Annotated in this window: 102 protein-coding genes and 1 pseudogene (1 of these 103 only partly in view); 58 read left to right on the top strand and 45 right to left on the bottom strand. The window is 66.2% G+C overall.

Translation table 11 applies throughout. The features are described 5' to 3' along the window. Nucleotides 1-48: 48 nt before the first annotated feature. The 4 genes from A9973_RS08470 (at nt 49) to A9973_RS08455 (ending at nt 5,099) form a co-directional block, all read left to right on the top strand. Complete coding sequence (locus A9973_RS08470; protein WP_183013334.1) at nt 49-1,257, top strand: CaiB/BaiF CoA-transferase family protein; 1,209 nt, start codon at nt 49-51, stop codon at nt 1,255-1,257. A gap of 66 nt (nt 1,258-1,323) precedes the next feature. Further along, the gene (locus tag A9973_RS08465; protein WP_183013333.1) at nt 1,324-2,295 is read left to right on the top strand and encodes a tripartite tricarboxylate transporter substrate binding protein; all 972 of its coding nucleotides are present in this window, start codon (nt 1,324-1,326) and stop codon (nt 2,293-2,295) included. A gap of 28 nt (nt 2,296-2,323) precedes the next feature. Beyond that, entirely contained in the window at nt 2,324-3,328 is a 1,005-nt protein-coding gene (locus A9973_RS08460; RefSeq protein ID WP_183013332.1) for an MDR family oxidoreductase, read from the top strand. A gap of 166 nt (nt 3,329-3,494) precedes the next feature. After that, nucleotides 3,495-5,099, top strand: coding sequence for an ABC-F family ATPase (locus A9973_RS08455; RefSeq protein WP_183013331.1), 1,605 nt, complete (start codon nt 3,495-3,497; stop codon nt 5,097-5,099). Nucleotides 5,100-5,147: 48 nt separating this feature from the next. Here the strand turns inward: A9973_RS08455 and A9973_RS08450 are convergent, their stop codons facing one another. From A9973_RS08450 to A9973_RS08435, 4 genes are read right to left on the bottom strand one after another with little or no spacing between them, the layout of a single operon-like run. Beyond that, complete coding sequence (locus A9973_RS08450; RefSeq protein ID WP_183013330.1) at nt 5,148-5,300, bottom strand: hypothetical protein; 153 nt, start codon at nt 5,298-5,300, stop codon at nt 5,148-5,150. Continuing rightward, nucleotides 5,291-6,070 (bottom strand): enoyl-CoA hydratase/isomerase family protein, encoded by a 780-nt coding sequence (locus tag A9973_RS08445; protein ID WP_183013329.1) that lies wholly within the window; start codon nt 6,068-6,070, stop codon nt 5,291-5,293. The genes A9973_RS08450 and A9973_RS08445 overlap by 10 nt, the downstream gene beginning before the upstream one ends. 47 nt (nt 6,071-6,117) lie before the next feature. Continuing rightward, entirely contained in the window at nt 6,118-7,119 is a 1,002-nt protein-coding gene (locus tag A9973_RS08440) for a tripartite tricarboxylate transporter substrate binding protein (protein WP_255469088.1), read from the bottom strand. 29 nt (nt 7,120-7,148) lie between these two features. Further along, on the bottom strand, nt 7,149-8,390 hold the full coding sequence (locus A9973_RS08435; protein ID WP_183013328.1) for a CaiB/BaiF CoA-transferase family protein: 1,242 nt from the start codon (nt 8,388-8,390) through the stop codon (nt 7,149-7,151). 216 nt (nt 8,391-8,606) lie between these two features. On the opposite strand from A9973_RS08435, the gene A9973_RS08430 reads away from it, so the two are divergent. From A9973_RS08430 to A9973_RS08405, 6 genes are all read left to right on the top strand, one after another. Then, on the top strand, nt 8,607-9,824 hold the full coding sequence (locus tag A9973_RS08430; protein ID WP_183013327.1) for an MFS transporter: 1,218 nt from the start codon (nt 8,607-8,609) through the stop codon (nt 9,822-9,824). 119 nt (nt 9,825-9,943) lie between these two features. Further along, a complete protein-coding gene (locus A9973_RS08425; RefSeq protein WP_183013326.1) occupies nt 9,944-10,714 on the top strand; it encodes an ABC transporter ATP-binding protein in 771 nt (256 codons plus the stop codon). Between the two features lie 64 nt (nt 10,715-10,778). Further along, nucleotides 10,779-11,777 carry an ABC transporter substrate-binding protein gene (locus tag A9973_RS08420; protein WP_183013325.1) on the top strand — a complete coding sequence of 333 codons (999 nt, stop codon included), beginning with the start codon at nt 10,779-10,781 and terminating at the stop codon, nt 11,775-11,777. After that, nucleotides 11,774-12,547 (top strand): ABC transporter permease, encoded by a 774-nt coding sequence (locus tag A9973_RS08415; RefSeq protein WP_175172654.1) that lies wholly within the window; start codon nt 11,774-11,776, stop codon nt 12,545-12,547. Before A9973_RS08420 ends, A9973_RS08415 begins: the two co-directional genes overlap by 4 nt. Before the next feature lie 15 nt (nt 12,548-12,562). Beyond that, a complete protein-coding gene (locus tag A9973_RS08410) occupies nt 12,563-13,369 on the top strand; it encodes a transporter substrate-binding domain-containing protein (protein WP_183013324.1) in 807 nt (268 codons plus the stop codon). A gap of 33 nt (nt 13,370-13,402) precedes the next feature. After that, nucleotides 13,403-13,990, top strand: a complete 588-nt coding sequence (locus A9973_RS08405) for a YigZ family protein (protein ID WP_183013323.1) — start codon at nt 13,403-13,405, stop codon at nt 13,988-13,990. Between the two features lie 60 nt (nt 13,991-14,050). On the opposite strand, the gene A9973_RS08400 is transcribed toward A9973_RS08405, so the two are convergent. The 3 genes from A9973_RS08400 to A9973_RS08390 all read right to left on the bottom strand — a co-directional run bounded on the left by A9973_RS08400 (nt 14,051) and on the right by A9973_RS08390 (nt 17,256). Then, nucleotides 14,051-14,425, bottom strand: coding sequence for a co-chaperone YbbN (locus tag A9973_RS08400; RefSeq protein ID WP_006222300.1), 375 nt, complete (start codon nt 14,423-14,425; stop codon nt 14,051-14,053). A gap of 261 nt (nt 14,426-14,686) precedes the next feature. Then, on the bottom strand, nt 14,687-15,709 hold the full coding sequence (locus A9973_RS08395; protein ID WP_183013322.1) for an LLM class flavin-dependent oxidoreductase: 1,023 nt from the start codon (nt 15,707-15,709) through the stop codon (nt 14,687-14,689). A 254-nt stretch (nt 15,710-15,963) separates the two neighbouring features. Beyond that, nucleotides 15,964-17,256, bottom strand: coding sequence for an NCS2 family permease (locus A9973_RS08390; RefSeq protein WP_183013321.1), 1,293 nt, complete (start codon nt 17,254-17,256; stop codon nt 15,964-15,966). A gap of 109 nt (nt 17,257-17,365) precedes the next feature. On the opposite strand from A9973_RS08390, the gene tsaD reads away from it, so the two are divergent. Further along, nucleotides 17,366-18,400 carry a tRNA (adenosine(37)-N6)-threonylcarbamoyltransferase complex transferase subunit TsaD gene (gene tsaD / locus A9973_RS08385; protein ID WP_183013320.1) on the top strand — a complete coding sequence of 345 codons (1,035 nt, stop codon included), beginning with the start codon at nt 17,366-17,368 and terminating at the stop codon, nt 18,398-18,400. A 44-nt stretch (nt 18,401-18,444) separates the two neighbouring features. Here the strand turns inward: tsaD and plsY are convergent, their stop codons facing one another. Next, nucleotides 18,445-19,086: a glycerol-3-phosphate 1-O-acyltransferase PlsY gene (plsY, locus tag A9973_RS08380; RefSeq protein WP_183013319.1), complete on the bottom strand. Its 642-nt coding sequence runs from the start codon at nt 19,084-19,086 to the stop codon at nt 18,445-18,447. Nucleotides 19,087-19,276: 190 nt separating this feature from the next. On the opposite strand from plsY, the gene surE reads away from it, so the two are divergent. From surE to A9973_RS08350, 6 genes are all read left to right on the top strand, one after another. Further along, nucleotides 19,277-20,035, top strand: a complete 759-nt coding sequence (gene surE, locus A9973_RS08375) for a 5'/3'-nucleotidase SurE (protein ID WP_183013318.1) — start codon at nt 19,277-19,279, stop codon at nt 20,033-20,035. Further along, nucleotides 20,020-20,844 carry a protein-L-isoaspartate(D-aspartate) O-methyltransferase gene (locus tag A9973_RS08370; protein WP_183013317.1) on the top strand — a complete coding sequence of 275 codons (825 nt, stop codon included), beginning with the start codon at nt 20,020-20,022 and terminating at the stop codon, nt 20,842-20,844. The genes surE and A9973_RS08370 overlap by 16 nt, the downstream gene beginning before the upstream one ends. A gap of 17 nt (nt 20,845-20,861) precedes the next feature. After that, nucleotides 20,862-21,722 carry a peptidoglycan DD-metalloendopeptidase family protein gene (locus A9973_RS08365; RefSeq protein WP_183013316.1) on the top strand — a complete coding sequence of 287 codons (861 nt, stop codon included), beginning with the start codon at nt 20,862-20,864 and terminating at the stop codon, nt 21,720-21,722. Then, complete coding sequence (locus tag A9973_RS08360) at nt 21,719-22,498, top strand: 3'-5' exonuclease (protein WP_183013315.1); 780 nt, start codon at nt 21,719-21,721, stop codon at nt 22,496-22,498. The genes A9973_RS08365 and A9973_RS08360 overlap by 4 nt, the downstream gene beginning before the upstream one ends. Nucleotides 22,499-22,664: 166 nt before the next feature. Continuing rightward, complete coding sequence (locus A9973_RS08355; protein ID WP_183013314.1) at nt 22,665-23,288, top strand: hypothetical protein; 624 nt, start codon at nt 22,665-22,667, stop codon at nt 23,286-23,288. Between the two features lie 382 nt (nt 23,289-23,670). Further along, nucleotides 23,671-24,423, top strand: a complete 753-nt coding sequence (locus tag A9973_RS08350) for a TorF family putative porin (RefSeq protein WP_183013313.1) — start codon at nt 23,671-23,673, stop codon at nt 24,421-24,423. Between the two features lie 94 nt (nt 24,424-24,517). Here A9973_RS08350 and A9973_RS08345 read toward each other — a convergent pair whose 3' ends face one another. After that, nucleotides 24,518-25,393: a LysR family transcriptional regulator gene (locus A9973_RS08345; RefSeq protein ID WP_183013312.1), complete on the bottom strand. Its 876-nt coding sequence runs from the start codon at nt 25,391-25,393 to the stop codon at nt 24,518-24,520. A gap of 100 nt (nt 25,394-25,493) precedes the next feature. Here A9973_RS08345 and A9973_RS08340 point away from each other — a divergent pair, with 100 nt between their 5' ends. From A9973_RS08340 to rlmD, 5 genes are all read left to right on the top strand, one after another. Further along, entirely contained in the window at nt 25,494-27,047 is a 1,554-nt protein-coding gene (locus A9973_RS08340) for an MFS transporter (RefSeq protein ID WP_183013311.1), read from the top strand. A gap of 105 nt (nt 27,048-27,152) precedes the next feature. Further along, complete coding sequence (locus A9973_RS08335; RefSeq protein WP_370539463.1) at nt 27,153-27,500, top strand: immunity 51 family protein; 348 nt, start codon at nt 27,153-27,155, stop codon at nt 27,498-27,500. A gap of 26 nt (nt 27,501-27,526) precedes the next feature. Then, a complete protein-coding gene (locus A9973_RS08330; RefSeq protein ID WP_183013310.1) occupies nt 27,527-28,450 on the top strand; it encodes a LysR substrate-binding domain-containing protein in 924 nt (307 codons plus the stop codon). Between the two features lie 97 nt (nt 28,451-28,547). Next, complete coding sequence (locus A9973_RS08325; protein WP_183013309.1) at nt 28,548-29,729, top strand: MFS transporter; 1,182 nt, start codon at nt 28,548-28,550, stop codon at nt 29,727-29,729. A 106-nt stretch (nt 29,730-29,835) separates the two neighbouring features. Further along, nucleotides 29,836-31,389 (top strand): 23S rRNA (uracil(1939)-C(5))-methyltransferase RlmD, encoded by a 1,554-nt coding sequence (gene rlmD / locus A9973_RS08320; protein ID WP_183013308.1) that lies wholly within the window; start codon nt 29,836-29,838, stop codon nt 31,387-31,389. A gap of 72 nt (nt 31,390-31,461) precedes the next feature. Here the strand turns inward: rlmD and cueR are convergent, their stop codons facing one another. Together cueR and A9973_RS08310 are read right to left on the bottom strand one after the other, a co-directional pair. Next, nucleotides 31,462-31,854, bottom strand: coding sequence for a Cu(I)-responsive transcriptional regulator (cueR, locus tag A9973_RS08315; RefSeq protein ID WP_183013307.1), 393 nt, complete (start codon nt 31,852-31,854; stop codon nt 31,462-31,464). Between the two features lie 13 nt (nt 31,855-31,867). Beyond that, the gene (locus tag A9973_RS08310; protein WP_183013306.1) at nt 31,868-34,147 is read right to left on the bottom strand and encodes a heavy metal translocating P-type ATPase; all 2,280 of its coding nucleotides are present in this window, start codon (nt 34,145-34,147) and stop codon (nt 31,868-31,870) included. A gap of 161 nt (nt 34,148-34,308) precedes the next feature. Here A9973_RS08310 and A9973_RS08305 point away from each other — a divergent pair, with 161 nt between their 5' ends. From A9973_RS08305 to A9973_RS08295, 3 genes are all read left to right on the top strand, one after another. Then, a complete protein-coding gene (locus A9973_RS08305; RefSeq protein ID WP_183013305.1) occupies nt 34,309-34,509 on the top strand; it encodes a heavy-metal-associated domain-containing protein in 201 nt (66 codons plus the stop codon). Between the two features lie 172 nt (nt 34,510-34,681). Then, nucleotides 34,682-35,410 (top strand): glutathione peroxidase, encoded by a 729-nt coding sequence (locus tag A9973_RS08300; protein ID WP_183013304.1) that lies wholly within the window; start codon nt 34,682-34,684, stop codon nt 35,408-35,410. A 231-nt stretch (nt 35,411-35,641) separates the two neighbouring features. Further along, nucleotides 35,642-37,078 carry a dihydrolipoyl dehydrogenase gene (locus tag A9973_RS08295; RefSeq protein WP_183013303.1) on the top strand — a complete coding sequence of 479 codons (1,437 nt, stop codon included), beginning with the start codon at nt 35,642-35,644 and terminating at the stop codon, nt 37,076-37,078. A gap of 75 nt (nt 37,079-37,153) precedes the next feature. Here A9973_RS08295 and A9973_RS08290 read toward each other — a convergent pair whose 3' ends face one another. From A9973_RS08290 to A9973_RS08280, 3 genes are all read right to left on the bottom strand, one after another. Next, nucleotides 37,154-38,044, bottom strand: a complete 891-nt coding sequence (locus tag A9973_RS08290; protein WP_183013302.1) for a 23S rRNA (adenine(2030)-N(6))-methyltransferase RlmJ — start codon at nt 38,042-38,044, stop codon at nt 37,154-37,156. A 13-nt stretch (nt 38,045-38,057) separates the two neighbouring features. Continuing rightward, complete coding sequence (gene ugpQ / locus A9973_RS08285; RefSeq protein WP_183013301.1) at nt 38,058-38,807, bottom strand: glycerophosphodiester phosphodiesterase; 750 nt, start codon at nt 38,805-38,807, stop codon at nt 38,058-38,060. A 215-nt stretch (nt 38,808-39,022) separates the two neighbouring features. Then, nucleotides 39,023-40,315, bottom strand: coding sequence for a M20/M25/M40 family metallo-hydrolase (locus tag A9973_RS08280; RefSeq protein ID WP_183013300.1), 1,293 nt, complete (start codon nt 40,313-40,315; stop codon nt 39,023-39,025). A gap of 355 nt (nt 40,316-40,670) precedes the next feature. Between A9973_RS08280 and A9973_RS08275 the strand changes: the two genes are divergently transcribed. Further along, nucleotides 40,671-42,635, top strand: a complete 1,965-nt coding sequence (locus tag A9973_RS08275) for a SurA N-terminal domain-containing protein (RefSeq protein WP_183013299.1) — start codon at nt 40,671-40,673, stop codon at nt 42,633-42,635. A gap of 28 nt (nt 42,636-42,663) precedes the next feature. On the opposite strand, the gene A9973_RS08270 is transcribed toward A9973_RS08275, so the two are convergent. Further along, nucleotides 42,664-43,329 carry an arylesterase gene (locus A9973_RS08270; protein WP_183013298.1) on the bottom strand — a complete coding sequence of 222 codons (666 nt, stop codon included), beginning with the start codon at nt 43,327-43,329 and terminating at the stop codon, nt 42,664-42,666. On the opposite strand from A9973_RS08270, the gene A9973_RS08265 reads away from it, so the two are divergent. Then, on the top strand, nt 43,328-44,005 hold the full coding sequence (locus tag A9973_RS08265) for an ABC transporter ATP-binding protein (RefSeq protein ID WP_183013297.1): 678 nt from the start codon (nt 43,328-43,330) through the stop codon (nt 44,003-44,005). The two genes, A9973_RS08270 and A9973_RS08265, sit on opposite strands and share 2 nt — an antisense overlap. Nucleotides 44,006-44,057: 52 nt before the next feature. Here the strand turns inward: A9973_RS08265 and A9973_RS08260 are convergent, their stop codons facing one another. The 3 genes from A9973_RS08260 to A9973_RS08250 are packed head-to-tail and all read right to left on the bottom strand — an operon-like array spanning nt 44,058 to nt 47,801. Beyond that, on the bottom strand, nt 44,058-45,041 hold the full coding sequence (locus A9973_RS08260; protein WP_183013296.1) for an ABC transporter substrate-binding protein: 984 nt from the start codon (nt 45,039-45,041) through the stop codon (nt 44,058-44,060). Nucleotides 45,042-45,064: 23 nt separating this feature from the next. Next, entirely contained in the window at nt 45,065-46,711 is a 1,647-nt protein-coding gene (locus A9973_RS08255) for an iron ABC transporter permease (protein WP_183013295.1), read from the bottom strand. Nucleotides 46,712-46,724: 13 nt separating this feature from the next. Continuing rightward, nucleotides 46,725-47,801, bottom strand: a complete 1,077-nt coding sequence (locus A9973_RS08250) for an ABC transporter ATP-binding protein (RefSeq protein ID WP_183013294.1) — start codon at nt 47,799-47,801, stop codon at nt 46,725-46,727. 244 nt (nt 47,802-48,045) lie between these two features. Here A9973_RS08250 and A9973_RS08245 point away from each other — a divergent pair, with 244 nt between their 5' ends. The 3 genes from A9973_RS08245 to A9973_RS08235 all read left to right on the top strand — a co-directional run bounded on the left by A9973_RS08245 (nt 48,046) and on the right by A9973_RS08235 (nt 50,221). Next, nucleotides 48,046-48,954, top strand: a complete 909-nt coding sequence (locus A9973_RS08245) for a LysR substrate-binding domain-containing protein (protein ID WP_183013293.1) — start codon at nt 48,046-48,048, stop codon at nt 48,952-48,954. A gap of 12 nt (nt 48,955-48,966) precedes the next feature. Next, nucleotides 48,967-49,683 carry a phosphoserine phosphatase SerB gene (gene serB, locus A9973_RS08240; RefSeq protein WP_183013292.1) on the top strand — a complete coding sequence of 239 codons (717 nt, stop codon included), beginning with the start codon at nt 48,967-48,969 and terminating at the stop codon, nt 49,681-49,683. Nucleotides 49,684-49,912: 229 nt separating this feature from the next. After that, nucleotides 49,913-50,221, top strand: coding sequence for a hypothetical protein (locus A9973_RS08235; protein ID WP_183013291.1), 309 nt, complete (start codon nt 49,913-49,915; stop codon nt 50,219-50,221). A 10-nt stretch (nt 50,222-50,231) separates the two neighbouring features. On the opposite strand, the gene fabV is transcribed toward A9973_RS08235, so the two are convergent. Together fabV and A9973_RS08225 are read right to left on the bottom strand one after the other, a co-directional pair. Beyond that, a complete protein-coding gene (gene fabV, locus A9973_RS08230) occupies nt 50,232-51,422 on the bottom strand; it encodes an enoyl-ACP reductase FabV (RefSeq protein ID WP_183013290.1) in 1,191 nt (396 codons plus the stop codon). A 139-nt stretch (nt 51,423-51,561) separates the two neighbouring features. Then, on the bottom strand, nt 51,562-52,524 hold the full coding sequence (locus A9973_RS08225; RefSeq protein WP_183013289.1) for a DMT family transporter: 963 nt from the start codon (nt 52,522-52,524) through the stop codon (nt 51,562-51,564). 68 nt (nt 52,525-52,592) lie between these two features. Between A9973_RS08225 and A9973_RS08220 the strand changes: the two genes are divergently transcribed. The 7 genes from A9973_RS08220 (at nt 52,593) to A9973_RS08190 (ending at nt 59,886) form a co-directional block, all read left to right on the top strand. Continuing rightward, a complete protein-coding gene (locus tag A9973_RS08220; RefSeq protein WP_183013288.1) occupies nt 52,593-53,498 on the top strand; it encodes a LysR family transcriptional regulator in 906 nt (301 codons plus the stop codon). A 319-nt stretch (nt 53,499-53,817) separates the two neighbouring features. Next, entirely contained in the window at nt 53,818-54,864 is a 1,047-nt protein-coding gene (locus tag A9973_RS08215; protein WP_183013287.1) for a TRAP transporter substrate-binding protein, read from the top strand. An 81-nt stretch (nt 54,865-54,945) separates the two neighbouring features. Then, complete coding sequence (locus tag A9973_RS08210; protein ID WP_183013286.1) at nt 54,946-55,566, top strand: TRAP transporter small permease subunit; 621 nt, start codon at nt 54,946-54,948, stop codon at nt 55,564-55,566. Continuing rightward, on the top strand, nt 55,563-56,846 hold the full coding sequence (locus A9973_RS08205) for a TRAP transporter large permease (RefSeq protein ID WP_183013285.1): 1,284 nt from the start codon (nt 55,563-55,565) through the stop codon (nt 56,844-56,846). Before A9973_RS08210 ends, A9973_RS08205 begins: the two co-directional genes overlap by 4 nt. A 71-nt stretch (nt 56,847-56,917) precedes the next feature. After that, on the top strand, nt 56,918-57,601 hold the full coding sequence (locus A9973_RS08200; RefSeq protein ID WP_183013284.1) for a DUF2848 domain-containing protein: 684 nt from the start codon (nt 56,918-56,920) through the stop codon (nt 57,599-57,601). A 91-nt stretch (nt 57,602-57,692) separates the two neighbouring features. Then, nucleotides 57,693-59,042: an amidase gene (locus A9973_RS08195; protein WP_183013765.1), complete on the top strand. Its 1,350-nt coding sequence runs from the start codon at nt 57,693-57,695 to the stop codon at nt 59,040-59,042. Nucleotides 59,043-59,079: 37 nt separating this feature from the next. Continuing rightward, nucleotides 59,080-59,886 carry a putative hydro-lyase gene (locus A9973_RS08190; protein WP_183013283.1) on the top strand — a complete coding sequence of 269 codons (807 nt, stop codon included), beginning with the start codon at nt 59,080-59,082 and terminating at the stop codon, nt 59,884-59,886. Nucleotides 59,887-59,956: 70 nt separating this feature from the next. On the opposite strand, the gene A9973_RS08185 is transcribed toward A9973_RS08190, so the two are convergent. The 4 genes from A9973_RS08185 to A9973_RS08170 all read right to left on the bottom strand — a co-directional run bounded on the left by A9973_RS08185 (nt 59,957) and on the right by A9973_RS08170 (nt 64,141). Further along, the gene (locus A9973_RS08185) at nt 59,957-61,030 is read right to left on the bottom strand and encodes a porin (protein ID WP_183013282.1); all 1,074 of its coding nucleotides are present in this window, start codon (nt 61,028-61,030) and stop codon (nt 59,957-59,959) included. A 334-nt stretch (nt 61,031-61,364) separates the two neighbouring features. After that, entirely contained in the window at nt 61,365-62,666 is a 1,302-nt protein-coding gene (locus tag A9973_RS08180; RefSeq protein ID WP_183013281.1) for a TRAP transporter large permease, read from the bottom strand. Beyond that, the gene (locus tag A9973_RS08175; RefSeq protein WP_183013280.1) at nt 62,659-63,159 is read right to left on the bottom strand and encodes a TRAP transporter small permease; all 501 of its coding nucleotides are present in this window, start codon (nt 63,157-63,159) and stop codon (nt 62,659-62,661) included. The genes A9973_RS08180 and A9973_RS08175 overlap by 8 nt, the downstream gene beginning before the upstream one ends. A gap of 7 nt (nt 63,160-63,166) precedes the next feature. Then, nucleotides 63,167-64,141 carry a TRAP transporter substrate-binding protein gene (locus A9973_RS08170; protein ID WP_183013279.1) on the bottom strand — a complete coding sequence of 325 codons (975 nt, stop codon included), beginning with the start codon at nt 64,139-64,141 and terminating at the stop codon, nt 63,167-63,169. Nucleotides 64,142-64,419: 278 nt separating this feature from the next. Between A9973_RS08170 and nudC the strand changes: the two genes are divergently transcribed. The 3 genes from nudC to A9973_RS08155 all read left to right on the top strand — a co-directional run bounded on the left by nudC (nt 64,420) and on the right by A9973_RS08155 (nt 69,543). Then, nucleotides 64,420-65,190, top strand: coding sequence for an NAD(+) diphosphatase (nudC, locus tag A9973_RS08165; RefSeq protein WP_183013278.1), 771 nt, complete (start codon nt 64,420-64,422; stop codon nt 65,188-65,190). A 137-nt stretch (nt 65,191-65,327) separates the two neighbouring features. Continuing rightward, nucleotides 65,328-65,837, top strand: coding sequence for a winged helix DNA-binding protein (locus tag A9973_RS08160; protein WP_183013277.1), 510 nt, complete (start codon nt 65,328-65,330; stop codon nt 65,835-65,837). A gap of 79 nt (nt 65,838-65,916) precedes the next feature. Then, nucleotides 65,917-69,543, top strand: a complete 3,627-nt coding sequence (locus tag A9973_RS08155; protein WP_183013276.1) for a hydantoinase B/oxoprolinase family protein — start codon at nt 65,917-65,919, stop codon at nt 69,541-69,543. 25 nt (nt 69,544-69,568) lie between these two features. Here the strand turns inward: A9973_RS08155 and A9973_RS08150 are convergent, their stop codons facing one another. Beyond that, nucleotides 69,569-70,603, bottom strand: coding sequence for a C45 family peptidase (locus A9973_RS08150; RefSeq protein ID WP_183013275.1), 1,035 nt, complete (start codon nt 70,601-70,603; stop codon nt 69,569-69,571). A 166-nt stretch (nt 70,604-70,769) separates the two neighbouring features. Between A9973_RS08150 and glnH the strand changes: the two genes are divergently transcribed. The 3 genes from glnH (at nt 70,770) to glnQ (ending at nt 73,061) form a co-directional block, all read left to right on the top strand. Beyond that, the gene (glnH, locus tag A9973_RS08145) at nt 70,770-71,522 is read left to right on the top strand and encodes a glutamine ABC transporter substrate-binding protein GlnH (RefSeq protein ID WP_183013274.1); all 753 of its coding nucleotides are present in this window, start codon (nt 70,770-70,772) and stop codon (nt 71,520-71,522) included. A gap of 157 nt (nt 71,523-71,679) precedes the next feature. Further along, nucleotides 71,680-72,336, top strand: a complete 657-nt coding sequence (glnP, locus tag A9973_RS08140; RefSeq protein WP_183013273.1) for a glutamine ABC transporter permease GlnP — start codon at nt 71,680-71,682, stop codon at nt 72,334-72,336. Next, nucleotides 72,333-73,061 carry a glutamine ABC transporter ATP-binding protein GlnQ gene (gene glnQ / locus A9973_RS08135; protein WP_183013272.1) on the top strand — a complete coding sequence of 243 codons (729 nt, stop codon included), beginning with the start codon at nt 72,333-72,335 and terminating at the stop codon, nt 73,059-73,061. The genes glnP and glnQ overlap by 4 nt, the downstream gene beginning before the upstream one ends. A 73-nt stretch (nt 73,062-73,134) precedes the next feature. Here glnQ and A9973_RS08130 read toward each other — a convergent pair whose 3' ends face one another. The 5 genes from A9973_RS08130 to A9973_RS08110 all read right to left on the bottom strand — a co-directional run bounded on the left by A9973_RS08130 (nt 73,135) and on the right by A9973_RS08110 (nt 78,092). After that, complete coding sequence (locus tag A9973_RS08130) at nt 73,135-75,429, bottom strand: bifunctional (p)ppGpp synthetase/guanosine-3',5'-bis(diphosphate) 3'-pyrophosphohydrolase (protein WP_183013271.1); 2,295 nt, start codon at nt 75,427-75,429, stop codon at nt 73,135-73,137. 22 nt (nt 75,430-75,451) lie between these two features. Beyond that, nucleotides 75,452-75,655: a DNA-directed RNA polymerase subunit omega gene (gene rpoZ, locus A9973_RS08125; protein WP_006219679.1), complete on the bottom strand. Its 204-nt coding sequence runs from the start codon at nt 75,653-75,655 to the stop codon at nt 75,452-75,454. A gap of 44 nt (nt 75,656-75,699) precedes the next feature. Continuing rightward, nucleotides 75,700-76,332 carry a guanylate kinase gene (gene gmk, locus A9973_RS08120; RefSeq protein WP_183013270.1) on the bottom strand — a complete coding sequence of 211 codons (633 nt, stop codon included), beginning with the start codon at nt 76,330-76,332 and terminating at the stop codon, nt 75,700-75,702. 135 nt (nt 76,333-76,467) lie between these two features. Then, complete coding sequence (locus tag A9973_RS08115; RefSeq protein WP_183013269.1) at nt 76,468-77,391, bottom strand: c-type cytochrome; 924 nt, start codon at nt 77,389-77,391, stop codon at nt 76,468-76,470. Then, nucleotides 77,388-78,092: a c-type cytochrome gene (locus A9973_RS08110; protein ID WP_183013268.1), complete on the bottom strand. Its 705-nt coding sequence runs from the start codon at nt 78,090-78,092 to the stop codon at nt 77,388-77,390. Before A9973_RS08110 ends, A9973_RS08115 begins: the two co-directional genes overlap by 4 nt. A 231-nt stretch (nt 78,093-78,323) precedes the next feature. Here A9973_RS08110 and A9973_RS08105 point away from each other — a divergent pair, with 231 nt between their 5' ends. Further along, nucleotides 78,324-79,094, top strand: coding sequence for an SDR family oxidoreductase (locus tag A9973_RS08105; protein ID WP_183013267.1), 771 nt, complete (start codon nt 78,324-78,326; stop codon nt 79,092-79,094). A gap of 110 nt (nt 79,095-79,204) precedes the next feature. On the opposite strand, the gene A9973_RS08100 is transcribed toward A9973_RS08105, so the two are convergent. From A9973_RS08100 to A9973_RS08090, 3 genes are all read right to left on the bottom strand, one after another. Further along, the gene (locus A9973_RS08100) at nt 79,205-79,801 is read right to left on the bottom strand and encodes a C40 family peptidase (protein WP_183013266.1); all 597 of its coding nucleotides are present in this window, start codon (nt 79,799-79,801) and stop codon (nt 79,205-79,207) included. Nucleotides 79,802-80,014: 213 nt separating this feature from the next. After that, entirely contained in the window at nt 80,015-82,150 is a 2,136-nt protein-coding gene (locus A9973_RS08095) for a TonB-dependent receptor (protein ID WP_255469087.1), read from the bottom strand. 81 nt (nt 82,151-82,231) lie between these two features. Then, nucleotides 82,232-82,585: a hypothetical protein gene (locus A9973_RS08090; protein WP_183013265.1), complete on the bottom strand. Its 354-nt coding sequence runs from the start codon at nt 82,583-82,585 to the stop codon at nt 82,232-82,234. Between the two features lie 149 nt (nt 82,586-82,734). On the opposite strand from A9973_RS08090, the gene A9973_RS08085 reads away from it, so the two are divergent. Next, on the top strand, nt 82,735-84,234 hold the full coding sequence (locus A9973_RS08085) for an AMP nucleosidase (RefSeq protein WP_370539462.1): 1,500 nt from the start codon (nt 82,735-82,737) through the stop codon (nt 84,232-84,234). A gap of 132 nt (nt 84,235-84,366) precedes the next feature. Continuing rightward, nucleotides 84,367-85,926 (top strand): amino acid permease, encoded by a 1,560-nt coding sequence (locus A9973_RS08080; RefSeq protein WP_183013264.1) that lies wholly within the window; start codon nt 84,367-84,369, stop codon nt 85,924-85,926. Nucleotides 85,927-85,954: 28 nt separating this feature from the next. Here A9973_RS08080 and A9973_RS08075 read toward each other — a convergent pair whose 3' ends face one another. After that, the gene (locus A9973_RS08075; protein WP_183013263.1) at nt 85,955-87,121 is read right to left on the bottom strand and encodes an FAD-binding oxidoreductase; all 1,167 of its coding nucleotides are present in this window, start codon (nt 87,119-87,121) and stop codon (nt 85,955-85,957) included. A gap of 25 nt (nt 87,122-87,146) precedes the next feature. Continuing rightward, nucleotides 87,147-88,079 (bottom strand): YicC/YloC family endoribonuclease, encoded by a 933-nt coding sequence (locus tag A9973_RS08070; protein ID WP_183013262.1) that lies wholly within the window; start codon nt 88,077-88,079, stop codon nt 87,147-87,149. 109 nt (nt 88,080-88,188) lie between these two features. On the opposite strand from A9973_RS08070, the gene rph reads away from it, so the two are divergent. Next, on the top strand, nt 88,189-88,923 hold the full coding sequence (gene rph / locus A9973_RS08065; protein ID WP_370539461.1) for a ribonuclease PH: 735 nt from the start codon (nt 88,189-88,191) through the stop codon (nt 88,921-88,923). Between the two features lie 79 nt (nt 88,924-89,002). Here the strand turns inward: rph and A9973_RS08060 are convergent, their stop codons facing one another. Continuing rightward, nucleotides 89,003-90,385 (bottom strand): MmgE/PrpD family protein, encoded by a 1,383-nt coding sequence (locus tag A9973_RS08060; protein ID WP_183013261.1) that lies wholly within the window; start codon nt 90,383-90,385, stop codon nt 89,003-89,005. Between the two features lie 13 nt (nt 90,386-90,398). Continuing rightward, on the bottom strand, nt 90,399-91,559 hold the full coding sequence (locus A9973_RS08055; RefSeq protein ID WP_183013260.1) for an acyl-CoA dehydrogenase family protein: 1,161 nt from the start codon (nt 91,557-91,559) through the stop codon (nt 90,399-90,401). A 175-nt stretch (nt 91,560-91,734) separates the two neighbouring features. Here A9973_RS08055 and A9973_RS08050 point away from each other — a divergent pair. Then, nucleotides 91,735-93,222, top strand: a pseudogene (locus A9973_RS08050) (methyl-accepting chemotaxis protein); the annotation flags it as partial. Nucleotides 93,223-93,387: 165 nt separating this feature from the next. Here A9973_RS08050 and A9973_RS08045 read toward each other — a convergent pair. Next, on the bottom strand, nt 93,388-95,223 hold the full coding sequence (locus tag A9973_RS08045; protein ID WP_183013259.1) for an EAL domain-containing protein: 1,836 nt from the start codon (nt 95,221-95,223) through the stop codon (nt 93,388-93,390). 166 nt (nt 95,224-95,389) lie between these two features. On the opposite strand from A9973_RS08045, the gene rdgB reads away from it, so the two are divergent. From rdgB to ntrC, 5 genes are all read left to right on the top strand, one after another. After that, nucleotides 95,390-96,013: an RdgB/HAM1 family non-canonical purine NTP pyrophosphatase gene (gene rdgB / locus A9973_RS08040; RefSeq protein ID WP_183013258.1), complete on the top strand. Its 624-nt coding sequence runs from the start codon at nt 95,390-95,392 to the stop codon at nt 96,011-96,013. A 34-nt stretch (nt 96,014-96,047) separates the two neighbouring features. Continuing rightward, nucleotides 96,048-97,268 (top strand): radical SAM family heme chaperone HemW, encoded by a 1,221-nt coding sequence (gene hemW, locus A9973_RS08035; RefSeq protein WP_183013257.1) that lies wholly within the window; start codon nt 96,048-96,050, stop codon nt 97,266-97,268. A gap of 184 nt (nt 97,269-97,452) precedes the next feature. Further along, nucleotides 97,453-98,865, top strand: a complete 1,413-nt coding sequence (gene glnA, locus A9973_RS08030; RefSeq protein ID WP_169269442.1) for a type I glutamate--ammonia ligase — start codon at nt 97,453-97,455, stop codon at nt 98,863-98,865. 192 nt (nt 98,866-99,057) lie between these two features. Beyond that, nucleotides 99,058-100,122 carry a nitrogen regulation protein NR(II) gene (glnL, locus tag A9973_RS08025; protein WP_105558240.1) on the top strand — a complete coding sequence of 355 codons (1,065 nt, stop codon included), beginning with the start codon at nt 99,058-99,060 and terminating at the stop codon, nt 100,120-100,122. Then, nucleotides 100,122-101,615, top strand: coding sequence for a nitrogen regulation protein NR(I) (ntrC, locus tag A9973_RS08020; protein WP_183013256.1), 1,494 nt, complete (start codon nt 100,122-100,124; stop codon nt 101,613-101,615). Before glnL ends, ntrC begins: the two co-directional genes overlap by 1 nt. Before the next feature lie 42 nt (nt 101,616-101,657). On the opposite strand, the gene A9973_RS08015 is transcribed toward ntrC, so the two are convergent. Then, nucleotides 101,658-102,572 (bottom strand): LysR family transcriptional regulator, encoded by a 915-nt coding sequence (locus A9973_RS08015; RefSeq protein ID WP_183013761.1) that lies wholly within the window; start codon nt 102,570-102,572, stop codon nt 101,658-101,660. 180 nt (nt 102,573-102,752) lie between these two features. Here A9973_RS08015 and A9973_RS08010 point away from each other — a divergent pair, with 180 nt between their 5' ends. The 3 genes from A9973_RS08010 (at nt 102,753) to A9973_RS08000 (ending at nt 105,523) form a co-directional block, all read left to right on the top strand. After that, on the top strand, nt 102,753-103,451 hold the full coding sequence (locus A9973_RS08010; RefSeq protein WP_183013255.1) for a pirin family protein: 699 nt from the start codon (nt 102,753-102,755) through the stop codon (nt 103,449-103,451). Nucleotides 103,452-103,550: 99 nt separating this feature from the next. Further along, a complete protein-coding gene (locus A9973_RS08005; protein WP_183013254.1) occupies nt 103,551-104,456 on the top strand; it encodes a pirin family protein in 906 nt (301 codons plus the stop codon). A gap of 89 nt (nt 104,457-104,545) precedes the next feature. After that, a complete protein-coding gene (locus A9973_RS08000; RefSeq protein ID WP_183013253.1) occupies nt 104,546-105,523 on the top strand; it encodes a tripartite tricarboxylate transporter substrate binding protein in 978 nt (325 codons plus the stop codon). A 15-nt stretch (nt 105,524-105,538) separates the two neighbouring features. Here the strand turns inward: A9973_RS08000 and A9973_RS07995 are convergent, their stop codons facing one another. From A9973_RS07995 to A9973_RS07985, 3 genes are all read right to left on the bottom strand, one after another. Next, entirely contained in the window at nt 105,539-106,315 is a 777-nt protein-coding gene (locus tag A9973_RS07995) for an ABC transporter ATP-binding protein (protein WP_183013252.1), read from the bottom strand. Nucleotides 106,316-106,320: 5 nt separating this feature from the next. Continuing rightward, entirely contained in the window at nt 106,321-107,991 is a 1,671-nt protein-coding gene (locus A9973_RS07990; protein WP_183013251.1) for an iron ABC transporter permease, read from the bottom strand. Nucleotides 107,992-108,104: 113 nt separating this feature from the next. Beyond that, nucleotides 108,105-109,148 carry a Fe(3+) ABC transporter substrate-binding protein gene (locus A9973_RS07985; RefSeq protein ID WP_183013250.1) on the bottom strand — a complete coding sequence of 348 codons (1,044 nt, stop codon included), beginning with the start codon at nt 109,146-109,148 and terminating at the stop codon, nt 108,105-108,107. A gap of 259 nt (nt 109,149-109,407) precedes the next feature. Between A9973_RS07985 and A9973_RS07980 the strand changes: the two genes are divergently transcribed. Beyond that, complete coding sequence (locus A9973_RS07980; RefSeq protein WP_183013249.1) at nt 109,408-110,184, top strand: ferredoxin--NADP reductase; 777 nt, start codon at nt 109,408-109,410, stop codon at nt 110,182-110,184. A 70-nt stretch (nt 110,185-110,254) separates the two neighbouring features. On the opposite strand, the gene A9973_RS07975 is transcribed toward A9973_RS07980, so the two are convergent. Genes A9973_RS07975 through A9973_RS07965 form a run of 3 tightly spaced genes read right to left on the bottom strand, consistent with a single transcriptional unit; the run spans nt 110,255 to nt 113,005 of the window. Continuing rightward, nucleotides 110,255-111,220, bottom strand: a complete 966-nt coding sequence (locus tag A9973_RS07975) for a tripartite tricarboxylate transporter substrate binding protein (protein ID WP_183013248.1) — start codon at nt 111,218-111,220, stop codon at nt 110,255-110,257. A 40-nt stretch (nt 111,221-111,260) separates the two neighbouring features. Then, on the bottom strand, nt 111,261-111,650 hold the full coding sequence (locus tag A9973_RS07970) for a hypothetical protein (protein WP_183013247.1): 390 nt from the start codon (nt 111,648-111,650) through the stop codon (nt 111,261-111,263). Continuing rightward, nucleotides 111,647-113,005, bottom strand: a complete 1,359-nt coding sequence (locus tag A9973_RS07965; protein WP_183013246.1) for an acyclic terpene utilization AtuA family protein — start codon at nt 113,003-113,005, stop codon at nt 111,647-111,649. Before A9973_RS07965 ends, A9973_RS07970 begins: the two co-directional genes overlap by 4 nt. 100 nt (nt 113,006-113,105) lie before the next feature. Here A9973_RS07965 and A9973_RS07960 point away from each other — a divergent pair, with 100 nt between their 5' ends. Next, nucleotides 113,106-113,417, top strand: the 5' end (the start) of a protein-coding gene (locus A9973_RS07960; protein ID WP_183013245.1) for a LysR family transcriptional regulator. 603 nt of this gene lie beyond the right edge of the window; the window shows 312 of its 915 coding nt (coding positions 1-312); its start codon is at nt 113,106-113,108; its stop codon lies off the right edge, out of view.

Below are 113,417 nucleotides of genomic sequence, written 5' to 3'. Positions count from 1 at the left end.
TGGCGGTGCCCGCCGGACAGGTCCGGCTGGAAACAGGGGAATCAGCAGATGAGTTTCGAGGAAAATGCGGGGCCGCTGAAAGGCGTGCGTATCCTTGACCTGTCCACCGTGGTGGCCGGCCCCTGGGCCGCGACGCTGCTGGCGGACCTGGGTGCCGACGTGCTGAAGGTGGAGATTCCGGGGCCGGGCGACCCCTTGCGCGCACTGGCGCCGCACAAGGATGGCGTGCCGCTGTGGTGGAAAGTCGCGAACCGCAACAAGAAGGGTATTTCGGTGGATCTGCGCACCGCCGAAGGCCGCGACATCGTGGCGCGCCTGCTGCCGGATTTCGATGTGCTGGTAGAGAATTTCCGTCCCGGAACGCTGGACGGCTGGGGCATGCCGGGAGAGTGGCTGCGCCAGCAGAACCCGGCGTTGACCATCCTGCGCGTGACCGGATTCGGCCAGACCGGCCCGTACCGCAACAAGCCGGGGTTCGCCCGCGTGTTCGAAGCCATGAGCGGACTGACCAATATCTGCGGCGAACCGGATGGCCGGCCCCTGCACATGGGCTTTCCCATTGCGGATGCGGTGGCTGGCCTGTTTGGGGCGCTGGGCATCGTCGCCGCCTTGTACCGCGAAAAAGCCGCGCCGCTGGGGCAGGGCCAGGAGATCGATTGTTCGCTGATGGAGTCGATGTTCCGGGTCATGGACTTCCTGCCCATCGAATACGACCAGTTGGGCATCGTCCGCGGCCGGCTGGGCAACAGCAGCCAGTACGCCGCGCCAGGCAACGTCTATCGGACCCGCGACGGTCATTGGGCCTCGATCGCGGCATCGACGCAGCGCATCTTCGAACGCTTGTGCGTGGCGCTGGAATTGGACGGCGTGGCGCAGGATCCGCGCTACCTGACAAATCCAGACCGGGTGCGCAACCGCGAGGCGCTGGACGCCCTGGTGGCTGCGGCGATCGCGCGCCATACGCTGGCCGAACTGGGGGCCTTGCTTGACGCGCACTCGGTCGGCTTCAGCCCGATCTATGACATTGCCGACATTTTCCGCGATCCGCATATCGCAGCCCGCCAGGGCATTGTCTCGGTGCAGGATGAAGAGTTGGGGCCGGTACGGATGCAAAGCGTGGTGCCCAGGTTCTCGGCGACGCCGGGCGCGGTGCATCACGCCGGCCCCAGCCTGGGGCAGCACAACGCGGAGGTGTTGGGCGCGCTGGGCATCAGCGGCGAGCAGCAGGCAGCCCTGCGGGAGCAGGGCGTGATCTAGGCAGGATTCGAATAGCCACGGAGCCGCCTCGAGACAGGCTCCGGGCGCCACCAGGAGGAGACGACGATGCGCGCAAGAACAGCAGGGTGGATGTTGGCGGCGGGCCTGATCGCGGCGGCGCCGGCGCAGGCCGGGCCCGAGTGGCCCGCCAAGCCGGTCAAGCTGCTGGTGGGCTTCCCGCCCGGCCAGGCGACGGACGCCGTGGCGCGGCTGCTGGCCGAGAGGCTATCGGCCAGATTGAACCAGCCCGTGATCGTGGAGAATCGGCCCGGGCAGGGCGGCAGCATCGCGCTGGCGGCGTTGGCCAAGGCGGCGCCCGACGGCTACACCATGATGTTGTCGGCGACCGCGTCGCTGGTCAGCAATCCGCACCTTTACAGATCGACCGGCTACGACACTTTGCGGGACTTCGAACCCGTCGGCCTGGTGGCGGACCTGCCCATGGTGCTGGTGGCCAATGCCGCCCAGCCCTTCAGCGACGTGGCGAGCTTGCGGGAGTACGCGCAGCGCCATCCCGGCGCGTTGAATTTCTCCTCGTCGGGCAACGGTACCCTGTCGCACCTGGGCATGGTGATGCTGGAGCGCGAGGCCAAGCTGCAGCTGACGCATATCCCGTATCAGGGCAGCGCCAAAGCCATGACCGACATGATCGCCGGCAACGTCGCGATCGGACTGGACACGGTGGCGGTGACCTTGCCGCATATCCAGTCCGGTCGCCTGAAGGCCCTGGCGGTGGGCGCGAGCCAGCGCCTGCCCATGCTGCCGGATACGCCGACTTTCGCCGAAGCGGGCTACCCCGGCTTCCAGGCCAATCCCTGGCTGGGGATGCTGTTTCCGAAAGGGACGCCCCAGCCGGTCGTGCGGCGCATGAACCAGGAAATCCGCGATGCGGTCGCCACGCCGGCGCTGGCCCAGTCGCTGAAGGCCATCGGCGCGTTCGCGCGCGTCGATACGCCGGAGGAATTCTCGCAGCTCTTGCGCCAGGAATACCGCAGCTGGGGCGAACTCGTGCAGCTCTCGGGCAGCCGAGTGGACTGACTCCCAACCAACTACAAAGGAACGCAGCATGAAGCATGACCACCCATTCAAGGCCTTGGTGCTGACGCAGGAGGACGGCAAGACGCAGTGCCATCCGCAGGAGTTGAGCATCGCCCAGTTGCCTGACGGCGACGTGACGGTCAAGGTCGATTATTCCAGCCTGAACTACAAGGATGCGATGGCCGTAACCGGCACGGGCAGGATCGTGCGCGACTTTCCCATGGTGCCCGGGATCGATCTGGCCGGTACCGTGCTTGAGTCCGCTGCGGCGGATTATCCGGTCGGAACGCCGGTGGTGCTGACCGGCTGGAGTGTCGGCGAGCGCTATTGGGGCGGCTATGCCCAGGTGCAGCGCGTCAAATCGGAATGGCTGGTGCCCCTGGCGCCGGGCCTGGACAGCTTCAAGGCCATGGCTATCGGCACGGCAGGTTTGACCGCCATGCTATGCGTCATGGAACTGGAAGCCGCGGGTATCGGTCCAGGAAGCGGCACGGTGCTGGTGACCGGCGCGTCCGGCGGGGTCGGCAGCGTGGCGGTGGCGCTCCTGGCACGCCTGGGATACCGGGTCGCGGCGCTGGTGCAGCCCGGGCGCGAGGCCGTGCATCCCTATCTGATTTCGTTGGGCGCGTCCGAAGTGCTTGCGGGCGCGGAGTGGGCGCAGGCTTCCAAACCCCTGGAGAACCAGCGCTGGGCCGGCGCGGTGGACACGGTGGGATCGGCCGTGCTGGCACGGGTGCTGGCCTCGACGGAGTACGGTGGCGCGGTCGCGGCTTGCGGCCTGGCCGGCGGCGTCGACTTGCCTGCCACGGTCATGCCCTTCATCCTGCGCGGCGTCCGCCTGCTGGGCGTGGATTCGGTGATGTGTCCGGTTGCGCGGCGCCGCGAGGCCTGGGAGCGGCTGGGGCGGGTGTACGGCGATACGCCGTTCGCCGACATCGTGATGACGGCTGGCTTGGGACAGGTGCCGGAGCTTGCCGCAAGAATGATGGCGGGCGGCAATCGCGGCAGGTACGTCATCGACGTCAACCGGTAGCAGCGTGTAGGCAGGCGCCTGGGCGGCGTGAAGATCGCTCCCGGTCCGGCCTCCGAGGCGGATTGCGGGGGCGCCAAGCGTGGGGCAGGGCGGCCGTCAAGCGGGCTTGGTACAATGTCAGGTTTCCCGCACGCGTCCCAGACGCTTTTAGCCTCTAAAACACACCGTGATATCCACAGCCAATCTCACCATCCAGTTCGGTCCCAAGCCCCTTTTCGAGAACGTCAGCGTCAAGTTCGGGGAAGGCAACCGGTACGGGCTGATCGGGGCCAATGGGTCCGGTAAGTCTACGTTCATGAAGATCATCGGCGGCGATCTCGAATCGTCCGGCGGCAACGTCTCGCTTGAGCCGGGTGTGCGCCTGGGCAAGCTGCGCCAGGACCAGTTCGCGTTCGAAGACCTGCGCGTGCTGGACGTCGTCATGATGGGCCACACCGAAATGTGGGCCGCCATGTCCGAGCGCGACGCGATCTACGCGAACCCGGAAGCGACCGAAGACGACTACATGCGCGCCGCCGACCTGGAGGCCAAGTTCGCCGAGTACGACGGCTACACGGCCGAAGCGCGCGCCGGCGAACTGCTGTTGGGCCTGGAAATCGCCGTGGACCTGCACAACCTGCCCATGCGCGAAGTCGCCCCGGGCTGGAAGCTGCGCGTGCTGCTGGCGCAGGCGCTGTTCTCGAACCCCGACGTCCTGCTGCTGGACGAACCGACCAACAACCTGGATATCAACACCATCCGCTGGTTGGAGAACGTGCTCAACGGCTACCAGAGCACGATGATCATCATCAGCCACGACCGCCACTTCCTGAACCAGGTGTGCACGCACATGGCCGACGTGGACTACGGCGAGATCCGCATCTACGCCGGCAACTACGACGACTACATGCTGGCCTCGACGCAGGCCCGCGAGCGCCTGGTGTCCAATAACGCCAAGGCCAAGGAACGCGTCGCCGAACTGCAGGACTTCGTCCGCCGCTTCGCCGCCAACAAGTCCAAGTCGCGCCAGGCCACCTCGCGCTTGAAGCAGATCGACCGCATCAAGGCCGACCAGGTCGTGGTCAAGCCGTCGTCGCGCCAGAACCCGTACATCCGGTTCGAGCAGAACAAGGTCATGCACCGCCTGGCCGTCACGATCGAGAACCTGACCAAGGCGTACGACGCGCCGGTGATCACCAAGTTCTCGGCGATGGTCGATGCCGGCGAAAAAATCGCCATCATCGGCGCGAACGGCGTGGGCAAGACCACCTTGCTGCGCCTGCTGGCCACTGAACTGCAGCCGGACTCCGGTTCGGTGAAGTGGTCCGACAACGCCGACCTGGGCTACATGGCGCAGGACGTGTCGGACCAGTTCCTGCAAACCGACATCAACCTGCTGGACTGGATGGGCGACCATCGCCAGCCCGGCGACGACGACCAGTCGATCCGTTCGGTGCTGGGCCGCCTGCTGTTCTCGGCGGACGATTTGCCCAAGGCGCCCAAGGTGCTGTCCGGCGGCGAAAAGAACCGCATGACCTTCGGCCGCCTGATGCTGGGCCGGCACAACGTCATGCTGCTGGACGAGCCGACCAACCACTTGGACATGGAGTCGATCGAATCGCTGCAGTTCGCGTTGGAAAAGTATGAAGGCACGCTGGTCTTCGTATCGCACGACCGCGAATTCGTGTCGGGCCTGGCCACCCGCGTGATCGAAATCCTGCCCTCGGGCGAGATCATCGACTACCGCGGCGGCTATGAAGACTACCTGGAATCGCGCGGCATCGAGGCCTGATTCCGGCCCCCTGAGCCGTTGCCCGCCGCCTTCGCGGCAGGCGACGGCCTAGCTTCCGATCGTCATTCCGCCATTGGCGTACAGGTGTTGCCCCGTCACGTACGACGAGGCGTGCACGTCGATATCCTCCTGCCACGCGTCCACGGGCATCTTTTCGATCATGGCCGTGCGCGTGATGCCGGCATTGTTCGTCAGTCCCACTGGTAGAGGGCAGGTTGCTTGTCGACGAAGCGGCGGGCGGCTTCGCGGTGGAAGGCGCTGTCGCGGCAGATGGCCTGCGCCATCGCCTCCTGGGCGTAGACCGACTCGCGCGTGGATTCGAAGCTGCGGTTCATGACGGTTTTGGCCAGGCCGAGGGCCTGTGTGGGCGCGGCGTGCAGGCGCGCGGCCATCTCGATGGCGCGTTCCAGCGCGTTGTCGCAGACCTCTTGGACCAGCCCCAGCCGCAGCGCTTCGTCGGCATCGCAGACGCGGGCGGTGAAGACCAGTTCCTTGGCGCGCGCCAGGCCCACGGCGCGCGGCAGCAGGTACATGCCCAACAGGTCGGGCACATAGCCGATGCGCGCGAACACCGCGCAGAACGTCGCGCTGCGTTGCGCGATGACGTAGTCGGCGCAGAGCGCCAGCGACAGGCCCGCGCCGAAGGCTGCGCCGTCCACCGCGCAGATGACGGGTTTTTCCAGGTCCGCCAGCATGTCGAACCAGCGCTGGATGTGCCGGATGCGGTCGCGGCCTTCGAACCCGTCGCGGCCTTCGGCCAGTGCCCGCGAGATCGATTTGATGTCTCCGCCCGCGCAGAAATGGCCGCCCGAGCCGGTCAGCACGACCGCCTTCACGGAATCGTCGTCGCGCACGTTGCGCAGCGCAAGGTCGAACGCCTCGCGCATTTCCATGCTGAGCGCGTTGCGCTGGCCGGGCCGGTCCATGCTGAGGACCGCCGTCGCGCCGTGGCGCGTGATGTTCAATGCCATGGGATGAGGCTCCGTGATGTCGGGGTTTGGGGACGTCGGCCTGTGGCCTATTGCGCTTTCAGGCCGAGGTCGCGGGCGACGGGCAGCCAGCGGTCGCGCTCGGCTTGCACGAACGCGGCGAAGACGCCCGCGTCGCCGGGCATGGACACTGCGCCGATCGCGGTCAGCTTGCGCTGCAGGTCCGCTTGCCCCAGCGCACGGTTGACCTCCTGGTTCACGCGTTCGACGATCGCGGCCGGGGTGCCGGCGGGCGCCACCAGGCCGAACCAGGCGCTGGCGTCGATGCCGGCGTAGCCCAGCTCCGCGGCGGTTGGCACGTCGGGCAGGCCGGCGAAGCGCTTGTCGTCCAGCACGGCGAACGGGCGGATCTTGCCGGCTTGCGCCTGCGCCATGCACGAGGGCAGGGCGTCGAACATCATGTCGGTGCTGCTGCCCATCAAGCCCACGATGGCCGGCGCGCTGCCCTGGTAGGGCACGTGGGTGACCTGGAACCCCAGCTTGCTGACGGCGTATTCGCCGGCCAGGTAGGTGATATTGCCGGTGCCGGCCGACCCCATCGTCAGCTTGCCCGGCGCTTGCCGGCCCAGCGCGATCAGGGCCTTGACGTCCGCCGCCGGCAGATCGTGGCGTACCACCAGCAGCAGCGGCGATTTGGCCATGCCGGATACGGGCACGAAGTCCCGGGCCGGGTCGTAGGTCATCTTGGCGTACAGGGCCTGATTGACCACCAGCGGGGCGTTGGACCCCACGAAGAAGGTCTTGCCGTCCGGCTTGGCGCGGGCCACATGGTCGGCGGCGATCATGCCCGCCGCGCCCGGCTTGTTCTCGATGATGATGGGCGCGCCGCCGGCCTTGCCCATTTCCTGGGCGACCAGCCGCGCGATCTGATCGGCGGCGCCGCCCGGCGGGTAGGGCACGACGAACCGGACGGGGGCTTCCTGGGCGAGGGACGGCGCGGCCGGCAGGACGGACAGCAGCGCGGCCAGCAAAGCGGGCACGCAAGCGGGCAGCAATGAGGCGCCGCGCGCGGTGGCCATGAAAGTTCGCATGGTCTTGTCTCCTTTTTCGGCGCGGGCGTTCATACGACGCCTTGGGCTTTCAGCTCGGCGATGCGGGATGCGCTCAGGCCCAGTCGGTCGCGCAGCACGTCTTCGGTGTGCTGGCCCAGCTCGGGCGCGGCGCGCTCGTAACGCAGGGGCGTGGCGCTCATGCGGATCGGGTTGGCCACCGCCGGCGTCGGCACGCCGGAGGCATGCGGCAGCGACAGCTGCATGCCGCGGTGGCGCACGTGCGGGTCCTGGAACACCTGTTCGATGTCGTATATCGGGCCGCAGGGCACGCCGGCCGCCTGCAGCACGTCCACCCATTCCCGCATCGGCCGCGCCAGCATGGCCTGCGCGATGGGCGGAATCAGCGTGTCGCGGTTCCGGTTGCGCTGAGCGGCCGTGGCATAGCGCTCGTCCGCGGCTAGGGCGGGGCATCCGATCGCGGCGCAGAAGGCGCGGTACTGGCCGTCATTGCCCACCGCGACGATCACGGACCCTTCGCGGCAGGCGAACACCTGGTAGGGCACCATGTTGGAATGGGCATTGCCCATGCGCTGCGGCACCTTGCCCGACAGGAAGTAGTTGATGGCCTGATACGACGAAATCGTCACCACGCAATCCAGCAACGCCATGTCGATATGCTGGCCTTCGCCGCTGACATGGCGGTGTTCCAGCGCGGCCAGGATCGCCGTGCTGGTATAGACGCCGGTCAACAGGTCGGAGATCGCGATGCCGGATTTCATCGGTTCCCGCTCGGGTTCGCCGGTGATGCTCATCAGCCCGCCCATGCCCTGGAACACGAAGTCGTAGCCGGGCAGGGGCGCGTAAGGGCCATCCTGGCCGAAGCCGGTCACCGAGCAATAGACCAGGCGCGGGTTGATCTCGCGCAGGCTGGCGTAGTCCAGCCCGTAACGCGCCAGCGTGCCCACCTTGTAGTTCTCGACCAGCACGTCCGAATCGCGGGCCAGGTCGCGGATCAGCGCTTGCCCTTCGGGCGTGGCAAGGTCCACCGTCACTGAGCGCTTGCCCCGGTTGGCGCTAAGAAAATAGGACGAATCCCGGGTCTCTTGGCCATCGGCCCCCACCAGGAACGGCGGCCCCCAGGCGCGCGTGTCATCGCCCGCTTGCGGCCGCTCGATCTTGATGACGTCCGCACCCATGTCGGCCAGCGTCTGGGTGGCCCACGGCCCCGCCAGCACGCGCGTCAAATCCAGGACCTTCAGATGGGACAGGGCGCCGCGCGGCGGCGCGACGGCGTTGTTGTCTCGTTCCATATCGCTCCGATCGGGGTGGGCCCCGTTATGCGTGGCTTCAAGGTAATAAGCCGCCGGAGCGAAGTCCAATATCGTTTTTCGTGCTTGCGATTCGACATCCGTATCACGGGCATGACCGGGGCAGCGGCTGGCCGGCATTCAGCCAGCCGCAATCCTCCCTGGGATATCATCGGGTAAACCCTGGCATTCCTGGCGCCGGGCTACCTACCGGTTGTCATGTCCCCCACACCCCACACCTTGCCCGATGGCGCGCCCATCGGGTCCTTCGCGCTGACGGCGCGCATCGTTTCCATCGCGGTCTTCACCTTCATCTGCTATCTGGCCATCGGCCTGCCGCTGGCCGTACTGCCGGGCTACGTCCATGGCAATCTGGGCTACGGCTCGGTGCTGGCCGGCCTGGCCATCAGCGTGCAGTACGTGGCGACGCTGCTCAGTCGTTCGCACGCGGGCCGCATGGCCGACACGGTCGGCCCCAAGCAGACGGTCGTGATCGGCATGATCGCGTGCGCGGCCAGCGGCGTTTTCCTGCTGCTGGCCTACGCCTTCGAGCGCAGCGGCTGGCTGAGCCTGACCGCCATCCTCGTCAGCCGGCTGGCGCTGGGATTCGGCGAAAGCTGGGTCGGCACGGGGTCGGCCACCTGGGCGATCGCGCGGGTCGGCCCGTTGCATACCGCCCGCGTCATCTCGTGGAACGGCATCTGCACGTACGGCGGCCTGGCGCTGGGCGCGCCGCTGGGCGTCCAGCTGGAAACCAAATGGAGCATGGGCGCGCTGGGCGGCATGGTGCTGCTGCTGGGGCTGATCGGGCTGGGGATGGCGGCATCGCGCGCCGCCGTGGCGATCGTGGGCGGCCACCGGATGGCGTTCAAGAGCGTGGTGCTGCGCGTCTTCCCGCACGGCATGGCGCTGGGACTGGGATCGGTGGGCTTCGGCACGTTGGCGGCGTTCGTGGCGCTGTACTACGCCAGCTTCTCCTGGGACGGCGCGGCGCATGCGCTCAGCGCCTTCGGCGGCGCGTTTATCGGCGTGCGCCTGCTGTTCGCAGGCACCATCACGCGTTTTGGCGGCTTCCGCGTGGCGCAAGTCTCCTTCCTGGTGGAGGCAGCGGGGCTGTTGCTGCTGTGGCTGGCGCCCAACCCCGCTGCCGCGTTGCTGGGTGCGGCATTGACGGGCTGCGGCTTCGCGCTCGTGTTCCCGGCGATCGGGGTGGAAGCGGTGGCGCGCGTGCCGGCCGGCAGCCGGGGCGCGGCGTTGGGAGCCTACTCGGCGTTTCTGGATCTGGCCTTGGGCGTGACGGGGCCGATCGCCGGCTACATCTCCAGCGGCTACGGCTATCCGTCCATCTTCCTGGCGGCCGCCGCCGCCGTGCTCGCCGGCTGCATGATCGCGTTCGGCCTGCAGCGCCACGCCGACCGGAAACGGATGACGGCATAAGTCTGATTGGGCCTCACATATAACCGGAAGCAGTTAAGACATTCGATATTGATCGTTTGAATTCATATAACGAATTGTTAGATTAGGCCTCGTTCCCACGCGCGCCCACGATTCGTTCCATGAACCTGACCTTCGATCACGTCCACAAGCACTTCGGCGAGCTGCCTGTCGTGGATGGCTTTACCAGCGAAATCAAGACCGGTGAACTGGTCGCCCTGGTCGGCCCGTCGGGCTGCGGCAAATCCACGCTGCTGCATTTGGCGGCCGGCCTGGAAAAGCCCACGCAAGGCAGCGTGCTGGCCGATGGGCAGGCCGTCGGCGGCCCGCACCCCAGCCGCACGCTCGTGTTCCAGGAACACGCGCTGTATCCCTGGCTGACGCTGGAAGACAACGTGGCGCTGGCGCTGGAATTCCAGAACACGCCCAAGAAGCGCGCCCGCGAGGCGGCCCGCCACTGGCTTGAGCGCGTCAGCCTGGGCGGCTTTGAACACTACTATCCCCATCAGGTGTCGGGCGGCATGCGCCAACGCGCCGCGCTGGCGCGCGCCTTCATCGCGCAGCCCAAGACGATGCTGATGGACGAGCCCTTCGGCGCGCTGGATGCGCTGACCCGGCTGAGCCTGCAAGACGTGCTGCGCCAGTTGATCGCCCAAGAGAAGCCCACCGTGCTGCTCGTCACGCACGATGTGGACGAAGCCCTGTTCCTGGCCGACCGCATCGTCGTCTTCAGCCCGCGCCCCGCGCGCGTGCTGCGCGAGTTCAATCTGGCGCACCGTGCGAAAACCCACGACCTGTCGGATCTGGCCGCTGAAAAGCGCGAGATCCTGCGTCTGCTGGGCATCGCGGTGGATGGTTCGCAGGCGCACCCCGACCTGGCCCTGGCCGCCTGACCGGCATTTCCATACCGGGCAGCGCCGCAGCGCTGCCCATCTTGAATTCCCTGGAGCTCCTCTCATGAAATTGAAGCAATGGTTGACCTTGCCGCTGGCCGCGGCACTGCTGGCGGCGGCCCCCGCAATGGCCGCCGAAAAATTCCGCGTGGGCTACTTGCGCGTGATGGACGACGCGCAGGCGATCGTGGCGCAAGAGGGCGGCTTCTACAAGAACGCGGGCCTGGATTCGGAACTGATCGAGTTCAAGTCGGGTACCGACCTGATCAAGGCGATCGTCGGCGGCCAGCTGGATATCGGCGTGCTGGGCTTCACCAACGCGGTGGCCTGGGCGTCGAAGGGCGCCGACCTGAAAGTCGTGGGCGGCGCGCAGCAGGGCTATCACTCGCTGATCGTGCGCGATGATTCCGGCATCAAGGACATCGCCGGCCTGAAGGGCAAGACGCTGGCCTCGCAAGCCGAAGGCAGCACTGCCGACGTCGTGCTGAAGGGCGTCGTGCTCAAGCAAGGCAACCTGGGCCCGGACGATGTCAACGTCATGGGCGTGAGCCCGGCGGTGGCGGTGCAATCGCTGGTGGGCAAGCGCGTGGACGCGGCCTTCCTGTTCGAACCCTACGACCGCATCGCGCAACTGGTGGCGCCCGTCAAGCAGATCTACGAAGTGGGCCAGGCCTGGCCGTTCCCGTGCATGGTCGTGATCACCTCGGGCGAAACGCTGGCCAAACGCAAGGATGACGTCTGGAAGGCGCTGGACGCGCAAAACCAGGCCATCACGCTGCTGCAGAAAGAACCCGCGCAAGCCTCCAAGCTGATCGCCTCCTACTTCATCGCCGAACCCACGCTCAAGACCTTGCATCGCGGCGAACTGCCGCGCGAGACGGTCATCGCCGAAGCCATCAGCACGCAGGTGTTCACGCCCAAGCTGACCGGCAAGGACACGGCGCGCATGCAGGAGATCGCCGATATCCTGCAAGCTCAGGGATCGCTGAAAACGCGCGACGGCAAGCCGTATGACGTGTCCAGCATCGTCGACCTGTCCTGGCAAGAGGCGCGCAAACTTTGAGCTCGTCTACCCGAGTGACCGGCGCCCGCAAGCATCTTGCGGGCGTTTTGGGCGTCCTGTTCATTCTTGCCTTGTGGCAGCTGGCCGCATTCGCGCTGCCTGATTTCCTGATGCCGGGCGTGCCCGCGGTGGTCGAACGCCTGTTCGAAGACCTGGGCAAGCAATCGTTCCATCAAAGCCTGCTGGGCACGCTCGGCCGCTTGGGCGCGGGCTACGGCCTGGCGCTGACGGCGGGCATCGGCTTCGGCCTGGTGGCCGCGGTGCTGTTCTTCTTTCGCGAAGTGCTGCGCAGCGCCATCGTCATCCTGCAGTCGATCCCGTCAATCGCCTGGGTGCCGTTGTTCCTGATCGTGATGGGGTTCGGCAATACGCCGATCATCGTCGTGGTCGCGCTGTCGGCGTTCTTCCCGGCCGCACTCAGCGTGATGAACGCCACCGAATCCGTGCAACGCGTGCACGTTTCCGCGGCGCGCGTCATGGGCGCCACGCGCTGGGGGCTGGTCAAGCGCGTGTATCTGCCGGCCGTGATGCCTGAACTGATCACGGGGGCGCAATTGGCGTTCGGCAACGCGTGGCGCGCGCTGATCTCGGCGGAAATGCTGATCGGTTTTGGCAAGGGCCTGGGCCGTTCGCTGGCTTATTCGGGCGAAATCGCCGACATGACGGGCGTCATGACCAACATCCTGGTCATCGCCGTGCTGGCCGCGCTGATCGACCAGTTCGTGCTTGAGAACCTCAAGCATCGCCTGCTGCGCTATCAGTACGTGTAGACGCCGGAGGCTTGCATGAATCACCGGATCCGCCTTGCCGCCGTAACTGCCTGCCTGTTGCTTGCCGGCGTCGCGCAGGCGCAAGGCACCGGGTTCGATGCCGCCCATGCGCGCGGCGTACTGGTGGTGGGCGTGCCGTATCTGGCGCCGCCACCCGCGGCCGGCGCAAAGATCCGCACGCCGGACGGCCTGGATGCGCAGATGGCCGACAAGCTCGGCCAGCGCCTGGGCCTGCCGGTGCGGTTGCAGCAGGTCCCGGCCGGCGAGGCCGCGGCCGCGCTGGCCGCCGGTCAGGTGGACCTTGTGCTGGCCGATGCGGCCGGCGTGCAGCCGCCAGCCGTCGCCGTGCAGGGGACCGGATACGGCGCGCGTCCCAAGGCCTTGATCCGCAGCGACACGGCCTGGCGCAAGCCCGCCGACGTGCGCGGCCGCAGCGTCTGCATGGCCGAAGCCGCGACCCAATCACGGGCCCTTGCCGAAAGCTGGGGCGCGGTGGTGCGCACGTACCGCGTGCCGTCCGACGCGCTGGTGGCGGTACGCGAAGGCAATTGCGATATCGGCCTGGTGGACGACGCGGTCTGGGAACCCCTGGTGCGGTTCCCGGAGTGGAAGAAGTTCTCGTCCACGCTGGCCGTCGACGGCACCCGGCGCGAACGCGTCTGGCTGCTGGCGGCCAGCGACACCGCCGGCCGCGCCTTGCTGGCGGACGAGATGCGGGCCTGGGACCGCGCCGGCGCCTGGAAGGCGATGACGGCGAAATGGGCGCGCGACGTCGCGTTCGACGTCTATCTGGATCAGGAAGTGGCCGACTGCCACGGTTAGATCGGCGTAGCCCCAGCACTTACAATGCCGGGCATGACGCATACGTTGACCGTTCCTTGCTCGTATCAGGAAGACATCAAGAAAAGCCGCTTTGCCGCCTACGCCGCGCCCGTGTCGACGGTGGAAGAGGCGATGCGGTTCTTCGCCGAGCGCAGCGACCCGGAAGCCACCCACAACTGCTGGGCCTACCGCATCGGGCAGGAATACCGGTTCAATGACGACGGCGAACCCGGCGGCACCGCCGGCCGGCCCATCCTTCAAGCGATCGAAGGCCAGGACATGGACCGCGTGGCCGTGCTGGTGGTGCGCTGGTATGGCGGCATCAAGCTGGGGGCGGGCGGACTGGTGCGGGCCTACGGGGGATGCGCGGCGAATTGCCTGCGTCTGGGCGAAAGGACCGAAATCGTGGATCTGGCCACCATCACCTGCAGCTGCGGTTTTGCCGAATTGGCGCTGCTGAAGTCGCGCCTGGCGCAAGCGGGCGCGGTCATTCAACAAGAAGATTTCAACGAAGACGGCGTCGTGCTGGGCTTCGTGGTGCCTAGCGCCGTGGCGGGTGACCTTGAGGTCACCGTCGCCAACATCACAAGGGGGCGCGCAGCCTGGGAACGGGTGCCGTGATCCGGGCCTGTTGGCGCGCCAGCAAGAGAAAGGGGCCCTGGATCGGGCCCCTTTGCACGTTTACGCGTTTTGGCTGTCTTGCGCCGCGGCGATTTCCTGGTGGACCTTTTCCATGTCCACTTCCTTGATCTTGGCGAGCAGCTCGTTCAGCTGGCCGCCCGACAAGGCGCCGGGTTGCGAGAACAGCAGGACTTTCTCACGGAAGACCATCAGCGTGGGGATCGAACGAATGCCCAGGGCGCCGGCCAATTCCTGCTCTACGTCGGTGTTCACCTTGGCGAACGTGACGTCGGTGTGCTCGGTCGCGGCTTGCTCGAAGACGGGAGCAAAACCACGGCAGGGGCCGCACCAGGGAGCCCAGAAGTCGACGATCAGGGTGCCGTCGGGGGTGATGGCGTCCTGGAAGCTGTCTTTGGTGAGTTCAACAATACTCATTTTGGATCCTTGCCGCGGAGCGCGGCGTAATAAAAGGCCCCCACGCCACGCACGTTTCACGTGCTTACTGCCCCCCAAAGGGGCGTTTTTTTGCCTTGGGGCGGCCAGGCGGCAAAAAAGGCGGTGTCAGCGACCCGGGATGTTCCTGCCCCGGACCTGATTCGGCGACGCTTCAGGTGCCACGCGCTCTACGGACAATAGTAGATCCGCCGATGGCGGCGTCGCAATGGTTGGCGCTATGGAGAGCGCAGTCGGCGGCGGTCAGGCCGCGGTTTTTGTCGAGACTCCCGCATCGTTCTTCAACGACGCGACAATTTCGAAAGAGCGCAGGCGGTCGGCGATGTCGAAGAAGTCGGACACGATCATGACCTCGTCGGCTTCCGTTTCGGCCACCAGCGCTTCCAGCCGGCGCTTGACGGTGTCGGGTCCGCCGACGATGGACGCGCCCAGTCTTTGATTGACCGCTTCACGCTCCCATTCGTTCCACAAGCCGTCCATGCTGTCGACGGGCGGCTGCAGTTGCAGGCGGTTGCCGCGCACCAGCGACAGGAATTTCAGCTGCTGCGTGGTCGCCTGACGCTGGGCGGCCTCGTCGGATTCGGCTGCCACGACCGGCACGCCGATCATGGCGTACGGGCGCGACAATGTGGCCGACGGCTTGAACAGGTGCCGGTACAGGCGCATCGCCGCCATGCCTTCGGGCGAAAAATGGCCCGCGAACGAGAACGGCAGGCCCAATTCCGCGGCCAGGCGGGCGCTGAAATCGCTGGATCCCAGCAGCCAGATGGGAATATCCAGGCCTTCGCCGGGGATGGCGCGCACCGGCTGGCTGGGGCGGGAGGCGGCCAGGAAGCCCCGCAACTCTTCGACCAGCGCGGGAAACTCCAGGCCGCTGCGCGGTCCGCGGCGCAGGGCATGCTGCGTTGCGCCATCACTGCCTGGCGCGCGGCCCAGGCCCAGGTCGATGCGGCCGGGGTACAGCGTTTCCAGCGTGCCGAACTGTTCGGCGATGATCAGCGGCGCGTGGTTGGGCAGCATGATGCCGCCGGAACCCACGCGCAGCGTGCGGGTATGGCTGGCCACATGGCCGATCAGCACGGCGGTGGCGCTGGAGGCCACGCCGTTGATATTGTGGTGTTCGGCCAGCCAGAAGCGCTTGTAGCCCAGGCGCTCCACATGCTGGGCGACGGCCACGGTGTTGCGGAAGGCATCGGCCGCGTCACGGCCCTGCACAATTGGGGCCAGGTCCAGGACCGAAAACGGGATGCGCGCGAGGGTGCTCATGCGGACATCTCCGTACGAAAGGCGGGACAGGGCGGCAACGCGGCGGCAAAGCGGGTAAGGCGCAAGGTGAACTCCATATACCGTGATACATGGGGAGTGTATCGGCGAATTCAACCTGCCAAGGCAGCAACCTTATGGGCGGGCGGGTTGTATTGGCGCAGACTATAGGAGCTATTGAGAGGGCCCGGCGCAAATAAAAAGCCGCCACGGCCAGGCGCCGGGCGGCTTTGGGTTACAGCTTGGGCCGGTGCGGCCTATTCGGGGAAGAACGCGTAGCGGATCACGAACAGCACCGCCACCAGCCACGTGGCCGGGTGCACGTCGCGGACCTTGCCGGTCGCCGTCTTCAGCACCACATAGCTGATGAAGCCGAAGGCGATGCCGTTGGCGATCGAATACGTGAACGGCATGACCAGCGCGGTCAGGGCGGCCGGCGTGGCTTCCGTGACTTCGTTCCAGTCGATGTCGATCAGCTCGCGCATCATCAGGCCAGCCACGTAGAGCAGGGCGGGCGCGGTGGCGTAGGCGGGCACGGCGCCGGCCAGCGGCGAAATGAACAGCGCGGCCAGGAACAGCAGGGCGACGACCAGCGCGGTCATGCCCGTGCGGCCGCCGGCCTGCACGCCCGACGCGCTTTCGACGAAGGCGGTGGTGCTGCTGGTGCCCAGCGCGGAACCGGCGACGATGGCGGTGCTGTCGGCGAACAGCGCGCGGCCCAGGCGGTTGGGTCGGCCTTCCGGCACCAGGCCGGCGCGTTTGGCCACGCCCACCAGCGTGCCGGTGGCGTCGAACACCTCGACCAGCACGAACACCAGGATCACATGCACGAAGCCGCTATGCAGCGCGCCCAGGATGTCCAGCTTCATGAACGTGGGGGCCAGGCTGGGCGGGGCCGAAAAAATGCCCTTGAACTCGTTGTAGCCCAGCGCCATCGACAGCACGGTGACGACGATGATGCCGATCAGGATCGCGCCGCGCACGCGCAGCGCGTCCAGCGAGGCGATGATGAAGAAGCCCAGGATCGCGAACAGCGGGCCGTGGGTCGTCAGGTTGCCCAAAGAGACCTTGGTGGCCGGGTGGGCGACGACGATGCCGGCGCTGGATAGCGCGATAATGGCGAGGAACAGCCCGATGCCCGCCGCGATGGCGCTGCGCAGCGAATGCGGGATGCCTTTCACCAGCCATACCCGGATGCCCGAAATCGTCAGGATCAGGAAGATCACGCCCGAGATGAACACGGCGCCCAGCGCCTGCTCCCAGGTGTAGCCCATCGTCTTGACGACGGTGAAGGCGAAGAAGGCGTTCAGGCCCATGCCCGGCGCCATCCCGATCGGCCAGTTGGCGATCAGGGCCATCACCAGCGAACCCAACGCGGCCGCCAGGCAGGTCGCCACGAAGACGGCGTCGCGGTCCATGCCGGTGGACGACAGGATGTCCGGGTTGACGAAGATGATGTATGACATCGTCAGGAAGGTCGTCAGACCGGCCACGATCTCGGTACGCGCGGTGGTCCCGTGTTCACGCAGCTTGAATAGCTTCTCCAGCATTCGAGTCCCCAGTGTTTTGCAGGCTTGTAGGTTGTTGTGGGCGGGTGCCGGATGGCCCCGCGATTTCATAAACAGGCGTATTTTCGCATCAGTTGTAAACTCTGCCGCCATGATTATTCTCGGCTTTGAAAGCTCCTGCGACGAAACCGGTGTCGCAGCCGTCTGTACGGAACGGGGACTGCTCGCGCACGCGCTGCATACCCAGATCGCCATGCACCAGGAATATGGTGGCGTGGTGCCGGAACTCGCCTCGCGCGACCATATCCGCCGCGTCGTGCCTTTGACCCGCCAGGTGCTGGAAGAGGCCGGCCTGCAGATGTCCGACATCGGCGCCGTCGCCTACACGGCCGGCCCCGGGCTGGCGGGCGCCTTGCTGGTCGGCGCCAGCGTGGCGCAGTCGTTCGCGTGGTCGCGGCACCTGCCGGCCATCGGCATCCACCACCTGGAAGGCCACCTGCTGTCGCCGATGCTGGCCGATCCGCGGCCCGAATTCCCGTTCGTGGCGCTGCTGGTGTCCGGCGGCCATACGCAGCTGATGCGCGTGGACGGGGTGGGACGCTACGAATTGCTGGGCGAAACGCTGGACGACGCTGCGGGCGAAGCCTTCGATAAATCGGCCAAGCTGATGGGGCTGGGCTATCCCGGCGGCCCGGCCTTGGCCAAGCTGGCGGGGCAGGGCGACGCGTCGCGGTTTGAATTGCCCCGCCCGATGCTGCACAGCGGCGACCTGGATTTCAGTTTCAGCGGCCTGAAGACGGCGGTGCTGACGCGGGTCAAGGCGGCCGAAAAGGAAGGCGGGCTGGACGATCAGACGCGCGCCGACCTGGCGGCGGCCACGCAGGGCGCGATTGTCGACGTGCTGGCGGCCAAGTCCATCAAGGCCTTGAAGCAGACCGGCCTGCGCCGGCTGGTGGTGGCCGGCGGCGTGGGCGCCAACCAGTTGCTGCGCGCCAAGCTGGCGGCCGCGCTGAAACCGCTGCGGGCGCAGGCGTATTTCCCGCCCCTGGAATTGTGTACCGACAACGGCGCGATGATCGCCTTCGCGGCGGCCGAGCGTGTCAAGGCGGGTCTGGCGACGCTGGATCCCGACGCGCACGGCTTTACGGTCAAGCCGCGCTGGGACCTGGCGGATATCGTCCAATGAAAACGGGCGGCCCGCAGGCCGCCCGTTTTCAGCGTGGGCAAGCCTTACTTTTTCTTGCCGCCGCCGATCTTGCTTTCGGTGCCCTGGATCAGGCGGGTGATGTTGGCGCGATGGCGGTAGAACAGCAGCACGCCGATCACCGCCAGCGCGACGCCCATGGCCGGTTGCGCATACCAGGCCAGCCCCGAGCCGAACACGTAATACACCGGGGCGAAGAACGCCGCCACCAGCGAGGCCAGCGAGGAATAGCGGAAGAAGACGGCGATGATCAGCCAGGTGGCCGCGGTGGCCACGGCCAGCCAGGGCTGGATCGCCACCAGCACGCCCAGCGCCGTCGCCACGCCCTTGCCGCCCTTGAACCCCAGGAAAACGGGGTACAAGTGGCCCACGAAGGCGGCCAGCGCCACCAGGGCCAGGCCCGCCGGGGCCATGCCGGGGGCCAGCCTTTCGGCCAGCCAGATCGCGAACCATCCCTTTGCGGCGTCGCCCAGCAAGGTCAGCGCGGCGGCCGTCTTGTTGCCGGTACGCAGCACATTGGTGGCGCCGGGGTTCTTGGACCCGTAGCTACGGGGGTCTTGCAGCCCCATCAGCTTGCTGACGACCACCGCGAACGGCACGGAGCCGATCAGGTAAGCCAGCACGATGAGTGCAGCGGTGAACGCCAGGGAGGGTTCGGTAATCGCCATGGAGAGGGAATCCGTTGTTGTCGTAATGGCGCGGATTCTACCGCGCCGGCCGCCGCCCCTGGCTACGGGTTATCGAGCGTGGCGCCGGCGCCTCGGTGGGCAGGGGCTGGCAAGACCGGCATACAGGGTGAGGCTGCGGACGGTACAATCCGACACGTCCACCCGCATTTTATTTTCTTTCGGATGCACAATGCGAATTCTGGTTTCGAACGATGATGGTTACTCGGCCCCTGGGCTCGAAGCGCTGGTAGCAGCGCTGCAAGGCTTGGGCGATTTAACCGTCGTCGCGCCCGAGACCAACCATAGCGGCGCCTCAAACTCCCTGACGCTGAACCGCCCCTTGTCGGTGCGCACGGCGTCCAACGGCTTCATCGCCGTCAGCGGCACGCCTTCCGATTGCGTCCACGTGGCGTTGACGGGGCTGATGGACGCGCGGCCCGACCTGGTCGTGTCCGGCATCAACAACGGCGCCAACATGGGCGACGACACGCTGTACTCCGGCACGGTCGCCGCGGCCAGCGAAGGCTATCTGTTCGGCATCCCGTCCATCGCGTTCTCGCTGGCCGAAAAAGGCTGGGAACACATCGATTCCGCCGCGCGCGCCGCCCGGCTGGTCGTGGAACGGCATCTGGCCCAGCCCCTGGCGGCGCCGGTGCTGCTGAACGTCAACATCCCCAACCGGCGCTTCGACGACCTGCACGGTTTCGCGGTCACGCGCCTGGGCAAGCGGCATCCGTCGCAGCCCGTGGTGCGCACCACGACGCCGTATGGCGACACGGTCTATTGGATCGGGCCGGTCGGCCTGGCCGCCGATGCCGCCCCAGGTACGGATTTCCATGCGGTGGAGCAGGGCATGGTGTCGGTCACGCCGCTGCGCCTGGACCTGACCCAGCACAGCCAACTGGATGAAATCCGCACTTGGGCAGAGCCGCTATGCGCAAACGCGTAAGCCAACCCGACGTATCCCAGGCGGTGCCGGGCCGGCCCAGTCCGGTCCGCTACGACTCCGGCCGGCTCAGCCCCGGCGTCACGCCCGCCAACAGCAACACCCGCATTTCGGCCGCCACCTTGCCGCGCCAGGCGCAAGCGCCGGCGCCGGCCGCCGGCAGCAATCTGGGCCTGAACTCCGACCGCCTGCGCCAGGCGATGGTGCAGCGCCTGCGCAGCCAGGGCGTCAGCGACGAGCGCGTCCTGAACGCCATGTCCGCCGTGCCGCGCCATCTGTTCGTCGATGAAGCGCTGGCCAGCCGCGCGTATGAAGACGCGGCGTTGCCCATCGGGCACTCGCAGACCATCTCGCAGCCTTGGGTGGTGGCGCGCATGATCGCGGCCGTGTGCGAAGACCGCACGCCGACCCGCGTGCTCGAAGTGGGCGCCGGTTGCGGCTATCAGGCGGCGGTGCTTGCGCAGTTCGTGCGCGAGGTCCATTCGATCGAACGCATCCGCGGCCTCTACGAGCTCGCGCGTGAGCATCTGCGCGCCTTGCGGCTGACCACGCGTATTCGTCTGATCTACGGCGACGGCACCTTGGGCCTGCCCGGCGTGGCCCCGTTCGATGCTATCGTTGTGGCTGCCGCTGGCTTGGCCATTCCGCAAGCGCTGCTTACGCAGCTTGCGCCGGGTGGCCGCCTGATCGCTCCCGAAGGGGGCTCGAACCAGCGCCTGGTGCTGATCGAACGCACCGGCGCAGCCAGCTGGAAACGCACTGAATTAGAGGCCGTGCGCTTTGTGCCGCTACGTGCCGGAATACAATCTTGAGCAAACAGGAGAAACGTATGCTCAACGGGCAGTCGCAACTGACCGATATGACTAAGGGCGCGTCCATGACGCGCCTGCGCCGCCCGCTCTTCATCGCGGGGGCGCTCAGCCTGGCCATTCTGGCCGGCTGCGCATCGAAAGGTACTCGTGCACCGGTGGTCGACATGACCGGCGGGCAACCCTCGCCGTCGGCTCAGCCCGGCGGCAGCTATGTGGTCAAGCCGGGCGACACGCTCTATAAGATCGCCCGTTCCAACAACGTGGATATCGAAAGCGTCAAGCGCTGGAACAACCTCAGCGACCCCAACCAGATCTCGGTCGGCCAGGTGCTGAAGATGTCCGGCGGGTCGGGCGGCGGCGCGCAAACGGCGCCTGTCGCCAGCGCCAAGCCGCAGCCCAGGCCGCTGGATCAACCCGACGCGCCGGTCGCATCGCTGCCGCCGCCGGATTCGTCGGCCACGCCGGCGCCCGCGCCGGTCGAGGTCAAGCCTTCCCCGCGCGCAGCGGATGCCAGCGTCATCAACTGGGCCTGGCCCGCCAATGGCGCGATCGTGCAGACCTTCAACGCCAGCAGCAAGGGCATCGACATTTCCGGCGCGCTGGGCGACCCGATCACCGCTGCGGCGGATGGCCTGGTCAAGTACAGCGGCAACGGCGTGCGCGGCCTGGGCAACTTGATCATCGTCGAACACCAGAACGGTTTCATCACCGCGTATGCGCACAACCGCGCGTTGCTGGTGAAGACGGGGCAGAACGTCAAGCGCGGCGCCAAGATCGCCGAGCTCGGCCAGACCGACACGACGTCGCCGCGCCTGCATTTCGAGATCCGTCGCCAAGGCACGCCGGTCGACCCCATGCAGTACCTGCCCGCCAAATGACGCCCACCCTGGTATTCGACCTTGAAACCATCCCCGACGCCGATGGGCTGCGCAAGCTCAACGGCTGGGGCCCCGAGGTCCCGGACCAGGAAGTGGTCGAACGCGCGCTGACCGCGCGCCGCGAAGCCGTCGGGCACGACTTCCTGCCATTGCACCTGCACAAGGTGGCGGTGGTGGGTTGCGTGTTCCGCGACGACCAAGGCTTCCGCGTCAAGACGCTGGGCCAGCCCGATGATCCCGAGGCCGCCTTGCTGGCGGGCTTCTTCAAGACCATCGAACGCTACACGCCCAAACTGGTGAGCTGGAACGGATCGGGTTTCGACCTGCCCGTCCTGCACTACCGCAGCCTGATCCTGGGCGTGCCCGCGCCGCGCTATTGGGACATGGGCGAGGAAGACCGCGACTTCAAGTTCAACAACTACATCGCGCGCTACCACACGCGCCATCTGGACTTGATGGACGTGCTGGCCAAGTACAACGGCCGCGCCAACGCGCCGCTGGACGACTTGGCCAAGCTGTGCGGCTTTCCCGGCAAGCTCGGGATGGACGGCAGCAAGGTCTGGGAGGCCTGGAGCACGGGCCGCGCCGACGAAGTCCGCGCCTATTGCGAGACCGACGTCGTCAATACCTGGCTGGTGTACTGCCGCTTCCGCTTTTTGCGCGGCGAGCTGGACCGCACCGCCTATGACGCCGAAATCGCCCTGGTGCGCGATACGCTGGCCGCCAGCGACGCGCCGCATTGGAAGGAATACATGGCGGCCTGGGACGCGACCTGACGCGTCGAGCGGGCTGGCGATGGACGAAGCACGGGGCCTGTCAGGCCCCGTCTTCACGTCCGACGGTTGCGCAATCGACTGAAACATGGACGGCGGGGACGAAACCCGGTTGAAACCGGGCGGATCGCACAATGGCCTCGCTTTCTTCACTTTCAGGAGACACCACATGTCCCGATTCGCTATTCGCTCCAATTTGGCCGCTCTTGCATTTGTCGCCGCAACGGGCGGTCTGGTGGCCGGTTCCGTCATGGCTGCGCCGCCGCCTCCTGCTGATGGCGGTCCGGCCGCCATGCAACACGGTCAACGCGGCGAGTTCCACAAGGGCATGCGCGACGGCTTGTTCGTCCCCGGCATCGGCCCCGTCTCCAAGGCGCAGGTTGACCAGTTGAAGCTGGACGACAAGCAACAAGCGCTGTTCAAGACCGCGCAGGACAGCCAGCGCAGCCTGCACGAAGCCATGCGGGCGTCGGGCGGCAAGCGCCACGACCTGCTGAAGTCGCAGTTGGACAGCGGCAAGCTCGACCCGCGGGCCCTGATGGCGCAGTCGGACCAGACGCGCGACCAGTTCCGGGCGCAAGGCCAGCAAGTGCGCGACCAGTGGCTGGCCGTCTGGGATAGCCTGAACGACACCCAGCGCGGCCAGGTGACCAAGCTGGTCAAGGACCGCGAAGCCAAGATGCAGGAGCGCCACGCCAAGATGGAAGGCCGCCATGGCGGCAAGGGCAGGGGCGCGACGCCGCCGCCTCCGGCCGCGGGCGACGTCGCCCCGCCGCCGGCACCGGCGAGCTAACTCCGCCGGCCAAAGCGGCCGGCATGCGGCGCCCGACGGCGTCGCAGCCCGAGCAACAAACCCCGGATCGCGCGATTGCGCGACCCGGGGTTTTTCTTTCTGGAGCGGCTGCCGGTAGCGGCTTTCCCCTCATCGCGCCCCAGCTTGGCGCGGATTCCCCATATTGAGGCACAGGCAGCAAGCAGCCAGGCGGCGTCTGCACGCTTGTGGTGCGCGGGCGTTGGGATTCAACGGCCAGACAGCCGTTTGTCACCCGTTTGAAACCTGGCATGGACATTGCTTAAGGGAAAGGGAGCCGGTATCCAACCGCCGCAAAACCGGTCAGAGGGATGCGCCGCAAGGCCGTCCTCCTCCTCGTTAAATCCGATCAGGACTCCGCACCATGAAGAAGACGTTGCTAGCCTTGCCTTTCGCGCTTGCCGTTTGTTTCGGCTCGACGGCCCAAGCCGAACCCACCGATCTGGGGGGCGGTTTTTCTCTTAGCGGCAACGCCACCATTGCCAGCGACTACCGGTTCCGCGGCTACTCGCAGACCGACTTCCGCCCCGCAGCGCAACTGGGCATCGATCTGACGCACAGCTCCGGCTTCTACCTGGGCAACTGGAACTCCAACGTCTCCAACTTCGTGTTCACCGACGGCAACCTGGAAATGGATTTCTACGGCGGCTGGAAGGGCGACGTCGGCGGCGGCTTCACGCTGGACGCCGGCGTGCTGCACTACTACTACCCGGGCTCCAGCTCCCCGAAGGGCGGCAACTACAACAACACTGACCTCTACCTGGGCGCTTCTTACGGCAACTACTCGCTGAAGTACTCCTACACGCCCAGCGACTTCTTCAGCACGCCGGACAGCAAAGGCACCTGGTATCTGGACGGCACGGCCACGTTCGATCTGGGCGACGGCTGGGGCCTGCTGGGGCACCTGGGCTATCAGAAGCTGAAGAACCAATCGAACATGGACGGCGATTCGATCGGCCATTACGTCGACTACAAGGTCGGCGTGACCAAAGACCTGAAGGGCTGGGTGCTGGGCCTGGCCGCGGTCGGGGCCACCAAGGACAACTGGCTGCCCACCAAATACGGCCACCCGTCGGGCCGCCTGGGTGCGGTCTTCTCGGTATCGCGCTCGTTCTGATGTGAAATCCGTGGCGGCGCCTTGAAAAGGCGCCGGCCTTTTGGGGGATTGATGGAGACTGCCTGATGGGCAGTCCCCATCAATTCCCCTTTTTTTAGGCTTGCGGCGCCACTTGCCTGACGCTGCGGTGTTCGCGGTAGGCGGCCGCGATGGTCCGCAACGCATCGCGCGAGCGCGAATCCGTCAACGTCGAGTGCAGCATGACGCGAGACGAAGGCAGGGCGGGCAGCGCAAAGCGCTCGCCGACGTCGATGGTGTCCGCCGGGGCCAGGCGGCAGGCCAGGGCGCCGACCGCCAAGCCGGCAGAGACGGCGGCCATCACGGCGTAGCCGCCGCCGACAAAGACCTCGTTCCAGGCGATATCGCTTCGATCCAGCGCCTGGATCGCCGTGTTGCGGACCTGGCAGCACGGCATCAAGGCCGCCATCCTGAGCGGATCGCCGGCGCGCCATTCGAAGCCTGGCGCGGCGAACCAGCTGAAATGTTCGGGCCCGAGGTCTTCGCCGTCGCGGCGGTCATCTTCCTGGCCGACGATCACGGCCTCCAGGTCGCCGTTGTCGAAGGCGTCCAGCAGCGTGTGCGAATTGTCCAGCCGGACCTCGATGCTCAACGCCGGGTCGCGCTGGTGTAGCCGGGCCAGCAAGGTCGGGGTTTCGGGCCCCGCCATATGCGAAGCGATGCCCAGCCTGAAGTGCCGCCGTTCGGTGTGCAGCGACGCCAGCGCGCGATCATGCGCGGCCACGAATTCGCGTGCGGCGTTCTCGAATATCGCTCCTTGCGCGGATAGGCGCACCAGGCGCGGCGTCCGTTCGATCAGCTTGTGGCCCAACCGCGTTTCCAGGCGCTTGAGCTTGACGCTTATCGCGCCTTGGGTGCTGCCCAGGGCGTCGGCGGCTTTGGTGAAGCTGCGGAATTCGGCGATGGCGAGGAAGGCCTGGACGGCATCCACATCCAGCAGGGGTCGGTTCATTATCTATCCGTAATTGATATTACTGATATATCCAAGCATAGCATTGCTGAATGGTTGATTGCCGCCTACCATGCGTGCAACTCAGCTTGGAGATCTACCGATGACCGCCGTATCCTCCCGCCAGGGCAAGCTCGCCTTGGCCGCCATCTGCCTTTCCGCATTGATGCTGGGCCTGGAGATATCCAGCGTGCCGCCGGTGCTATCGACGATCGAGCAGGCCATGGGCGCCAGTTTCAGGCAGCTCCAGTGGGTGATGGCCGCCTACACGATCGCGATGACGACCATCTTGATGGCGACGGGGACGTTGGCGGACCGCTACGGGCGCAAGCGCCTGTTCATGATCGGCATCGTCGCCTTCGGCGTGACGTCGCTGGTATGCGGGCTGACCGAGGACATCCGGGTGCTGATCGTGGCACGCTTTCTGCAAGGTCTCAGCGCCGCGATGATGCTGATCTGCCAAGTGGCGATCCTGTCCAGCCAGTTCCGCGACGGGCGCGAGCGGGGCGCGGCGTTTTCGTGGTGGGGAATCATCTTCGGCGTCGGATTGGGCTTCGGACCGATCGTAGGTGGCGCCATCCTTGCCTTGACGAGCTGGGAGTGGGTATTCCTGATCCACGGCGCCCTGGCGGTGGCTACGCTGGCCCTGGCGTATGCGGCGGTCGAGGAATCACGCGATCCGCAAGTGCGGCCGCTGGACATCGCGGGCATCCTGACGCTGTCCGTGGCCGTGTTCTGCCTGGTGCTGTTCGTGACGCAGGGCCCGGTGCTGGGCTTCGGCAGCCCGGTGGCGCTGGGCATCATCGGTTTGTCGGCCGTCTGCTTCATCGGGTTCGTCGTCGCCGAGAAGAACAGCCGCCACCCGATGATCGATTTCGCGGTGTTCCGGAACCGCGATTTCTCGGGGGCGCTTGCGGGCTCGGTCGGCATGAATCTGAGCTTTTGGCCGTTCATCATCTATCTGCCGATCTACTTCCATGGCGGTCTGGGGTACGACAGCGTGCAGACCGGCGCCGCGCTGCTGGCCTACACCTTGCCCACGCTCTTCATGCCGCCGGTCGGCGAGAAACTGTCCCTGCGGTATCACCCGGGGTTCGTCATCCCCGCCGGCTTGAGCCTTATCGGCGCAGGCTTCCTCTTGATGGTGTCCGGCAGCCATTCCTCGCAACCGGGCTGGTGGATCCTGCCGGGCTGCATCGTCGCTGGCGTCGGCCTTGGGCTGACGAACACGCCGGTCGCCAACACGATCACGGCCGCGGTCCCGGGGGAGCGGGCGGGCATGGCTTCGGGGGCCGACATGAGCGCCAGAATGACGTCGCTGGCGTTCAGCATCGCCTTGATGGGCCTGGTGCTGGTCGAGGGTGTGTCGGCGTACCTGGCTGACGCCCTGGCGGTGGCCGACGGGCCGGCGTTGCGCCTGGTGGCGGAAAAGATCGCCGCCGGCGACATGGCCGTGCTGGAACGCGAGGCGCTGATTTCCTCAGCCAGCCAGGGCGCTGGCACGCTGCAATCCGCGCTCGTGTCCGGTTTCGGATGGGTCATGGCTTACGGTGCCGCCAGTGCATTGATTCTGGCCGCGATCAGCCTGTTGGTGTTTTCCCCGTGGACGCCCCGCGCAGCGGCCGATTCGGCCCTGACGTTGCGGGAAATCCGATAATTGCCTTTAATGGTCGCGCTATCGGCGCCGCGCAAAGGTATATTTGCGCGGTACCGACCCTTGCCGCCGTCGTGGCGGCAAGCTATTCAAGGAGCTTTGAGCGCAGTGACCATCGATTTCGAAGAATCAATAAAGCCTTTTTCCTGGATGGAATACGAAGGCAGCTTTTCAGTCACCCTCACGGTTGGGGAGTACAAGGAAGAGGTCTTCCGCCGCCGCAGGCAAGAGGGTTTTGTGGGTTCAGGCTACGACTGGGCGTCATTGGCGCTGGTTTTTCTGAATGAAAAAATGCCCGAGCTCTCTGAACAGATTGATTTTGATCCCGAAGCGGACACGTTCTGCGCCTACTCTTCGGACAGCGAAGCCTTGAAGGCCTTCGTCATCGGATTCAAGGCCGCATGTGAAGATTGGCGTCAGATCCAGGACCTGTTCTCGCGGGCCGAGCTGGACTGACCCAAGGCTTGAGGGTGGGCGCTCCCATGATCGAAACCCGCTTGTTGCGGCAGTTTGTCGCCGTGGCGGAAACGCTGCATTTCAATCGGGCCGCGGAGCGCCTGCACATGGCGCAACCGCCGCTTAGCCAGGCCATCCGCCGGCTGGAAGGCGAGATCGGCGCGACGCTGTTTGAACGCACCAACCGCAGCGTGGCCTTGACGCCGGCGGGCACCGCCTTCCTGGAATCCGCCCGGCGCATGCTGGCCTCGCTTGAAGAAGGCGTGGCGCATGCCCGCCGCGTGGCGCAGGGGATGGACGGGCATCTGACGCTGACGTTCATCAACATCGCGCCGTATGCCTCGCTGCTGCGCGCGCTGCGCGATTTCCGTGGCGCCTACCCGGCCGTCGCGTTCACGCTGCAAGAGGCCACGACGCACGAACAGGTCCAGGCCCTGGAGGCCGGCCGCGCGGACATCGGCTTCATGCGCGCTCCCGGCGCCACCACGCCCAGCCTGCGGTTCAAGACCTTGCTGCGCGAACCCATCCAGGTGGCGCTGCCTGCCGACCATCCCCTGGCGGCCGAAACCGTGGTGGCATTGGCCGCACTGAAGGACGAACCCTTCGTGGCGTCGCCGCGGCGGTTGGGGCAGGGCTTTCACGACCAGTTGATCCAGCTCTGCCAGACGGCGGGCTTCACGCCCCGGGTGGCGCAAGAAGCCCGGCAGTTGCAGACCGTCGCAGCGTTGGTGGCGGCCGGTTTCGGGGTAGCCTTGCTGCCCGCGTCACTGGCGCCAGCCGCGCGCGGCGATATCGTCTTCCGGCCCATCGTGGCCGACGCGCCCGCGCCATTGCGGTATCTGGATCTGCTGATGGGCTGGAATCCGGATCGGGCTTCCCCGGTGCGCGACCGGTTGATCAGCGCAGTCCTGCAAACGCCTGGGATCGCGGCCGAGGATCCGGTCGAATGAGACTTAAATCGTCTTATTGGCGCATAAATAATATATTTTACGGAGCGGTACAGGCCTCCTAAGCTCGGCATCTTCTCTTGTCGAAGCCGAACGTGCCATGCCTGTCGCCATCTATGTCTTCTCCGTATGCACCTTCGCATTCGGCCTGTCTGAATTCGTGGTTGCCGGGCTGGTGTCGGCAATGGCCGATGGCCTGCACGCCAAGATCGAGGCCGCCGGGACCGCGATCGCCGCCTACGCCTTTGGCGCTGCCATCGGCGCCCCGTTGATCCCCGCACTGGTCGTCCATTGGCCCGACCGCCGTACCCTGGCGTGGTCCATGGCCGTGTTGGTCGTGGGCAGCGTCCTGATGAGCCTGTCGGGCACCTTGTCCGTGTTGCTGGGCGTGCGTTTCGTGGTGGGGCTGGCCCATGGCGCCTTCATGGCCGTCGCGTCGGATGCCGCCACCCGGCTGGTGGACGACGCGCGGGCGGGGCGGGCGGTGGCCGTGGTGTGGATCGGGCTCACGCTGGCGTTGGCGTTGGGCGTGCCGTTGGGCACCTTCCTGGGCAGCATCTGGTCCTGGCGGGCGGTATTCGCGGCCATCGGCGTGCTGGCGTTGGCCGGTCTGGCGGGGCTGTTGTGGTGCATGCCGGGCAAGGGGGCCGCTTCGGCCCTCCCGGCGGCCCGGCCTGGCGTGGGGCCGGGCTTGCGGGCCATTGCCCACCCCCGGATGCTGATCGCCGCGGGCGTGGGCGCGCTGGTCAGCGTGGCGACGTTCTGCTTCTTCACTTTCGTTTCGCCGTACCTGCTGCAGGTGACGGGGGCGGACCTGCGGGGGCTGAGCGCGGCCATGCTGCTGTTCGGCGTGTTTTCCATTGCCGGCAACCTGCTGGGCGGCTACCTGGTCGACAAGATGGACGCGGACCGCGCGGCGCAGCTGGCGCTGGCCGGGCTGACGGCGACGTTGCTGGGCCTATACGGATTCCGGCAATCCGGCTGGGCGGTCGTGGCGCTGGCCGGCGCGCTGGGACTGGTGTTCTTCTGCACCGTGACCGTGCTGACGCTGCGCCTGCTGAAGCTGGCGCAGCGCCACGTGCCCGAATCCACGGCGGTCGCGGCGGGCTTGAACATCGCGTCGTTCAACCTGGGGACGGCCGTGGGCGGAGGGGTAGGAAGCGTGACGATCGCTTGGGCGGGTCTGCCGGCGCTGCCGCTGGCGGGCGCGGCGGCGGCCGTGGCGGCAATGGCCGCGTTGTGGCTGCAATCGTCGCGGGCGCCGGGCCGCCAGCCAGTGTGAAAGCCAGACACCCGCGTGGGCGGTCCGGCCCCGTCGACGACCGTTTTCGCGAATGGCCAGAGTCCTTCTACAATGCCGGGTTGCGTGTAATTCTGGACTGCGTGAGATGTCAGACGTTTTGAGTATCGAGTCCCTGGACCTGGAAGCCAGGGGGATCGCCCGTCGCGACGGGAAAGTGGTGTTCGTGGAAGGGGCCCTGCCGGGCGAACGGGTGACCACCGTTACGCTGCGCCGCAAGCCGTCTTATGAAATCGCCCGCGTCGACGAGGTGATGCGCCCGTCGTCGCAGCGGGTCACGCCGCGCTGTCCGCACTTCGGCGTCTGTGGCGGCTGTGCCATGCAGCATCTGGAGCCCAGCACGCAAGTCGCCATCAAGCAGCGTTCGCTGGAGGACACCTTCTGGCATGTCGGCAAACTGCGCCCGGCGCTGATCCTGCCGCCGCTGCAGGGGCCGACCTGGGGCTACCGCTACCGTGCGCGCCTGTCGGTGCGGGTCGTGCCGAAAAAGGGCGGCGTGCTGGTGGGTTTCCACGAACGCAAAAGCAGCTTCGTCGCCGACATGCGCGAATGCCACGTGCTGCCGCGCCACGTCAGCGACCTGCTGATGCCGCTGCGCGCCATGATCGGCTCCATGTCCGCGCCGGACCGCATGCCGCAGATCGAAGTGTCGCTGGGCGAGGGCGTGACGGCGCTGGTGCTGCGCCATCTGCTGCCGCTGACCGACGGCGACATCGCCATCCTGCGCGCCTTCGCCGCCCAGCACAACGTGCAATGGTGGCTGCAGTCCAAGGGCCCCGATACGGTGCACCCGATGGAGCGCGAGCATGCCGACACGCTGGCCTACACCATGCCGGAATTCGGCCTGCGCATGCCGTACCGGCCTACCGACTTCACGCAGGTCAACCACGCCATCAACCGCGCGATGGTGTCGCGCGCGCTGAAGCTGCTGGACGTGCAGCCCACCGACCGCGTGGCCGACCTGTTCTGCGGGCTGGGCAACTTCACCTTGCCGCTGGCGACCCAAGGGCGCGAAGCCGTGGGCGTGGAAGGCAGCAAGACGCTGACCGACCGCGCGTTCGACGCCGCCTCGCGGCACGGCCTGGGCGACCGCACCAGCTTCGCCACGCTGAACCTGTTCGAAGTGGACGCGCATTGGCTGCGCAGCCTGGGCCACTTCGACCGCATGCTGATCGATCCGCCGCGCGAGGGCGCGCATGCCGTGTCGCAGGCCTTGTCGGAACTGACGGCCGAAGAGCGGCCCCGCCGCATCGTCTACGTGTCCTGTAATCCGGCCACGCTGGCGCGCGATGCCGCCATCCTGGTGCATGAAGGCGGCTATGTGCTCAAGAGCGCCGGCGTCATCAACATGTTCCCGCACACGGGCCATGTGGAATCGATTGCCGTGTTCGAATCGCTGGACGCCGCAGGCGTGCTGGAAGTGAAGGAACGCGCCCGCCTGCGCGCGATCCAGGCGGCCGCGGATGCCGTGGCGGCTGAAGAGGCCAAGGCCGCTGCGGCGGCAGAGAAGGCGGCCGCCAAGCAGGCCGCCACCGACGCGTACCACGCCCGCGTGGCGGCGGAGGCGGAACAAGCGGTAGAACAAGCGTCCGAGCAGGCGCCCGAGAAAACGGCCGAAGCCGCCGGGCAAGCCCAGGGCTGATCCTTACGCGACGCGGGCCGGAGAATATCCGGCCCGTAGTCGTTCGCGTGGGCTTTCCCCGCGCGGCAGTTCTTAATGCGTGCGCCCCAGGTTTTCCAGGATCGGGCAATCGGGCCGGTCGTCGCCATGGCAGTTGTTCGCCAGGTGCTTCAACGTGTCGGCCATCTCGCGCAAGGCCTGGGCCTTGCGCTCCAGTTCCTCCACATGCCCCAACGCGATGCGCTTGACGTCGGCGCTGGCGCGGCTGCGGTCCTTCCATAGCGCCAGCAGCTCGTTCATCTGCTCGACCGAGAACCCGAGGTCGCGCGCGCGGCGAACGAAGCGCAGCGTGTGCAGGTCGTGGTCGCTGTAGACGCGGTAGCCCGAGTCCGTGCGCACCGCCGGGCCGATCAGGCCGATGCTCTCGTAGTAGCGGATCATCTTGGCGGAAATGCCGGAGCTTTTGGACGCTTCTCCGATGTTCATGTGATGCTCCTTTTCAGGCTTGGATGGCGCGCGGCCGGAACGCCTTCAGGCGCAGGGCGTTGCCCAGCACGAAGACGCTGGACAGGGCCATCGCGCCGGCAGCGAAGATGGGCGACAAAGACAGGCCGAACGCCGGGTACAGCGCGCCTGCCGCCAGCGGGATCAGGGCGGCGTTGTAGGCGAACGCCCAGAACAGGTTCTGCCGGATGTTGGCGAGCGTGGCGCGGCTGAGCGCGATCGCGTTGGGCACCCCGTGCAGGTCGTCGGCCATCAGCACCACCGAAGCGGCTTCGATGGCGACGTCGGTGCCCGTGCCGATGGCGATGCCGGTATCGGCGGCGGCCAGCGCGGGCGCGTCGTTGATGCCGTCGCCCACGAAGGCCACCTTGCGGCCGCCTTGGCGCAGCGTGCCGATGGCTTCGACCTTGCCGTCGGGCAGCACTTCGGCGCGCACTTCGTCGATGCCCAGCTGGCGTGCGACGGCCTGCGCCGTGTAGCGGTTGTCGCCGGTGATCATGGCGGTCTTCAGGCCTTGCGCATGCAGCGCGGCGATGGCCGAAACGGCGGACGGCTTGATCGGATCGGTCACGGCCATCATGGCGGCGGCCTGGCCGTCGATGGCGACATAAATGGGCGTCTTGCCTTCGTTGCCCCAATCCGCGGACCGTTCGCCAAAGGCGCTGACGTCCACGCCACGTTCGGCCATCAGGCGCGCCGCGCCCGCCAGCACTTGACGCCCGGCGACCGTCGCTTCGACGCCCGCGCCGGTGATGGCGGCAAAGCCGTCGGCCTGCAGGAGTTCGATCTTGCGCTCGGCGGCGGCCGCCACGATGGCGAGCGCGATCGGGTGTTCAGAACGCGCCTGCACCGAAGCGACCCACTGCAGCACTTGCTGGCCGTCATGGCCGGCCGCAGGTTCCAGTTCGGTCAGCGTGGGCTTGCCCAGCGTCAGCGTGCCGGTCTTGTCGAAGGCCACCACGTTCACGTCGCGCAGCGTCTGCAAGGCGTCGCCCTGGCGGAACAGCACGCCCATTTCGGCTGCACGGCCCGTGCCCACCATGATGGAGGTCGGCGTGGCCAGGCCCATGGCGCAGGGGCAGGCGATGATCAGCACGGCCACCGCGTTGACCAGCGCATGCGATAGCGCCGGCGACGGGCCGAAGAAGAACCAGGTCAGGAAGGTGAGCAGGGCGGCCGCCATCACGGCGGGCACGAACCACGCGGTGACCTGGTCGACCAGGGCCTGGATGGGCAGGCGCGCGCCCTGAGCGGCTTCCACCATGCGGATGATGCGCGCCAGCATGGTGTCGGCGCCGGTATGGGTGACGCGCAGTGTGAAGCTGCCGGACGTGTTCAGGGTGCCGCCGGTGGCCTGCATGCCGGGCTGCTTTTCGACCGGCACGGGTTCGCCCGTCAGCATCGACTCGTCCACGTAGGACGTGCCTTCGATGATGTCGCCGTCCAGCGGGATCTTCTCGCCGGGACGCACGACCACGATGTCGCCGGTTTTCACTTTTTCGATTTCGACGTCCATCGCCTGGCCGTCGCGCATGACGCGGGCGGTGCGCGGCTGCAGGCCGATCAGGCGCTTGATGGCGGCGCCGGTCTTGCCCTTGGCGCGCGCTTCCAGCATGCGCCCCAGCAGGATCAGGGTCACGATGACGGCGGCGGCTTCGTAATAGACGTTGCGCGAGGCCTCGGGCAGCCAGGCAGGCATGAACGTCGCCACCACGGAATAGCCCCAGGCGGCGCCGGCGCCCAAGGCCACCAGCGAATTCATTTCAGGCGCACGGCGCCACAGGGCGGTGAAACCCTTGGTGAAGAAATGCCGTCCGGGCCAGACCAGCACGGCGGTCGTCAGCGCAAACTGGAGCAGCCAGCTGTTCTGCTGGCCGATCGTGCCAAGCACCCAGTGGTGCATGGCGGGAATCAGGTGGGATCCCATTTCCAGCAGGAAAACGGGCAAGGTCAGCACCAGCGCCACGGTGAAGGCGCGCTTCAAGCGCTGCGCTTCCGCGTCGCGGGCTTGCGACTGGCGCTCGGCGTGGTCGTCCTGGGCCGCAATGGGGCGGGCCTCGTAACCCATCTTGACGACGGCGTCGACCAGGGCCTGCGGCTGGGCGGCGGCCGGGTCGAACGACACCAGGGCGCGCTCGGTGGCCAGGTTCACCTGAGCCTGCGCGACGCCGGGGACATGGGACAGGGCCTTTTCCACGCGCTTGACGCACGACGCACAGGTCATGCCTTCAATGGCGAGTTCCAGTTGGGTGATGGAGGGGTTGGCAACGCTCATGGCGGTTCTCGTTTCGGAGTGGAGCTTGCAGTTTCATCCTTCCCATGATGGGAAGGTCAAGGTTCATTCTACGCTTGACCTTGACATGATGGGAACGTTTAAGCTGCGATCCATGGTGTGCAAAAGGTTGCCCACCGCCCTGAAATATCCGGAGAAAAACCATGAGCATCGAATTCCAAGTCCCCGACATGACCTGCGGCCATTGCGTGAAGACCATCACCGGCGCCGTGAGCGAGGCGGCCCCGGGCGCCACGGTGGCGGTGGACCTGCCTACGCACCGCGTCACCATCACGGGCACGGATCAGGCCGACAAGCTGGAAGCCGCCATCCGCGACGCGGGCTACGAGCCGACCCGCCTCTGAGACCGCCCCGCTGGAAGGCCGGGTTATGATAGGCCCGGCTTTCCGGCGGTAATTTCTTAATTGCTAAAATCTATCGATCAATTTAATTTATTAAATTTGATTAATTAATAGCTACGATTTATCATTCTTTCCATGGTGGTTAAACAAACCCCGCTACCCAAGGAGAGATTGAATGCTGCAAAACCGCGAAGGCCAACGTGTTCCGAACGTAACGTTCCCCGTCCGTGAGGACAACACGTGGAAGAAGGTCACGACCGACGATCTGTTCAAGAACAAGACGGTTGTCGTCTTCTCGCTTCCCGGCGCTTTCACGCCGACCTGCTCGTCGACCCACCTGCCGCGCTACAACGAACTGGCCCCCGCGTTCTTCGACGCCGGCGTGGACAGCATCGTCTGCGTGTCGGTCAACGACACCTTCGTCATGAACGAATGGGCCAAGGATCAGGAATCGGCCAATATCACGCTGCTGCCCGACGGCAACGGCGCATTCACCGACGGCATGGGCATGCTGGTCGACAAGAGCGACCTGGGCTTCGGCAAGCGCAGCTGGCGCTATTCGATGCTGGTGAAGGACGGCGTTGTCCAGAAGATGTTCATCGAGCCGGAAAAGGAAGGCGACCCGTTTGAAGTGTCGGACGCCGACACGATGCTGGCGCACATCGCCCCGACGGCCAAGAAGCCCGACCAGGTGGTCGTGTTCTCCAAGCCGGGCTGCCCGTTCTGCGTGGAAGCCAAGGCGCTGCTGGAAGAAAAGGGCTACGCCCCGATCGAAATCCCGCTGGAAAACAAGGTCCGCGGCCGTGTCATCGGCGCCGTGTCCGGCAAGGGCACCGCTCCCCAGGTGTTCATCAACGGTTCGCTGGTTGGCGGCCTGGAAGACCTGAAGGCGCACTTCGCCTAAGCCTGCAAGCCGGGCAGGGGGATGATCCCCTGGCCCGGCCGGCGCGGCCGGGCGGTTGCAGCACGACTGCTCCGCCGCCGCCGGCACGAGCTTCCCTTCTTACGCACCCTTAACGCATTCCTTGCGCGGCCCCTCGCGGGCGCCGCCGGACGGTGTTCGTCCCGAGGATGCGCAACAAGGCGGAACTCGCCTTTGAATCCTTGCTACTCGCAACATGGGGGATACCCAGTCATGAAAACTCTGCACACCGATATCGCTGTCATTGGCGCCGGCACCGCCGGGCTGGCCGCTTACCGCGCCGCGAAAGCCGCTGGCAAGCGCGCGTTGCTGATCGAAGGCGGCCCCTATGGCACGACCTGCGCCCGCGTGGGCTGCATGCCCTCCAAACTGCTGATCGCGGCCGCCGAGGCCGCCCACAGCGCGGCCCATACGGAAGCGTTCGGCGTGCACGTCAACGGGGAAATCTCGGTGGACGGCGTTGAAGTGATGGACCGCGTCAAGCGCGAACGCGACCGCTTCGTCGGTTTCGTGCTGGAAGGGGTGGAGAACATCCCGGCCGACGACAAGCTGCGCGGCTATGCGCGTTTCGTCTCCGATACCGTGCTGCGCGTGGACGACCACACCGAAGTGCATGCGTCCCGCGTGGTCATCGCCACGGGTTCGCGCCCGTCGGTGCCGCCGCCGTTGCGTGCCCTGGGCGACCGCCTGGTGGTGAACGACGAGGTCTTCGCCTGGGACGACCTGCCGCGCCGCGTGGCCGTGTTCGGCCCCGGCGTGATCGGTCTGGAACTGGGCCAGGCGCTGGCGCGGCTGGGCGTGGACGTGCGCGTGTTCGGCGTCAGCGGCAGCCTGGGCGGCATCAGCGATCCGCAGGTGCGCCTGAATGCGCGCAAGATCTTCCAGCGCGAGTTCTATCTGGACCCGGACGCCCGCGTTCTGGAAACGACCCGCGTTGGCGACGAAGTGGAAGTGCGCTACGTCACGCTGGACAACAGTGAACGCACTGAACGCTTCGACTACGCGCTGGTCGCCACGGGCCGCCGCGCCAATGTGGACGGCCTGGGCCTGGAGAACACCTCGCTTGCGCTGAACGCGCACGGCGTGCCGGAATTCGACCGCCAAACGATGCAGGCGGGGGATTCGCCCATCTTTATCGCCGGCGACGCCAACGCCGATGCGCCGTTGCTGCACGAGGCCGCCGACGAAGGACGCATCGCGGGCGAAAACGCCGCGCGCTTCCCGGACGTGCGCCAGGGTTTGCGCCGCGCGCCGCTTGCCGTGGTGTTTTCGGACCCGCAGATCGCGGTGGCGGGGCAGGGTTATGGCCGCCTGGTTCCAGGCACTTTCGTGATCGGCGAAGTGGATTTCACCGACCAGGGCCGGTCGCGCGTGATGCTGAAGAACAAGGGCATGCTGCACGTGTACGCCGATATCGCGACGGGCCGCTTCCTGGGCGCGGAAATGGTCGGCCCCGGCGCCGAGCACATCGGCCACTTGCTGGCGTGGGCGGTGCAGCAGGAACTGACAGTGGCGCGCATGCTGGAAATGCCGTTCTACCATCCCGTGATCGAAGAAGGCCTGCGCACGGCGCTGCGCGATGCCGCCGCCAAGCTGGCGCGCGCCCAAGAGGCGCTGCTGAGCGAGGAATCGGAACGCGAAACGGCGTAAACCGCACCGCCTTCCGCCAATGAAACGGGCCGCGATATCGCGGCCCGTTTTTCGTGTGGCGGCCCTGGGGGCGCGTCAGTCGTCCGACTGCTTCTTTGGAACCGGGAAGGGGTTCTCGCGGTATTGCAGCGTGAAGCCGGCGCGTTCGTCCTGGCCCAGCTCGCGGGCCAGGTACGGCATGGCTTGCTTGAGTCCTTCGTGCAAGGTCCAGGGCGGGTTGATCAGGAACATGCCGCTGCCGTGCAGGCCGTAGCCGTCGATGGTCGACTTCTTGACGGTCAGGGTGGCGTGCAGCCAGCTCTTGACCTTCAGGTTTTCGAAATGGCGCGCCATTTCGCTGGCTTCGCGGCGCTGCACCAGCGGATACCAGATCGCGATGGTGCCCGTGGCGAAGCGCTTCACGCATTCCTTCACGGTGATCAGCGTGCGGCGATAGTCGTGCTTGTCTTCGTACGACGGGTCGATCAGCACCATGCCACGGCGCGTCGGCGGCGGCAGCAGGGCCTTGACGCCTTCGAAGCCGTCATCGCCGTAGATGGTGGTCTGGCGCTGCGCGGCACGGCCCTGGTGTTCCAGGTTGACGACCAGCGTGTCGATTTCCGTCGGGTGCATCTCGAACAGGCGCAGGCGGTCCGACGGGCGCATCACGTCCAGCGCCAGCCACGGCGAACCGGGGTAGCGCTTCAAGCGGCCGTTGGTGTTGTAGTCGCGGATGCGGGCGACGTAGTCGGCCAGCAGCGGCGGCAAGTCCTTGGCTTCCCACAGGCGGCCGATGCCGTCCACGAATTCCGAGGTCTTGTTCGCCCAGTCGCTTTCCAGGTTGTACAGGCCCGCGCCGGCGTGGGTGTCCACGACCCAATAGGGCGCGTCCTTTTTGTTGAAGTAATCCAGGGTGTGGACCAGGATGGCGTGCTTGAGCACGTCGGCATGGTTGCCGGCGTGGAAGGCGTGGCGGTAACTGAACACGGGGCGTTCTGCCTCAGGCGGCGGGCCGGATCACGGCCAGCTCGTCGGTGAAAATGCCGTCGACGCCCCAGTCCAGCAGCAAGCGGGCGCGTTCGGGGTCGTTGACGGTCCAGGCCGCGATCCGGTAGCCGGCGGCATGCACGGCGTCGATCAGTTCGCGGGTTGCGTCTTTCTGGTTGATGTTCAGCGCGACGCAGTCGTATTTCGCCAGGCGTTCGCGCCAATCGGCGGGTACTTTTTCCACGAGCAGCGCGCGCGGCAGCTCGGGTGCCACTTCCAGCGCGGCTTGCAGCGCCTCTTCGGCGAACGAGGACAGCAGCGGGGGCGTGCCGGCGCCTTGCCACAACTGTTGGCAGGCCCGCGCCACGGCGGCGCCGGTCTCGGCGTCGCGGCCGGGGCAGGGCTTGATTTCGACGTTGCTGGCGATGTGGTTGGCGACCGTGTAGCGGGCCACGGCGGCAAAGGTGGGCAGCGGTTCGCCGGCATAGGCGGCCGAGTGCCAGCTGCCGAAGTCCAATTGCGCCAGTTCCGAGTAGGTCTTGGCGGCGGCCGGGCCCTTGCCGTTGGAGGTGCGGTCGACGTCGTCGTCGTGCATCAGCACGAGCACGTTGTCGCTGCTCAGCTTCACGTCGTATTCGAACATCGTGAAACCGTGCTCGGCACCCACGCGCATGGCGGCCAGCGTATTCTCCGGCGCCAAACGACCGCCACCGCGGTGCGCGATGTAACGGGAATAGGGCCAGGACGGGAGTTTTGCAGTCATTTTTGGTGTTGCGTGTGCTTCTTATGGACAGGGTTGCAAGGATACTCCTTCTTCGCGCCGCCGCCGGGCCGCCCCAAGGCGGCGCAGCCCCCTTGGGGGGCAGCAAACGAGCAAAGCGAGTGCGGCGTGGGGGCATACCCCTCCGCCGCCGGGCCGCCCCAAGGCGCCCCCTTGGGGGGCAGCAAGCTCGCGGCGCGAGCGCAGCGTGGGGGCCTCTATTTCAGCGGTGCTTTATCTTGGGACACGTCCATGATCATGCGGGTCGCCAGATACAGGCGCGGCACGATGCTGTTGATCTGGATGTATTCGGCGTCGTTGGAGTGGGCGCCGAAGCCGCTCAGGCCCATGCCTTCGACGACCGGACCGCGGGCTTTCAGGGCGGCGAACGCGGCGTCCGTGCCGCCGCCGCTGGCGCGATCGACGACTTTCATCGGCAGGTCCAGCTCTTTGTAGATCTGCACGCCATGCTGGGCCAGGGCGCGGGACGCCGCGGTGGCCTCCAGCGGCGGCCGGCGCACTTCGAACTTCACCGTGACTTTGGATTCGGGCAGCAGCTTCTTCTGGACGCGCTCTTCCAGGGTGCGCGCCAACGCGTCGAAATCGGACACGCGCAGCGCGCGGGCGTCGGCCTGGGCGGTTGCCTGGCCGGGGATGACGTTACGGTTGGTCCCGGCCTGGGCCACGGTCCAGTTCAGTTTCAAGCCTTCCTCGGGCTTGGACAGCTTGTCCAGCTGCAGCAACTGGTGCGCCAGTTCATACAGCGCATTGACGCCGCCTTCCGGGCGGGCGCCGGCGTGCGAGGTCTTGCCCTGCACCGTCAGGTAGGCCGCGCCGATGCCGCTGGTGGCCAGCGTCAGGCGGGCTTCGGCGCCACCGCCCTCGAATGAGAAGACCGCGTCCTGGTCGGCGCCCAAGCGGGTGATGGTGCTGCGGGCGCCCGGCGAACTGATCTCTTCGTCGCCGTTGATCAAGACGGTGATGGTGCCGAAGTCGCGAAAGCCCAGCTTCTGCAGCAGGGTCAGGGTGTGGATGATGGTCGCCACGCCGTGCTTGTCGTCGGCGATGCCCAGGCCGTACGCCTTGTCTCCGTCCACCCGGAACGGCTGGTCTTTCAGCATGCCGTTGCGGTAGACCGTGTCCATGTGGGCGATCAGCATGATCTTGCTGGTACCCGTGCCCTTGAACTCGGCATGGACCATCGGCCCGACCTTTTCAGGGGTGTCGTCCAGCCGGAAGACGTCGGTGGCCGGCAGGATCTCCACCGTGCCGCCCAGTGCTTTGAGGCGGTCGCGGATCAGTTCGGCGATGCGCTCCACGCCTTCGACGTCCTTGCTGCCGGATTCGATGTTGACCAGGTCCCGCATGGTGTCGAGCATGGCCTGCTGCTGGCCTTTCGCGGCTTCGTGCACGGCAGCCACGGGCGCGGCCAGCGCCGCCTGCGCGCCGCCCAGGAAGGCCAGGGCGATACACGTGCGGAGGACATGCAGGCGGGGGGAGGTAAGCGGCATCGAGGGAACCCTTTATGTAGCGTAAAAAGGGGCGCCGGCGGAAGGGCGCGGCGTCGGAGGTGCGCGGCCGAGTGGCGCGCTGCCCCTGAAAGTCACGATACGAGTGCGCGGGGGCCGGGAAAATGGTGATTTCCCGGGTTGACGGCGCGCGGCTTCCATGTAGTGGGGACGGGTCAAAAGGCCCGGCGGGAACTTGAAGTCAATCCGAAGCTCCCATCCGGGCGGGTAATGCTAAAATCCGCCCGCTGATCCGGTAATGACCGGTATGGGAATAGGGCGAATCGACTTCGCCTTTTTTTATGCGTTTTCTTGCGGCTCTGGGTGGATACCCCTGGAGTGCGGCAACAGGGATTCCATGTTCGAATTTATTCGCAGCCATCGGCGTTGGATGCAGTTCATCCTGCTGATTCTGATTGTGCCGTCCTTCTTCCTGGTCGGAATTCAAGGCTATGACAGCTTCATGCGCAAAGAGCCGGAGTTGGCGACAGTCGCCGGCCAGCCTATTTCGCGTGCCGAATTCGATCAGGCGCACCGCAACCAGCTGGAGCAGTTCCGCCAGCGCATGGGCGCGCAGTTCGACCCGGCCGTGATCGATACGCCGGCCATGCGCGAGAGCCTGCTGAACCAGCTGATCAATCAGCGCCTGCTGGCCAACGTCGCCGTCGACAACCGTTTCACGGTGTCCGACGAGACGCTGCGCAACACCATCGCCGCCATCCCGGAAGTGCAAGACAACGGCCGCTTCTCGCCCGAGCGCTATCGCCAGGTGCTGGCGGCCCAGGGCCTGTCGCCGACCTCGTTCGAAGCCGGCCTGCGTCGCGACCTGGCGGTGGCCCGCGTGCTGGAGCCCGTCGGCCAATCGTCCCGTGCGCCCGCCGAAGTAGTGGCCTCGCTGGAAACGGCATTGACGCAGCAGCGCACGGTGCAGACGCGCCGCTTCGCCGCCGCGGACTACCGCTCGCAGGTTTCCGTCAGCCCGGCCGACATCCAGGCCTGGTACGACGCCAACAAGCAACAGCTTCAGATCCCTGAGCAAGTCCAGGTGCAGTACGTGGTGCTTGACGAGGCTGCCGCGACGCAAGGCATCCAGGTCAAGGATGAAGACCTGACGTCCTACTACGAGCAGAACAAGAACCGCTTCGGCCAGCCCGAGCGCCGTCGCGCCAGCCACATCATGATCGAAGTGCCCCCGGGCGCGTCGGAAGAGGTCCGCAAGGCCGCCCGCCTCAAGGCCGACGACCTGGCCCGCAAGGCCGCAGCCGATCCGGCGCAGTTCGCCGAATTGGCCCGCATGAATTCGCAGGACGCCGGCTCGGCCGCCAATGGCGGCGACCTGGGCTGGCTGGCGCCCGGTATGTTGACCGGTCCGCTGGAGAAGGCGATTTTCGGCCAGGCCAAGGACGAGGTGTCCGGCGTGGTGGAAAGCCCGTCCGGCCTGCACATCGTCAAGGTCACCGAGATCCAGCCCGCGGCCGTCAAGCCGCTGGCCGAGGTCAAGGATCAGATCACCGGCGAAGTCCGCAAGCAGATGGCCGCCGTGCACTTTTCGGAAATGGCCAGCCAGCTGAACAAGCAGGTCTATGACCAGCGCGACAGCCTGCAACCCGCCGCCGACGCCGTCGGCCTGAAGCTGCGCACCGCCTCGGGCGTGACCCGCGAAGGCCTGTTGCCCGCCGACAAGGCCGGCCCGGGTTCGGCCGCCGACAGCCCCGACGCCGCGCTGCTGGACAATCCGCGCGTGCGCCAGGTGCTGTTCTCGCCAGACGTGCTGCGTGAAAAGCAGAACTCCGGCGTGATCGAACTGTCGCCCGCCACCATGCTGGCCGTGCGCGTCGCCGCCGTGGAACCGGCGCACGTGCCGGCGCTGGACAAGGTCAGCGACACCATCCGCGCCAAGCTGCTGGACGAGCGCTCGGCCGAAGCTGCCAAGAAGGCCGGCGAAGCCGCGCTGGCAGCCGACAAGGCCAACCCGTCGGCCGCGCCGGAAGGCTTCGCGCCCGCCGTGACCGTGTCGCGCCAGGACCCCAAGGACCTGCCGCAAGCGGTGGTGGATGCCGCGATGCGCCTGCCGGCCACCCAATTGCCCGGCTATGCCGGCGTGCAAGCGGGCGCCGACTACACGCTGGTCCGCCTGGAGAAGGTCGAAGCCGGCACGGTGGACGCCGCCGCCAAGGACCGCCTGACGCAACAACTGTCGGGTGGCCTGGGCCAGGCTGAAATCGAAGCGCTGCTGAAAATGCTGCGTGAACAGTACAAGGTGCAAGTGCTGCCCGGCGCCGCCGAAGTCATCCGCGGCGACCAGCCGCAGGCGGCAGGCTGATCAGCTGATCATAGGGGCCCCACAGCCTCTAGTTCAACAGTGGCTGCAGGGTCGGCCACACGTTGTCCAGCAATTGCGGCTGGGCATCCTCGTTCGGATGGATGCCGTCAGCCTGGAACATCGCCCGGTTCGTTGCAATTCCTTCCATCAGGAAGGGCACGAGCCGGGCGTTTTCGTCTTTGGCGACCGTAGGAAACAGCTGGGCGAAGCGTTGCGTGTAATCGCGTCCATAGTTGGGCGGGATCTGCATGCCCACGATCAGCACCTGCGCGTTCGCTTGGCGCGAAGCCTGCGCCATGGCGCGCAGATTCTGCTCGGTCATCGTCAGCGACAGGCCGCGCAAGGCGTCGTTCGATCCCAGTTCCAGCACCACCACCGCCGGCGCGTGCTGGCGCAGCAGCGCAGGCAGGCGCGCGACGCCGCCGCTGGTCGTGTCGCCGCTGATGCTGGCATTGACCACCTGGTACTTGGGGTATTGTTCCGAAACCCGGGCAGACAGCAAGGGCACCCAGCCCGTGCCGCGCTTGATGCCGTATTCGGCGGACAGGCTGTCGCCCACCACCAATACGGTGCGCGGCGCGGAACCCTGGGCCGCCGCGGCGGTCTGAGCGTGGGCGGGGGACGCCATCACGGCGGCTGCCATGGCGGTTGTCGCCAAGGCGGATGTAAGACGCAGACGGGAAAATAGGCGCATGGATAGCAAGAATTCGATCGAAGTGAAGGGGCTGGGCAAACGGGTGGCCGATGCCGGCGGGATGCTGTCTATCCTGGAAGATATCGATTTTACGGTGGCCGCCGGCAGTGCCGTGGCCATCACCGGAAGCTCCGGATCGGGCAAGTCCACCCTGTTGGGACTGTTGGCCGGGCTGGATGTTCCCAGCATGGGCAGCGTACACCTTGCGGGCCAGGACCTGTTCGCGCTGGACGAGGACGGCCGTGCGCGGCTGCGCGCCAATCATGTGGGGTTCGTGTTCCAGTCGTTCCAACTGCTGCCGAACCTGACGGCGCTGGAAAACGTCATGCTGCCGCTGGAACTGGCCGGGCAATCGGCCCGCGAGGCCGCGCAGGCCATGCTGGAGCGCGTGGGGCTGGGCGCCCGGTTGCACCACTACCCGCGGACGCTGTCCGGCGGCGAGCAGCAGCGCGTGTCGCTGGCGCGTGCCTTCGTGGTGCAGCCCGACCTGCTGTTCGCCGACGAGCCCACCGGCAGCCTGGATGCCGCGACGGGCGTCACGGTCATCGACCTGATGTTCGACCTGCACCGCGAACACGGCACCACGCTGGTGCTGGTCACGCACGATCCGCAACTGGCCGCCCGTTGCGGGCGCCAATTGGTGCTGGCCGCGGGCCGGATGGTCCAGGGCGCCTGAGGCGCCCTGGACGTCCTGGCTGGGTCTAGGCTCCGGGGCCTAATCCCGCGCCTTACTTCGCTTTGGCGACGGCCTGGTTCCAGGCCGCGACCACGGCTTCATACTCGGTGGCGGCGGCTTCCTGGCTGACGGGGAAGATCTTGATGGTGGACAGGTCGGGCAGGGTGGTCAGGCTGGCCACCGCCACATCAGTGCGGGTGGGGCGGCGGAAGTTCTTCACCAGCTGCGCTTCCTGCGACGCCTTGCTCAGCAGGCCGTCGTACAGCGCCTTGGCGGCGTCCAGGTTCTTCGCGCCCTTGATGATGAACATGCCTTCCGGCGCCAGATAGCTGCCTTCGCTGGGATAGACGAGCTTGATCTCTTTCTGGCCGCCGGCCACGTATTCCTGCGCGGCGTATTCCAGTGTCATCCCCACGGCGTATTCCCCTGCCGCCACGCCCTTGTAGGTGGTGCCGGACGAGGCGGTCACCACCGCATTGGCGGCGATCTTGTCCAGTCCGGCCTGGCCGAACTGCTTGTACAGGCCATACACGAGCATATAGGCCGTGCCGCTCTTGGACGGGTCGGTAATGGCGAACTTGTTCTTCCACTGCGGCTGCATCAGGTCCGACCAGGTGGCCGGCGCCGGCAGGCCCTTCAACTGGCGTTCATTGACCATCATCACCATGACGTGCACGTTCGTGCCCACCCACAGATCGTCCGGGCCGCGGAATTCGGCGGGGATCTTGTCCAGGTCGGCCGGGCGGTAGGCCTGCAGGTGCTGCCGGTAGGCGCCCAGGGTGCCGAAACCGCCGCTCCAGAACAGGTCGCCGCGCGGGTTCTGCGATTCGGCTTCGATGCGCTTCATCATCGTGCCCGTGCCGCCGGTGACGGGCTGCACGTTCAGCTTGGGACTTGTCTGCTTCACCGCTTCCAGCGCGGTCTCGATGGTTTCCGTGTTGTTGGACGAATACAGCACGACGTTCTGCGCGTGCGCGGCGCCCGTCGCCAGGGCGGCGGTCAGGACACTGGTGCGTATCAGGTGCTTGAGTTGCATGGGTAGCCTTTGGATCGAGGGGGTTATTTGCCGGAGAACAACTTGATGCGGAATGCTTTGACCGACACGATGATGGGCAGCACGATCACCGTGACCAGCGCGGCGCCGTAGGCGGAGGCCATGCCCAGCCGGCCGCCGTCGACCTGGCGGAAGATGGCGATCGGCATGGTTTCCAGACCGCCGCTGTAAGCCACGATCGATGCTGACAGTTCCGAGATCGTCGTGAGCCACATCAGGATGGCGGCCGAGATGATCGACGCCTTCATGGCGGGCAGGATCACTTTGAAGAACGTCATCAGCGGGGATACGCCCAGGCTGATCGAGGCCTCTTCGATCGAGTCGGGGATGTTGAACAGCACCGACGAGGCGTTGCGCACGGCGAACGGCAGGCGGCGCACCGTGTAGCACAGCACCATGATGCCGGAGGTGCCGGCCAGCACCAGCCAGCCGGTGTTGAACGTCTGCACCAGCGCAATGCCCAGCACCGTGCCCGAAATCGTCAGCGGCAGCACCACGATGTAGTCCAGCACCTGCGTGAAGGCGCTGCGCTTCTTGATCGTCAGGTAGCTGACCAGCACGGCGAACGCCACGCCCAGCACCGTCGCCAGCGACGCGAACTTCAACGAATTCAGGATGGGTTCCGGCGCGCCGTGCACCGCGCGCTGCATGCTGGCCAGCGACCACTGGCCCCATTGCATGACCGGGCCGCTGGTCTTGGTGAAAGCCGCCACGAACACGATGATGAGCGGCAGCATGGACAACAGGATCACGAAGCCGACGCCGCCAGTGTAGAGCCCGGCGGTCCAGGAACGCACGCGCACGGCCGCGGGCGCGCGGCCCTGGGTCATGGTGTAGACCTTGCGTTCGACTACGCGCTTCTGGAAGAACAGCACGATGGCGACGATGGCGATCGACACGACGGACATGGCGCTTTGCAGTGTGGGGCTGCCGCCCATTTCGCTGACGAAGGTGTTGTACGTCATCACCGACAGCAGCGGCACGCGGCTGCCCAGCAGCATCGCCAGCGCGAAGTTGCCCACCACCAGCGTGAACACCACCAGCGCATTGACCAGCACCGCAGGCAGCAGCACGGGCACCAGCACCCGCAGCTTGGTCAAGAACGGCGGCGTGCCCAGGCTCAGCCCGGCTTCTTCCAGCTGTCCGTCGAAGCCGCGCAGCGCGGCCAGCACGCCCAGGTAGATATACGTGTAATAGACGAGCGTCATGGAGAACACCATGCCCGTCCAGCCGTAGAACGACGGCAGCGAGATCCCCGCGTCGCCCAGCAGATTGGTCAACAGGCCGTTGTTGCCCAGGATCAGCAGCCACGACTGGCCCACGATGATCTCGGGGATGACGATGGTCAGCACCGGCAGGATCGCCACCAGGTTCTTCAACGGGAAGTCGTAGCGCGCCACCATGTAGGCGAACGGCACGCCCACCAGCACCGTGCAGGTCGTGACCGCCAGGCCCAGGATCAGCGTATTGCCGAAAGCCTCCAGATATTGCGAGTCGGCCAGCAGGGCCTTGAATCCCTCCAGCGAAAAGCCGCCGTCCTGCCCCGTGATGCTGTTGCCGAACAGCACGCCCAGCGGATACAGCACGAAGAACAGCAGCAGAACCAGACTGATCGCGGTCAGGATGCCCCAGGGCCACCATTTGATTTTCATGGCGTGCGCATCCTCAGGCGTTGACGACGCGGCTGTCGGCGGGGATCAGCACCTGCACGGCTTCGCCGGGCTGGAACTGCGCGACCATATTGCCGGCATGCAGCTCAACCCGGATCTCCGAGCCGTTGGCCAAGGCGATGCGATAGGCGGTCTTGAAACCCAGGTACTGGCGGCGCAGCACCTTGCCCGGCAGCGTGTTCGGCACGTAGGGCGCGGGCGCCATCAGCGCCAGTTCCTCGGGCCGCGCGATCAGCACGCCGCTGGCGTCCAGCCGGGCGCTGCCGCGCACGCCGTCGAATCCCAATCCGCAGAGCTCATAGCGGACATGGCCATCGGGCGCGCCGGCAAGGCCGGTGCGGGCAGGCACCGGGATCACGTTGGCCGAACCGATGAAGTCGGCCACGTAGGCGTTGACCGGCGTGCCGTAGAGTTCTTCGGGCGTGCCCAGCTGCGCGATGCTGCCGTGGTCCATGATGGCGATGCGGTCGGACATGGCGAGCGCCTCTTCCTGGTCGTGCGTGACGAAGACGGTGGTGATGCCGGCCTCGCGCACCAGATCCAGGATGACGTCGCGCATCTGCAGGCGCATTTTCGCGTCCAGGTTGGACAGCGGTTCGTCCATCAGCAGCACGCGCGGCCGGATCACCAGCGCGCGCGCCAGCGCCACGCGTTGGCGTTGTCCGCCGCTCATTTGCGCGGGGTAGCGGTCGGCCAGCGCCAGCAAGCCCACTTTATCCAGCGCCTCGTTCGCGCGCCGGGTGGTCTCGGCGCGCGCCACGCCGCGGGCGCGCAGGCCGTAAGCGACGTTGTCGAAAGCGGTCTTGTCGGGAAACAAGGCGTAGTCCTGGAACACCATGCCGATGTCGCGGCGGTGCGCTGACACATGGGTCACGTCGTCCTGGTCGAACAGCAGGCGTCCGCCGTCGGGCGCATAAAAGCCCGCGATGCAGCGCAGCAACGTGGTCTTGCCGCAGCCGCTGGGGCCCAGCAGCGTATAGAACGCGCCGTCGGGAATGTGCAGCGACAGATTGCGCAGCACTTGCTGCCCGCCGAAAGTCTTGACGATGCCGTCTACCGTGATCGATGCCATTTTTTTGTTCCTGCTTGGGTTCCCGGCATCATAGGAATGCGCCCGGCTGGTCACCAGCAGTGTTTTTTAAGGCATGGCGTTAGATTTTCTAAGAGGTCGGCGGCGGCGCTATCCCCTAGAATGCCGCTGAACAGGGCAGGCGCCGGCGAAAGCCGCGCCGCCGATAAATAGACGACAAGGGAAAACGTGGGAAAGAGCAGCACAGTCTGGTGCCTGAGCGGCGCCCGGGCGGGCGTCCGCTGACATGGCGGGGCAGAGCCTGCCGCCATTGAAGGCATTGCGCGTCTTCGAAGCCGCGGCGCGGCTGCGCAGTTTTACCGCCGCGGCCGATGAGCTCAGCATCACGCACAGCGCGGTCAGCCAGCAGATCCGCATTCTTGAAGAGTATGTGGGCCAGCCGCTGTTCGCCCGCGAAGCGCGCGGCGTGGCGCTGCTGCCGTGCGCCCAGGCCTATTTCCCGGAAGTGCAGGCCAGCCTGGAACGCATCGCCGCGGCCACCGCCAAGCTGAAGGCGCCAGCCTACGGCGGCGTGCTGCGCGTCTGCGCGACGCCGTCGCTGACCATGAAGTGGCTGATCCCGCGCCTGTCGGCCTTTCAGGCACGGCATCCGGGTATCGACGTGCAGCTCAGCACGCAGGGCCGCCCGTTCTTTGACCGGGGCGGCGACGCCGGCGCCGACGTGCTGATCCGGCACGGCTTCATGGCGCAATCGGATCTGGCCTGCGTCCATTGCCTGGATGATTTCCACTTGCCGGTGGCGTCGCCGCGCTTCATCGAACGCAACCGGCTGGCGACGCCGGCGGACTGCCTGGGCCATCCGCTCTTGAAGATATCGGGCGGCATGGACCATTGGCCGCGTTGGTTCGCGCTGGCCAAGGTGGACGTGCCTGCGCAGCTGCCCGGCCCCGTCTTCGATCACCAGTTCCTGTGCATGCAGGCCGCCATGAATGACCTGGGCATCGCCTTGGCGCCGTGGAGCCTGCTGGAAGACGACATCCGGGCCGACCGCTTGCGGCCCCTGTTCGCGCAGCCGCAACTGCCCAATGCCGGCATCCACGCGCTCTATCGGCAGGACGGCCCCGCCGCGCAGCCGGCGCAATTGTTCATCGCCTGGCTGTGCGCGCAGCAGCACGGCTTGCCCCCTCCCGGATAGACAAGGACTCGCATGCTTCATTCCACCACGCCCGCTGGCCTGCAATGGCGCGGCATCACGCCGCCGTTGGCGCTTTCCGATTACCGCGTCATCGCGTTCGACATGGATTCCACGCTTATCTCGATCGAGACGCTGGATGAAATGGCCGACCTGATGGGCAAGAAGGCGGAAGTGGCGGCGCTGACCGAGGCCGCCATGCGGGGCGAGATCATGGATTACAAGCAAAGCCTGCGCGATCGCGTGGCCTTGCTGGCCGGCATGCACGAGGCCTTGCTGGACAAGGTCTACGACGAACGCGTGCGCATCAATCCCGGCGCGGAAACGCTGATCGCGGCCTGCAAGGCGGCGGGGCTGACATGTTTGCTGGTCACGGGCGGCTTCACTTGCTTCACGGATCGCTTGCGCGTGCGGCTGGGGTTGGACGACGTGCGCGCCAATGTGCTGGAAGTGGTGGATGGCCGCATGACGGGCCGGCTGCTGCCGCAAGCATGGGGCGATATTTGCGACGGCGAAGAAAAGCGCCGCAAGCTGGTTGAGGTATGCGCATCCCTGGGGGTGGGCACGGAGCGTGCCATCGCGGTGGGCGACGGGGCCAATGATCTGCCGATGATGCGTGCGGCAGGCCTGTCGGTGGGCTATCTCGCCAAGCCGGCAGTGCGGCGTGAAGTGAACGTGGCGATCGATGAAGGCGGGTTGGACCGGCTGCTGGAACTGTTCATGCGTTCATGATCCGAAAGCGCCATGACGCCACGTTTTTAGATTGAAATCAGATTGATCCTACAAAAAAACGCGCGTAGTCTCATTGACATCTGAGATAGATGAACTTGCGACGTTGGATCAAACGAATCGCGGCCATACGAGCGCGTGGCGGCAGGCTTAAGGTTCGACGAGACGGCGCCGTAATCAGGAAAGGAAGGCAAACCCGCTTTCCTGCTCTTGCCTACGCTCTGGAGTCGTCATGGCTATTCACAGTTTGGCGCGTGCGTTGTGGTGTGTCTCGTTGCTGGCCCCTGCGGTGGCCAGCGCCAGTGACGGCGTGATCCGGTTCAGTGGGGCCATCGTCGAGCCTGCCGGATGCCGTGTCGACACGCAGGGCGCCGGGGCAGGGCCGGCAGCGCCCCGGGTAAGTTGCCAGGCGCCTGCCGGCCGGGCCGCGGTGCCTGCCGGCAACGTCGTCACGGTCAGCACGAAGGTGTTGCCTGCGGCGCCGGGGCAGGGCGGCAGCGCCGCCCGGGAAGCCCGCATCGTGACGCTGGACTACCTCTGAGGCCACGCGGTCAGATCAGGCCGCGGATCTCCACGGCCGGATCCACATCCGCGTCGTAGTCCACGCCGTCGATCTCGAAACCGAACAGCCGCAGGAAATCCTGCTTGTAGCCGGCGAAATCGGTCAGTTCGTAGATGTTGTCGCTGGTGACTTGCGTCCACAGCGCCTGCACCTGCGCCTGCACGCCCGGATCCAGCTCCTTGTAGTCCGCGCGCAGGCGGCCGTCGGCGTCCAGGACGGGCGTGTCGCCGCACAGGCTGTCTTGGTACAGTCCGTAGACCTGTTCGATGCAGCCTTCGTGCGTGCCTTCGGTCTTCATGACCTTGAACAGCAGCGACAGGTACAGCGGCATCATCGGAATGGCCGAACTGGCCTGCGTGACCACGGCCTTCAGCACCGACACGCGCGCGTCGCCGCCGCGCGCGGCCAGCTTGGCGCGGATGTCCAGCACCTTCTGGTCCAGATCTTTCTTGGCGGCGCCGATCGAGCCGTTCCAGTAGATGTCGTGCGTGATCTTTTCACCCAGATAGGTGAAGGCGGTCGTCGTGGCGCCTTCGGCCAGAGCACCGGCTTCCAGCAGCGCGTCGATCCACATCTGCCAGTCTTCGCCGCCCATGACGGCGACGGTGGCATCGATCTCGGCCTGCGTGGCCGGTTCCAGCACCGATTCCTTGACGACTTCGCGGTCGGTGTCCAGGCCGCGCAGGTTCACGGACTGGCCGATGGGCTTGAGCGTCGAATTGAAGACCTGGCCGGTCCGGGGGTGCGTGCGGCGCGGAGCGGCCAGGCTGTAGATCACCTGGTCGACCTGGCCCAGGTCCGCCTTGATGGCGGCGATGGTCTTCTGCTTGATCTCGTCCGAGAACGCGTCGCCGTTGATGCTTTTGGCGTACAGGCCTTCGGCTTCGGCCGCCTTGTGGAAGGCGGCCGAGTTGTACCAGCCGGGCGTGCCAGCTTTATTGGCGTCGGCAGGGCGTTCGAAGAACACGCCCAAGGTCTGCGCGCCACAGCCGAACGCCGCGCTGATGCGGGCCGCCAGGCCATAGCCGGTCGAGGCGCCCAGCACCAGCACGCGTTTCGGGCCGCCGGCGATCGGGCCCTGCGCCTTGACGTAGTCGATCTGGTTCTTCACGTTGGCCTCGCAGCCGACGGGGTGGGTGGTGACGCAGATGAAACCGCGCACGCGGGGCTTGATGATCATGAAGACCTCACTCGGGAAGTGCGAAATGCTGGGGGAATGCCGGATGCCGGCGCGGCCGGTGCGCGAAAGCGCAAAAAGCGACCAGCATTGTACGGGAGCCCGCCCGGTCGCGCAGCGGGGCGGGCTGGGCCGTTGCCGGTCAGCGTGCCCCGGCCTTGGCCGGGCCGGTGCCGTTGGCGGCCCCCCGGCGCCATTCCACCAGGCCGATGCCGATGCCGCTGGCGCAGATGATCGCGATGCCCAGCCAGGTCAGCGGATCAGGGAAATGGTCCCAGACCAGCCAGCCCACGGACGTGGCGCTGATGATCTGCAGATAGATGAACGGCGCCAGCGTCGAGGCCGGGGCTCGCCGGTAGGCGGCGATCTGGAACAGGTGGCCCACGCCGCCGGTGACGCCGGTCGAGATCAGCAGGAACCAGTCGAACGCGGACAGCGATTGCAGCACGGGCAGGGCGGCCGGCAGCACGAACGGCAGGGACAGCGTCAGGCAGGCCGTGCCGACCGCGCCGCTCCAGATCAGCGAGGTGAACGGGTCGTCGCCCGCGACGCGCCGCGTGGCGATGAACTGGGCCGCGAAGCAACAGGCCGTCAGTAGCCCGAAGACCGTGCCCACCGGGTGCAGTCCGCCGCCCGGGCGGATGACGATGATCACGCCGATGAAGGCGATGCCCGCCGCGACGAACCGCGACAGCCGCGCGGGTTCCTTCAATACCCAGGGCGCCAGCGACAGCACGAGCAAGGGCGCCAGGAAATTGATGGCCGTGGCCTCGGCCTGCGGGATGTAGCTGAGCGTGGTGAAGAACATCAGCGTGGCCAGGAACATCGAGCCGCCGCGGATGAGCTGTTCGCGCGGGCGTTTGCTGCGCAGCACGCCCACGCCGCGCGTGGGCAAGACCAGGGCCAGCACCAGCACCAGATGCACGGCATAACGGAACCAGGACAGCACCAGCAGCGGCACGCCCGCGTTCATCACCCATTTTCCGCTGGCGTCCAGGCAGGACAGCGTCCACATCGATAGCACCAGCAGCAGGATCCCGACCAGCGGTCCGCGGGAAGCGGGCGCGGCGGCGGCTTGCGGGCGACCGGGATCGGCCGGGGGCATGGAGAGGCTCCTAATGGGGGAAACGGGCGGCTGCCATGATACGCTCATCCCGCCGGGGGAACAGGCCAATGATAGAACTACGCAACATCGAAACTTTTTTCTGGGTCGCCACGCTGGGCAGCTTTCGCGCCGCGTCGGAAAAACTCAACACCACGCAGCCTGCGGTGTCTCAGCGCATCGCGTCGCTGGAGGCCGATCTGGGCGTGCGGCTCTTCGAGCGAGACGCGCGCGGCGTCAAACTGACGGCCAAGGGCCATGAATTGCTGTCGCATGCCGAGCGCATGCTGCAGGTGCGGCGCGACATGTTCGAAGCCGCGCGCGAACAGAACGTCATGTCGGGCACGGTGCGCATCGGGGTGGCCGAGACCATCGTGCAGACCTGGCTGCCCACGTTGATCGAAATGATCCACACGACGTATCCCGCGCTGGTGCTGGAGATCGAAGTGGATACCACCCACGTGCTGCGCTCGCATCTGATGTCGCGGCAGATCGACCTGGCATTCCTGATGGGTCCGGTGCTGGAGGCGCGCGTCGAAAACCTGCCGCTGTGCACGTATCCGCTTGCATGGGTGGCCAGCCCCACGCTGGACCTGGGGCCCGAGCCCCTGACCCTTGAACGCATCGGCAAGCTGCCGATCATCACGTACCCGTCCAACAGCGCGCCGTACCGGTTCGTGCGCGACATGCTGACACGCGCCGGGGTGTCGTCCCCGCGCATGTACGGCAGCGCGTCGATGTCGATGGTGGTGCGCATGACGCAGGACGCCATCGGCACCAGCGTGATCGCGCCGGTCTTCCTGGGCAAGGAATTGGCGCGCGGCGAATTGCGCATCCTGCGCGTCGAAGCCGACCCGCTGCCGGAGCTGAGCTTCACGGCGACCTGGGTGCAGGGGCCTGACAGCCACGCGGTCAAAGTGATCGCGCAGATGGCGCAGAAGGTCGCGGCGCAGGCCGGGGACGGCATTCCGGCCTAGGTGTTTTCCCCCGGTCGCCGTGCGTGGCCGGTGGCGGAACCGGCACGGATGCCGTGTCCGCCCGTGTGGCCAACTGCCCGGAAAGCCGCGCCAGGCTGTCATTTGGCGAAATCGCAGGCGGCCTTGCCGGCGAGACCCAAGAAATATTTATACCCCCACATCGCTACATACGATTGGACGCTTGCCGCCCCTGACGATGCAATGGCGGCACACCAATAGGCAACGTCTGGATACACAGTCCCGAATTCCTAACCGCGTGCGATCAGGGTAACGGGATCCCGCACGCGACAGACCATCCCGCCAGCCAGGAGTTTTGTCCATGAAGAAGTCTCTTGTTTTCGCCGCCGTCGCTGCCAGCTTGCTGGCCGGCGCCGTCCAGGCGCAAGATCTGCCCAAAACCCAGTTGAAGGTCGTGGGAGGCCTGTCCAACCTGACCGCCTACAACGATTACGAAAAGCCGTTCTGGACCAAGACCATTCCCGAGCTGTCCAAAGGGCAGATCACGGCGGACATCAAGGGCTTCAATGAGATGGGCCTGAAAGGTCCCGAGGTGCTGCGCCTGATGTCGCAGGGCGTGATCGAATTCGGCACCGCCACCTTGTCGTACTTCGCCAGCGACAACCCGATCAACGAAGCGATCGACCTGGCCGGCCTGGCGCCCGACGTCAAGACCGCGCGCGCCGTCACCGACGCATTCGAACCGGTCTACGCCAAGCTGTACGGCGAAGGCAGCAACGTCAAGCTGCTGGGCATCTCGACCTATCCGGCGCAAGTGCTGTTCTGCAACGCCGAGATCAAGAGCCTGGCGGACATCAAGGGCAAGAAGGTGCGCACCAGCAGCCGCACCACTGCGGAATTCGTGGAAGCGCTGGGCGGTTCCAGCGTCACGATGGCCTTCGGCGAAGTCGTCCCGGCGCTGCAGAACAAGGTGGTCGATTGCGCCATCACCGGTTCGCTGTCGGGCTACTCGGCCAAGTGGTACGAAGTGTCGACGCACCTGGTCGCATTGCCGATCAACTGGAACCAGCAGATCCACGCGGTCAACCAGAAGGCCTGGGACAAGCTGGACCCCGCCGTGCGCACGTTCCTGCAAGCCAACGTGAAGACGCTGGTCGACAACATCTGGGAAGGTGCCGCGCGCCAGACGCAAGAAGGCTATGACTGCAATACCGGCGCCGCCGCGTGCCCGTTCCCGGTCAAGGGCAAGATGGTCCTGGTCGAACCCTCCGACGCCGATCGCGCGTTGCTGAAGAAGGTGGCCCAGGAAGCCGTGCTGCCCAAGTGGGCCGCGCGTTGCTCGGCGCAGTGCGTCAAGGACTTCAACGCCACCATCGGCAAGACGCTGGGCCTGACCGCCAGCAAGTAATTGCCGTTCCGCGCCGCCGCGCAAGGCGGCGGCGCGGTTTCCGGCTTGTGATACCGGGCTTCGCCCGTAGAGGTTTCATCCATGACCCGAACCGAACATTTCCGCCTGCTGGGCGGCCTGTTGCGGCGCGCCGAGAGCTTTTCGCGCGTCGCAGTATGGGCCGGCGGCGCCTTGACGGTGGCCAGCGTGCTGCTGATCTCCTTTGACGTCCTGGCGCGCAAATTCCTGGGCTTCACGACAGGCGGCGCGGACGAACTGTCCAGCTACGCCTTCGCCATCAGCACGTCGTGGGCGCTGGCGTTCGCCACGCTGCAGCGCGCCAACGTGCGCGTCGACGTGCTCTACCAATATCTGCCGGTGCGGCTGTCCGCCGTGCTGGACTGGATCTCCATGGTGGCGATGGCCGTCTTCATGGTGTTCCTGACGTACTACGCCTACGACGTGGTGCAGACCTCATGGGCGCAGAAATCCGCGGCCAACACGCCGCTGGCCACGCCGTTGTGGATTCCGCAGGGCCTGTGGCTGCTGGGCCTGGCCTGGATGTGCATCACGGTCGCCCTGATGCTGGCGCGCGCCTCCGCCGCGCTGGTCACGGGCGACATCGAACTGGTCAAGCAGATCTGCGGCGTGCGTTCGGCGCAGGAAGAAGCTGACGAAGAAGCCGCCGCGGGCGAGCGCATGGTGAAGGGAGAGGCCGCATGATTTCCACCGCATTGACCTTATTGCTGGTGCTGATCGGCCTGTCCATCCCGGTGGGCGCGGCGCTTGGCGTGCTGGGCCTGATCCTGGATCCGCTGTTCTCGATGCTGCCGCTGTCGCGCGCCATCGGCGAAATCTCCTGGAGTTCGAACAACGAGTTCCTGCTGGTGGCGATCCCGCTGTTCATCATGCTGGGCGAAGTGCTGCTGCGCGCAGGGTTCGCCGAACGCATGTACGGCGCGATGAGCCTGTGGCTGTCGTGGCTGCCGGGCGGGCTGATGCACGCCAACATCGGCGCATCCACCTTGTTTTCGGCCACCTCCGGCTCCAGCGTGGCCACCGCGGCCACCGTGGGTACCGTCGCCATTCCGCAGATCCGCAAGTACGGCTACAACGAACCGCTGTTCCTGGGCAGCCTGGCCGCCGGGGGCACGCTGGGGATCCTGATCCCGCCGTCCATCAACCTGGTCATCTATGGCGTGCTGACGAATTCGTCGGTGCCCAAGCTGTACCTGGCCGGCATCATCCCCGGCTTCGCGATGGCCGCCTTGTTCATGCTGACGGTCGTGATCGCCTGCGTGGCCAAGCCGTCGTGGGGCGGCAAGAAGATCCACGCCACCTGGGGCCAGCGTTTCGCCAGCCTGGTGCACCTGGCGCCGCCCATGGGCATCTTCTTCCTGGTGGTGGGTTCCATTTATGCGGGCCTGGCCACGCCGACGGAAGCCGCCGCGCTGGGCGTGCTGGGCGCCTTCATCCTGGCGGCCTGGTTCCGCCGGCTGACGTGGTCGATGCTGCGCGAAGTGCTGGAAGGCACGATGCGCTCCACGGCGATGATCATGCTGATCGTCGTCGCGGCCAGCTTCCTGAACTTCGTCATGTCGGCCACCGGCCTGACCGACGCGCTGACCAAGTCGATCACCGGCCTGGGCCTGTCGCCCGGCTGGATGCTGCTGATCGTGGTGATCTTCTACCTGGTGCTGGGCTGCTTCATGGAAACGCTGTCCATGATGATCACGACGATCCCGATCGTCGCGCCCATCATGATCGCGCTGGGCTACGACCCGATCTGGCTGGGCATCGTGATCATCATCCTGGTCGAGGCCGCGCTGATCACGCCGCCTGTCGGGCTGAATCTGTTCGTGGTGCAAAGCCTGCGCAAGGCCGGTTCCATGAGCGCGGTCATCATCGGCAGCCTGCCGTTCGTCGCCGCCATGTTCGTGATGCTGGCCTTGCTGGCGTTCTGGCCGGACCTGGCGCTGTGGCTGCCGCGCGCCTTCGGCTGATTCCTTATCCGTACCGGCGGCGGCCCGCCCAGGGCCGCCCCGTTCCCACCCTTTGATTCCGCAGGACTGACATGAAAGCTGTATTCAACATCGACGACGCCAATCCCCGCCAAGTGGAAGTGGACTTCAACACCCTGATCGTGGCCGGCTGGGCCGGACGCGACATGGCCGCCATCGAGCATCACATCGAAGAACTGGCCGCGATCGGCGTGCCGCGCCCGACCAGCGTGCCGCTGTACTACCGCATCGCCGACAACCAGCTGACGCAGGCCGAGCGCGTGCAGGCCGTGGGTGAAGAATCCTCGGGCGAAGTCGAGACCTTCGTGTTCGCCGTGGACGGCGAGATGTACGTCAGCATCGCCTCCGACCATACCGACCGCAAGCTGGAGACGGTCAGCGTGGCCATGTCCAAGCAAGTCTGCGTGAAGCCCGTGGCGGCCACCGCCTGGCGCCTGGCCGACGTGGCGGAATACTGGGATGAACTCGTCATCCGTTCCTACATCGTCGAGAACGGTGAAAAGGTGCTGTACCAGGAAGGCCCGCTGTCCACGCTGCGCACGCCGCAAGACCTGATCGCCGGCTACACCGGCGGCGCGGCCGTGCTGCCGCAAGGCGCCGGCATGACCTGCGGCACGGTGGGCGCGATCGGCGGCATCCGCGCCGCCGCGGACTTCACCATGGAACTCTTCGATCCGCGCCGCCAGCGCACGTTGAGCCACCGCTATCATGTGGAATCGCTGCCTGTGGTGGCCTGATTCCGGTATCGCAAGGCCTTGATCGCCAGGCGCGCCTTCACGGGTTGCGCCTGTCCGCACTTTTACGCCGCAAGACGGCACGAGGACAATGATGGCTTCGACTTTGAATGAACTGACCTTGGCCCTGAGCGAGGGCCGCACCACCGCTGTGCAGCTGACCGAAGCCGCCCTGGCGCGCGCCCGGGACGAGGCAGGCGAGGGCGCCCGCGTGTTCACCAAGCTGTACGCCGAATCGGCGCTGGCCCAGGCGCGCGCATCCGATACGCTGCGTGCCGCCGGTATCGTCCGGTCGGCGGTGGAAGGCTTGCCCATCAGCATCAAGGACCTGTTCGACATCGAAGGCGAAACCACGATGGCAGGCTCGGTATCGCGCGAAGGCGAACCTGCGGCCGAAGAGAACGCCGAAGTCGTCCAGCGCCTGATCGCGGCCGGCGCCGTCATCATCGGCCGCACCAACATGACCGAATTCGCGTATTCGGGCCTGGGCATCAACCCGCATTACGGCACGCCGCTGAACCCGTACGACCGCAAGACCGGCCGCATTCCCGGCGGTTCGTCGTCGGGCGCCGCCGTGTCCGTGGCCGACGGCATGGCGGTTGCCGGCATCGGGTCGGACACGGGCGGTTCCGTGCGCATTCCGGCCGCGTTGTGCGGCCTGACCGGCTTCAAGCCCAGCGCCTGGCGCGTGTCGATGACGGGCGTGCTGCCGCTGTCGGCCAACCTGGACTCCATCGGCCCCATCGCCGCCAGCGTGCGCTGCTGCGCCGAGCTGGACGCCATCCTGTCCGGCGACGGCGCTCCGGTGCCCGACGCGCTGCCGTTGCGCGGCCTGCGCCTGGCGGTGCCGACGACGCTCGCGCTGGACGCCATGGAAAAGCATGTCGCCGACACGTTCGCCGCCACCGTGGCGCGCCTTGAGGAAGCGGGCGCGCTGGTCGATGAGATCGCCATCCCCGAATTCGCCGAACTGGGCGCCATCAACAGCAAGGGCGGCTTCACCGCCGCCGAAGCCTGGGCCTGGCATCGCGACCTGATCGCCCGCGCCGGCAAGCGCTACGACCCGCGCGTCGTGTCGCGCATCATGCGCGGGCAGGACATGTCCGCCGCCGACTACCTGGACCTGCTGGACGCCCGCGAAGCCTGGGTGGCGGCGGTCGACCACCGTATCGCCGGCTACGACGCCCTGATCATGCCGACGACGCCCATCGTGGCGCCCGCCGTGGCTGACCTGGCGGCATCCGACGAGGCCTACTACGCGGCCAACGGCCTGATCCTGCGCAACCCCACGCTGATCAACTTCCTGGACGGCTGCGCATTGTCGCTGCCGTGCCATGCCGAGGGCACAGCGCCGGTCGGCCTGATGATCGCGGGCAGCAACGGCGCCGACCGCCGCATCCTGGCGATCGGCCTGTCGGTCGAAGACCTGCTGGCCGGCCGCTGAGCGGCTGGTCATTCACCCCTGCCACAAGAGGATCACCATGGCGTCCGTCGATGTAGTACGCAACAGTGTCGAGCTAGCCCGCCAGGCGCGCCTGGCGGCGCGCAGCGGGAAGCTGACCGGACCGACCGCCAACCTGGCCCCAGGGCATGTGCAGGCGAATCTGGCGATTCTGCCGCGCGCGCTGGCGGCCGAGTTCCTGCACTTCTGCCAACGCAATCCCAAGCCGTGCCCGTTGCTGGCGATGTCCGAACCCGGCAACCCGGCATTGCCCGAACTGGGTGAAGACATCGATATCCGTACCGATATTCCGCGCTATCGGGTCTGGAAGGACGGGGAGCTGGTCGACGAACCCACGGACGTGCGCGAATACTGGCGCGACGACCTGGTGTCGTTCCTGATCGGCTGCTCGTTTTCGTTCGAAGAGGCGATGCTGGACAACGGCCTGCCCGTGCGCCACATCGAGCAGGGCTGCAATGTGCCGATGTACCGCACAAGCATCGCGACCCATCCCGCCGGCGTGTTCGGCGGTCCGCTGGTGGTCTCGATGCGGCCGTTGAAGGCCGCGGATGCGATCCGCGCCATCCAGGTGACCTCGCGCTTCCCGTCCGTGCATGGCGCGCCCGTGCATATCGGAGACCCGTCGCTGATCGGCATCACGGATATCGATCGGCCGGACTACGGCGACGCGGTCGAGATCCGGCCCGGCGAAATGCCGGTTTTCTGGGCGTGCGGCGTGACGCCCCAGTCCGTGGTCGCTTCTGTGCGGCCCGAGTTCTGCATCACGCATGCCCCCGGGCATATGCTGGTGACAGACCTCGTCAACAGCCGCATGGCGATGCTGTAAATAAAAAGCCCATCGCAAAAACGATGGGCTTTTTCTTGCGGCCCCGGAGAGGCCTGCAAGCGGGCGGATTTTAGAAAATGTGGCGGAAACCGACCGCTGCGCCGACCTGATTGCTCTTGCCGGCGATTTCGCCGCTGGCGGCATCGCTGACCTTGTTCCAGTCCACGGTGCCGTAGACTTGCGAGCGCTTGGACAGCGAGTATTCGGCGACCGCGACCAACGCGTAACGCTTGCCCTTGTCGCCGTCCGTGACCACGTTCTTGCTTTGGTCGTAGTAGCCGGCGCCGGTGATGGCCCAACGCGGCGTGGCCTGCCAGGTCACGCCGGCGAAGTAGCCGTTGTCCTTGCGGTCCAGGCCGGAAGCGGTGGTGGTGCCGCCCATGACGGCGTTGACCCAACCCGTTTCGTCGCGGCCGTTGTAGTAGCCGGCGAAGATCTTGGCGCCGTCGAACTGGTAGGACGCGTTCAAGTTCCAGACGCGCTGGCGCAGATCGGAGTTGGCACCGTCATAGGTCTGCTGGTAGGCAGCGCCCAGGCCCAGTTGGCCAACCATGTAGCGCAGGCTGGCGCCATACTGCTGGCCGGCCTTGTGGTCTTCCCAGCTTTCGCCGTTGGCCCACGACAACGCCAGGGACAGGTCGCCGATCGTGTTGGCGTACTTGGTCATGTTGTTGGTGCGCACGCGGCCCATGGCGGCGGGCATCCAGGCGTTCTGGTCGTAGTTGCCGATGGTCAACGGGTCGAAGTAGTCGGCCAGCAGATCGTGCATCGGCGTGTTCTGCAGACCCAGGGTCAATTGGCCGATGTTGCCGCCGTCAAGGCCCACATAGGCCAGGCGGCCGAACGTCTTGCCGGAGGCGGCCGAGTTGCCGTTCTGCATGTTGAAGCCGTTTTCCAGGCGGAAGAAGGCACGGTTGCCATTGCCCAGGTCTTCCGAGCCGCGCAGGCCCCAGCGGCTGTTGGAAATGGCGCCGTTCTCCATCGAGACGCGGCTGCCTTCCTGACCGACGCTGCCGGCGCTGGTGTTCAGGTAGCGGATGCTGACGTCGGCGATGCCGTACAGGGTGACGCTGGTTTCAGCCGAAGCCGAGCCGGCGGCCAGGCCAAGGCCCGCGAGGGCGAGGGATAGGGTGATGCGTTTCACTGAGGACTCCTCCTGTGTAGCTGTTTTTTGATTGCACCGGGCTTGTGGCCGGGTGTGTTGCGCCGGGCGGATCGTCTGACGCCGGGCCGCGGCACCGACGCTTTGGGTAAGCGCGGGTCCGGAGCGTTGGCCCGAAAGGTACGACTGCGCCACATTGGTGCAACGTGTAAGCGCCAGGGGATTCTAAAAAAGTTACCGGTTGTGTAGGGGCATTTTCATTTCGGCGTTTTCCCTGGTTTACAGAAATCAAAAACGGACGACGATTGGAACAATCGCCGGATTGTCCCAAAAAAAACCCCGTTCGTGGAACGGGGTTTCGAGGGGGCAGGACGCATTACAGCGTCATGTGCAGAGGCAGCCATGTCGCGATGCCGGGCACCAGATACAGCAGCAGCACCGCCACGATCATCAGGAAGAACATCGGCAGCGACGCCCGTGCGATATAGGGCAATTCCCGCCCGCTCATGCCCGACAGCACGAAAAGGTTGAAGCCCACGGGTGGCGTGATCTGTGCCATTTCCACCACGAAAACGATGAAGATGCCGAACCAGATCAGGTCGATCCCGGCGGCTTGCACGGTCGGCAGCAGCACGCCCATGGTCAATACCACGATCGAAATGCCATCGAGGAAGCAGCCCAGCACGATGAAGAACACCATCAGCGCCATGATCAGGCCGAACTGCGACAGGCCCAATCCGCCGATCCATTCAGCCAGCGCGCGCGGCAGGCCGATGTAGCCCATCGCCAGGGTCAGGAACTGCGCGCCCGCCAGGATCAGCGCAATCATGCAGTACAGGCGGGTTGCGCCCAACAGCGATTGCTTGAAGGTGGCGCGCGTCAACGAGCCCTGCAGCGCCGACAGGAACAATGCCCCCACCACGCCCACCGCGGCCGCTTCCGTGGCCGTGGCGATGCCCGAATAGATGGAGCCCAGCACCGCGCCGATCAACAGCATCACGGGGATCAGATGGCGCGAACGCGACAGCTTCTGCATGAACGTCAGACCGGGATCGGCAGCGGGAACCTGGCTGGGGTTGCGGATCGCCCACCAGGCGATGTAGCCCATGAACAGCAGGGCCAGCAGAGCGCCCGGGAAGATGCCGGCGATGAACAGCTTGGCGATGGAGACGTCCGCCGCCACGCCGTACACGATCATGATGATCGAAGGCGGAATCAGCAGGCCCAGCGTGCCGGCGCCCGACAGCGTGCCCAGGATCTTGTCCTCGGGGTAGCCGCGGCGGGTCAGCTCGGGGATGGTCATCTTGCCGACGGTGGCGCAGGTGGCGGCCGACGATCCCGACACGGCGGCGAAAATGGCGCAGCCGATCACGTTGGTGTGCAGCAGCCGCCCGGGCAGCCGGTTCAGCCACGGGGCCAGGCCCTTGAACAGATCCTCGGACAACCGGGTGCGGAACAGGATTTCGCCCATCCACAGGAACAGCGGCAGGGCAGTCAGCGTCCAGCTGGAAGACGCGCCCCAGATGGTGACGGCCATGGCGTCGCCTGCCGGCCGGCTGGAGAAGATCTCCATCCCGATCCAGGCCGTGCCCGCCAGCGTCAGGCCGACCCAGACCCCGCAGCCCAGCAGCACGAAGATCGAGACGACCAATAGGGTAATGACAAGAAGTTCATTCATGGGTTTGCTGCGAAGAAGCGGCGGCCAGGCCGCGTGAACGGCGGACAAGCTCGTCAAGAAGGGCGACCAGGAACAAGATCGTGCCCACCGCCATGGTGATCTGCGGGATCCAGAGCGGGGTGGCGTCGTTGGACGTGGAGATGTCGTTGAACTGCCAGGAGTCGTAGGTCAGCTTGACGCTGAAGAACGCGAAGGCGGCGGCCAGCAGGCAACCCACCGCCAGCGCGAAAATATCCAGGCGGCGGCTGCGCGCGGGCGACAGCGAGTTCAGCAGCAGCGTCACGCGGATGTGTTCGCCGTGCTTGAACGTGCTGGCCAGCGCCAGGAAGCCCGCCGCCGCCATGAAGTAGCCGGCGTAGGCGTCGGTGCCCGGGATGTTGAAGCTGAGCTGGCGGGCGATGATCGCCGCCAGCACCGACACCAGCACGCCGATCGTGCACAAGCCGGCCAACAGGCCGGCCGTGCCGTAAAGACCATCTAGAAAGCGGCGCATGGAGATATCACTGCTTCTTATAGGCGTCGATCATGGCTTGGCCGTCGGCACCCGCCTTCTTCAGCCAGTCTTCCAGCATGCGCTTGCCGATCACGGACAGGCCTTCCTTCAGCTCCACCGTGGGCTTGATGGTTTCCATGCCGTTCTTGGCCAGTTCTTCCTGGTACCACTTGTTCTTTTCCTGCGACAGCTTCCAGCCGCGTTCCTCGGCTTGCGCGCCGGCCTTCTTCAAGGCGTCCTGCGTGGCCGGATCCAGCGCTTCAAATGCCTTCTTGTTCACGATGATGGCGTTCTTGGGCAGCCAGGCCTGCGTGTCGTAGAACTTCTTGATGTATTCGTAGGTCTTGGTGTCGTAGCCGGTGGAGGCGGACGACATGTACGAATCGATCACGCCGGTGGCCAGCGCCTGCGCCAGTTCGGCTTGCTGCACCGTGACCGGTTGCGCGCCGACCAGTTCGGCGATCTTGGCCGTGACCGGGCTGTAGGCGCGCCACTTCAGGCCCTTCATGTCGTTGATCTGCTTGATGTCGCGGTTGGCGAAAATGCCCTGGGGCGGCCATGCCACGGCGTACAGCAGGGTCATGCCCTGAGAGGCCAGCTTCTTTTCCAGGAACGGCTTCTGCGCCTGGTACAGCTTGAACGAGGCTTCGTAGCCGGTGGCCAGGAAGGGCAGGCCGTCCAGTTCGTAGATCGGGTCTTCGTTGGCGAAGTTGGTCAGCAGGATTTCGCCGATCTGCGCCTGGTTGCCTTGCACGGCGCGCTTGATTTCCGGGGCCTTATACAGCGACGCGTTATTGTGCAGCTGGATCTTCAGCTTGCCTTGCGACAGCGTGTCGACGTCCTTGATGAACGTGGTCAGGTTTTCAACGTGGAAGTTGCTGGCCGGGTAGGCGCTGGGCAGGTCCCACTTCGTTTGCGCCTGTGCGCCCGCGCTGAACGCCAGGATGATGCTGCCAGCCAGCAGCGAGATTTTCTTGTACATGAGTGGTCCTTCTTTGCGAATGGTGAAGACGGGTTGTGCCCGATAGGCATTGCGAAAGAGACGGCCGCGCCGTCGCGGCGCGGCCTGAAAGCCGTGCCATTCTATGGTGCTGCGCGGCAACAACGCGCACAAAAAAAGGGGTTTTACGGGTTAATCCTAGGCTGGCGCCCGCGGGATCGTTGAAGGTTGAATCTTTTGGCGAAGCGGCTTGGTCGGGCATCCAGGCACCGTTTTTTCTTCTAAGATTGCAGGATCGAAAACGTAGTGCAGAGGCCCGTGTGAATTTCGTGTTCCGCCGTGATGAGTTGCTGGTCGAAGAGACGTCCAGCGTGTTGCCGGATGCGGCGCTGTGTGAACGCATCGGTCTGGCGCCCGGCGCCTTGCAGCCGGTGTGGATCACGCCGGCGTCCCCGTATCGCACCGTCCATGTCGATCCGGCGCTGGAAGCCCCCGAGGGCTATGTCTTCAAAAAGCTGCGGTCCTTGTTCGGGGTGCTGGATGACGAGCGCATGGCGCTGGCGGGCCGGGCCTACCAGATCGCCGAGTGGGCGCGCACCCATCGGTTCTGCGGCGTCTGCGGCACGCCGGCCGAACGCGTCGCGCACGAATTCTGCCTGCGATGCCCGTCCTGTGGCTTTTCGGCCTATCCGCGCATTTCGCCTGCAATGATGGTGTTGATCCGCAAGGGCGACAGCATCCTGCTGGCGCGCCATACCACCACGGCCACGTCCCGCTATACGGCCCTGGCCGGTTTCGTCGAGCCGGGCGAGAGCATCGAACAGACCGTGCACCGCGAAGTCTTCGAAGAGGTCGGCCTGAAAGTCGGCAATCTGCAGTATTTCGGCAGCCAGCCCTGGCCGTTCCCGCATTCGCTGATGGTCGCCTTCACGGCCGACTACGTGTCGGGCGACATCCGGGTGCAGGAAGACGAGATCGCGGACGCCCGCTGGTTCGGTCCCGGCGACGTCATGCCCGACATCGCGCCCCGCATTTCGATCGCGGGCTGGCTGATCCGCGCCAATCTGCCGATGGGCTGGTCGGCCCCCTGATTCCGGGATTTGCGTCTCAAGCGCTAGGGGATTTCCCTTGAAATGGGGATTTCCTGCGGTCTGATGGTTATTTTTTATGGATGAAATATCCATAAATTATTAGTATTTCGCTCAAGCAAACTTGGCTTGCGCCTTCCATGAGCTCTTCCCTGATCGCGTCGTCGTCCCATCTGGCCGGCGGCAGCGCGCCTGACCTGTCCGAAGTCGAGTTCGGGCTGATGATCGCCAGCCATGCCTTCGACCGGTGGACGGTACGCTGCATGGCCGCCGCCGGCCTGCCCGAGCTGACGCCGACCGACGTCATGGTTTTTCACCATGTCTACCACCGGCAGCGCCCCAAGAAGCTGGCCGACATCTGCTTCACGCTCAACGTCGAAGATACGCACATCGTCAGCTACGCGTTGAAGAAGCTGGAGCGCCTGGGCGTGGTGCAAGGCGAACGCAGCAGCAAGGAAGTTTTCTACTGCGTCACGCCCGAGGGCGCGGCCATCCTCAAGCGCTACGGCGAGATCCGCGAGCAATGCCTGACCGCCGGCCTGGATGGGCCGGGCGGAGGCGGGCTGGAATTCAGCCGGCAGCTTGCGCACGCCTTGCGCTCGCTGTCCGGCCTGTACGACCAGGCGGCCCGGGCGGCAACCTCTCTCTGATTCCCGTCCGGGCATGTCCCGTCACCTGCACTCCGACCGCGGCGGTACGCGCCGCGGCCGTTCGTTTTCAAGGACTTGTATGAAGAAGTGGCAATTCTGGATTGATCGTGGGGGCACCTTTACCGACATCGTGGCCCGGCGCCCCGATGGCACCACCACCACCGCGAAGATGCTGTCGGAGAATCCCGAGCAGTACCGCGACGCGGCCGTGGCCGGCATCCGCAAGCTGCTGGGCGTCGCGCCCGGCCAGCCGGTGCCGGTCGAGCAGGTCGAATGCGTGAAGATGGGCACCACCGTCGCGACCAACGCCTTGCTGGAACGCAAGGGCGAGCGCACCTTGCTGGTCACGACCCGGGGCTTCCGCGACGGGCTGCGCATTGCCTATCAGAACCGGCCGCGGCTGTTCGACCGCAACGTGATGCTGCCGGAAATGCTGTACGAATCGGTTGTCGAAGCCGACGAGCGCGTAGCGGCCGACGGCGAGGTGATCCGCGATCTGGACGAGGCGAACCTGCGCCAGAGCATGCAAGCCGCCTACGACAGCGGCATCCGCGCGGTCGCCATCGTGTTCATGCACGCCTGGCACGCGACCTCGCACGAGCAGCGCGCCGCCCGCATCGCCCGCGAAATCGGCTTTACGCAGGTGTCGGCCTCGCACGAGGTCAGCCCGCTGATCAAGTTCGTCTCGCGCGGGGACACCACGGTGGTCGACGCGTACCTGTCCCCGATCCTGAAACGCTACGTGGACCAGGTGGCCGGCGAATTGCCGGGCATCCGCCTCATGTTCATGCAATCGAGCGGCGGCCTGACCGACGCGCACCGCTTCCGCGGCAAGGACGCCATCCTGTCCGGGCCCGCCGGCGGCATCGTCGGCATGGTCCGCACCAGCGAAATTGCCGGTTTCCCGAAGGTGATCGGCTTCGACATGGGCGGTACGTCCACCGACGTGTCCCACTATGCGGGCGAGTTCGAGCGCGAATTCGAAACCCAGGTCGCGGGCGTGCGCATGCGCGCGCCGATGATGAGCATCCACACGGTGGCGGCCGGCGGCGGATCGATCCTGCATTTTGACGGCGCACGCTTGCGCGTCGGCCCCGATTCCGCGGGCGCCAATCCCGGGCCCGCCTGCTATCGCCGGGGCGGCCCGCTGGCCGTGACCGACTGCAACGTGCTGTTGGGCAAGATCCAGCCGGACTTCTTCCCCAAGGTTTTCGGCCCTGCCGCCAACGAGTCGCTGGACCGCGACGCCGTGGTCCAGCGCTTCACCGCGATGTCGGACGAGGTGCGCGCCGCGACCGGCCGCGAGATGACGCCCGAGCAATTGGCCGAGGGCTTTCTCGAGATCGCCGTGGGCAACATGGCCGAAGCCATCAAGCGCATTTCGGTGCAGCGCGGCCACGACGTCACGGAATACGCGCTGACCGTGTTCGGTGGCGCGGGCGGTCAGCATGCCTGCCTGGTGGCGGATGCCCTGGGCATGACGACGGTCTTCGCGCACCCGCTGGGTGGCGTGCTGTCGGCCTACGGCATGGGGCTGGCCGACCAGACGGACATGCGCCAGAAGACGGTCGAGAAGGTGCTGGATGCCGGCCTGATGGGCCAGTTGCAAGATGAGTTGGACGAGCTGGCCGCGCAAGCGGTGGGCGAGCTGCGGCGCCAGCACGTGCCGGACGGCGACATCAGCGTGCAGCGGCGCCTGCATCTGAAGTACCGCGGCACCGACACGGCGCTGGAAGTGGCGTTCTCGGACCTGGATCAGGCGCGCAGCGATTTCGAAGCCGCGTACCGCCAGCGCTATTCCTTCCTGATGCCCAACCGCGAACTGGTGGTCGAAACCATTTCGGTGGAAGCCACGGGCGGCGGCGAACGGGTCGGCGAAGCGGCGGTGTCGCGCACCCGCGAAGGCGCGCTGGCGCCGCGCCGCGTGGTCGCCATGTACAGCGCAGGCGCCTGGCGCGACACCCCCTTGTACGTGCGCGAAGACATGGCCGGCGGCGACGTGGTGGCCGGGCCCGCCATCATCTCCGAACCCAATCAGACCACCGTGGTCGAACCCGGCTGGCAGGCTGAACTGACGTTGCAGGACCACTTCGTGATCCGCCGCGTGGAAGTCCGCAAGGAACGCCGCGTGGTCGGCACGCAGGCCGACCCGGTCATGCTGGAGGTGTTCAACAATCTGTTCATGTCGATCGCCGAGCAGATGGGCTACCGGCTGCAGAACACGGCGTATTCGGTCAACATCAAAGAACGCCTGGATTTCTCCTGCGCCATTTTCGACGCGCAGGCCCGCCTGATCGCCAATGCGCCGCACATGCCGGTGCACTTGGGGTCGATGGGCGAATCGGTGCGCACCGTTATGAACGCGAACGCCGGCCGCATGATGCCGGGCGACGCGTACGTGGTGAACGATCCGTACCACGGCGGCACGCACTTGCCGGACGTCACGGTCATCACGCCCGTGTTCGATCACGACGGACGCCAGATCCTGTTCTATGTGGGGTCGCGCGGCCACCACGCCGACATCGGCGGCACCACGCCGGGCTCGATGCCCCCCGATTCAAAGACGGTGGAAGACGAGGGCGTGCTGTTCACCAATTTCCAACTGGTGAAGAACGGCGAGTTCCGTGACCAGGCCGCGCGCGACATCCTGGGCTCCGGCCCCTGGCCCGCGCGCAACCCGGACCAGAACATCGCCGACATGCACGCGCAGATCGCGGCCAACGAGAAGGGCGTGCAAGAGCTGCTGCGCATGTGCGATCACTTCGGCCTGGACGTCGTGCGCGCCTATATGGGCCACGTTCAGGACAACGCTGAAGAGGCCGTGCGCCGCGTGATTTCGGTGCTGAAGGACGGCAGCTACGAGTACCCGCTGGACAACGGCGCGGTGATCCGCGTGGCGGTCAAGGTGGACACCGCGGCGCGCAGCGCCGTGGTGGACTTCACCGGCACATCGCCGCAGCTGGACAACAACTTCAACGCACCCGGGGCGATCGCCGTGGCGGCGGTGCTGTACGTGTTCCGCACCATGGTCGACGACGACATCCCGCTGAACGACGGCTGCCTCGTCCCGCTGTCGATCATCGTGCCGGAAGGGTCGATGCTGCGCCCGAATCCGCCGGCCTCGGTGGTGGCGGGCAACGTCGAGACGTCCATGTGCATCGTCAACGCGCTGTACGGCGCGCTGGGCGTGCTGGCCGCCAGCCAGGGCACGATGAACAACTTCACGTTCGGCAATGCGCGCCACCAGTACTACGAGACCATCTCGGGCGGCACCGGCGCCGGGCCGGTACGCATCGACGCCGCGGGGCCGCATGACGAGGGCTTCGCGGGTACCTCCGTCGTGCAGGCGCACATGACCAATTCGCGCCTGACGGATCCCGAAGTGCTGGAGTTCCGTTTTCCTGTGCGTCTGGAGTCCTATGAGATCCGCCACGGCTCGGGGGGCGCAGGCCGCTATCCGGGCGGCGAAGGCGGCGTGCGCCGCATCCGATTCCTGGAAGACATGACCGCGGCCATCCTGTCCAACAACCGCCGGTTCGCGCCGTTCGGCCTGGCAGGCGGTCAGCCGGGGGCGATGGGCCGCAACACGATCGAACGACTGGACGGTTCCATCCAGGAGCTCGGGCCCCAAGATAGCGCCCAGCTGCATCCGGGCGACGTGTTCGTCGTGGAAACGCCGGGCGGCGGCGGTTACGGCACGCCGTAAGGCGGCCGGCGGTGTCCGGTCCCGCTCAATCGGGATCGGACATCACGTCCAGGGCGATGTCCGCCTTGCTCCTGCGGTCGTACACGCGCAGCGCGACGTCCTCTTCCCGGATTTCAAATATGGCGGTGGCCAGCGTGTTCTCGCCGTCGGGGTCGTTCGCGTCCGTGCGCAGGATGGGCAGGGCGCCCAGCGTGTCGTGCAGGGCTGTCAACACGTCCGCGCCGCGGGTGTCCGGCGACCACCCGTCCACGATCCCTTCGATGCGGTTCTGCCTTTCCCGCGATGATTCGGTGACGACTTGCGGCTGGCCCCGGGTCTCCCGGTGCACCATGTGGTTGGCGTGGCCGTAGCGCGTGCCGACGTCCAGGATGGAAACCGCGCCGGGCGTGGCCTCGACGCTGATCAGGCGCGGGTCCGAGGCGCTGCCCAACGTGTGGTGGAACCCGCCGGAACGCGGCAGGTCGCGCAGCAGATCGGTCGCCTGGTCCAGCGTGGTGCAGTCCAGCACCGCGCGCGCCAGGAACATGCGCGGCACGCCGGCATGCCGCTGGCGCGTGCGCAGGTTGTTGATGGTCTGCACCAGGCCGGCGCGGTTGGCGCCGAAGGTATGCCCGGGCAGGGAGCCGGGGTAGTAGAAGCTGAGATAGCCGGGCGCGTCGTCCAGCGCGACGTCCACCAGGTGGCAGCGGCCATACAGATAGGGGTCGCCGTCTTCGTTGTGGCCGATCCAGCGCGTGCCGTCCGCCGCCTTCAGGGCGACCGAGGTGCAGCCGTCCCCGGTGCTGTGCAGCAAGTCGCCGCGGCAATTCCACAGCAGCACGTCTTCGACCGGCATGCGCAGGCCGTCGGCCAGTCCTTCAAGCTCTTCCCAGACCTCCGGCAGCGCCGCCCGGGCCTGTTGCCCAAGCTCGGCCACATAGGCGTGGCCGCGCCAGGGACGCAGGGCTTCCCAGGTGCTGCTTTGGCTCAAATACGCCGGCATGATCGGGCGGGCGAGCTTGCCCAGCGCCTGACCGATCTGGCGCCGATTTCCGGCAATGCGTACATATTTGTAGGGCATGGGGATTCTCCGGGTGTCATGGGGATTGTAATTTTTCTAAGCTCTCTCCGGTGGGGACGGATGCGTTAAGATCCCCAATACGTTGCACCGGTGACCCCGGCGTAGCCCAGGAATCATGCCCCTACAACAACCCCGGGGTGCCGACGGTCCCCAAGAGGAGAGTTTCATGATCAAACGTAAAGTCGCCGCCGCCTTGGTCGGCCTGTCCGTGGCCATGTTCGGCGCCGTCTCCGGCGCGCAGGCCCAAGGCAAGGAATTGGTGGTGGCCACCGATACCGCTTTCGTGCCGTTCGAGTTCAAGCAGGGTAATACCTATGTGGGCTTCGACGTGGATCTCTGGGCAGCGGTCGCCAAGGAACTCAACCTGAAGTACAAGCTGCAGCCGATGGACTTCAACGGCATCATCCCGGGCCTGCAAACGAAGAACATCGACGCCGCGCTGGCGGGTATCACGATTCGCGACGACCGCAAGAAGGTCATCGATTTCTCCGACCCCTACTACGAAAGCGGCTTGGCCATCCTGGTCGGCGACAAGAACACCGACATCAAGGACGCCAAGTCCCTGGCCGGCAAGACCGTCGCCGTCAAGACCGGCACCGCCACGGTGGACTTCCTGAAAGCGCAGGTGCCGGACGCCAAGCTCAAGCTGTTCCCGAACATCGACAACGCCTATCTTGAACTGGCCACGGGCCGCGTGGATGCCGCCGTGCACGATACGCCCAACGTCCAGTACTACGCCAACACGGCCGGCAAGGGCCGCGTGAAGGTGGTGGGCTCGGTCAAGAGCGGCGACTTCTACGGCATCGCCTTCCCCAAGGGCAGCGAACTGGTTCCGCAAGTGAACAAGGCGCTGGCCACCCTGAAGGCCAACGGCCAGTACGACGCCATCTACGAAAAGTGGTTCGGCAAGAAGCCGTAATCGATGCGGATTCGCTTTGCAATCGGGGCCGCCCGCCGGTAAGGCACCGGACGTTCCAACCCGGAACGCCGGGCTCCGGCGGACGGCCCCGCGCCGTTTCCGCCGCCGGGCGGTCCCACCATGATGCGGCGCAAGATGGCGCCATAGGGGGAATATCGTGGAGTTTGACTGGGGTGTAATTCAAGACGCGCTGCCCAATTTGCTTGAGGGTACGCTGATGACCGTCAAGATCACGTTCTGGGGCCTGGCCGGCGGATTCCTGCTGGGCGCGCTGTCGGGCGTGACGCGGGCGTACGGGCATCCGATCCTGTCGGCCATCGCGCAGGTCTATGTGGCGATCATCCGCGGCACGCCGATCGTCGTGCAGGTGATGTTCATCTACTTCGCCTTGCCGCTGCTGGCCAACATCCGCGTGGACGCCGAATGGGCGGCCATCGTCACGCTCATCATCAATTCCGGCGCCTACATTTCCGAAATCGTGCGCGGCGCGCTGCTGTCCGTGCACAAGGGCCTGAAGGAAGCGGGCCAGGCGATGGGTCTGCCGTTCCACAAGATCCTGTTCCATATCATCGGGCCGGTGGCGTTTCGCCGCATGATCCCGCCGTTGGGCAACCAGTGCATCATCAGTTTGAAGGATTCGTCGCTGTTCATCGTGATCGGCGTTGCGGAGCTGACGCGCCAAGGCCAGGAAATCATGGCCAGCAACTTCCGCGCCGTTGAAATCTGGTCGGCCGTCGCGATCGTCTACCTGATCCTGACCGGCTTGATGGCGCTGGGCCTGCACCTGGTGGAAAAGAGGATGCGCATACTATGAGCATGGTTGAATTTCATAACGTCACCAAGAACTTCGGCGAATCCATGGTGCTGAACGGCATCTCGCTGAACATCGATGCGGGCGAGGTCGTGGTGGTGGTCGGGCCGTCGGGCTCGGGCAAGTCCACGTTCCTGCGCTGCATCAACGTGCTGGAAACCATCAACGGCGGCGACCTGCTCGTCGACGGGCTGAGCGTGAAAGGCGACGCCGCCCAGGTGCGCGAGATCCGCCGCGAGGCCGGCATGGTGTTCCAGCAGTTCAACCTGTTCCCGCAGATGACTGCGCTTGAGAACGTCATGTTCGGGCCGGTGCACACGCGCGGGCAAGACCGCGGCGAAGCGCGCGAACTGGCCCAGGGGCTGCTGGACAAGGTGGGTTTGAGCGAGCGCATGAACCACTATCCGTCGGAGCTTTCCGGCGGCCAGCAGCAGCGTGTGGCCATTGCCCGCGCGCTGGCGATCAAGCCCAAGCTGATGCTGTTCGACGAACCCACGTCCGCGCTGGATCCGGAACTGCGCCACGAAGTGCTGAAGGTGATGCGCGACCTGGCGGAAGAGGGCATGACGATGGTGGTCGTCACGCACGAGATGGAATTCGCGCGCAAGGTCGGCAGCCGCCTGATCTTCATCGACGCCGGCAAGATCGCGCATGACGGCCCGCCGGCGGAACTGCTGAGCAACCCGCCCAGCCAGCGCTTGAAGGATTTCCTGCAGCACGTGGCGTGAACGGACGCGGAAATAGAAAAGCCGGCGCCATGCGCCGGCTTTTTTCGCCTGAAGACAGGGCAAGCGGAAGGCGCTAGCCCTTCACCCGGACGATCTTCTGCACCTGCGGCACGTGCCGGATGGCGCGGATGACCTGGGCCAGGTGCTTGCGGCTGTCGACCTGGATCGTCAGGTGCAAGGACACCGTGGACACCGCGTCGTCGTGCATCGTGACATGCATGATGTTCGCGTCGGCGGCGGTGACTTCCGCCGCCAGGCGGCCCAGCACGCCGCGTTCATTGCGGGTGACGATGTCCAGCCGGGTGGCCAGGTGCTTGGCCGTGTGCGTGTCCCAACCCACGTTGATCCAGCGTTCCGGTTCGCGCAGGCGCTGGCGCGTGGCCACGGGGCAGTCGGCGGTATGCACCACCAGCCCATGGCCCATGCGCATGCCTGCCACGATCGGGTCGCCGGGCAGCGGGCCGCAGCACGGCGCCAATTGCACGGCCTGGCCTTCGTTGCCCTGAATCAGGATGGGGGCGCTGCGCGCCGATGTCAGTTCGTCCACCGCGGCGGCGGTGGTGGCGACCAGTTGGTGTTCGGGCGCGAAGCGGCGCGCGACCACGGCGGCCAGGCGCTTGCCCAAACCGATGTCGGCCAGGATCTCTTCGCGCGAACTGGCGCCGGTGCTGCGCGCCAGCTTCTGCCAGGCCGGATCGTCGGTCGCCGGCATAGGCATGTGCAGTTCTTGCAGCGCCTGGCTGAGCAGGCGTTCGCCGAAGGCCACCGATTCTTCGTACTTCACGGTACGGAGGTAGTGGCGGATTTCGGAGCGCGCGCGGCCCGTGCGCACGTAGTTGAGCCATTGCGCGTTGGGGCGCGAGGCCGGCGACGTCACGATTTCCACCGTGTCGCCGCTGTTGAGTTCGGTGCGCAACGGCACGAATTCGCCGTTGACCTTGGCCGCCACCGCCTGGTTGCCGATGTCGGTGTGGATCGCGTAGGCGAAGTCGACCGGCGTGGCGCCCCGGGGCAGGGAAATGATCTTGCCGCGCGGCGTGAACACGTACACGGCGTCCGGGAACAGGTCGACCTTGACGTGTTCCAGGAATTCGCCGGAATCGCCCGTCTGGCTCTGGATGTCCAGCAGCGATTGCAGCCACTGGTGCGTGCGCTTCTGCAGGTCGTTCAGGGTCAGGTCGGCGCCCTTGTAGAGCCAGTGCGACGCGACGCCTTCTTCGGCCACATGATGCATGTCGCGCGTGCGGAACTGGAACTCCACCGGCGTGCCGTACGGGCCGACCAGCGTCGTGTGCAGGGACTGGTAGCCGTTCACCTTCGGGATGGCGATGTAGTCCTTGAACTTGCCGGGCACCGGGCGATACAGCTGATGCAGCGTGCCCAGCGCCAGATAGCACTCGGGCAGCGTATGGACGATGACGCGGAAGCCGTAGATGTCCAGCACGTCCGAAAACGACTTTTTCTGGTCGACCATCTTGCGATAGATGCCATAAAGCGTTTTCTCGCGGCCGGTGACTTCGGCTTCGATGCCGGCGGCGGGCAGCGAGGCCCGGACGGAATCGGCGATCTTCGTGATGACTTCGCGGCGGTTGCCGCGCGCGGCCAGCACGGCCTTGTACAGCACCTGGTAGCGGTTCGGGTACATGGCCGCGAAACACAAGTCCTGCAGTTCGCGGAACAGCAGGTTCAGGCCCAGGCGATGGGCGATGGGCGCGTAGATGTCCAGCGTTTCGCGGGCGATGCGCCGGCGCTTTTCCGGATTGACCGCGTCCAGCGTGCGCATGTTGTGCAGGCGGTCGGCCAGCTTGATGAGGATGACGCGCACGTCGCGCGCCATCGCCAGCAGCATCTTGCGGAAGCTTTCGGCTTGCTGTTCGGCCTTGGTGGCGAAATCCAGCCGGTCCAGCTTGGACAGGCCGTCGACCAGTTCGGCGACTTCAGGGCCGAATCTCTCGGCCAGTTCGTGCTTGGCGATGCCTTGGTCTTCCATCACGTCGTGCAGCAGGGCGGCCGACAACGCGTTGACGTCGAGCTTCCAGCCTGCGCAGATTTCAGTGACGGCGATGGGATGCGAGATGTAGGGCGAACCGCTGGCGCGGAACTGGCCCAGGTGCGCCTGGTCCGCGAAGCGATAGGCTTCGCGCACGCGCTCTACATCTTTCTTGTCGAGATAGCTGCCGATGATTTCGGTCAGCGGCGCCAGCGAAGCAACCGGCGAGGCGGTTGCGTCCGCCGCTTCTTGCGCGGCGACGGACGGTGGCGTAGAGAGTTTTTTGTCTTTCTTGCCCGTGCGGCGCCCAAGGCGGGAGCCGGCACGTAGTGCGGCAAGCAAACCAGATGAAGCGTACTTCAGCCCGGGAAAAGCCATGCTTGCCGCCCCCCGGAGAGTATCAGGTGGGAACTTTACGCAGCATTTCCACGCCGGTTAGGCCGCCCGCGATTTCGCGCAGCGCAGTGACCGTGGGCTTGTCTTTGCTGTCCAGGCGCGGGGCATGGCCTTGCGCCAACTCGCGAGCGCGGTACGTCGCGGCCAGCGTGAGCTTGAAACGGTTGGGGATTTGATTCAGACAGTCTTCGACGGTAATGCGAGCCATTAGGACACCTGGTGCTGATGGATGATAGGGAGAATGCGTTCGGATCAGTGTTCGGCCGGAATGCCAAGTTGCGAGAACAACTGGGCGTGGCGGGCGGCCTGAGACGAAAAGCGCAGCCGCGCGGCACTGACGATTTGTATCAGTTCCGACAAGGCTACGCTAAATTCTTGATTAATAATAACATATTCGCATTCAGGCGCGTGGGCGATTTCGCCGCCTGCGGCCATGAGGCGGCGCGCGATGACCTGGGGCGCATCCTGGCCCCGCGCCTTGAGCCGGCTTTCGAGTTCTTCGATCGACGGCGGCAGCACGAAAATGCCGATGGCGCCCGGGAAACGCTGCTTGACCTGGCGGGCGCCTTGCCAATCGATTTCCAAGAGGACGTCACGGCCTTCGCGGGTGGCGCTATCGATGCGGTCGCGCGGCGTGCCGTAGAAATTGCCGTGGACTTCCGCCCATTCCAGCAGGTTCTGCTCGTCGCGCATGAGCTTGAAGTCGTCAGGCGTCACGAAGCGGTATTCACGGCCGTCTTCTTCACCCGGACGGGGCGCGCGGGTGGTGCAGGAAATGGAAAGTTCGATGGAAGGGTCTTGCTGGAGCAAGGCCTTGACCAGGCTGGACTTGCCCGCGCCGCTGGGCGCGACGACCATGAAGACGTTTCCGGAGTTGGCGTGCATGAATATGACCGGCGTGTGATGCTAAGACCGGAAGTCTAGCAAATCGCGCGGCGCGGCAGGGGGAAAACCCGCTGTCCGGCCGCGCGATTCTTGATGGCGAAGCGGCGGAACCCGCTTGCTTCGGCTGATCGCCAATCAGCCGGCAGGCTTGGCCGCCGCCTGGATCAGCTTGCCGCCGGGCGCCGGGGAATCGCTGCCCAGCAAATGCCCGTTGACCTCGATGCCATACAGCGAATCGTCCGAATCGTGGTACTTGGCCCGGGTGGCTGCGACGGAACCGGCGTAGCGCGGGTCTTGCGGGCGTTCGTGCGCGTTCATGAAATAGGCCACGTCCCAGGCTTCCTGGTCGCTCAGCATGCCGGCCTGGCCCAGCGGCATATTGGCCTTGATGAAGCCGGCGGCGTTGCCGATCTGGTGCATGCCCGCGCCCCAGTTGAACGAATCGGCGCCCCACAGGGCCGGAAACACCCAGTGCTTGCCGTTCTTCTGACCCTGGCCGTCCGCGCCGTGGCAGACCGCGCAGTACTGGGCGTAGACCTCGCCGCCGCGCACGTAGTCGGCCTTTTGGGCCGGCACCGGCAATTTGCGGTAGCCCTGGCCCTCCAGCACCACGCCCGTGGGCGCCTTGCTGGCCAGCCAGAACATATAGCTTTGCAGCGCCGTCAGCGTCGGGTCGTCAGCGGCGGGCGCCTTGCCGTTCATGCTGAACCGGAAGCAGCCTTGCAGCCGTTCGGCCAGCGTGTTGACGTGCTCGTTCTTGGCCCGATAGGCGGGATACAGCACATAGGCCGCCCACATGGGGGCCGAATCGGGGCGGCGGCCCGCGTCCAGGTGGCAGCTGGCGCAGTTCAGGTCGTTGCCGACGAACTTGCCGGCCATCTGCGGCGTGTGCAGGAAGATCTGTTCGCCCTGGCGCACGATCTTGCCGAATTCGGTGTCGGGCAGGGATGCGGCCGACGGCGGCGTGAAGGCGGGGCGGGGATCGGCGGCCAGCGCGGTGGCCGAGAGCGCCAGGCAGGCGGCGGCGAAGCCCAGGCGGAAAGGCGGAAGACGGATCATTGCTTGGCCCCCTCGGCGGCGGTGGCTTGCGAGGCAAGCAGGTCGGCCGCTTTAGGCAGGCCGGCATAGTAGGCGGATACGGCGTCGATGTCGGCGTCCGTCAGACGGGTGGCGACGGCAGGCATCAGGCCCAGCGGGCCGGGCGGACGCTGGCCTTGCTGCCACGCGCGCAATTGGCCGGCGATGTATGCCGCAGGCTGGCCCGCCAGTCCGGGGAAGTTGTCGCCCACGCCGATGCCGCCGGGGCCGTGGCATTGATTACAGGCGGGCACGTTCTTGTCCCAGGCGCCGCGCGTGGCAAGCCACGCCCCGGTGTCGGCCGGCTTGACGGGATGCAGGGCGGTGGCGGCGAGGCGATCCACGTTCAAGGGGGAAGGCAGGCTGGCGTAGTAGTTGGCCACGGCTTGCTGCTGCGCGGGGTCCAGCGCTTTGGCCGTCGCGGCCATGACGGGGCTGACGCGCGACCCGTTGGCCATCGCTTCCAGTTGCTCCGCCAGATATTTGGCGCCGATGCCCGCCAGCTGTGGAAAGCCCGCAGCGGGGTTGCCCTCGCCGCGGGCGCCATGGCAGGTGATACAGGCGGGCGCGCCATTGGCCCCCTGGGTGCTGATCTGTTTGCCGTCAGGCGCGGCTTGCGCGCCCGCCGCCGTGGCGATCAATGCGCCAAGCGTGAGCGCGCGGGAAAGGGACCGTGGGGCCATCGTTGCCTGCTCCGTCGAATGTTATTGGAATTTGGGTAATAAGCTAATTTCCATAAATTATATAAAGACTTGTGACAGATCAACGCGAAATCGTTGGCTTGAGCATGCGCATGCGGGTTTCTTTTGCTTGCGCGACGCGACCTGAAAGTGTGTCGCGGCTGCTAACTTTGCTTGCAGCATCGGGGGATTGATTCGGGTAGCATCTCGCCGATCGATAACAAGGAGAATCCGATGCACACGAACGAGATCGAACCGCCCCGCGTGGCCTTGGTGACCGGTGCCGGCACAGGAATTGGACGCGCCGTGGCGCTGGAATTCCTGGCCCAGGGCTATCGCGTGGTGTTGGCCGGCCGCCGCCGCGAGCCGCTGGAAGCGACCCGCACCGCCGCCGGAGAAGATGGCGTGCGCGCGCTGGTGGTGCCGACGGACGTGACCGATGAGAACGCCGTGCGCGACCTGTTCGATACCGCGCAACGCGAGTATGGCCGGCTGGACGTGCTGTTCAACAATGCGGGCCGCGGCGCGCCGGCGATGCCCATCGAAGAGTTGCCGGTGGCGGTGTGGCGCGAAGTCGTCGACACCAACCTGACCGGCATGTTCCTGTGCGCGCAGGCCGCAATCCGCATCATGAAGGCGCAAACGCCGCAAGGCGGTCGCATCATCAACAACGGATCGATTTCATCGCATGCGCCGCGTCCGTTCTCCATCGCCTACACCGCGACCAAGCATGCGGTGACGGGTCTGACGAAGTCGATTTCGCTGGATTGCCGGGCCTACAGCATCGCCTGCGGCCAGATCGACATCGGCAATGCGGCTACCGACATGACGGAACGCATGGCGGCCGGCATCCTGCAGGCGGACGGCAGCACCAAGGTCGAGCCGCGCATGGATGTAGCGCACGTGGCGCAGGCGGTTGCCGCCATGGCGCGCCTGCCGCTGGACGCCAACGTGCAGTTCATGACCATCATGGCCACCAACATGCCGTTCGTCGGCCGAGGCTGAACGCACGAACGGCCTGCGGCGGGAGGTTCCCGCGGCAGGCTCTGCAAGTTTCCCCAAGAAAGGCGCCCCGGCAGGCGCCTTTTTTCCGCCTGGACTTGCCGGTACGGCCGTTACCGGGACGCTTGGGCCAGCATTTGGCCCTGCGTCGTATCCAGGTAGCGCCGCGCGCCGACGTAGCGCTTGGTCCAGTAGGGATTCTTCATTTCATCGACACGCACCTTGGTGCCGCGGCGCGGCGCGTGGACGAACTTGTTTTGGCCGATGTAGATCCCGACGTGCGAGGTCACGCCGCGTCCGCGCGTGGCGAAGAACACGAGGTCGCCCGGGCGCAGCTCTTTCTTGTTGGACACGGTTTCGCCCGAGGTCCGCTGTGCGCGGGCCGTACGGGGCAGTTCGAGCCCGGCGATTTCGCGGAACACGTACAGGACCAGTCCGCTGCAATCGAAGCCTTCGGCGTCGTCGCCGCCCCAGCTGTAGGGGGTGCCGATGGCGTCCAGGCCTGCTTGCACGACGCGTTCACGCAGAGTGGGAACGGTGGGCTCTTGCGCCAGGCGCAGGCCGCTGAGCGACGGGCGGGCTTGTTCGGAGGGAATGGACGCCTGGGCGGCGCCGGGGATCCAGGAGAGGGTCAGGGCCAGAAGCGGGGCTGACAGGAAAACGGGAATGCTGAAATTGGCAATTCGGACTTTTCGCGTGGGCGGAGTCATTACGTCACTTCAAAAATCGGAGTGGGCGGCATGGCTTTGCCCTGAGGGGGCAAGCCGGCGGAAAGGGCGCATCCAGCGCGCGCACGCCCTGGATGCTCGCAAATTATAATGGAATAAAGTTTCATTACATTTGTAGTGCAATGCAGCATTATTCCGCCGCCGCCGTTACGCGCCCCCCGGGGCGAAACGTAACGGCGGTGGCGGATCGACCCGTCAGAAGCTGCCGCGCAAGCCGACCATCACCGCGCGCCCGCCTTCAGGCGCGACATCCCGCAGTACCGAGGTCGCGTAGCGGATGTCCTGGTTGGTCAGGTTGATGCCGCGCACATACGCCTGCCACTGCACCCCGGTTGCCTTGAAGCGGTAGCCGGCATTCGCGTCCAGGCTGTAGTAACCGGCCGTAGAGGTGTCGTTGGCCGGATGATCGTGCTGGGCGAACGCTTTGGAGACGCTGACGCCCGCGCTGTAGGGGCCATAGCCGTAATCCAGTGCCACGCGCAGGCGCAGCGGCGGAATGCGGGGCAGGGACCGTCCGGTGTCGCGGTTGCGCGAGATCGTGTAGTCGCCCGAAAGGCCCAAGTCCAACGCGTGGCCGTCGCGCTGCAGGATCCGGGTCACGTTCTCGGCCTCCAGGCCGTACAGGCGCGCCGGGACGCCCTGGTAACGGGCCTCGGGCAGGGCGCCCTCGTCGCCAGCGGCCACGAGGTCGCCGTCGTCATTGCGGTAGCGCCCGGTATTCGTTTCCGCCAGGTAGTTGGCAAAGCTGCTGTAGAAGACGCCTACGCTGCCATGGTCATTGCCGTCCTTGTAGCGCAGCGACAGATCGCCTGACCATGCGCGCTCTTTGCCCAGATTCTGGTCGCCGACCAGATACTGGCCGGTGGCGGCGTGGGGGCCGTTGGCGTAGAGCTCGTAGAAGGTGGGCGCGCGTTCGGTGTAGGCGCCGTTGGCCGCCAACGACCAGACCCGGGTCAGCTGGTAGATGCCGCCCAGCGAGAAACTGCCGGCCGTGACGCTGCGGCGGGCTGAATCGTCGAACCGGTCATTGCCGCCTGCGTTCGGGCTTAGCCGCGTGTAGTCCATGCGGGCGCCCGCCGACAGCGTCAGGCGTTCATTCAGGTTCCATTCCTCCAGGGCGAAGAGCGCGGCGGAATCGGTGTCGGTGGTGGGGACCAGCGCTTCGTCGCCCAGCGCTGAAAAACGCGTCTGCCCCAGTTGCAGCCCGACCACGCCATGCAGCGGGCCGATGTCCGCGTGCCGCGCCTCGATGCGCGCCTCATAGCCGCGGTTCTTGAATACCGTGCCGGTCTCGCCGTCTTCGATTTCCTTGTGCTGGTAGTCGGTGTAGGCGAAATTCAGCTTGATGCTCTGGAACGGGCCCGTCAGGTCACGCAGTTCGCTCGCGAAACCGAAGCGTTCCTGGTGCATCTTGATGCGCACGTCGGCTTCGGCGACCGAGCCGTAGTTGGCGTCGTAGCCGCTGTAGGACAGACCGGCATAGCCGTGTTCGCCGGTCCAGGACATGCCCAGCGCGCCGCCGCTGGCTTCGCCGTCGCTGTTGGGCAGCCGGCCGCGGGGCTGGTCGGCGTCCGGGCCGTCCGCAGCGCGCTGCGTGGCGGTGCGCGCATAGCCGGGGATCCGAAGGGTGCCGGTCTTGCGGCCGAAGACATCGGCATGGATGGCGAAGGCGCCGTCGCCGCCCTCCAGCTGCACGGCGCCGTTGCGGTCGTTGTTGGCGCCCCCGTAGCTGCCGCCCACGTCGCCGTGGATGCCGTCGATGGGTTCGGTGGGGATGCGGTTGTCCAGCGTGTTGACGACGCCGCCAATGGCGTTGCCGCCGTACAGCAGCGCGGCGGGGCCGCGCAGGATTTCCACGCGGTTGGTGGAAAGCGGGTCTTGCGGCACAGCGTGGTCGAACGACAACGAGGAGGCATCCAGCGTGCCGACGCCGTTGTTCAGCAAGCGGATGCGGTCGCCGTCCAGCCCGCGGATGATGGGGCGGCCGACCATGGGGCCATAGCTGGTGGTGGACACGCCGGGCAGTCCGTTCAGCGTTTCGCCCAGGTTGGAGCCGCGCCGCAGGTCCAGTTCCTGGCCTTGGAGCACGGTGGTGGGCGACGCCACCGCGTCGCTGCCCAGCGGGTTGGCGGTGATGACGACAGGCGACAGCGTGGCGGTGTCGGGGGCGCTCTGCGCGTGGGCGGCGCCGAGTAGCGCAAAGGGCAGGGCAAGCGGCAGGGCGCAAGCGCAGGCCAGCGCCAGCGGGCGCAGGGCAAAGACGTGCTGGACCGAGGCGCGAGAGACGCGCAGCGGGGCACGATCCCCGGTGGGGACGATCGGGAAAATCATGGTGGGCAATCCAGGGGGCCGGCGACAAGGCTGGCGAATGAAATCGGACGCCGCCGGAAAAAGCGGCAAAAACGGCGGATTTCAGGCCTGGATCGGCGGGGCGCGGGTTTGGAACCAGGTGCCGCCGATGGTGGCGGCGCCCGCGGGCAAGTGGGCGACAGGCGCCGCATGGACGGCGTGTCCGCTCATCCACGCGAACGACGACGGAAGCGTCGCGTCCAGCACGTCCCACAGCTGGCAAAGGTCGCAGTGCCCCAGCTTTTCGTGCGCGTGGGCGTCGTCCTGGCTGGCGGCGGGGGCCTCGCCCAGATGCGTCAAGGCGTGGCGCAGGCTGCCCATCGGCGCCAGCAGCAGGCTGGCGGTCAGCCAGGCAAGCACGGCCCAGCGCGCGAACAGCGGCTGAGTGGCGTGGCGGAGGCCTGGCAGGAGCGGCATGGAGAACGGGGAAAACGGCCAAAAACGGAATGATATATTGTTTCTATATCATTGGCGATGGCCGGGCCGCGCAGGCGTGCCGGAATATGACGCTTCATCTGCGGCGCGCTCGGGCATAATCGGCAGACAAGAAAGCGGAGTAAAGCTCAATGATGAATGCAGTCCACCCTTTGTCGTCGATGAACCGGCCTGACGCCATGCCCTTTGAACCTTTCCTGGATGCCCAGGCGGCGGTGGACCGGCTGGCCGAGATCTATGCGCGCAACACGGCATTCCTGCGCGCCGCGTTCCGCGAGGTCCTGAACGGCACCGGCAACGGCCGAGAACGCGCCCGCGCCTACTACCCGGCGATCCGGATCGTGGTTGAGACCTACGACCCGATCGACACGCGCCTGTCCTACGGCCACGTGGCCGAGCCGGGCATCTACCAGACGACCGTCACGCAACCCGAACTGTTCCGCGACTACCTGATCGAGCAGGTCGGCCAACTGCTGCAGAACCACCGCGTGGCGGTGGAAGTTGGCGAATCCGATTCCCCCATTCCGCTGCACTTCGCGTTTCCCGAAGGCGCCTATGTCGAAGGCGAGCACCTGGAGGCCCTGAAGCGCCCCTTGCGCGACCTGTTCGACGTGCCGGACCTGGCCGTGACCGACGACGCGATCGTCAACGGCTCCTGGCGCGGCAAGGAAGGCGAACCCAAGCCGCTGGCGCCGTTCACCGCCCAGCGCGTCGACTATTCGCTGCACCGGCTGCAGCACTACACCGCGACCGCGCCGGCGCATTTCCAGAACTTCGTGCTGTTCACCAATTACCAGTTTTATGTAGACGAGTTCTGCGCCCGCGCCCGTGCGCTGATGGCCAGCGGCAACGAAGACTACGAAATGCTGGTCGAGCCCGGCAACCGGATTACGCGCCGCGGCGAAAACGGGCCGGGCGACGAAGGGCAGATCGCCCGTTTGCCGCAGATGCCCGCCTACCATCTGGTGCGTGGCGACCACTCGGGCATCACGCTGGTGAACATCGGCGTGGGCCCGTCCAACGCCAAGACCATCACCGACCACATCGCCGTGCTGCGCCCGCATGCCTGGCTGATGCTGGGCCACTGCGCCGGCCTGCGGGATTCGCAACGGCTGGGCGACTACGTGCTGGCGCACGGTTATGTGCGCGAAGACCACGTCCTGGACGCCGACCTGCCCACCTGGGTGCCCGTTCCGGCGCTGGCCGAAGTCCAGGTGGCGCTGGAGCAGGCGGTGGAAGAAGTGGCGGGCCTGTCCGGCTGGGACCTGAAGCGCATCATGCGCACTGGCACGGTCGCCACTATCGACAACCGCAACTGGGAACTGCGCGACCACGTAGAGCTGGTCGAGCGCTTCGCGCAGTCTCGGGCGATCGCGCTGGACATGGAGTCGGCCACCATCGCTGCCAACGGGTTCCGCTTCCGCGTGCCCTATGGCACGCTGCTGTGCGTGTCCGACAAGCCCCTGCACGGCGAACTGAAGCTGCCCGGCATGGCCAGCGTGTTCTATCGCCGCCAGGTCAACCAGCATCTGGAGATCGGCATCCGGGCGCTGGAGCGCTTGCGCGGCATGCCGCCGGAGCGGCTGCATTCGCGCAAATTGCGCACCTTCATGGAAACCGCTTTCCAGTAGCTGGATCCGTCCCCGACGCCCCGCGATTTTTCGCCGCAGGGCGGTTTGCGCTATCCTCGCGCGTTGCCCGGTAATCCCAAGGCATCCGCAGCGCATGACACGGGTGCCTTCACGACGTGAAGGAAAAGCATTTTGGCACCATCGGAACACGATGAACGCCGCGCAGGCGGCACGCGCGAAGCGAAGGCGGGGCAACCGTCCGAGCTGCGTCGCACCCTGTCCGCGCGCCACCTGACCATGATCGCGGTAGGCGGGTCCATCGGGACCGGCCTGTTCGTGGCCTCGGGGGCGACGATTGCCAAAGCCGGTCCCGGCGGCGCGCTGCTGGGGTATGTGCTGATCGGGGTGATGGTCTATTTCCTGATGACCAGCCTGGGTGAACTGGCCGCCGCAATGCCGGTGTCGGGCTCGTTCTCCACCTATGGCGCCCGCTACGTCGAAGACGGATTCGGCTTCGCGCTGGGGTGGAACTACTGGTACAACTGGGCGGTCACCGTCGCGGTGGACCTGGTGGCCGCGCAGCTTGTCATGGCGTACTGGTTTCCCGATGTGCCCGGCTTCTACTGGAGCGCGTTGTTCCTGGCGATCACCTTCGGCCTGAACGCCATGTCCGCGCGCGGCTTCGGCGAAGCCGAGTTCTGGTTCGCGCTGATCAAGGTGGTGGCCGTGCTGGGCTTCGTGGCCATGGGCGTGATGATGCTGCTGGGCATCATCCGCGGCGGCGAAACCGGCGGCGTGGCCAACTGGACGGTCGGCGACGCGCCGTTCGCCGGCGGCTTCGCGGCGCTGATCGGCGTCGCGATGGTGGTGGGCTTTTCGTTCCAGGGCACTGAACTGATCGGCATCGCCGCGGGCGAATCCAAAGACCCGGCGCGCAATCTGCCGCGCGCGGTGCGTCAAGTGTTCTGGCGCATCCTCCTGTTCTACGTCATGGCCATCCTGGTGATCGGCCTGTTGATCCCCTATACCGATCCGCATCTGCTGCGCAACGAGGTCGAGGACATCAGCGTCAGCCCGTTCGCGCTGATCTTCGAACGCGCCGGCCTGCTGGGGGCGGCGTCGGTCATGAACGCCGTGGTGCTGACGTCGGTGTTGTCGGCGGGCAACTCGGGCATGTATGCGGCGACCCGCATGCTCTACAGCCTGGCCCGCGAAGGCAAGGCGCCGCGCATTTTCGGCCGCATCTCGCGCAACGGCGTGCCGCTCTGGGCGCTGCTGGCGACGACGGTGGTGGCGGCGCTGTGCTTCTTCACGTTCATCTTCAGCCCGAACGCGGTCTACATCTGGCTGCTGAACACGTCGGGCATGACGGGCTTCATCGCGTGGCTGGGCATCGCCATCAGCCACTACCGTTTCCGCCGCGGCTACGTGAAGCAGGGCCACAATCTGGCCGATCTGCCGTATGTGTCGCCGTTCTTCCCGTTCGGCCCGATCTTCGCCTTCGTGCTGTGCCTGGTCATCACGCTGGGCCAGAACTATCAGGCCTTCCTGCAGGACCGGATCGACTGGGGCGGTGTGGTGGCCACCTATGTGGGCATTCCGCTCTTCCTCTTGATCTGGCTGGGATACCGCTTGGCGCGCGGCTCGCGGTTCATCAATTACCGCGACATGCGCTTCCCGGACGCGCGCGCCCGCAGCCAATACCTGGATTCGGCCCTGCGCGGCGAACCCGCGGCGGGCGAAGTCCGCTAAGCCTCCCTCTGCGGGAGGCGGGCATCACTCAGATGATGTTCTTTTCCCGCAGCGGGCGGTTGTCCAGAATGCGTTGGAACGACAGGGGCGACAGGTCCAGGCTGCGGTATTCGCCGTGGGCCAGCAGCTCCGCGATGCCGCGCCCAGCGGCGGGCGCCTGCTGCAAGCCGTGCCCCGAGAAGCCGTTGACGAAGTACAGGTTGGGGCAGTCGGGATGGGCGCCGATGATGGCGTTCTGGTCGAACAGGTTCATCTCGTAGTAGCCGGCCCATGCGCTTTGGACGCGCACCGCCTCGAACGCGGGCACACGCTGGGCCAGCAGCGGCCACACATGGGCATCGAACGCCTCGTGCTGCGCGTCCAGCGGCAAGTCGTCCGCATCGTCAGACGGGTCGGGCGCGAAGCCGCACAGGAATCTTCCGCCTTCGGGACGGAACCAGATGCCCGACGGGTCGATCAGCAGTGGGCAACGCGGCAGGTCTTGCGGGCAACTGAAGCTGAACACCGTGCGGCGCCGCGCACGCACCGGCAAGTCGATGCCGGCCCAGTGGGCCACCCGCGCCGCCCAGGGGCCGGCCGCGTTGACGACGGCGTCGCAGGCCAGCGCCGCGCCCCGGTCGAGCCAGACGCCGTTGATCCGGGCACCGTCTCGCAGCAGGCCCACGGCCTCGCCGCGCACGTAGCGCACGCCTTGCGCGATGGCCTTCTTGCGCAACGCCTGCATCAGCCCATAGCCGTCGAACCAGCCTTCTCCGGAAAGGCCCAGCGAGCCCAGCGCCAGGTCGGCGGTATGCAGCCAGGGAAAACGCGCGCCCAATTCGTTGGGCTGCAGCAGGGCGACGTCCACGCCGTGCGCGACCTGAGTCGCGTGGTTTTCACGCAGCGCGGCGCTGCCGGCCGGGCTGGCCAGATACAGGTAGCCGGGTTCAGTAAGGCCAACGTCGGGGGCGGGATCGTCGACGTACAGCGTCGTGCCCAGTGCGCGAAGAAACGCGATGCCGGCCTGCGACATGCCGATATTGACCGGGCTTGAGAACTGCTGGCGGATCGAGCTGGCGGACAACGCGGATGAGGCCCGCGCGTAGGTCGGATCGCGTTCAATCACCGTGACATCGAACGCGCCGGGCACCCGGCTGAGGAAGTAGGCAACGGAGCTGCCCACGGCGCCTCCGCCAATGATGACGACACGTTGCATGGGCCGGCTTCCGCGCGTAGCGTGATTACTCGATGTTCTGGGCTTGCTCGCGCATCTGCTCGATCAGCAGCTTCAAGTCCATGGCGGCGCGGGTGACTTCCATGCTGCCCGCCTTGGAACCCAGCGTATTGGCTTCGCGGTTCATTTCCTGGAACAGGAAGTCCAGGCGCTTGCCGGCGCTGCCTGCGTTCTTCTTGCCGGAGGCGGACTTGCCGCCGCCGTCGGTCAGCAGGTGGCGCAGCTCTTCCAGGTGCGAACGCAGGCGCGACAGCTCTTCCGCCACGTCGATGCGCAGCGCGAACAGGTTGGCTTCCTGCGACAGGCGTTCGGACAGCTCGGCGCCGGAGATATGGGTGAAGCCGCCGGGGAAGGCGGATTCCACGCTTTCGCGCAGCTTGGTCGCCAGCTTGTCGCGGTGGTCGGACAGCAATTGAGGCAGGTGGGCCTGCACGATGTCGACGACGCGCGCCACGCCGTCCGCGCATTCGCGCATCATGCCGGCCAGGCGTTCGCCTTCGCGGGCACGGCCTTCCTGCAATTGCGTCAGCGCCTGCTGACCGGCCTGCAGGCAGGCGGCGCCCCAGACTTGCGGGTCAAGCGCGTCGTTGCCGCGCTGGCCGGGCCAGTTGAACAATTCCACCAGGCGGGGCGGCGCGATGTCGGGGACGATGCGGCGGGCGGCCTGAAGCTGCTCGGCCAGGCTTTCCAGCCAGGCGGGGTCCAGCTTGGACAGGTCGGTGCTGGCGTTGCGGGTGAACGAGACCCGGATTTCGACCTTGCCGCGCGCCAGATTGGCGGTCAGCAGCTCGCGCAGCGGCGTTTCGACGTGGCGCAGTTCGTCGGGCAGGCGGAAATACAGGTCGAGGAAGCGGCTGTTGACGCTACGCAGTTCGATGGCAAGCGTACCTTGCTCGAGGTCTGCGCGGGCGTTGCCGAAGGCGGTCATGCTGCGGATCATGATGGGCGTTTCCTGGTGATATATCGCGGCAGGATACTCCAAGCGGGGATTTCCTGCGGCCCCAGCCCGTACAATGCCGCGGATCAACGTTCCTGTCTGGAGTCTGCCTGTGACCACTACGCCCATCATCGCCCGTCCGTCCGGCCGCGCCGTCGACGAACTGCGGCCGTTCGCCCTGGAACGCGGCTTTACGCGCTACGCCGAAGGGTCGGTGCTGGTGAAAGCCGGCGACACCCACGTGCTGTGCACGGCCAGCGTGCTGGAGAAGGTGCCGCCGTTCCTGAAAGGCAAGGGCGAAGGCTGGGTCACGGCGGAATACGGCATGCTGCCGCGCGCCACGCACACGCGCGGCGACCGCGAAGCCGCTCGCGGCAAGCAAAGCGGCCGCACGCAGGAAATCCAGCGCCTGATCGGCCGCAGCCTGCGCGCCGTGTTCGACATGAAGGCCCTGGGCGAACGCACGCTGCACCTGGATTGCGATGTGCTGCAGGCCGACGGCGGCACGCGTTGCGCCAGCATCACCGGTGCCTGGGTGGCGGCGGCCGATGCCGTGGCCTTGCTGATGAAGCGCGGCGACCTGGCCGTCAACCCGATTCGCGACGCCGTCGCGGCGGTGTCGGTCGGGCTGGTGCAAGGCCGCTCGGTGCTGGACCTGGACTATCAGGAAGACTCGGCCTGCGATGCCGACGTGAACGTCATCATGACGGGCAGCGGCGCCTTCGTCGAAGTGCAGGGCACGGGCGAAGGCGCGACCTTCACACGCGCCGAACTGGACACGATGCTGGTGTTGGCCGAAGGCGGCATCGCCAGCCTGGTGCGGGCGCAACGCGCGGCGCTGGCCTGACGCGGGGGCCTTCCCGCCACGAAAAAACAGCCGCTGAAAAGCGGCTGTTTTGCATGGAGCGTACAGAACAGGCCGGAAGCTAGGCCGCCTGGCGCGACAGCAGGGCGTCCACTTTGGCCACGTCCTCCAGCGCCCAGATCGTGCCGATCAGCGCGCGCAGCTCCGGCTCCGTGGCGGCATCCGCGTAGCGTCCCAGGCTCAGCGTCTTGTCTTCGATTTCGGGGCGGCTTAGCGTGTTGCCCGGGTCGCCTTTGGGTTCGTCCACGCGGCCGTGCACCGTGCGGCCGTCGCGGGTGGTGACGGTGACCTTGCCGATCCAGCGTTGCGGATAGGCGCTGTCGACTTCCTCGTCCAGCACCATTTCTACCTTGCCGCGGAAGTCGGCCACCGCCGGGTCGTCGAGTCCGGCGTCGAATTCGGCCAGCCCGGCGCGCCCCTTGCGCGCGATCAGCGCCAGCACCGTGCCCATCGAGAACTTGGACTGGTGCACGGTCTGCGGATTGACGACCGGGCCCAGCACATCGATGGCGCCCTGATGCACGTGGGCCACGACGCGCGCCACATCCGCTTCCGTAAGCTGGTTGTCGCGCAGCGCCTGCTGCAGCGCGTCCGCGGCCGGGTGCGTATGGCGGCAGGACGCGTGGAACTTGAACGAGGTTTCGGCCAGCGCCCAGCGTTCGCCCAGACGGTCGCAGAGTTTGGAGGGATCGGCGTCGGTGGACATGCCGGCCGCCATGCCTTGCGGGCCTTCCAGGATGTGGCGGGCGCCGGTGAAGCCTTCGCGGGCCAGGTAGGCGGCGGTGATGCCGTCGGCGGCCGCCTTGGCGGTGTGCAATTGCTTGGAGTCGGCGGCGTCGCGCAGGAATTCCCACAGGCCGGCGGCCTGGGTGCCGGCCGAACCCAGCGCGTGCAGCATCTGCTCCGGGGACAGCTTGAGCAGGCGGCCGGTGGTGACGGCGGCGGCCAGCGTGCCTGCGGTGCCGGTGGTGTGGAAGATCTTGTAATGCGAGCGGCCCAGAAATTCGCCGACGCGGATGCCGACTTCGTAGCCCGCGACGGCGGCCGTCAGCAGGTCGCGGCCCGAACTGCCCAGCGCTTGCGCCACGGCCAGCGCGGGCGGAAAGACCACGGCGGCGGGGTGGAACACCGAACCGTTGTGGACGTCGTCCTGTTCCACCACGTGCGCCGCGGCTGCATTGACCATGGCGGCGAACATCGGCGAGGTGCGGCGGCGCGTGATCAGCACTTCGCTGGGGCCGTCCGCCGGGCCCATGGCGGCGGCATAGCGGTCGATGGCCTGCACGGCGCGGGCGGAGGCCCCGGCCAGGATCGAGGCCAGGCAATCCAGAAGCAGGTCTTCGGCGCGGCGCAATACCGGCGCCGGGATGTCTTCGTAGCGCAGGTTGGCGGCGAAGGCCGCGAGCTCGGCGCTGAGGTGGGGAGTGTCTTTGGCTGCGTTCATGGGCGTGGTGGGATCAGAAGGAACGGGGCAGGCCCAGGATGTGTTCGGCGACGTAGGACAGGATCAGGTTGGTGGAGATGGGCGCCACCTGATACAGCCGCGTCTCGCGGAATTTGCGCTCGACGTCGTACTCGTTCGCGAAGCCGAACCCGCCATGGAACTGCAGGCAGGCGTTGGCGGCTTCCCAGGACGCGTCGGCGGCCAGCAGCTTGGCCATGTTGGCCTGGGCGCCGCAGGGCTGGTGGGCGTCGAACAGCCGGCAGGCCTCGTAGCGCATCAGGCTGGCGGCCTCCACGTTGATGTGGGCGCGGGCGATCGGGAACTGCACGCCCTGGTTCTGGCCGATGGGCCGGCCGAACACCATGCGCTCCTTGGCGTAGGCGGTGACCTTGTCCACGAACCAGTACCCGTCGCCGATGCACTCGGCGGCGATCAGGGTGCGTTCGGCGTTCAGGCCGTCCAGGATGTACTTGAAGCCTTTGCCTTCTTCGCCGATCAGGTTTTCGACGGGGATTTCCAGGTTGTCGAAGAACAGCTCGTTGGTCTCGTGGTTGACCATGTTGGGGATCGGGCGGATCGTCATGCCGTGCTTGACGGCGTGATGCAGGTCCACCAGGAAGATCGACATGCCCTCGGACTTGCGGGTGACCTGGTCCAGCGGCGTGGTGCGCGCCAGCAGGATCATCAGGTCGGAATGCTGCACGCGCGAGATCCAGACTTTCTGGCCGTTGATGACGTAGCGGTCGCCACGGCGCACGGCGGTGGTCTTGATCTTGGTGGTGTCGGTGCCGGTGGTGGGTTCGGTGACGCCCATGGACTGCAGGCGCAGTTCGCCCGCTGCGATGCGGGGCAGGTATTCGCGCTTCTGGGCTTCGGAGCCGTGGCGCAGCAGCGTGCCCATGTTGTACATCTGGCCGTGGCAGGCGCCCGAGTTGCCGCCGCTGCGGTTGATTTCTTCCATGATGACCGACGCCTCGGTCAAGCCCAGGCCTGAACCCCCATATTCCTGCGGAATCAGCGCGGCCAGCCAGCCGGCTTCGGTCAACGCGCGGACAAAGTCATCGGGATAGCCGCGTTCTTCGTCGATCTTGCGGAAATACTCGGCCGGGAATTGGGCGCAAAGATCGCGCACGGCTTCGCGGATGTCCTGGTAATCGTGGGAGGCGTGAGGCATAGGGCTGCTGTAGGAAGGAGGGAAATGGTTCGGTACAGCATCGAATGTGCCGCAAGGGCGGGGCGCTGCCAATTCACAATTCCTTAATACGGGGTTCCTGTTCGCAAAAGCGCAGTTTCATGACGGGCGTTCGTCATGCGTCTGCCCAGGTTGTGTCAAGAAATTGCCAAACTGGATGTCCATAATCCGATGCACTGCGCCTCTGGCGCCAGGCTATATACGGATGGATATGCGGAAAAATCTCAGGGTCACCACGGCGGTATCGGCCATTCTGGCGTTGTTTGTGGTGCTGTTCGCGGCGGCGGCGGCAGCGGGCATCGCGGTGCTGCGCGACAACCGGGCGGATATCGAGGCTTTGGGCCGCGGCAGCATCGAACGGGCCAGCGACCTGGCCGACATGACCAGCCGCCTGTTTCAGGCGCGCGCGGCGTTGACCGACGCCAAGACGGGCATGGAAGGCGGGCTGGAAGCGGCCCGCGACGAATCCCTGGCCCAGGCGGACACGTTGCTCAAGCAGGCCGGCGCCAGCCTGGCGCGCCTGCGCGCCAACCCCGATGCCAGCACGGAAGGCGGTCCGCTGTTCGAACAGGTGCTGAAGGCCTACTCCGGGTTCGCCGAGCAGACGCTTGTGCCCATGCAGAAGGCGATCCAGGGCTGGAACGGCATCGAAGTCAACCGGCTGGTCGACAAGGTGCTGCCCGCCAGCGGCGCGGCTTACGTCAAGCAGGCCGATGCCTATCAGACCTATTCGCGCCAGCAGGGGCAGGCCGCGGTGGCCGGCGCCAGCCAGACGCTGGAACGGGTGATCCTGGTCGCGGCCGGCGTGCTGGGCGTCGTGCTGTTGCTGGCCGGGCTGATCCGGCTGGCGTTCCGCCGCAGCATCCTGCGGCCGCTGAACGAGGCCGGCGCGCACTTCGACCGCATCGCCGACGGCGACCTGACGGGCGCGATCGCCATGCGGGGCGACAACGAAATCGGCGTGCTGTATTCGGCCATGCGCCGCATGCAGACCGGCTTGTCGGCCGCCGTGGCCTCGGTGCGCCAAGGCGTCGAGGAAATCCACACCGGATCGGGCGAGATCGCCGCAGGCGGGGCGGACATGTCCGACCGCACGGCGCGGCAGGCGGGTTCGCTGCAAGAGGCCGCGGCCAATATGACCCAGTTGGCGCATACCGTCCAGATGACCGCCGGCAACGCGGATCAGGCCAGCCGGCAGGCGGAAAGCGCCACCCGGCTGGCGCAGCGCGGCGGGCAAGCGGTGGACAAGGTCGTGCAAAGCATGCAGGGCATTGCCGACAGCGCGCGCCGCATCGGCGAAATCGTCGGCGTGGTGGACAGCATCGCCTTCCAGACGAACATCCTGGCGCTCAACGCCGCAGTGGAGGCGGCGCGGGCTGGCGAGCAGGGCAAGGGTTTCGCCGTCGTGGCGGGCGAAGTGCGTTCGCTGGCCCAGCGCAGCGCGCAGGCCGCCCGCGAGATCAAGGGCCTGATCGAGGATTCGGCGTCGCGGGTCGAGGCGGGCGTGCGCCAGGTGAACCTGGCGGGCGACACCATGCGCGACATGGTGCTGTCGGTCGACCGGGTGACGCAGATCGTGGCTGAAATCTCCAGCGCCACGGCCGAGCAGGCCGTGGGCATCGCGTCGGTGAACGACGCGGTGGCCGATATCGAGCGGTCCACGCAAGAGAACGCGGCGATGGTGGAACAGACCGCGGCGGCCGCCGCCGCGCTGGAGATCCAGGCGCAAGGCCTGCGCCGTGCGGTAGCGGTATTCCAGATCGCCCAGGCGGCGCAGAACGCCGCCGCCGTGCAGGCCTCGGCCGGCCAGCTAGTCGGCCAGTTGGGGCAGGGCGCCGCCGGTGTAGCGTTCGATCACCAGCGACAGGTTCCCATGCTTGACCTTGTGCTTGACATGGGCGGCAGCCGACGCGATGTCCTCCGGGCGGATGCGCTCGCATAAGGACGGGGTGACGGTGAGGGCGCCCACGCCCAGCGTCACGAAAGGGAAGAAGCGCGGCACGCCATAACGGTCTTCGGCTTCGATGCCCCCGTTATCGCGGCCCTGGTCGTCGTACAGGTCGATGGCCTGTTCATTGAACTCGGCGATGATGCGCTGCACCCGCTGCATCCAGTCCAGGCTGCGGAACAGCACCACGAAGTCGTCGCCGCCCACGTGCCCCACGAAGTCGCGCAGCGGGTCGCAATGGCGTTTGACGACTTCGGCGGTCAGCATGATCATGTCGTCGCCGCGCCAATAGCCGTATACGTCGTTGAATGGCTTGAAGTTGTTGAGGTCGCCGTAGCAGATCGTGAAGTCGGCGGCATCTTCCAGCAGGGTGGCGATGTGCCGGCTGATGGGGATGTTGCCGGGCAGGGACGTCAGCGGGTTGGCGTAGCGCGCCGCTTCGATCCGCATCTCGGTCACCGAACGCACCAGGGTTTCGCCGGTGGCCAGTCCGTCGTAGCGGCCGTCCCGCGTAATGATCAAGCCATCCATCAGGTAGCGCTGGTCTTCGGAGATCAGCACATGGCTCAACTGGTCGATCGAGACGTTCAGGTCCACCAGCACCGGTTCGCCGTTCATGAAGGTGGAGCAGGCGTCGCGGCCGAACAGCTCGCGCGTATAGCGTTGCGCATAGTGTTCCGAGAAGTCGCGCCGGTTGATGATGCCCACCGGGCGGTTGTCGCCGTCGACGACCGCGACGGCGTGCATGTTCTTGTGCTCGATGAACAGCCGGTGCACATCGTCGTTGGTGTGCATGTTCAGCAGCGCGGCGGGCGCTTCCACGCGCAGGCTGGCGGCGGTGCCGCCGGTGGCGCGCTGCGACAGCGGGGCAGGGCTGCGCACCCGCAAGGAATCGCGCAGCGGGGCGGTCAGCTCGGTCAGCAGGGTTTCCTCGGGCCGGCCCAGGAACCAGCCTTGCGCGTACCGGATGTCCAGTTCGCGCACCACGGCCAGGTCTTCCGCGGTTTCGATGCCCTCGGCGACGATGGCCGTGCCCAGGTGCTGCGCCACCTTCAGGATGGCCCGCACCATGTTTTGCTTCCGGTCGCTTTGGCCGATGCCGTCGAAGAAATAGCGGTCGATCTTGACCAGGTCGGGCTGCATTTCGGACCATAGCTGCAGGTTCGAATTGCCTACGCCGTAATCGTCCAGCGCAATGCGCATGCCGCGTTCGCGCAGGCACGCGAACGCGCTGCCGAGTTCGCCCATGTGGTCCGACAGCGGGTCTTGCTCGGTGAGTTCGACGATGATGCTGGACGGCGGCAGCGTGCAATCCTTCAAGAGGCGCAGCGGCATGTCGTCCCCCCACAGGGTCCAGTAATGGATCAGCGCCGACCCGGACAGGTTCAGGAACAGCTTGCCGGCCGCCTCGTTGTCTTGAAAGCCTTGCGCGCCGGCCCGGAAGCTGGCCAGTTCCAGCTGCGGATGCAGTCCCTGGCGGCGCGCCTCGGCGAACAGGGCGTCGGGAAAGTGCAAGGCGGTGTCGGCGGGGCCCCGGATCAGGCTTTCATGGCCGTAGATGCGGCTATGCGACAAGTCGACGACGGGCTGGTAGCGGGGCCGCAGCAGCCGTTCCTGCAGGATGCCGGCCAAACCGGCGGGAGCGGGCGCGTCGCCCGGGGTGGTGTGGGGCGCGGGTACCGCGGCCGTCCGGGGCATAGCGTGAAAGGGGGTCATCGCCGGCTAGGTCAGATACGATCAGTGACAAGATCGGTATGTTGACGACCGAATATGTCGGCCTTGTTGCGACACGGTTCGACATGTCATCTTCAGGCGGAGCGGCATCGTATCAAGCCGCGATTCGATCGCCTATACAATTTGCCCCATGACTTCCCCCAAGATTCCCGATTCCCTGCGCCGCATCGTGCTGGCGTCCAACAATGCCGGCAAGTTGCGCGAGTTTTCCGCCTTGTTCGCTCCTCTGGGCATCGAACTGGTGCCCCAAGGCGAGCTGGGCGTGCCCGAAGCCGAAGAGCCCCACGTCACCTTCGTCGAAAACGCCCTGACCAAGGCGCGCCACGCCAGCCGCCTGACGGGGCTGCCGGCGTTGGCGGACGATTCCGGCCTGTGCGTGGCCGCGCTGGACGGGGCGCCGGGGGTCTATTCGGCCCGCTACGCCAAGATGCACGGCGGTGAAAAATCCGATCTGGCCAACAACGCGCTGCTGACGCAAAAGCTGGCCGGCCAGGCCGACCGCCGCGCCTGGTACGTTGCCGTGCTGGCGCTGGTGCGCTCGGAGAACGACCCGTGCCCGATCATCGGCGAAGGCCTGTGGCACGGCGAGATCATCGACCAGCCTGAAGGCGCGAACGGCTTTGGCTACGATCCCCATTTCTATCTGCCCGATATGGGGCTGACCGCCGCGACGCTGGACGCCGAGGAAAAGAACCGGGTCAGCCACCGGGCCCGCGCGCTGCGCGAGCTGCTGAGCAAGCTCAGCCACGCTTGAGGAGAGCGCCTCCGCGCCCGCTCCAGGAAACCGCATGTCCATCACCATCCCCATCCGCAACGACCTGGGCGCCACGCCCGGGCGCCGGCTTGTGCCGGCCGGCGCCACGCTGACCAGCCTGCCGCCGCTGTCTGTCTATGTGCACGTGCCTTGGTGCGTGCGCAAATGCCCTTATTGCGATTTCAATTCCCACGCCGCGCCCGGCGAAATCCCCGAGCGCGCCTATCTGGACGCCTTGCGCAGCGACCTGGAACAGGCGCTGCCGTCCATCTGGGGCCGTCAGGTCGTCTCCGTTTTCATCGGCGGCGGCACGCCCAGCCTGCTGTCGTCAGCCGGCCTGGACGAATTGCTGGCCATGCTGCGCGCCTGTCTGAACGTCTGGCCGGATGCCGAGATCACCATGGAGGCCAACCCCGGCACCGCCGAGGCCAGCCGCTTCCGCGATTACGCCGCCAGCGGCGTCACGCGTTTTTCGCTGGGCATCCAGAGTTTCGACGACGCCCAATTGAAGAAGCTGGGCCGTATCCATGATGCCGAGCAGGCCCGGGCCGCCATCGGCATGGCCCAGCGCGCCGTCTCGCGTGTGAACCTGGACATGATGTTCGCCTTGCCCGGCCAGACGCTGGACGCCTGTGTGGCGGACTTGCGCGAGGCCATCTCGTTCGGCACCGAGCACTTGTCGCTGTACCACCTGACGATGGAACCCAACACCGTCTTCGCCAAGTTCCCGCCCGAAGACCTCCCCGACGACGACACCAGCGCCGCCATGCAGGACGCCGTAGAGTCCGAGCTGGCCGCGGCCGGCCTGGCCCGCTACGAAGTGTCGGCCTACGCCCGGCCTGGCGCGCGCTGCCGGCACAACCTGAACTACTGGGAGTTCGGCGATTACCTGGGCATCGGCCCGGGCGCGCACGGCAAACTGTCATTCCATGACCGTATCGTGCGCGAGGCGCGGCTGCGCAGCCCCGATTCCTGGATGCAGGCCGCGATGGCCCGCGACGGCAGCCATCTGGCCGAAAGCCGCCAGGTGGGCCCGGATGAGCTGCCTTTCGAATTCATGCTCAACGCGCTGCGGTTGAAGGACGGCGTACCCAGCACGGCGTTCAACGAGCGCACCGGTTTGTCGCTTGCGGCGATTGCGCACCAATTGGAGGCAGCCTCCAAACGGGGCCTGCTGGATGGCGATCCGACTCGCCTTGCGGCGACGCCCTTGGGTTGGCGGTTCCTGAATGACCTTCAGGAAATGTTCCTGTAGCGGAAATGCACCACAACGGGGCAATCGTGCCCCACTATTTGCACCAAAGTGGTGCTACATTTTTTCATGACCGTGCGGTCTTCCCCAGGGATTCCAGGGGGTAAAACCTGGCACGCTTATTGCTTCCCTCTTTTATGCCAGTCGAGAGGCAAAGCCCTCGACCTTTTTATCTAATGGAGATGACATGGCAAGCCCGAAAGACGTCCTGAAACAGATCGCCGATAACGAAGTCAAATTCGTGGATTTCCGCTTCACCGATACGGTTGGCCGTGAGCACCACGTGTCCGTGCCCACCAGCCAGATCGACGAAGACAAGCTGGAAAGCGGCCAGGCTTTCGACGGTTCGTCGATCCCGGGTTGGAAGGGCATCGAAGCTTCCGACATGCTGCTCATCCCCGATTGCTCGACCGGCAACCTGGATCCGTTCCGCGAAGAGCCGACCCTGATCCTGTCGTGCGACGTCGTCGAGCCGTCGGACCTGAAGGGCTATGACCGCGATCCGCGTTCGCTGGCCAAGCGCGCCGAAGCCTACCTGAAGTCCTCCGGCCTGGGCGACACCGCCTACTTCGGTCCGGAGCCCGAATTCTTCGTGTTCGACGGCGTGACCTGGAACACCGACATGTCGGGCACGTTCGTCAAGATCAAGTCCGAAGAAGCCTCGTGGTCCAGCGGCCAGGAATTCGAAGGCGGCAACACCGGCCATCGTCCCCTGGTCAAGGGCGGCTACTTCCCCGTTCCCCCGGTCGATTCGTTCCAGGACATGCGTTCGGAAATGTGCCTGCTGATGGAACAGATGGGCGTGCCGGTCGAAGTGCACCACCATGAAGTGGCCGGCGCCGGCCAGCTGGAAATCGGCACCAAGTTCAGCACGCTGGTCCAGCGCGCCGACTGGACGCAGATCGTCAAGTACGTCGTGCACAACGTGGCCCACGCCTACGGCAAGACCGCGACGTTCATGCCCAAGCCCATCGTTGGCGACAACGGTTCCGGCATGCACGTGCACCAATCCATCTGGAAGGATGGCCAGAACCTGTTCGCGGGCAACGGCTACGCCGGCCTGTCGGAATTCGCGCTGTACTATATCGGCGGCATCATCAAGCACGCCCGTGCCCTGAACGCCATCACGAACCCGGGCACGAATTCGTACAAGCGTCTGGTCCCGCACTACGAAGCCCCGGTCAAGCTGGCCTACTCGGCCCGCAACCGTTCGGCCTCGATCCGCATCCCCTACGTCGGCAACCCGAAGGGCCGCCGCGTCGAAGCGCGTTTCCCGGACCCCCTGGCCAACCCGTACCTGGCTTTCTCGGCCCTGATGATGGCCGGCCTGGACGGCGTCCAGAACAAGATCCACCCGGGCGACCCGGCCGACAAGAACCTGTACGACCTGCCGCCGGAAGAAGACGCAAAGATCCCGACCGTGTGCTCCTCGCTGGAACAAGCGCTGGAAGCCCTGGACGCGGACCGCGAATTCCTGACCCGTGGCGGCGTGTTCAGCAACGACATGCTCAACGCCTACATCGACCTGAAGATGGCCGATGTGAATCGTCTGCGCATGACCACGCACCCGGTCGAATTCGACATGTACTACAGCCTCTGATCGTTTAGAGGCTGTGGCGGGGGGGAGCGCGATGATGGTGGCAGATACCAGGGCCCACACCACGCGCACCACCAGGTCGCGGCTCGACGGTTTGTCCGCCAGGCGTCATGCCTGGCGGGCAGGGCGCCGGGTTCCGGCGCCGCCGTCGCGGGCGCGTTCCGCTTTCCCCCTGTCATTCGGGTACGTTGAAAAATGAATGTAGAAGCTCTCGATCTGCTTGCCACGTCCGTTTTCCTGGTCAACGAGCGCGGCCACATTGAATACGCCAACGCTGCCGCCGAAGATCTGTTCGGCCGCTCGCGCAAGCAACTGGGCGGGCACTCCGCTGCCACGCTGTTCGACACCCCAGAGAATATCCAGTCCTCCATCGACCGCGCCGCGGCTGGCAGGTACGCCGACGTCAGGCAATTGGCCTCGTTGCGCCGCGCCGCCGAATCCGTGGAAGTCGCCGTCACGACGGTCGGGCTGACGGGCCAGCGCTGGCCGGTGCTGATCGAAACCCGCGAAATCGAGCAGCGCGTCCTGGCCGACCGCAACCATCGGCTGGTCGACGAAATCGAGGCGCATCGCGAATTACTGCGCAACCTTGCGCATGAAGTGAAGAATCCCTTGGGCGGTTTGCGCGGCGCGGCGCAGTTGCTGGAAGCCGAACTGCCCAGCGCGGCCCTGGCCGAATACACCCAGGTCATTATTTCCGAAGCCGACCGCCTGCAGGCGCTGGTGGACCGCCTGAGCGGTCCGCAACGTGTGCCACTGAATGCGCGGCCGGTGAACATCCACGAGATCTGCGAGCGCGTCTGCGCGCTGATCCAGGCTGAATTCCGCAACGACGTCACCATCCTGCGCGATTACGACGCGTCGGTGCCCGATTTGAAGGGCGACGCCGCCCGTTTGATGCAGGCCGTCCTGAACGTCGCGCGAAACGCCGCGCAGGAACTGGTCGCGCGGCCCGACGGGCCGAAGACGGAGCCCGGCGTAGTGACCCTGCGCACCCGCGTGGCGCGCCAGGTCATGCTGGCCCACCGCCAGCACCGGCTGGCGCTGGTGCTGTCCATCATCGATAACGGTCCTGGCGTGCCGGACCATATCCGCGACCGCATTTTCCACCCGCTGGTCACGGCCAGGGCGGGCGGCACCGGGCTGGGCCTGAGCCTGGCCCAGGACTTCGTGCAACAGCACGGCGGCATCATCGAATTTGAATCCCGACCCGGGCGCACCGAGTTTCGCCTGGTCCTACCGATGGAGCCTGCACACTGATGAAACCCGTATGGATCGTCGACGACGACCAGGCCATCCGCTGGGTCCTCGAAAAGGCCCTGGCCCGCGCTGGTGTCCCCACCCGCAGTTTCTCCCAATCGGCCGACGTGCTGGAAGCGCTGTCGCGCGAAACGCCCGTCGCCTTGGTGTCCGATATCCGCATGCCCGGCGGCAACGGCCTGGAGCTGTTGCGCCAACTTAAAGAGCGCCATCCCGGCTTGCCGGTCATCGTGATGACCGCGTTCGCCGACCTGGACAGCACCGTGTCCGCCTTCCAGGGCGGCGCGTTCGATTACCTGGCCAAGCCGTTCGACGTGAACGAGGCGGTCGCGCTGATCCAGCGCGCGATGCAGGAATCCACGCAACCGGAAAGCCCTGAGGGGCAGGGCGAGGCCGCGCAGAACAATGAGCGCTGGATGATGACGCAATCGTCTTCCACCGCCATGCAGGAAGTGTTCCGCGCCATCGGCAGGTTGGCCCAGTCGAAGGTGACGGTGCTGATCACCGGCGAATCTGGCACCGGCAAGGAACTCGTCGCCCGCGCCCTGCACGGCCATGGCGTGCGCGCCAGTGGTCCGTTCGTGGCGTTGAACGCGGCAGCCATTCCGCGCGACCTGCTTGAAGCCGAACTGTTCGGCCACGAGCGCGGCGCGTTCACGGGCGCGAACAACCTGCGCCGCGGCCGCTTCGAAGAAGCGCATGGCGGCACGTTGTTCCTGGACGAAATCGGCGACATGCCGATCGAATTGCAGACGCGCCTGCTGCGCGTGCTGGCCGAAGGCAGCTTCTACCGCGTCGGCGGCGCGCAGCCCGTGCGCGTGGACGTGCGCATCGTGGCCGCCACCCATCAGCCGCTGGAGCAGCGTGTCGAGCAGGGCTTGTTCCGCGAAGACTTGTTCCACCGCTTGAACGTGATCCGGCTGCGCCTGCCGCCGTTGCGCGAACGCGTCGAAGACATCCCGGCGCTGGCGCAGCATTTCCTGACCGCAAGCGCCCGCACGCTGGGCGTGCCGGTCAAGCGCCTGACGCCTGAGGCGCTTGCCGTGCTGACCAAATTCGACTTTCCGGGCAACGTCCGGCAACTGGAGAACTTCTGCCACTGGTTGACGGTGATGGCGCCGGGGCAGACGGTCGACCGCCAAGACCTGCCGCCGGAAATCCGCGCGCTGGAACATCAGCAGCAGCCGGGTTCGTCCCCCCTGCGTCCCGCGACGCCGATGCCTGGCATCGGCACCGTGGTGCAGGCGCCGCAAGGCCTGGACGACGGCGCGCCGCGCAACTGGCAGGATTCTCTGCTGCGCGATGCGCAGTACCGCCTGGAACGAGGCGAACCGGCGGTGATGGCGACGCTGACGCGCCAGTTCGAAAAGATCCTGCTGCAAAGCGCGCTGGATGCCAGCCGAGGCCGCCGCGTGGAAGCAGCGTCCCGCCTGGGCATCGGCCGCAACACCATCACGCGCAAGCTGCGCGAGCTGGGGATCGAAGACGAATGACCGCTGGCGGCCAAGCCTGCGGGGCTTCCCGCGCGCCTGCCGTCAGCCCATTCCCAACAGGCTTTCGCACAACCGCGGCGATTTCAGCTTCTGCAGCCACCACTTCAAGGCTTCGCCCGGCGGCTCCGCACGCCAGGCGTACGCCACATGTTCCGTCAGGGACATGCCTTCATCCGTGTCACACACCACCAGCAGGCCCTGCGACAGGTAGGGCGCCGCCATGGTCAGCGGCAGGTAGCCGCAACCCAGGCCACGGACCTGCGCATCGATCTTGGCCTGCATGGACGGCATCACCAGCATCGCCTGGTCCGCCAGGATGCCGCGCGATTGCGGCGGCAGGTTGCGCGACGTATCCGCCACGACGACCGCGCAGTACTTCGTGATGTCGGCGCGGCTAAGGGGTTGCGGCAAGGACGCCAGGGGATGGTGCGCCGCGACGCAGAACCCGAATTGCGTCGCGCCGATCGCCTGCGACCGGTAGGGTCCCGTCGGTTCGGCGTTGGCGCCGGCGCCGATCACCAGGTCGGCGCGCCCCGCGGTCAGCGCATCCCAGTTGCCGCTCAGCACCTCGCTGGAAAAGCGCAGCGTGGTCGCGCTTTCAAGCGTCTGGAATTCGTCGATCAGATCGTATAGCGGCCGCCAAGGCAGCACCGCGCTGACGGCGATGCGCAGTTCGACCTCCCAGCCGGTGGCGATGCGCTTCACCCGGCAAGCCAGGTCATCCAGGGATTGCAGCACATGGCGCCCGTCCTTAAGCAGCGCTTCGCCCGCGGGAGTCAGCAACGCCCGGTGCCCGGACCGGTCGAACAGCAGCACGTCCAGGCCGTCTTCCAGTTTGCGAATCGAATAGGTGACTGCCGACGGCACTTTGCCGAGCTCGCGGGCAGCTTTGGCAAAGCTGCCATGGCGCGCGATGGCGTCAACCAGGATAAGCAATTCAGGGGTGATGGGCTGCATGACGGGGCGGGGCAAGGATATTCAAAAAAATTGAATGAGTTCGTCAAAATATAGCGCCAAATCCAAGGTTCGGCACGCGCAGAATATCACTCATGCAGGACGGGGTAGGGAAACCAGCCGGGCAGGAAAGCCGCCAGGCCCCCCGACAAACCATTCATATTATTGAAACAGGAGTCCACAATGCTTACCATTCGCCGCGCTGCCGAACGGGGTCACGCCAACCATGGGTGGCTCGATTCGTTCCATACGTTTTCCTTCGCCAACTACTACGATCCGGCGCACATGGGCTTCGGCGCGCTGCGCGTCATCAACGACGACCGCATCGCCGCGGGCCGCGGTTTCGGCACGCACGGCCATCGGGACATGGAGATCATCACCTATGTGCTGCACGGCGCGATTGCGCACAAGGACAGCATGGGCAGCGGCTCGACCATCCAGCCCGGCAACGTGCAACGGATGAGCGCCGGACGCGGCGTGATGCACTCCGAGTTCAACCCGCTGCCGGATACCGAAACGCACATGCTGCAGATCTGGATCGAGCCCGACGTGACCGGCATCGCCCCGGAATACGAAGAGCGCGCTTTCAGCGATGCGCAAAAGCGTGGCCGGCTGCAAGCCCTGGTGTCGCCCGACGGCGAAGACGGTTCGATGAAGATCCATCAAGACGCGCGGATGTACGGCGGCCTGTTCGACGGCGACGAATCCGCCACGCTGACACTGGCGGCCGGCCGCCGCGCCTGGGTGCATGTGGCCCGGGGCGGAGTGACCGTCAACGGTGTCGAACTGTCGGCGGGCGATGCGGCCGCCATCACGGACGACGCGCGCGTCGAACTGTCGGGTGGCAAAAACGCCGAAGTGCTGGTGTTCGACCTGGCATAACGCCTCAGGCCGGGCGGAAAGGTTTTCGCCCGGCCTGTTTTTCAACGGGCCGTTGGGCCTTAACATGGCCATTGGCCTATTGATGCGGAGCGCTACACCATGTCCACTTTGTCCAATGCAGGCGAAAACCAGATCGAAACCGTCGTGGTCCCGCGCACCAGCGACCTGGGCGGTTTTTCCGTGCGCCGCGCGATCCCGTCGGCGCAACGCCGCACCGTGGGGCCGTTCGTTTTCCTTGACCACATGGGTCCGGTGGAATTCGATGCGGGCTCGGGCATCGATGTCCGGCCTCACCCGCACATCGGCTTGTCGACGGTCACCTACCTGTACGAAGGGTCGATGGTGCATCGCGACGGCGCGGGCAATACCCAGACCATCCTGCCCGGCGAAGTGAACTGGATGACAGCCGGCCGCGGCATTGTCCATTCCGAACGTTCTTCGCCCGAAAGCCGCAAGGCCCCGCAGCGCCTCTGTGGCCTGCAGATCTGGGTGGGCTTGCCAAAAGCGCACGAGGAAACCGATCCGGGCTTCACGCACTACGGACTGGACGCGCAGCCGGTGATCGAAGGCGAGGGCGTGCGCGCCCAGGTCGTGGCGGGTTCGTTGTTCGGCAAGACGTCGGCGGTCAAGACGCTGTCGCCGCTGTTCTACGGCGACTTGCAATTGCAGGCCGGCGCGACCACGGTGCTGCCGGCCGAATACGAAGAGCGCGCCGCCTATCTGGCCGAAGGCTCGGTCGAGGTAGACGGGCAGGTGTTCGAAAGCGGTCGCCTGGTGGTCTTCGCCCCTGGCCGGCCGGTACAGATCCGCGCTGTCACTGCCGCCCGCTTCGCCGTTTTGGGCGGCGAGCCGCTGGAAGGTCCGCGCTTCATCTGGTGGAATTTCGTCTCCAGCAGCAAGGACCGCATCGAGCAGGCCAAGCAGGATTGGCAGCGCAGCCGCTTCGATCAGATCGTGCCCGGCGACGAGACCGAATACATCCCGCTGCCCGAACCGCGCGCCTGATTGCGCTTGGCCGTGACGCCGCTGCCGCGCAAGCCCTGCGCGGCGGTATGATGCGCCTCCAAACCTTGATAACAACAGGATGGAGACACATGCATCGCTACCCCCTCAACCTCGTGCGCGGCGTGGCCGCCTTGGCGCTTGCCCATAGCGCGTCCGTGGCGTTCGCCGCCGGCTATCCGGCCAAACCCATCACGTTCATCGTGCCCTACACGGCGGGCGGAACCACGGATCTCGTGGCCCGCACCGCCGGGCAAAAAGTCGCCGAAAAGCTCGGCCAGCCCGTCATCGTCGAAAACCGGCCGGGCGCGGGCGGCAACATCGGAATGGACGCCGTGGCAAAAGCGCCGCCCGACGGCTACACGATCGGCTTTGGCGCGATCTCCACGAACGCGTTGAATCCGTTCGTCTACCCCTCGATGCCGTTCGATCCCACCAAGGACTTCACGGGCGTCAGCATGCTGGGGGCGTCCACCGTGGTGCTTGAAACGGGCCCTGCGTTGAAAGTGGACAGCGTCAAGGACCTGGTGGCGTACGCCAAGCAGCATCCGGGCACCGCGTTCGGTACGCCCGGCACCGGCACGTCCATGCATCTGGCAGGCGTGATGTTCGACCAGTTGACCGGCGCCGGCATGCAGCACATCCCGTACAAGGGCAGCGCCCAAGGGTTGAACGACTTGCTGGGCGGGCATCTGCCCGTGATGTTCGACAATCTGCCGGCGTCGTTGCCGCACATCAAGGCGGGCAAGGTCCACGCGCTGGCCGTCACCGGCAGCAAGCGGGCGCCCGCGTTGCCGGACGTGCCGACGCTGGCCGAACTGGGTTATGCGGGTGCGGTGGTGGACCCGTGGTTCGCGGTGTACGGGCCAGCCAAGATGTCGCCTGAAGTCACGCGTGCATTGAGCGAAGCGTTCCAGTGGGCGTTGGCGTTGCCGGAAGTGAAGGACAAGCTCGAGCAGGCCGGCTTCATGCCCTATGGATCGACGCCGCAGGAAGTCGAGCGCCTGACCCAAAGCCAGCACGAGGCCTTCAAGGCCCTGTCGCAAAAGGTCAAGCTGTCGGCGGACTGAGCGGCGGAGGCCGGTTCAGCGCCCGCGGGCGAAAGCCTGCTCGCGCTGGGCCTCCAGCGCTTCGCGGCGGATGAAGTCGCGGACGAAGTCGGTGCTGGGATGTTGGTGCAGGTTGTAGGGCGTATCCCACTGCGCGATCGCCCCCTTCGTCATCACGCCGATGCGGTCGGCGATGGCGAAGGCCTCGGCCTGGTTGTGCGTGACGAGGATGGCCGTGTGCCCGGTGGTCTTGAGGATGTCGCGCACTTCAAACGCCAGGCGTTCGCGCGTGTCCACATCCAGGTTCGAGAACGGCTCGTCCAGCAACAGCAGGTCGGGCGAAGGCGCCAGCGCACGGGCCAGCGCCACGCGCTGCTGCTGGCCGCCCGAAATCTCGTGCGGGTAGCTGTTGGCGGCTTGCGCCAGGCCTACCAGCTCCAGCATCTCTTCCACGCGGCGGGCGCGGTCCGCGCGCGCAAGCTTGCGCAAGCCGAACGCCACGTTCAAGGCCACGGTCAGATGCGGGAACAGGGCGTAGTCCTGGAACATCATGCCCACGCGGCGCTGTTCCGGCGCCACTTGTTCGGTGGCCGATGAAATGACGGCGCCGTCCAGCAGGATGCGGCCGGCCCGCACGGGCTCGAAGCCGGCGATGGCGCGCAACACCGTGGTCTTGCCGCAACCGGATTCGCCAAGCAGGCAACCGATGTGCCCGGCCGGCAGGCCCAGCGTCAAGTCCTGCACCACGGGTTTCAAGCCGGCGGGCGTGTCGTAGGCGAGAGAGAGATGATCGATTTCTAACAGATCGGGCACGACGGTCAATGTCCCATTTTCAAATTGGTGCGCGCCAGCAGGATGACGGGCAAAAGGCCGGCCAGCACGATCGCCAGCGCCGCGACGGCGCCTTCCTCGTACGTTCCGCGGGCGGCTTCGGCGTAGAGCCAAGTGGCGAGCGTGTCGAAATTCATGGGGCGCAGCAGCAGGGTCGCGGGCAGCTCCTTCATGGCGTCCACGAAGACCAGCAGGGCGCTTGCGGCCAGCGCGGGACGCAGCAGCGGCAGGTGGACGCGGCGCAACGTGCCCGCGGAGCTTTCGCCCAGCAGGCGCGACGCCTGCTCCAGCGACGGGGGGATGCGGGCAAGGCCTGCTTCCAGCGCGCCGGTGGAGATCGCCAGGAACCGGATCACATAGGCGCACACCAGCGCGCCCATGGAACCCATCAGGAACAGGCCCGATCCGCCGAACACCGTGGCGACCGCGTTGTCGATCCAGACGAAGGGCGTCAGCAGGCCGATGGCCAGCACGGTGCCCGGCACCGCGTAGCCCAGGCTGGCGATGCGCGCGCAGGCGCGGCCCGGGTTGAAGCTGGCGCTTTCACGCAAGGCGCGGCCGGCCCAGGCCACGATCAGCCCGCAAATCAGAGTCACGATGGTGGCGCTGAACGCGACGATCAGCGTGTTGCCCAAGCCGTTGATCAACTGGTTTGACACGCCGCCCACCAGATGCAGGCGTTTGTACGTTTCGAAGATCAGGTAGGCGGCCGGTGCGATGAAGCCCAGCACGACGGGGATCCAGCCCAGCAGGGCCGCGACGGCGGCGGGCAGTCCGTGCAGGCGGCGCGGCTGCATGGGGCGCATGCGTTGCGTATTGGCATAACGCTGGCGCTTGCGGCCGTGACGCTCCAGCATGATCAGCCCGATCACGATGGCAAGCATCGTCAGCGCGATCTGGGCCGCGCCGGCCAGGTCCGACCGCGTGACCCAGGTCGTATAGACCGATACCGTCAGCGTCTGGACACCCAGGAACTCCGACGCGCCGATATCGTTCAGCGTTTCCAGCAGCGCCAGGCTCACGCCCACGACGATGGCGGGGCGGGCCAGCGGCAGGGCGACGCGGAAGAACACGGCGACGCGTCCCGCGCCCAATGTGCGGGCCGCTTCCAACAGGCTGGCCGCCTGCGTCATGAACATGACGCGCGTGCTCAGATAGACATACGGGTACAGCACGAAACCCAGCACGAAAATCGCGCCGTAAATCGAACGCAGGTCGGGCAGGCGGAACTGTCTTGGGCTGTCGTAGCCCAGCAGGGCGCGGATTGCGGTCTGGACGGGCCCGATGGGATGCAGCAAGTCCAGGTACGAGAACGCGATGATGTAGGTCGGCACCGCCAGCGGCAGCAGCAGCGCCCAGGTCAGGATGCGGCGCGTGGGGAAGTCGTAGGCCGTCACCAGCCAGGCGGCGCCGGTGCCCAGCAGCGTGACCATCACGCCCACGCCCGCCAGCAGCATGGCCGTGTTGGCCAGGGCTTGCGGCAGCACATAGCTTGCCAGATGCTGCCAGTGCGAAAGCTCGCCGCCCATCGCCCACCAGAGCAGCGTCAGCACGGGCGCCAGCACCGCCAGGGCAATCAGGGTGGCGCCCGCGAGCCAGCCGGCGCCGCGTTCAGTCCAGCGCAAACGCAGCGGCCGGGGCAAGGATTCTGTGTGCATGCTTCAAAGTCGATTGCATCAAAGGCAAGGCCTGTTCCCTCCGGAAAGAGGCGAACAGGCCCAATACTGCCGCAGGCTCGCGCCACGCCGAGGGCGTGGCGGCCGGGGGCTTATCAGTTGTCGAAGCCGACCTTGTCCACGAGCTCGCTGGCTTGCTTGCGGTACTTGGCGATTTCGGTCAGGGGCAGCGGGTCCACCTTCAGTTCGCCGAAGCTGGCGATCACGGGGTCCAGCTTCACGCCCTTGCGGACGGGGTACTCATAGTTGGCCTGGGCATACAGGGCCTGGGCGGGTTCGGACACCAGGAAGTCCAGCAGCTTGATCGCGTTGGCCTTGTGCGGCGCGTGGGCGGCAACGGCGGCGCCGCTGACGTTCACGTGGGTGCCGCCGCTTTTCTCGTTGGCGAACGTCGGGCGGATGACCTTGATGGCGTCGCCCCACTTGCGGCCGTCGGTGCCGGGTTCGGAATTCTTCATGTGGCCGACGTAGTACGCATTGGCCAGGCCGATGTCGCAGATGCCGCCCAGGATGTCGCGCGCCACGTCGCGGTCGCCGCCGGCGGCCTTGCGGGCCAGGTTGGCCTTGACGCCGCGCAGCCACTTCTCGGTGGCTTCCGCGCCGTCATGGGCGATCATCGAGGCGACCATCGCGGTGTTGTAGGGGTGCTGACCCGAGCGGATGCAGACCTTGCCCTTCCACTTCGGGTCGGCCAGGTCTTCATAGCGGAAGGATTCCAGCTTCAGGTCCTTTTCGACGTACAGCACGCGGTCGCGCAGCGACAGCGCAAACCACTTGCCGTCGGCGCCGCGCAGGTTCGCGGGAATCACCGATTCCAGGGTCTGGGACTTGACCGATTGCGTCACGCCGCCGTCCACCAGGTCCAGCAGGTTGCCGATGTCCACGGTCATCAGCACGTCGGCGGGCGACTTGGCGCCTTCCGCCTTGACGCGTTCCAGCAGGCCGTCCTTGACGAATACGGTGTTGACCTTGATGCCGCTTTCCTTGGTGAAGGCATCCAGCAAGGGCTGGATCAGCTTGGGTTCCCGGGTGGTGTACAGGCTGACTTCTTCCGCGGCATTGGCCGAGACGGTGAAGGCGGCGGCGCCGGCCAGCGCCAGGGCGCGCAGCAGCGAATTCAATTGGGGACGCTTGGTCATGTCGGAAACTCCAGCTAGGGCAGCAACGGGGAAAGCCGCGAAAGGGCTTCCCATTACTTAAAACGGTCTGCTAACGAAAACGATTATCAACTGAGAACGCGACGATACCAGGAAGCGAAAAACCATTCAACTACTCGTAAGGCGAAGAATCCAACGCTTGATCCCCATCAATACGGCATAAGCGTATTACGGAATAATGAGAGCAATTCCTATCAAGACCCTGTAGAATAGCGTTAACCCTAATATTCACTACTACGACATGGCTGCTTTCAACACTGAGCGCGTACTGAGCGTGCACCACTGGAACGACACCCTGTTTTCCTTTACCACGACGCGTGACGCGGCCTTGCGGTTCCACAACGGCCACTTCGTCATGATCGGCCTGGAAGTTGAAGGCAAGCCGCTGCTGCGGGCCTACAGCATCGCCAGCGCGAACTACGAAGAAAACCTCGAGTTCCTCAGCATCAAGGTGCAGAACGGCCCGCTCACGTCGCGCCTGCAGCACTTGAAAGAGGGCGACACCATCCTGGTCAGCCGCAAGCCGGTGGGCACGCTGGTGGTCGACGACCTGAAGCCGGGCAAGCACCTGTTCCTATTCGGCACGGGCACGGGCCTGGCGCCCTTCATGAGCATCATCAAAGACCCGGACATCTACGAACGCTTCGACAAGGTCATCCTCGTCCACGGCGTGCGTTGGGTCAGCGAGCTGGCTTACGCGGACTTCATCGAAAAAGAGTTGCCGAACAACGAGTTCTTCGGCGACGTCGTCCGCGACAAGCTCGTGTACTACCCGACCGTCACGCGCGAACCGTTCCGCAACCAGGGCCGCATCACGGAACTGATGGAAAACGGCAAGCTGTGCGAAGACATCGGCATCCCGCAGATCAACCCCGAAACGGATCGCGCCATGATTTGCGGTAGCCCGCATATGCTGGCCGACATCAGCGCCATGCTGGACAAGCGCGGTTTCGTCGTGTCGGCGGGCGTGGGCCAGCCGGGCGACTACGTGGTCGAACGCGCGTTCGTGGACAAATAAGCCACGGCGGTTCGCCCCAACAAAAAACCCATCGCATGCGATGGGTTTTTTGCATTCATGGCATCCGCAATTATTCCGGCTGGATGCCGGCCTTCTTGATGATGTCGCCCCATTTCTTCGATTCCGCCTGCTGGAACGTGGCCAATTCGCCGGGCGTGGAGGTGGCCGGATCCGTCCCGGTCTGCGCGTAGAACTGCTGGGCGGGCTTGGTCTTGGTGGCGTTCACCAACAGTTCGTTCAGGCGCTTCACCACGTCGGGCGGGGTGCCGGCGGGCGCATACGCCGCGAACCAGTAACCCATCTCGTAGTTCGGCACGCCGGCTTCGGCGATCGTGGGCACGTCGGGCGCCAGCGGCGAACGGGCCAGCCCCGTTACGCCCAGCGCGCGCAGTTTGCCGGACTTGACCTGGGGCAGGCCGGTTGCCGTGTCGGTGATCATCATGTCGATCTGGCCGCCCAACAGGTCGGTCACGGCCAGCGGATTGCTCTTGTACGGCACATGCAGCAGTTGCACGCCGGCCATCTGCTGCAGCAATTCGCCGGCGATGCGGCTGCTGGAGCTGCCGCTGCCGAAACTCAGCTTGCCCGGCGATTGCTTGGCTTGCGCCAGGAAGTCGCCCACGGTCTTGGCTGGCGAGCTGGGATTCACCACCATGATCTGGCCGCCTTTGCCCAGCAGCGAGATCGGCGCGAAGTCCTTCACCGGCTGATACGTCAGCGTCTTGTACAGGTGTTCGTTGGCGGCGTGCGTCGTGTTGGTCGTGATCAGCACGGTATAGCCGTCCGGCGCGGCGCGGGCGCCGGCCGCGGCGCCGATCATGGCGCTGGCGCCGGGCTTGTTCTCGATCACCACGGCTTGGCCGGTCTGTTCCGTGACGCCCTGGCCGATGGCGCGGCCTATCTGGTCCGTCGCGCTGCCGGCCGCGAACGGCACGATGAACGTGATGGGTTTTGACGGAAAGTTCTGGGCCAGGGCGGTCAGGGGAAGGGCGGCGGCCAGCAGCAGGGCAAGCCGGCCTTTGGATGAAATGCGCATGGGGGTGTCTCCTGTGGTGTTTTTTTATAGGGGGGGCGGGTCAGGCGGCCGCGGGACGGTCGCCGGGTATGTCTGGCAGACGGCGAGCCAGGTCTGCGCCGACTTCCACCGTCAGGTCCAGCAATCGGAAGGACAGGCTTTTGCCGTGCGTGTCCAGATTCAGCGCATCGTTCACGCCGCCGTCCAGCACGCTATCCAGCACGAAGTTCATGGCGTGCAGCGTGGGCAGCAGGTAGCGAGTGACGCGGGCGGGATGCCGGTAGGCGAACCACGCGGCCACGCGGGCCTCGGTGACTTGCGCGGCCAGCACCGCGTAGCACTCCGGGTCCCAGGCGATCAGGCTCAGGTTCGAGATGTCGCCTTTGTCGCCCGAGCGGCTGTGGCCGAGCCGGTACAGCGGCACGGATAGCGTGTCGGCGTTGCGGGTCATGGCGTGATGTCCTCCAGGAAATTCCAGCCGCTTTCCACGGCATCGCGGGCAATGGTGCAGGACACCATGTTCAGGCGCGGCCGCAGCGCGGTGCGTACGCCGCCGCCGCCGGCGGGGCCGCAGGTGTACAGCGCGGTCACTTCGCGCAGGATGCGTTCGGCCTGGGCCCGGTCGGCATGTTCGCCGGCCAGCCGCAGCCGCACATCGCGGGCGCGGGTGTCAGGCAAGGCGCGGCGCATCTCGCCGGCGTCGTCGCCCAGGATGCTGACCGCGCCGATCAGGTCGGCGCGCAGCCTGAAGCCGGCGCCCAGGCGCTTTTGCACGATATCGGCGGCAAGCCGGGCGCGGGCTTCTGCCTGCACGCCGGCGTACGAGATCTCGGCTTCGGCCAGCCAGCCGCCGTGATAGCACACGTTGACTTTCAATTCGGGCGGGCGCGCATGGCCGGTGATGCCGTGCACCGCCACACGGTCGCCGCCCAATTCGACGACACGCGCCTGGCTCAGGTCGGCCACGACGTCGGGCGTCAAATAGCGCGCGGGATCATGGACTTCGTACAGCAACTGCTCCTTCACGGTGCGCGCGTCCACCGCGCCGCCGGTGTCGGCGGCTTTACCGATGACGAACTCGCCGTCGGCATGGATTTCGGCAATGGGGAAGCCCGCCGCGTGCACGTCCGGCACTTCTTTCAGGCCGGGCACGCAGAAGTAGCCGCCCGTGACCTGCAAGCCGCATTCGAGCATGTGGCCGGCCATGGTGGCGCGGCCCAGACGAGGCCAGTCCGCGGCATCCCAGCCGAAGTGCGCCATCGCCGGGCCCAGTGTCAGCGAAGGGTCCGCCACGCGGCCCGCGACGACGATCTGCGCGCCCGCCGACAGCGCCTGCGCGATTTCCGTCGCACCCAGATAGGCGGTCGCACTGACCACCTCGTGTCCTTCCAGCTCGGCGCCCAAGCGTTCCCGCAACAAGGCGCGTTGCGCCGCCGTCGTCAGGGCGTCGCCATGCACGACCGCGATCCGCGGCGCAGGCAAGCCTTGTTCACGCGCGATCGCGGCAATGCGACGGGCCGCGGCCTGCGGATTGGCCGCACCGAAATTGCTGACGATGCTGATGCCGTGGCGCAGGCAGTCCGCCAGCACGGGTGATACCAGCTCGTCCAGCAGCGGCTCGTAGCCACGATTGGGATCTTCGTTGCGCGCCAGTTGGGCCAGGGCGAGCGTGCGTTCTGCCAACGTTTCGAAAATCAGCGTGCCGCCGCCCTGGGCGGCCAATGTGCGCACCACGGCGGCGGCGCCGTCGCTGCGGTCTCCGGAGAATCCGGATGCGCAGCCGATGAGCAAGGGAGATTGGGGCATGGAGGGTCCAGTCGGGCCTAGGGTGGCTGTCGTGGCCACTATAGGTAAACGACGTTAATCAGTAAAATAGAAAAATCGGATGAATTGATAGAAGAAACCCATGAATCTATCTGCCCGGCAATTGCGCGCGTTCGTCGCGCTGGCGGACGAACGGCATTTCACGCGGGCCGCGCAGCGCTGCCACCTGACGCAGCCCGCGTTCAGCGCGTTGATCCGTTCACTGGAAGACAGCGCGGGCTTGCGTCTTTTCGACCGCAACACGCGGCATGTGGAACTGACGGCCGAAGGCCGGGTGCTGGACGCCTCCGCGCGGCGTCTGCTGGCGGATATGGACCTCGTCATGGAGGACCTGCGCGACCACGCCGCAGGCCGGCGCGGCCGCGTGGCGCTGGCCGCGCTTCCGTCGCTGGCA

Source organism: Achromobacter sp. UMC46 (genome assembly GCF_014170335.1).
In the GTDB taxonomy this organism is placed as follows: Bacteria; Pseudomonadota; Gammaproteobacteria; order Burkholderiales; family Burkholderiaceae_B; genus Achromobacter.
The sequence above is the reverse complement of the archived record's forward strand: the minus strand, read 5'-3'. Positions and strand labels throughout refer to the sequence as shown.

Coding starts and splice junctions, on each gene's coding strand:
- A9973_RS08060 (WP_183013261.1), bottom strand. CDS start 90,385: ATGAACGCAGCCAAAGACACTCCCCACCTCAGCGCCGAGCTCGCGGCC.
- A9973_RS08280 (WP_183013300.1), bottom strand. CDS start 40,315: ATGCCGCTTACCTCCCCCCGCCTGCATGTCCTCCGCACGTGTATCGCC.
- A9973_RS08265 (WP_183013297.1), top strand. CDS start 43,328: ATGGATAGCAAGAATTCGATCGAAGTGAAGGGGCTGGGCAAACGGGTG.
- rdgB (WP_183013258.1), top strand. CDS start 95,390: ATGACTTCCCCCAAGATTCCCGATTCCCTGCGCCGCATCGTGCTGGCG.
- ugpQ (WP_183013301.1), bottom strand. CDS start 38,807: ATGACTGCAAAACTCCCGTCCTGGCCCTATTCCCGTTACATCGCGCAC.
- A9973_RS08085 (WP_370539462.1), top strand. CDS start 82,735: ATGATGAATGCAGTCCACCCTTTGTCGTCGATGAACCGGCCTGACGCC.
- A9973_RS08160 (WP_183013277.1), top strand. CDS start 65,328: ATGAGCTCTTCCCTGATCGCGTCGTCGTCCCATCTGGCCGGCGGCAGC.
- A9973_RS08300 (WP_183013304.1), top strand. CDS start 34,682: ATGCTGCAAAACCGCGAAGGCCAACGTGTTCCGAACGTAACGTTCCCC.
- A9973_RS08220 (WP_183013288.1), top strand. CDS start 52,593: ATGATAGAACTACGCAACATCGAAACTTTTTTCTGGGTCGCCACGCTG.
- A9973_RS08245 (WP_183013293.1), top strand. CDS start 48,046: ATGGCGGGGCAGAGCCTGCCGCCATTGAAGGCATTGCGCGTCTTCGAA.
- A9973_RS08130 (WP_183013271.1), bottom strand. CDS start 75,429: ATGGCTTTTCCCGGGCTGAAGTACGCTTCATCTGGTTTGCTTGCCGCA.
- surE (WP_183013318.1), top strand. CDS start 19,277: ATGCGAATTCTGGTTTCGAACGATGATGGTTACTCGGCCCCTGGGCTC.
- A9973_RS08465 (WP_183013333.1), top strand. CDS start 1,324: ATGCGCGCAAGAACAGCAGGGTGGATGTTGGCGGCGGGCCTGATCGCG.
- A9973_RS08325 (WP_183013309.1), top strand. CDS start 28,548: ATGCCTGTCGCCATCTATGTCTTCTCCGTATGCACCTTCGCATTCGGC.
- cueR (WP_183013307.1), bottom strand. CDS start 31,854: ATGAACATCGGAGAAGCGTCCAAAAGCTCCGGCATTTCCGCCAAGATG.
- A9973_RS08090 (WP_183013265.1), bottom strand. CDS start 82,585: ATGCCGCTCCTGCCAGGCCTCCGCCACGCCACTCAGCCGCTGTTCGCG.
- A9973_RS08425 (WP_183013326.1), top strand. CDS start 9,944: ATGAACCTGACCTTCGATCACGTCCACAAGCACTTCGGCGAGCTGCCT.
- tsaD (WP_183013320.1), top strand. CDS start 17,366: ATGATTATTCTCGGCTTTGAAAGCTCCTGCGACGAAACCGGTGTCGCA.
- A9973_RS08075 (WP_183013263.1), bottom strand. CDS start 87,121: ATGCAACGTGTCGTCATCATTGGCGGAGGCGCCGTGGGCAGCTCCGTT.
- A9973_RS08070 (WP_183013262.1), bottom strand. CDS start 88,079: ATGATCCGCAGCATGACCGCCTTCGGCAACGCCCGCGCAGACCTCGAG.
- A9973_RS08150 (WP_183013275.1), bottom strand. CDS start 70,603: ATGCCCTACAAATATGTACGCATTGCCGGAAATCGGCGCCAGATCGGT.
- A9973_RS08440 (WP_255469088.1), bottom strand. CDS start 7,119: ATGCGAACTTTCATGGCCACCGCGCGCGGCGCCTCATTGCTGCCCGCT.
- A9973_RS08105 (WP_183013267.1), top strand. CDS start 78,324: ATGCACACGAACGAGATCGAACCGCCCCGCGTGGCCTTGGTGACCGGT.
- A9973_RS08055 (WP_183013260.1), bottom strand. CDS start 91,559: ATGCCTCACGCCTCCCACGATTACCAGGACATCCGCGAAGCCGTGCGC.
- A9973_RS08310 (WP_183013306.1), bottom strand. CDS start 34,147: ATGAGCGTTGCCAACCCCTCCATCACCCAACTGGAACTCGCCATTGAA.
- A9973_RS08200 (WP_183013284.1), top strand. CDS start 56,918: ATGAAAGCTGTATTCAACATCGACGACGCCAATCCCCGCCAAGTGGAA.
- A9973_RS08390 (WP_183013321.1), bottom strand. CDS start 17,256: ATGCTGGAGAAGCTATTCAAGCTGCGTGAACACGGGACCACCGCGCGT.
- A9973_RS08045 (WP_183013259.1), bottom strand. CDS start 95,223: ATGCCCCGGACGGCCGCGGTACCCGCGCCCCACACCACCCCGGGCGAC.
- A9973_RS08115 (WP_183013269.1), bottom strand. CDS start 77,391: ATGATCCGTCTTCCGCCTTTCCGCCTGGGCTTCGCCGCCGCCTGCCTG.
- A9973_RS08365 (WP_183013316.1), top strand. CDS start 20,862: ATGCTCAACGGGCAGTCGCAACTGACCGATATGACTAAGGGCGCGTCC.
- A9973_RS08175 (WP_183013280.1), bottom strand. CDS start 63,159: ATGCGCCGCTTTCTAGATGGTCTTTACGGCACGGCCGGCCTGTTGGCC.
- A9973_RS07965 (WP_183013246.1), bottom strand. CDS start 113,005: ATGCCCCAATCTCCCTTGCTCATCGGCTGCGCATCCGGATTCTCCGGA.
- A9973_RS07980 (WP_183013249.1), top strand. CDS start 109,408: ATGGCTGCTTTCAACACTGAGCGCGTACTGAGCGTGCACCACTGGAAC.
- A9973_RS08000 (WP_183013253.1), top strand. CDS start 104,546: ATGCATCGCTACCCCCTCAACCTCGTGCGCGGCGTGGCCGCCTTGGCG.
- hemW (WP_183013257.1), top strand. CDS start 96,048: ATGTCCATCACCATCCCCATCCGCAACGACCTGGGCGCCACGCCCGGG.
- A9973_RS07985 (WP_183013250.1), bottom strand. CDS start 109,148: ATGACCAAGCGTCCCCAATTGAATTCGCTGCTGCGCGCCCTGGCGCTG.
- A9973_RS08345 (WP_183013312.1), bottom strand. CDS start 25,393: ATGAACCGACCCCTGCTGGATGTGGATGCCGTCCAGGCCTTCCTCGCC.
- A9973_RS08015 (WP_183013761.1), bottom strand. CDS start 102,572: ATGCAGCCCATCACCCCTGAATTGCTTATCCTGGTTGACGCCATCGCG.
- A9973_RS08355 (WP_183013314.1), top strand. CDS start 22,665: ATGTCCCGATTCGCTATTCGCTCCAATTTGGCCGCTCTTGCATTTGTC.
- A9973_RS08010 (WP_183013255.1), top strand. CDS start 102,753: ATGCTTACCATTCGCCGCGCTGCCGAACGGGGTCACGCCAACCATGGG.
- plsY (WP_183013319.1), bottom strand. CDS start 19,086: ATGGCGATTACCGAACCCTCCCTGGCGTTCACCGCTGCACTCATCGTG.
- A9973_RS08360 (WP_183013315.1), top strand. CDS start 21,719: ATGACGCCCACCCTGGTATTCGACCTTGAAACCATCCCCGACGCCGAT.
- A9973_RS08100 (WP_183013266.1), bottom strand. CDS start 79,801: ATGACTCCGCCCACGCGAAAAGTCCGAATTGCCAATTTCAGCATTCCC.
- A9973_RS08460 (WP_183013332.1), top strand. CDS start 2,324: ATGAAGCATGACCACCCATTCAAGGCCTTGGTGCTGACGCAGGAGGAC.
- A9973_RS08005 (WP_183013254.1), top strand. CDS start 103,551: ATGTCCACTTTGTCCAATGCAGGCGAAAACCAGATCGAAACCGTCGTG.
- A9973_RS08195 (WP_183013765.1), top strand. CDS start 57,693: ATGGCTTCGACTTTGAATGAACTGACCTTGGCCCTGAGCGAGGGCCGC.
- A9973_RS08225 (WP_183013289.1), bottom strand. CDS start 52,524: ATGCCCCCGGCCGATCCCGGTCGCCCGCAAGCCGCCGCCGCGCCCGCT.
- glnA (WP_169269442.1), top strand. CDS start 97,453: ATGGCAAGCCCGAAAGACGTCCTGAAACAGATCGCCGATAACGAAGTC.
- A9973_RS08210 (WP_183013286.1), top strand. CDS start 54,946: ATGACCCGAACCGAACATTTCCGCCTGCTGGGCGGCCTGTTGCGGCGC.
- A9973_RS08215 (WP_183013287.1), top strand. CDS start 53,818: ATGAAGAAGTCTCTTGTTTTCGCCGCCGTCGCTGCCAGCTTGCTGGCC.
- gmk (WP_183013270.1), bottom strand. CDS start 76,332: ATGCACGCCAACTCCGGAAACGTCTTCATGGTCGTCGCGCCCAGCGGC.
- glnQ (WP_183013272.1), top strand. CDS start 72,333: ATGAGCATGGTTGAATTTCATAACGTCACCAAGAACTTCGGCGAATCC.
- ntrC (WP_183013256.1), top strand. CDS start 100,122: ATGAAACCCGTATGGATCGTCGACGACGACCAGGCCATCCGCTGGGTC.
- A9973_RS07970 (WP_183013247.1), bottom strand. CDS start 111,650: ATGACCCGCAACGCCGACACGCTATCCGTGCCGCTGTACCGGCTCGGC.
- rlmD (WP_183013308.1), top strand. CDS start 29,836: ATGTCAGACGTTTTGAGTATCGAGTCCCTGGACCTGGAAGCCAGGGGG.
- rpoZ (WP_006219679.1), bottom strand. CDS start 75,655: ATGGCTCGCATTACCGTCGAAGACTGTCTGAATCAAATCCCCAACCGT.
- A9973_RS08435 (WP_183013328.1), bottom strand. CDS start 8,390: ATGGAACGAGACAACAACGCCGTCGCGCCGCCGCGCGGCGCCCTGTCC.
- A9973_RS08260 (WP_183013296.1), bottom strand. CDS start 45,041: ATGCAACTCAAGCACCTGATACGCACCAGTGTCCTGACCGCCGCCCTG.
- serB (WP_183013292.1), top strand. CDS start 48,967: ATGCTTCATTCCACCACGCCCGCTGGCCTGCAATGGCGCGGCATCACG.
- A9973_RS07990 (WP_183013251.1), bottom strand. CDS start 107,991: ATGCACACAGAATCCTTGCCCCGGCCGCTGCGTTTGCGCTGGACTGAA.
- A9973_RS08180 (WP_183013281.1), bottom strand. CDS start 62,666: ATGAATGAACTTCTTGTCATTACCCTATTGGTCGTCTCGATCTTCGTG.
- A9973_RS08235 (WP_183013291.1), top strand. CDS start 49,913: ATGGCTATTCACAGTTTGGCGCGTGCGTTGTGGTGTGTCTCGTTGCTG.
- A9973_RS07975 (WP_183013248.1), bottom strand. CDS start 111,220: ATGCGCATTTCATCCAAAGGCCGGCTTGCCCTGCTGCTGGCCGCCGCC.
- A9973_RS08420 (WP_183013325.1), top strand. CDS start 10,779: ATGAAATTGAAGCAATGGTTGACCTTGCCGCTGGCCGCGGCACTGCTG.
- A9973_RS08155 (WP_183013276.1), top strand. CDS start 65,917: ATGAAGAAGTGGCAATTCTGGATTGATCGTGGGGGCACCTTTACCGAC.
- A9973_RS08270 (WP_183013298.1), bottom strand. CDS start 43,329: ATGCGCCTATTTTCCCGTCTGCGTCTTACATCCGCCTTGGCGACAACC.
- A9973_RS08330 (WP_183013310.1), top strand. CDS start 27,527: ATGATCGAAACCCGCTTGTTGCGGCAGTTTGTCGCCGTGGCGGAAACG.
- A9973_RS08275 (WP_183013299.1), top strand. CDS start 40,671: ATGTTCGAATTTATTCGCAGCCATCGGCGTTGGATGCAGTTCATCCTG.
- A9973_RS08430 (WP_183013327.1), top strand. CDS start 8,607: ATGTCCCCCACACCCCACACCTTGCCCGATGGCGCGCCCATCGGGTCC.
- A9973_RS08400 (WP_006222300.1), bottom strand. CDS start 14,425: ATGAGTATTGTTGAACTCACCAAAGACAGCTTCCAGGACGCCATCACC.
- A9973_RS08410 (WP_183013324.1), top strand. CDS start 12,563: ATGAATCACCGGATCCGCCTTGCCGCCGTAACTGCCTGCCTGTTGCTT.
- A9973_RS08255 (WP_183013295.1), bottom strand. CDS start 46,711: ATGAAAATCAAATGGTGGCCCTGGGGCATCCTGACCGCGATCAGTCTG.
- A9973_RS08405 (WP_183013323.1), top strand. CDS start 13,403: ATGACGCATACGTTGACCGTTCCTTGCTCGTATCAGGAAGACATCAAG.
- A9973_RS08295 (WP_183013303.1), top strand. CDS start 35,642: ATGAAAACTCTGCACACCGATATCGCTGTCATTGGCGCCGGCACCGCC.
- A9973_RS08470 (WP_183013334.1), top strand. CDS start 49: ATGAGTTTCGAGGAAAATGCGGGGCCGCTGAAAGGCGTGCGTATCCTT.
- fabV (WP_183013290.1), bottom strand. CDS start 51,422: ATGATCATCAAGCCCCGCGTGCGCGGTTTCATCTGCGTCACCACCCAC.
- A9973_RS08250 (WP_183013294.1), bottom strand. CDS start 47,801: ATGGCATCGATCACGGTAGACGGCATCGTCAAGACTTTCGGCGGGCAG.
- A9973_RS08190 (WP_183013283.1), top strand. CDS start 59,080: ATGGCGTCCGTCGATGTAGTACGCAACAGTGTCGAGCTAGCCCGCCAG.
- glnH (WP_183013274.1), top strand. CDS start 70,770: ATGATCAAACGTAAAGTCGCCGCCGCCTTGGTCGGCCTGTCCGTGGCC.
- A9973_RS08110 (WP_183013268.1), bottom strand. CDS start 78,092: ATGGCCCCACGGTCCCTTTCCCGCGCGCTCACGCTTGGCGCATTGATC.
- A9973_RS08370 (WP_183013317.1), top strand. CDS start 20,020: ATGCGCAAACGCGTAAGCCAACCCGACGTATCCCAGGCGGTGCCGGGC.
- A9973_RS08350 (WP_183013313.1), top strand. CDS start 23,671: ATGAAGAAGACGTTGCTAGCCTTGCCTTTCGCGCTTGCCGTTTGTTTC.
- A9973_RS08340 (WP_183013311.1), top strand. CDS start 25,494: ATGACCGCCGTATCCTCCCGCCAGGGCAAGCTCGCCTTGGCCGCCATC.
- A9973_RS08305 (WP_183013305.1), top strand. CDS start 34,309: ATGAGCATCGAATTCCAAGTCCCCGACATGACCTGCGGCCATTGCGTG.
- A9973_RS08095 (WP_255469087.1), bottom strand. CDS start 82,150: ATGATTTTCCCGATCGTCCCCACCGGGGATCGTGCCCCGCTGCGCGTC.
- A9973_RS08395 (WP_183013322.1), bottom strand. CDS start 15,709: ATGAGCACCCTCGCGCGCATCCCGTTTTCGGTCCTGGACCTGGCCCCA.
- A9973_RS08170 (WP_183013279.1), bottom strand. CDS start 64,141: ATGTACAAGAAAATCTCGCTGCTGGCTGGCAGCATCATCCTGGCGTTC.
- A9973_RS08445 (WP_183013329.1), bottom strand. CDS start 6,070: ATGGCATTGAACATCACGCGCCACGGCGCGACGGCGGTCCTCAGCATG.
- A9973_RS08205 (WP_183013285.1), top strand. CDS start 55,563: ATGATTTCCACCGCATTGACCTTATTGCTGGTGCTGATCGGCCTGTCC.
- glnL (WP_105558240.1), top strand. CDS start 99,058: ATGAATGTAGAAGCTCTCGATCTGCTTGCCACGTCCGTTTTCCTGGTC.